Raw genomic sequence first — 100,602 nt, 5'->3', positions numbered from 1 at the left:
GCCGAGCGGACACACTTTTTGCTACTTAACCCCCGCCTGGGTTGAGGCGGTCTAACGCCGGGAGCGCTTAGGCGTCCATCTCCGGGTCGTACGGCTCAGCCTTGACCACAGTGACAGACACTTCGTCGCCGCTCGGGGAAGCGTAAGTGCGGGTCTCGCCCTCCTTAGCGCCGACCAGAGCCTTGCCCAGCGGGGAATCGGTGGAGTAGGTCTCCAGGTTCGGGTTGGAGGAGTCAGCGCCACGGGTACCGATGAGGAAGGTCTCGGTGTCGTCTTCGTCGCCGTCGTAGTAGACGTGGACCACGGTGCCGACCAGAGCCACACCGGACTCCTGCGGAATCTCGCCGACGGTGGCGCGCTGGAGCAGGTCTTCGAGGTAGCGGATGCGTGCCTCTTCCTGTCCCTGCTGCTCACGAGCGGCATCGTAGCCGGCGTTTTCCTTCAAGTCGCCCTCTTCGCGACGCTCGTTAATCTCGGCGGCGATGACCGGGCGGTTTTCATATAGCGCCTCAAGCTCGGCCTTGAGCTTGTCGTAGGACTCCTGGGTGAGCCATGGGCTATTGTTCTTTGCCTCAGTCATGGTTCCTCCTGTGTTTTTGGCTATTTAATACAAAAGCGGCCCCGCGTGGGGCCGTCGGCTGCGTCACAGGATAGCACTGTCACGCCACATGGCAATAACAGGCGCGTCGGAGTGTTGTCGCGCGCGCTTTACGACGTGCCCCCGCAGCGCATGATCCTCAGTCGCGAAGGGAGATTACTTCGCAGGTGCGAGGAACTTCGGAATGTCGGTGGAGCAGCCATAGACATCGCCTGCGACGGCCAGCTCGCGGGTGGCAATGGGGACGTCCATCCGCACGGTAGCGGGGCCGCCGCCCGGGATGAATACGTCGCGACGCCCGACCTCTGCCACGTCATAGTTCAGCGCATAGATAATGCAGTAGCTATCCAGCTCCGGCTTTTCGCGGGTGACGTCCAGCGTGAAGATGAACTGCTCATCTTCCTTGCCTGGAGTGCGGCTCCAGCCCGCTTGCGTTGCAGAGACATCCGGGGCGGAGACGCGGTTCATCTGAACGAAGATGTATGCGCCGGCGATGACGAGCATGCCAACAATAGCGATGACAACCAATTTTGCGGGGAGAGTGCGACTGTTGTCCCCATAGCGCTCGCGCTGCTCGTTAGGCGCTGCGGTATTTCGGGTGTTTCGCTCCGAACTTTCAGCCATGCTTTTTAGCCTATCGGAGTTCTCAGTCGACGTGGTAAAATGTTGACAGTTAAACAATCTTTCTGGTGTGGCGCGGTGTCCTGCTGCTATGTCGTTCCGCCGAGTAGCGATGCTGCGTGGTCATATGATGGTGCAGCGCTATAGTGGGGCGGTATTGAAACGGTGCTGGAGTAGCATCGTTGCGGTCGAAGGGCTCCGGCCTTGGCCAGGAAACATGGACTGAGATAGTAGCGGGAGTGACTTCAATTGACACTTCGTCTGATGGCAATTCACGCTCATCCTGATGACGAATCGAGCAAGGGCGCCGCAACGATGGCCCGATATGCGGCGGAAGGGCATCGCGTCAAAGTGGTGACCTGCACCGGCGGTGAGGCCGGTAGCATTCTCAACCCTGCGATGGATCGGCCGGAGGTGCGGGAGAATATCGCCGCAGTGCGCGTTCACGAAATGGCTGCAGCCGCTGAGACTCTCGGCGTTGAACATGAGTGGCTCGGCTTTACCGACTCCGGTCTGCCTGCGGGCAACCCGGTGCCGGTGCTGTCGCACGGTGTGTTTGCTCGCCAATCGGTCGAGGATGCGACCAAGCCTCTCATTCGGGCAATCCGCGAGTTTCGTCCGCACGTCGTCATTACTTACGACGAAAACGGTGGCTACCCGCACCCGGACCACATCATGACCCATATCGTGTCCATGCGCGCTTGGCTGGAGTCTGGAACGGATAAGTACCCCGAGCTCGGTGAACCATGGGAAATTTCCAAGCTCTACTACACTCACGGTTTCATCAAGGCGCGTCTCATCGCGCTGGACAACTACTACCGCGACAACGGTTTGGAAAGCCCGCTGGCCGAGTCCTTCCGCCGTTGGACTAAGACTCCCGGCGACATCATGACCCGCGTGACCACACAGGTCGAGTGCGGCGAATACTTCCAGCAGCGGGATCAGGCGCTGCTGGCGCACGCTACGCAGATCGATCCGAACGGGCCATTCTTCGCCGTGCCGGTAGACATTCAGCAGCGCGTTTGGCCGACCGAAGAGTTTGAGCTTGCCCGCACTCGAGTGCAGACCGAGCTGCCAGAGACCGATCTCTTCGCCGGTATCGACCCCGACGCGGAATAGTCCGGAATTAACGCTAAGCTGGAACTCATGATTGAAAGCTTCGATGCCTTGGCGGCTCGCACGACAATTTTCCTGGCGCAGAACCCCACTGGTCCGCGGGGTGCTGACTTCGGAAAGGCCTCTCCTGTTGGCCTGCTCATCATTGTCGTTTTGCTCATCGTCATCCTGGCTCTCGGCTGGGATCTCTCGCGGCGCGCGAAGCGCATGGCCGCTCGCCGGAAGTTCGCCGAGGCGCACGGCATGGATCCCTTCGATTCCGAGGCTGTGGATAAGGCGATGGCTGCAGCAGAGCAGCGTCGTGAAGCGGAGTAGTCAGCGTCAAGGTGTGTGCGCGTCGCTTGACGACGGGCAGTTGCGCGCGCCCCTGATTGTTTCCCGTGTGGCGGGATTTGGAGTTCGAATTGCGGGATTCTAGGCAGTGCGCTACAGTCAAGCACATGCGTATGTGGCGATTTTATTTTTCGAAGGCTCCGGAGGCAGTGACGACATAGTCACAGCCGGCGGCTAATCGTCACGTCGCCACCAACCGGAGCCAAAGGCAGCAGCCCCACCAATAGGGGCGCTGCCTTTTGTCGTATCTACAGCCAAATACATGCGTAACGCCCCAGAGAAAAGAGACCTCAGATGACCCCTCCAACTTCCCTCGAAGCCCCCGCCTCTACCGCGAACCGCCGTGTCGTAGCCTTCCACGACCTGCCCTCCCCAGAAGAGGTCATGGCCAAACAGCCACTGACCCCGAACCTAGTTAACGAAGTGGAGCAGTCGCGACTCGACATCGCCCGCGTCATCGCCCGCGAGGACAATCGCCTGCTGGTCGTTGTCGGCCCGTGCTCCATCCACGACCCCGAGGCCGCCATCGACTACGCCCGCCGCCTGAAGGCCACCGCCGATGAGCTCGACGAGGACCTGCTGGTCGTCATGCGCGTCTACTTCGAAAAGCCGCGCACCACCGTCGGCTGGAAGGGACTCATCAACGACCCCGACCTGGATAGCTCCTTCAAAATCAACAAGGGCCTGCACATGGCCCGCGAGGTACTCATCGAGGTCCTGCGCACCGGCCTGCCCGCCGGCGCCGAATTCCTCGAGCCCAACAGCCCGCAGTACATTTCCGACGCCGTCTCCTGGGGTGCAATTGGTGCGCGCACCACGGAGTCGCAGGTCCATCGTCAGCTCGCTTCCGGACTTTCCGTGCCCATCGGCTTCAAGAACGGCACCGACGGCAACGTCCAGGTCGCCGTGGACTCGCTGGTCTCCGCAGCAAACCCGCACTTCTTCTTCGGCATGAACGACCAAGGCCGCGCCGCCGTTGTCGAAACCGCCGGCAACCACAACTGCCACATCATCCTCCGCGGTGGCACCTCCGGCCCGAACTGGGACGAAGAATCGCTTAACGACGCCGAAGCGCGCCTGAACAAGGCCGAGCAAACCGTCAGCATCATGGTGGATGCCTCCCACGCCAATTCCGGAAAATCCGAGGTGCGCCAGGCCGAGGTCGTTGAGGAGCTCGGCAAGCTCATCGGGGGCGGCGACGAGCGCATCACCGGCATCATGATGGAGTCCTTCCTCGAAGCCGGCGCGCAAAAAATTACCGATGGTCGTAAGGGCCTCGTATACGGCAAGTCCGTCACCGATGCGTGCATGGATTGGGAAACCACCGACCGGCTGCTGCGTACGCTTGCGGCAGAAGTCCGGAAGCGTCGGCAGGCACGCGACTAAGCACAAAGTGGCCGTGCCCATTGGGTAGGGTTACATATGTGAAAGAAAACCAGCCGTCCTCACTCCGGCGGATTGCGTATCCGCTCTACGAGCGCAAACTAGCCCAAGAGCTAGAAGGAAAACCTCGCCCCAAGCACGTTGCCATCATGGCCGATGGCAACCGCCGCTGGGCGAGGGAGGCTGGCTTCACCGACGTAAGCCACGGCCACCGCGTCGGCTCCCGCAAAATCGCAGAATTCGTCGGCTGGTGCGCCGAGCAGGAAATCGAGCTGGTCACCATCTACCTGCTCTCCACCGAAAACCTCGGGCGCGACCCCGAAGAGCTGGAGTTACTGTTCGACATCATCGCCGACGTCGTCGACGAATTGGCGCAATCGCCTAACGACGTGCGCCTGCGCATGGTCGGCCACCTCGAGCTCCTTCCGGAAAGAATGACCGCCCGGCTACGCCACGACGAAGAAGTCACTGCGAACAACACCGGCATCCAGGTCAACATCGCCGTTGGCTACGGCGGCCGGCAGGAAATCGTCGACGCAGTACGCAGAATCATCCGGGAATCAGTCGCCGAAGGAATCGATGCTTCCGAGCTTGAGGAGCGCATCACCACCGATGCCATTTCTCGCCGCCTCTACACATCCGGACAACCGGACCCCGATCTAGTCATCCGCACTTCCGGAGAACAGCGGCTCAGCGGCTTCCTCCTCTGGCAAACCGCCTACTCCGAGATTTGGTTCACCGATACCTACTGGCCCGAATTCCGCCGCATCGACTTCCTCCGCGCACTTCGAGACTTTTCGCAGCGCTCACGCCGCTTCGGCAAATAACCTCCCTACATCCGGAAAAATTTCCGGATGTTAGAGTTTGCGCATCCGGACCCTCGAAACCTTGTGGTCCCGAGACTTCGTAAGAACTAATGACGCCCGCACTCGAGTGGGCAAAATATTTTCCGTCAGGTTCGGCAAGTTCACCTGCTGCCAAATGCGTCGGGCCACCTCGGCCGCAGCTTCGTCGTCAAGCGTGGCGTAATCCGCGAAGTGCGCGCCCGGAGCGCGAAACGCCGTCTGGCGGAGACTGAGGAAACGATTAATGTACCAGCGTTCGATGTCCGCGCGCGGGGCATCGACGTAGACACTGAAATCGAAAAGATCGGAAATCATCAGCGTCGGGCCCGTCTGCAAAACGTTGAGCCCCTCGAGAATGAGAATGTCCGGACGGTCAACATCGACGAACTCATCCGGCACCCGGTCATAGAGCGTGTGTGAATACACCGGCGCCTTCACATGCCGCGCCCCCGACTTCACCGCCGTGACAAACCGCATCAACGCACGCTGATCATACGACTCCGGATACCCCTTGCGCTGCATAATCCCACGGCGATTCAATTCCTCAGAAGGATAGAGGAAGCCATCAGTAGTAACCAAGTCCACCCGCGGATTAGTCTCCCAGCGCTCGAGCAGCACCTGCAGCAAACGCGCCGTCGTTGACTTGCCGACCGCCACCGAGCCCGCCACACCGATAATAAACGGCACCGACGCCCCCTTCGAAGGATTTTCCCCAAGAAAGTTCGACGTTACGGCGTTCAGCTCCCGATGCGCCGCCACACGCATGTGAATCAGACGAGAAAGCGGAAGATAGACCTCGGCGACTTCGTCCAGGTCGATGTTTTCACCGATACCGGAAAGTCGTTCAGCTTCCTCTTCCGTCAGCACCAGAGGCATATTCTTGCGCATTTCGCGCCACTGCTCGCGTTTGAACTCGACGTACGGGCTGGGGGATGTTGCGCGCGTCATACTTCCAATTGTGCCAAGGGGGTGCCGAAAACCGGAAAACGAGTCAATAAAGGGGGCATACCTGAATGGTGCTGCTTTCGTGGTTTGCCCCATAAAGGGCTAGCATGGCCTGTGGCATTGAAGTTTCATTGAAAGGTCGAAAACCTACTCATGACCGGGTCTAACAATAACGATGTCCGCTACCAATCGCTGCGTGAACTCGATCCCGACCTCGCAGAGGCAATGGCAGGGGAGCTCTCTCGTCAGCGTGACATGCTCGAAATGATTGCCAGTGAGAACTTTGTTCCACGTGCAGTGCTGCAAGCTCAGGGCTCGGTTCTGACCAACAAGTACGCCGAAGGCTACCCGGGCCGTCGTTACTACGGTGGCTGCGAATACGTCGACGTCGTCGAGGACATGGCACGCAACCGCGCCAAGGAGCTCTTCGGCGCTGAGTTCGCCAACGTTCAGCCACACGCAGGTGCGCAGGCCAACGCTGCCGTTCTGCATGCGCTAATCAACGCCGGTGACAAGATTATGGGCCTCGACCTGGCACACGGCGGTCACCTGACCCACGGCATGAAGCTTAACTTCTCCGGCAAGCTCTACCACGTCGCCGCATACGGTGTGGACAAGGACACCATGCGGATCGATATGGACAAGGTGCGTGAGCAGGCGCTCGCAGAAAAGCCGGATGTTCTCATCGCAGGTTGGTCGGCGTACCCGCGCCACCTCGACTTCGAAGCTTTCCGTTCCATCGCCGATGAGATCGGTGCGAAGCTGTGGACGGACATGGCGCACTTCGCAGGTCTGGTTGCCGCCGGTCTGCACCCGTCGCCGGTTCCGCATTCTGACGTTGTGTCGACCACCGTTCACAAAACCCTCGGTGGTCCACGTTCGGGCATGATTTTGGCCAAGCAGGAGTACGCCAAGAAGCTGAACTCCGCTGTTTTCCCGGGGCAGCAGGGTGGCCCGCTGATGCACGCCATCGCCGGCAAGGCCGTGGCGCTGAAGATTGCTGGTACCGAGGAGTTCAAGGAGCGCCAGGAGCGCACTCTCGCTGGTGCCCGCATTCTGGCTGAGCGTCTCACCGCTTCCGACTGCGCCGAGGCTGGCGTCGATGTTCTCACTGGCGGCACCGATGTCCACCTGGTTCTGGCGGATCTGCGCAATTCTGAGATGAACGGCCAGGAGGCCGAGGATCTGCTCCACGCTGTTGGCATTACCGTCAACCGCAATGCTGTTCCGTTTGACCCGCGTCCTCCGATGGTTACATCCGGACTTCGTATCGGTACTCCGGCGCTGGCCACCCGTGGTCTCGACGAGAAGGCCTTCACCGAGGTCGCCGATGTCATCGGTACTGCTCTCGCCGCCGGCAAGAATGCGGATGTTGACTCCCTGCGTGCTCGTGTTTCGAAGATTGCTCAGGAATTCCCGCTTTACGACGGCATCGAGGACTGGAACCTCATCTAATTCTGCGTTTTTGCAGCGCAAGTACCCGTTCTAGCAGTGCGCTAGGACGGGTTTTCCCGTACATCCGGGTTTTAGTCCGGAGGTGGTGGCTCCGGCCCGAGCTGTTTCGTCGTGCCTGCCCGGTATCCGGCGTAGGACCTCCCGGACATTGATGTCACAAATGAGTTGCTAAACAGCGGCGGCCGAGTTTTATCCGGCGGGCGCCATCGAATATGTCCGGATGTGGGGATGCGTTCGAGGTGGCCGTTGCGTCCTTCCCGGTCGTCGTCGTTAAGCCCGTTGTGTTCGCGGCAGACCATGGTGAGGTTGTCCAGCGTGGTTGTGCCGCCGTGTTTGTGGGCGACTAGGTGGTGCGCTTGTCCGCTATAGGCGGGGCGTTCACAGCCGGGCCAGGCGCAGATGGGGTTGTCGATGAGCATCGCGATGCGCTGCTCTTCAGTCGCCAGGCGGGGGTTGCCGATGGGAAATAAGTCCGTAATGGCGCTGTGTTCGTCGTAAAGCACGGCCCACCCGGTGTCGGCGAGTAGGGCGTTGAGGAAGACGTCGGGGGCGAGCGCAGAGCCGTTGGTGGTGGCGGCGAATCGCGGGCTGTAGTCGATGAGGTCTTGTGCGGTGATGATGATGGCGGGTTGGTAGCGCATTTCATCGAGCTTGTCGACGGGCGTTGCGGCATCGGCATGCTCGAGGCGCTCGGCAAGCGCTTGGCCGACGCAGCGGTCGTGGGAAAACCCCGGATGGGACTTCCGGATTTCTGCGGCACGGATGGTAAGCGGCGACAGGAGATTGTCGAGCATATCCGAGGGGCCGGAGATGTGGAAGTGCTTCATTCCCCGGATGTCTACCTTCCGGGAAAATCGGGCGCGTAGGTGCTGGGGTGGCTCGTCTTCGGTGTTGAGCTCGGTGAGAGTTTCCCGCATGTAGAGATCGAGTTCTTCGAAGCCGAGGCGTTCGGCGGCAGCGACGAATGTGAGGCGGAGGTTGTCGTGGAGTTCGGCGTTGTTGGCTTGGCGGCTGCGCTTGTCGATAAGCACGCAGGTGTCCAGGCTGAGGCCGAGCTGGCGCGCAAGGGCGGTGGCGTCTTCGCGGGCTTTGGTGTTTTCCTCGGTGTCAGCGGGTTGGAGATAGTGGGCGGCGACGCGTAGCAAAAGCCGGAGGCGCGCCGGGTCAAGGCCGAGGGTTGCCGCCAAGTGGGAGGTGGCGTCGTGGCCGTCGGGACGCGCGGCGTGGAGTTCCGCTAGCGTGTCCATTCCGCGCGAGGCCAGTGCGGCGAGCGTCCCAAGAACTGTCATGCCTTTGAAGGTAAAAGTCCGGATGTAGGGGGACAACGCCTACGAGGGCAGGCTGTGGATAAGTCAGCCGGTTTAGCAGTTATCCACATCCGGACTTTTCACCGCGCAAACGCACCGCAGCTGCACCGCCGTACCGCCGCACCACGCGCTGCCGTCTGTTACGCCCCGAAGTCAGCGAGCGGCTGTCCGGTGAGGCGGAAGGTGTCCCATTCGTCCATGGGGAAGGCGCCGAGGGAGCGGTAGAAATCGATGGAAGGTTGATTCCACTTCAGGACGCACCACTCGACACGTGAGTAGCCTCGCTCCACGGCAATTCGCGCGAGGTTCTGCAGCAGTGCTTTGCCCTTGCCCGTGCCGCGTGCCTCGGGGCGGACGTAGAGGTCTTCGAGGTAGATGCCGTGGGTGCCTTCCCAGGTGGAGTAGTTGAGGAACCACAGGGCAATGCCGTCGAGGCGCGGGCTGCCTTCAACACCGCCACCAACGCCATCGCCACCATCACCGCCACCGGCGCCGTCGTCCAAATTTCCGGATGTGGAGTCGACGACGTGGCAGAAAATCGCAGGGTTGTCCCCGAAGAGCTGTTCGCGCAGGCGCTCGGGGGTCAGTCGGACGGCATCGGGTTCTTTTTCGTAGGCCGCCAGGTCTTTGATGAGGTCGACGATCTCGTGGACGTCGTCAGGCGTGGCGGGGCGTGGAAGTGTCATGTGTCCCTTGTTACTCGCGGCGGGTGATTTGGTGCAAAAGTGCGTCCGAGGCGGGGGAGATTGCGATAACCTGCGAGGTTATGAGCAACGTTACTCAAGACTTTTCCGACGGCATTCTAGCCATCACCATCGATCGCCCGGATGCCTATAACTCCCTGGATAAGAATCTCCGCTTGGAGCTGAAAGCCGCTTTTGAGCGTGCGCAGGAGCCGGATGTGCGCGCTGTTATCCTGCTCGGCGGGCCGAAGGCGTTTTGTACGGGCCAGGACTTGAAGGAGCACATTTCTGACCTGCAGTCCGGCGCCGGCATGGGCAAGGTTGTCGAGGAGTACAACCCGATGGTCGCGGAGCTGACCGCGATTAACGTTCCGGTTATTGCCGCTATCGAAGGTGCTGCGGCGGGTGCCGGCTGGTCGCTGGCGCTACACTGTGATTTCCGTATCGCCGGCCCGAAGGCGTCGTTCAAGGCGGCGTTCCCGTCGATTGGCCTGGCCACGGACTGTGGCATGTCGGCGCTGCTGCCGCGCATGGTCAGTGACGCGAAGGCGCGTGAGCTGTTGCTCTTCGATAAGAAGGTGCTTGCCGACGAAGCCCTGAGCCTCGGCCTGGTCACCGAAGTGGTGGATAATCCAGCGACTCGGGCACGCGAGTTGGCTGCCCAGTTTGCGGCGGGGCCGACGGCCGCGCTGAAGGAGATTAAGGCTCTGCTGCGCCGGGATACCTTGGCTGCTGCTGCGGCGGAGGCGGACGCGCAGGCTCGTTTGGCGGTCTCGGCCGACCATAAGGAAGCGGTGGCCGCGTTCTTGGAGAAGCGACCACCGCATTTCGTAGGTGAGTAAGACAGATACCTGGAGTGGCAGGGGAGAGATAGTAGTGAAGAACTACTGCTCTTCCTGTGCTCCTAGTACTTCACTGGTGAGCTCTGGGTGATCTCCCAGCTCACCGGAAACCTCGTCAGGGTGCTTGGATAGGCTGACCAGCGAGACTGCCAGACCGCCCCAGATGACGATGATGAACAGTGCCATCATGACAATTGCGATACCGGACATTTGGCTTAAACCTCCTCGGTTTCCGGAGTGTGCTTGCGTGGCAGGTGTGAGGACCGCTTGAAATCTGGCGTCACACCGAAGTCCGAGCCCGGAGGGCCATCGAGACGGTGTTGGCCGCGCCAAGGCAGGATGGCCATAATCAGAGCGCCGATGAGAATCACGCCGATGACACCCCAGCCAAAGATGTCGATTTGGGTGTCGGAGTAGCCTTCGTAGTTTTCCTGGAAAAGTCCAATGAGCTCCTGGAACAGGATGACGGCGAGAATGACCGGCGTGATGTTTCCGACGAAGATCTGCCACATGGTGCCGACCTTGAACGAGGACACGGCGTTGAGGTGCATGGCGAACTCGTTGGTGCGGCGCAGGATCCAGTCGATTGCGATGATGGTCAGCAGTGCAACCAGGACGATACCGACGTTGTTGGTGAACTTATCGACAATGTCGAGGGTTACCAGACCTGAGGTGGTCGGGAAGGCCAGCAGCGAGATGACGGCCATGGCGCCACCGACGGTGAGGGTGGCCTGGACGCGGCCGAGGTTCAGCTTGTCCTTTACTGCGGAGACAACGACCTCGAGCAGCGACATCAGGGAGGTCACACCGGCGATTGCCAGGGAGAGGAAGAACAGCAGCCCGAAGACCGAACCGATGACCTTGGGCATCTCAGAGATGACCGTCGGGAATGCGATGAAGGCAAGACCAATACCGGAGGTTGCGACCTCGTCAACGGCCTCACCCGACTGCGCTGCCATGAAGCCCAGGGTGGCGAAGACACCGATACCGGCGAGAACCTCGAAGGAGGAGTTTGCGAACGCGGTGACCAGGCCGGAGCCGGTGAGGTTCGTGCGTGGCTTCAGGTAGGAGGCGTAGGTCAGCATAATGCCGAAGGCCACGGACAGGGAGAAGAAGATCTGGCCGTAGGCGGCAATCCATACGCTGGAGTCAGTCAGTGCGGACCAGTCTGGGGTGAAGAATGCATCCAGGCCCTTTGCAGCGCCGTCGAGCGTCAGGGAGTAGATGACCACTGCGACGAAGAGGATGGTCAACAGTGGGATGAAGATAATCGAGACCTTGCCGATGCCCTTGTCCACACCAGCGGCCAGAATGCCGATGACGAGTACCCAGACAATGAGCAGGACGATGGAAATCGAGGGGACGAAGTCCAGAGAGAAGACGCTCTCGGTGTCTACTTGGAGGAAGTCCTTCATGAAGTGGGTCTCGGCATCTGGGCCCCAGCTCTTGCGGATGGACTTCCAGGCGTAGATGAAGGACCACGCGATAATAACGGCGTAGTAGACGGTAATGAAGAAGGCGATACCGACCTGGATCCAGCCGATTGGCTCAGCCCAGGGCTTGATCCGACGCATCGACTTCGGTGCGGACCCGCGGAAGCGGTGTCCGATGGCGAAGTCGAGGAAGAGCAGTGGGATACCTGCGGTCAGAAGTGCGACCAGGTAGGGGATAAGGAAAGCGCCACCGCCGGAGTCATATGCGACATAGGGGAAACGCCAGATGTTTCCAAGCCCGACTGCCGAGCCGATAGCGGCGAAAATGAAGGCTGCTCGGGTGGAAAACACCTCCCTTCGCTGAGGGGTAGCGGTCGAGTTGGTTGTGCTCATACCTCTGGAACTCCAATCCTTCATCTCCGGTCACGCGCTCGCGCGGCCTAGGAGGGAATTTGGTGAAGTGCATCACCATTACCTAACAGAATCTTAGTATATGAGATGGGTATCTCATTGTATAGTTTCGGTTTTGTAGGGGGTAATGTTTTTAGTGGGGGTGTGGCACGGGGGAAGGGAGCTCTAATTAAGCCTCGTAAATAATCGCCAGCCACCCACTTTGAGGTATGCAAAAACCCCGCCAGGAAGACCTGACGGGGTTTGGGGGCGAATCGGCTAGGCCGACGTGCGCTGTTTACTCTGCGCCGCCCTTGGCGATACGACGGAAGATGATCTCCTTCATGATCTCGTTGGTGCCACCGTAAATGGTCTGGACCTTGGAGTCGAGGTAGTGAGTGGAGATTGGGTACTCGAGCATGAAGCCGTAGCCACCGAACATCTGCAGGCAGCGGGTAACGATGTCCTGCTGCTCCTCGGTGGTCCAGTACTTGGCCATGGAAGCACCGGTCTCGTCCAGCTGGCCAGCGTTGTGGGCCATAACAGCCTGGTCAACGAAAGCCTGCAGGGCGGTGACGCGGGTGGCAATGTCAGCCAGGTAGTGGCCGTGGACCTGGTGCTGGATGATCGGGCGACCGAATGCCTCGCGCTCCTGAGCGTACTTGTAAGCCAGGGTCCAGGCGCGGCGGGAAGTTGCGACAGAGCCGCAAGCCAGGGTCAGGCGCTCGTGAGCGAGGTTGGTGCGCAGGTAGCCGAAGGCAGCGCCCTCTTCGCCGAGCAAGTTCTCGGCCGGAACGCGGACGTTGTCGAAGTTGAGCTCAGCGGTGTCCTGAGCCTTCAGGCCGACCTTCTGCAGCGGGCCAGCCTTGGTGAAGCCCTCGAGATCAGCGTCGACGATGAACATGGAGACGCCAGCGCGGCCCTTGGATGGGTCGGTGATAGCTGCGACGAGAGCGAAGTCGGCCATCATGCCGTTGGAGATGAAGATCTTGGTGCCGTTGAGGACGTAGTGGTCGCCGTCCTTCTTGGCGAAGGTGCGCATACCTGCCAGGTCAGAACCGGCGCCCGGCTCGGTCATAGCGAGGCAGCCGATGGTGTCGCCGGCGTTCATGGAAGCCAGGTACTTCTGCTTCTGCTCTTCGTTACCGAACTTGGCCAGGTACGGAGCGACCAGGTCGTTGAGAACGCCGAAGGAAACGACGATGGAGCCACAGTCGGCGTTGGAGAGCTCCTCGTTCAGGACCTGGTTGTAGCGGAAGTCCATCTCTCCGCCGCCGCCGTATGCCTCCGGGGTGGACATACCAATCAGGCCCAGCTCACCGGCCTTCTTGAAAATCTCGCGGTCCGGCTGACCTTCCTTGTGCCAGCGCTCTACGTTCGGGGTGATTTCCTTCTCGACGAAGCCGCGAACCATGTCGCGGAACATGTTGTGCTCTTCTTCGAAGTGAGTACGGGGCAGAAAGTCCTTCATGACATGCTCCTAGAAATATTGTCGTGGAATTTTTGTCTTAAGGCCTTTTCGTACGTCGCAGATAAACGCTGCAGATAAACGCGATGGCCTCGGTTCATCGTCATAGTGACTATGACTGTTGTACCCCATTATGCATGAGTGTGATGAGAGACACTTGTTTTTTTAAAAGTTTTTTCCCGATTGATGACGTGAAATCGCTTGACGACGGATATTGTGCCCAACCTTCCCGGAAAACTACCCCCGTTGCGGTTGGAGGTTGCTATTGAATCCAGACTATCCCCGACAGTCGGCAATGTTAGGTAATGCTAACCTACAAAGCCAGGTGAATGGCTATTTTTGTCATATCTGACAGGCGGGACCCTGGGGCTTTGGGGTCGGTAGGGTAGGCGTTTTGGATGGTCATCATGGGGGTGATTAACGAAACAATCTCGTTTTCTTATTCCCATTAGTGCTGGTGGTAGTTAGTATGAGCATCAGGTGGAGACCGGTTCCCTTGATTATCCGAGCTTCTTCCACTGCAGTCATAGCAACCTCCAATTGCACTCGAAAAAATGACGCGACCTGTGCGCCGTCCCTGTGGAATGGACAGCGAGCAGGTCGCGTTATTTTTATTTTTTATTGCTGCGATTAGGCGCTAGTCGGCAATCCCATCAATGTGCGCCAGCAGGGCCGAGTTGTAGTACTCCGGGGTTTCCTGGTTGAGCAGGTGCTTGGCCGGCGAAATGACGACCATGGTCGAGCCCGCGATGCCGTCGTGAAGCGAAGTGACGACGTCGAGAGACGTAGAGGTGTCCTGCTTGCCGGCGATGACCAGCGTCGGAGCGGTGATCTCGGCGAGGCGCTCGCGGGTGTCGAAGCGAGAGAGTGCTCCGCAGGCGCCGATGTAGCCGTCATCGGGGCAATCTGCGATCATGTCGCGGAAGCGGGCGGCGAGCTCAGGGGTAGTGTCGAAGCACTCGTCGGTAAACCAGTTGCGGACGACAGTGTCGGCGAGTGCGACCGTGCCCTTGTCGCGCACGAGCTGGGCCTTTTCCTGCCAGGCCTCGGGTGTGCCGAATTTCGGCGCCGTCGACGACAGTGTCAGGCTGACCACGCGATCGGCGTGTTCTAATGCGATGGTTTGGGCGATAGCGCCGCCGAGAGATAGTCCCACAAAATGTGCGCGGTCAATATCCTCCTCATCGAGGACCTCGATGATGTCGGCGGCCAAGTGGCTCATGTCCCACTCACCCTCGGGGATAGGGGAATCGCCATGGCCGCGGACATCTGGCGTGATGACCTGGTACTTTTCGCTCAAAGCAGCTACCTGGGGCTCCCACATCTCCTGTGTGGTGCCCAGCGAGCCAATCAGGACAACCGTACCGTTGTCCTTGTGGTTGATTGCATGTGCGGTGTAGTCGATGGCCACGGGAGAATCCTCCTTGAAGGTGTCAGCTGTGTCGGTGTGTCAGCTGTGTCGGCTATTTCTCGGCGTTGCGAGCAGCTTCAGCGGCAGCCCGACCAGGGCCGTCGTCCTTCTTGGCCTCTGCCTCAGCGGTTTCAACACGCTGCTTCGCCATGGACTCACGAGCAGCCTCCAGCCACTCCGGCATCTGCTCGAGCAAATCCTTAATCTCCGCCGTTGTCAGCGGCTTGTCCATGTCGTTCTTCTTCAACGCCGTGATAGTGATGCCCAGCTTGCGGGCAACTTCCGGGCGCGGGTGCGGTCCGTTGCGGCGTAGCTCAGCGAGCCACTCCGGCGGATTGGACTGCAGTTCGGCAAACTGCGCGTGCGAAATCTCACCAGTGCGAAATTCCTCGGGTGTGGCCGGGAGGAAAATGCCAAGTTTCTTGGCTGCGGTTAGGGGTTTCATGGGTTCAACGCTAGCACCCATTCGAGTAACCTTGCGGAGTATGTCGACTCCTGAACCCGCCGTCCTGCGCATCGTGTTCGCCACCGGCACCAGTCCCGAGAAGTGGTTTCGCCGCTTTAGGGATCGAATTCCGGCAACACTGCACCCCCACGCCGCCGACGATCCGATGTCCGACCTGGTCGGCGGCGCCGCTGACATGGCGCTGGTTCGGTTAGAGTCCGAAAGCTCGCTGCCCGAGTCGCTCCATCGCATCCGGCTTTACGACGAAGCCTGGGGCGTGGCCTTCGAGAAAGAGCACGTGTTCTCCCTCACAGAGTCCGTGCCGGAGGAGCTGTTGGCGGACGAAACTGTGCTGCTGACCTCCGTGGATGCGGATGAGCTGCGACAGATGCTGCCCGTTGCGGCCACTGGTGCAGGTGTCGTGGTGGGACCTCGCACGATTTTGAAGGCGCTATCGAAGAAGGCGGTGGCCTCATCGAACTTGGTGGCCGAGGAAGGTGCCACAGATCCGCTGTCCCGGACAGCTATTTGGTTGGTGTGGCCGAAAGTAGAGGACGACGAGCTCCGGCAGGAGTTCGTCGGCATTGTCCAGGGGCGCAGGGAGGGCTCGACACGCACGCAGTTGGGGCGCAAGAGGGCTGACGAGCAGCCGAAGAAGTTGTCGGCCCGAGAAAAGACGCTTGCTAAGCAAGCCCGCCGGCAGCGCGCTGGGACCGTCGTAAAGCATGCGCGCAGTGGTCGTGGTGGACGTCGAAGCAGCGGCGGAAACGGGCGACCGCGCAGGCGAAAGTAATCTTTTTACAATATTTTTGCCGTTTCGTTCGACGTGCGCGGAAAAATTAGCCACACTTGTAGTTATGGCTGAAAAGAAGCGCGATTTCACGATTCGAATGATGCGTGAAGAGGACTATCCACAGATCCAAGAGATCTACGAGATTGGCCTGGATACGGGGCACGCGTCCTGGGAGCACTCCGCTCCCGAGTGGGACGAATTCATCGCACTCAAACGAGTGGATTTGTGTTACGTCGCCGTCGACGCAGAAAACCCGGACAAGATTCTGGCTTGGGCATCGGCAGCGCCGGTATCCAAGCGCCCGATTTTCAATGGCGTCATCGAAGACTCCATCTACGTCCATCCTGACGGGCAGGGCATGGGGCTGGCGGCGACGCTGCTGCAGAAGCTTATCGACGATGCCACGGAGCTCGACTGCTGGTCGATTCACTCGTGGGTCTTCCCGGAGAATGTGGGATCGTTAAAGCTGCATCGAAAGCTCGGCTTCCGTGAAGTGGGGATTTACCACCACATGGCAAAGATGACCTACGGCCCAATGGCGGGGCAGTGGCGCGATGTCATTATTTTGGAAAAGCTCCTGGAAAAGCCAGAGGAGCGCGCACTGAAGCGCGTCCAGGAAGAAGCAGAAGCCGCCGGTGAGCCGAACCGTCCGATTCTGGACAAGCTCGACCGCGCCGACGGCCAGGTGGGGGCATAGCTGCCGGGAGCCGCGGCTCCCGCGAATTAATTATTCGACGGTTTCCTTCAACGGATCCTCGCGAACAAAGAACACAATGATTGCTGCCAGAATAATCACTGGCATTAGTACCAAGAAGATCGGCGTCAAACCATCGTTGTAGCTGGAGATCAGCGCTTCATGGATTGGCGCCGGCATGCTATCTAGTACGTGCGGCGTCAGTGAACCGATCGACTTAGAGGAAAAGCCCTCCGGGCCCATCTGCTTTGCGAACTCTGCTGCAGCCTCCGGTGATGCGGCCTTGATTTGTTCGACAGCAGCCGGAACGCGTTCGCCTGCCAGGTCCTTCATGCGGTGGATGAAAATCGAACCCACAATGGAGGAACCGACCGCACCACCAATCTGGCGGAAGAAGTTATTCGCAGCGGTAGCGGTACCGACCATGGCGACCGGGAAGGAGTTCTGCACGATGAGAACCAGAACCTGCATGCCGGTGCCCAGGCCGAAGCCCATGATGAACAGGTACACACCAACCTGCCACAGCGGGGTGGTGGTCTCCAGCGTGGACAGCAAGTAGAGGGAGACAGCCATAATCATCAGGCCGACGAAGGGGTAGAAGCGATACTTACCAGTCCGCGAAATAATCTGGCCAACGCCAATTGAGGTGAGCAGCATGCCGACCATCATCGGCGTCATCATCAAACCTGCAGCGGTCGGTGACATTGAGTGCACCATCTGCAGGTAGGTCGGAATATAGGCCATAGTGCCGAACATCGCGATACCCAGAATGAGACCCGACACAGTCGTGAGCACGAAGTTCCGGTTATTAAACAAGTGCGTCGGAATCAGTGGGTTGGAAACGCGAGTCTCGGTGAGGAAGAACAGCACCCAGGAAACGACAGAGGCAACGATAAGCGAGATGATGACCCCGGAGTTCCAGTCGTACTGTGTACCGCCCCACGTGGTGGTGAGAATTAGCGTCGAGGCAGCGGCAGTCAAGAACATCGTGCCGATGTAGTCGAAGTTTCCTTCACTCTGGCGTCGGGGCAGCTTCAGGAAGGCCGCAGCTGCCGATAGTGCAACCACGCCCATCGGGACGTTGATCCACAGGCCCCAGCGCCAGCCCGGGCCGTCGGTGAACCAGCCTCCCAGCACTGGTCCCAGCACGGAACTCAGACCGAACACAGCACCCATGATGCCCATGTACTTACCGCGCTGGCGTGCGGGAATAACCTCGGCCAGGATGGCCTGTGAGGAAACCATCAATGTACCGCCAGCAAATCCCTGAAAAGCGCGGGCGGCGATGAGCAGGCTCATGGAGTTGGTGATTGCACCCATGACGGAACCGACCATGAACAGCGCGATGCCCATCATGAACAGGCCCTTGCGCCCAATCATGTCACCGAGCTTGCCGACAATCGGCATTGCCACAGTCTGTGCCAACAGGAATGCAGAAATAACCCACGACATGTGGTCAACTCCGCCGAGCTCGCCGACGATGGTCGGCAGGGCGGTGGCGAAAATCATCTGCCCCAGCGAGCTCATCAGCATAGTGAGAATGAGCGCGAAGAAAATGATTCCCAAGTGGGACTTGTTGTCAGAAACCGTGGTGTCGGTTTGATCTTGAGCAGTGGTGTTGCTAGCTGTCACTATTCCTCCTCCAGAAATTTTTAACGACGTCGGCGGCGTCGTGAAGCGGTGTATCTGTTGTGAATTCGTCCCGATGAGCCGATGAGTACAGCACGCATTCGCGGACGAAACCGACCGACAGTGCTACCTCGTGCCCGACGGGCAGCTCGGGGTGCGTGCGCGACTGTGGATTCATCTCGAAATAGCGCTCAAAGGCAGAACGGACGCGGCGCATTGAGTTGCCAAAATTCGAAATGACAACCGTCGATAGCTTTGGCTCATTGCGCAAAATCTCGCGGATACGCTCCTTGAGCAGACGGTGAAACTCTTCGGTTGCCCCCAGCTCTTTATATCGGAGTAGCTGGGATTGCTGCTTTTTCTCGATGAAATCGAGCATGTCCGCGATGGGGTCTTGGTGAATTTGGGCGAGGAATACCTCTTCATCGTCAGCATCGAATGACATGATGCCGTTGCCGAAGATGGCTTGATCCTTGGAGTCGAAGTAATTGAAGAATGTGCGTCGACTGATATTGACCCGCTGACAGATGTCTTCGATGTTGACTTGGTCGTATCCGCGATCCAATACAAGGGCGGTCGCGGCATCGGCCAAAGCGCAGTGTGTTTGAAACCTTTTGAGCTCCCGGAGACCGCACTCGGGGTGTTGGCCCGGGTCCAATCTGTGATAGGTATTCTCATCAATTTGCACGAGGTGCAAAGTTACACCGAGTGCAATGTGATGGCAAGTTGATGAGTCAACAGGTGTTTGAGTACCTATGCAGAGAGCATCTTTGGGTTGTTCAGGATGCCGTGGACTCAGGCGCAGGGGTCGGGTTGTTGATAGTCGCAACGCGCCATTCAATTACACAACCTTCGTGTTTTGTGTAGGCACGGTGGAAGGCTACGTCTCCTTCAATAGCTCGTGGCGCAGGGCGTCGTTAAGCGAAGTGAAGCGGAACCTGTGCCCCGCCTTTTGCAGCGCTGCTGCCTCTACTCTCTGATTCGCGAGAGCCAACTCCGCAGCACCGCGTTTGCCCAGCAGTACTGCAGGCCCCAGTGAAGGAATCGGAACCGCCGTCGGGCGGTGCAAGACCTCTCCCAATACCCTCGTGAACTCCGCATTATTCACTCCGGAAGCCAGTGGCACCACCGCATTGACAGGTCCGGCAAGTGCGGAATCTGCCAACGACCGGTGATAGATGTCCAACAGGTCGTCCAAAGCAATCCACGGGAACCACTGCTCGCCCGACCCCAATCTTCCTCCAAGTCCGGTGAACACCACGCCCGCTAGTAGCGGCAAGAGTCCGCCGCCACCAGCAAGCACGAGACCAGTACGGACGTTTACGACCCGCTTGCCTGCATCGCGAGCGGGATCCCATGCATTTTCCCAATCGCGCACGATAGCCGAGAGACTGTCCGCGGCGGCGCTGCCGTCGTAACGCTGCGCTTCCGCGCCAGGGCCAGCGTCCTCGGTGAGCACCTCTGGGCCACGATCCGCACCGTAGAACCCCACCGCCGACGCTCCAACCGCGACCTTCACGCTGTCAGTAGATGCAACGAGCTTTGCCAGAGCTCGCGTTGGTTCGACACGGGAATGGCGAACCTTTCGAAGATGCGCCTCCGTGAAGCGCCCCGCAATCGGTGCGCCGGCCAGATGGATGACCGCGTCGACTCCCTCCAGCAAGTCAGCTGCGGGTGCCGCAGTATCCCAATATCGCTTGTCCACACCCGTCTGTTCACGTGAGCGCACCAGCAAAATCACCTCATGTCCGGCCGTGGTCAGTAGCGCGCGCAGCTGCGTTCCGACGGTCCCCGTAGCTCCACTGATCGCCACTGTCAGCGGCTCCGGCACATGCCCCAAATACTCCGAAAGCCTATCGACGGCCGCAAGGTCGCCAGCAACCTTCGTAGCACGGTAGGCGAACATCGAATCCAACCCGGGTACCGGAACCTTGGTGTCAACGGTGTCCTCTAAAACCGTGCCAGCGCTGCCGTCGTCAAGCGGAGTATCGGAGAGAACGTGGGTGTGCTTCCACCCCGTGATGCGGCGAAAGGGCTCGCTGGTGACTTCGTCAATGAATCTCTGGCCGGGGAGGAAACCGGCCGGGTCGTGACGTGCAATCCATTTGAGGCCAGCCGGCATGGAGAATACGGTCGTGCCGTCGGCGAGGTTGGCGGATTCGGATTTCGGTGACATCGGGAGAAGCCCCGGTGTTAGGCGGGTGACAGCGCCTGGGCGGGAGAACCACTCGGCGACGCAACGGCGAGGAAATGCGATGGTGTGGCGATAGGTGGGAATAGTTAGTCACTCTCTGAAACTTGTCCGACGTTAAGGAAAAATAGTAGACCCCGAAGTCTTTCAGCGAAGTGAGACTACGGGGTCTTATGCGTAAGGTGCTCTCACACCTTCGAGTTCAGAAAGAACTAGTCACGATCAGTGTTGGCCATTGCCAGCACGTCGAGGCGCTTGTCCAGCTCTTCCTCGGTCAGCTTCTCGCCGTCGACGAAGCCCATGTCGATAACAGTCTGACGGATGGTCTTACCTTCCTTCAGAGCAGTCTTAGCGACCTTAGCTGCGTTCTCGTAGCCGATGGCGGAGTTCAGCGGGGTCACAATCGACGGGGAGGACTCAGCCAGAGTCTTCATACGCTCAACGTTCGGCTCGATGCCGTCCACCAGCTTCTCGGCGAAGACGCGTGCGGTGTTCGCCAGCAGCTTAGCGGACTCCAGCACGTTACGTGCCATGACCGGGATGAAGACGTTCAGCTCGAATGCGCCGTTAGCGCCAGCAAACTCAACGGCGGTGTCGTTGCCCAGAACCTGCGCTGCGACCTGGGTGGCAGTCTCGCACAGAACCGGGTTGACCTTACCCGGCATGATGGAGGAACCCGGCTGCAGATCCGGCAGGTGAATCTCAGCAAGGCCGGTCAGCGGGCCGGAGCCCATCCAGCGAATGTCGTTAGCGATCTTGTTCAGGGAGACTGCGACGGTGCGCATAGCGCCGGAGAATTCGACCAGGGCATCGCGGTTAGCCTGAGCCTCGAAGTGGTTCTGAGCCTCGCGCAGCTCCTTGATGCCGGTCAGTTCGACGAGCTCAGCGGTGACCTTGGCACCGAAGTCCGCCGGGGTGTTCAGGCCGGTGCCAACAGCGGTACCACCGATTGGCAGCTCGCCCAGACGCGGCAGGGTGGCCTCGATGCGCTCAATGCCAGCCTCAATCTGGCGGGCGTAACCGGAGAACTCCTGACCCAGGGTCACCGGGACAGCGTCCATCAGGTGAGTGCGGCCGGACTTAACAACGGTCTCCCATTCCTTGGCCTTCTTAGCCAGGGACTCCTGCAGAACCTTCAGTCCCGGGACGAGGTCCTTGACAGCTGCCTCGGTTGCTGCGACGTGAGTGGCAGTCGGGAAGGTGTCGTTGGAAGACTGACCCATGTTGACGTGGTCATTCGGGTGAACCTCAACGCCGTTGGCCTTTGCGATGGACGCAATGACTTCGTTGGTGTTCATGTTGGAAGAAGTGCCCGAACCGGTCTGGAAGACGTCAATCGGGAACTCAGCATCGTGCTTGCCTTCGGCAATTTCCTTGGCAGCGGCGACGATGGCATCTGCCTGCTCAGCAGACAGCAGGCCGCGCTCCTTGTTGACGATGGCGCAAGCTGCCTTCAGCAGACCCATAGCGCGAATCTGTGCAGACTCCAGCGGACGGCCGGAAATCGGGAAGTTCTCAACTGCACGCTGAGTCTGTGCGCGCCACAGGGCGTTAACCGGAACCTTAACCTCGCCCATGGTGTCGTGCTCGATGCGGAACTGCTGCTCTGTCATTCGTTGCCTCTTTCAGTTAGGGGAACTTGAGTGCGCGCAGAACGGCCCCTCATTGCGCATGCAATTTTCATGCGATGCAGAACCGTTAGCGCATTCATCTTCAAGTATGAATCAGTTTGTTAAAAAAGTGGTGCCCTGAGGGCACCACTAAAGGGGTAGTTACTTACAGATCGATGTCAGGCATCTCGCCCTTGCCGTAGTCGATGCTGGCGTACTTGCGCAGCTTCTCCAGGGAGTGGAAAGCCTCGATGCGACGAATGGTGCCGGACTTGGAGCGCATAACCAGCGAGCGGGTCCACGCGCCGTTACCGCGGTAAGCGACACCGCGCAGCATGTCACCGTTGGTGACACCAGTGGCAACGAAGTAGCAGTTGTCGGATGCGACCAGGTCATCGGTGGTCAGAACACGAGAAAGATCGTGCCCAGCGTCGAGAGCCTTCTTAATTTCGGCCTCATCGCGCGGGTGCAGTTTGCCCTGGATTTCGCCGCCCATACACTTCATGGCGCATGCGGTGATGACACCTTCTGGGGTGCCGCCGACGCCCATCATGATATCGACCGAGTTCGTGTTCTGAGCTGCGGCAACAGCGCCAGCAACGTCACCATCGCCAATCAGTCGAACCTTGGCGCCAGCTTCGCGGATGTCACGAATCATGTCAGCGTGGCGCGGGCGATCCAGCACGACAACAGTGACATCTTCCGGACGCAGCCCCTTGGCCTTAGCAACGACCTTGATGTTGTGCTCAACTGGAGCCTCGATGTCAATCTTGCCGGCAGCCTCCGGGCCAACAGCAATCTTATCCATGTAGAACACAGCCGACGGGTCGTACATGGAGCCGCGGTCTGCAGCAGCAAGAACAGCGATAGAGTTCGGGCGGCCCTCTGCCATCAGAGTCGTGCCGTCAATCGGGTCAACCGCGATGTCAACGGCCGGGCCTTGGCCGTTGCCGACCTTTTCGCCGTTGAACAGCATCGGGGCTTCGTCCTTTTCGCCCTCGCCAATAACAACGACACCGTTCATAGCCACGGTGTTGATGAGCTGACGCATGGCATCGACGGCAGCGCCGTCGCCCTTTTCCTTCTGACCACGACCGACCCACTGACCAGCTGCCAGTGCAGCGGACTCAGTAACTCGGACGAGCTCCATCGCAAGGTTGCGATCTGGTGCTTCAGGATTCGAGGCGTTCATTGACTTCTGGCCCTTCCGTGGTTTTTGAGAACTCTTTTGAGGTTTGAGAATGTGCTGGGAGACGCCACGCCAGGAAACTGGGGTTTAGCGTTGCAACAATTTCTATTGATTGATGTTTGGCGCATCAGTTTTAGCGCCTTTGCATCTGTTACTAGTGTTCCACCTTTTTGGTGTTCGGGGGTGGACGCAGCGCCAAAGTGGGGGGAGTTTCAGGGCTAAACCCCCACATCACGCGGTTATCAAAAGTTTGTTCCGGCGTCAGTTCGCTTGACGACGTCGACAGCGTCCGTCATCAAGTATTGCTAGCTGCAGCTGTGCGGGTGCGAATGATGACTAGGTTCGTTGCGGGGCCTTTGGCATACTTGAGCGCGTGGCGAATGAGAAACCTAGGATTTTGCAGGACAGTCGAGACATGATTCTCACCCTCGTGGTGATGTTTCTTGCGGTGGCTGTCACCATTGGCTTTACCGGCCTGTGCAGTTTTAACCCCGGGAAGCCGGAAAACGGTCCGGTGCGCGAGGTCGATGCCGCCCCATTCGTGAACGTGGAGGCTCGGCGCGTGGACTATCCAGTTCGCCTGCCGAAGGTGCCTGAGGGCTGGACTTCAAACTCGACCCGCGCGGGTATGGCGGCGGGGAAGCAGACGACCATTATTGGCTATGTCACCGCTAGCGGAGCATTCATTCAGGTCACGCAAACAGATGCGGAAGCAGGTCAGCTGCCGGATGATGGTAAGAACCGTCTCCGGGACGGTACTACTGACGTGGAAGGTACAACCTGGACTAAGTATGAGCCGGCTGAGGACAACGTGCGTCGCGTATGGGTTGGGGACCTCGGTGACTCCCGCGCAATTATCGAGGGCACTGCCAACGACGAGGAGTTCACACAGTTGGCGGCGGCATTGCAGAAGGCCGAGCCAATCGATCCGGACGCGACAATGCCGGATTCGTCACAGCCGCAGCCGACTGCGTCCGAGATGCCGTCGGCACCAGCAAAGTAGGCCGAGTCGAGCACTCACCTGGAGTGGTAATCCCGACTAGAGCCATAAAATAGCTGAACTCAGCTATCAGCGAAGAGACGAGAAACGATATGAACCGACGATCGTTTCTCGTCTCTTTTTAGTCCTCATCGCCCACATTCTCGGCAGAAGCCGAGACATCCTGATTCTTGCTGGCCAAGGCGGCTTCAACCTTTGCCCGGGCGCCAGCCAAATGCTCCTCGCAGCGGCGGGCCAGCGCCTCGCCTCGCTCCCACAGCGCCAGGGATTCATCCAGGCTCATCTGTCCGAGTTCTAGGAGCTTGACGGTCTCGACCAGCGCATCTCGAGCCTGCTCGTAGCTCAGGTTCTCCACCGGTACCTGTTCCTCCGAAGAGGGAGCCTGACCCGCGCCGAAAACATTGTCATTCATTAGCGAATACGTCCTTCACATTTAGTAGTTAAAGCTTCAAGGTTGGAAAAGTCATTGCTTACTAATTCGCCGGCTTCGTAGCTAGCGTCGCTGCAGAGATGGAGCCGTCACTGACGCGAATTCGCAGTTGGGAACCCATCGGAGCATCTGCAATAGAGGTCACAATCTGTGGTTCCGGCTGAGTAGCCGATTGTGCCTGCACGATGGCATAGCCGCGAGCGAGTGTGGCAGAGGGGCCAAGTGCTGAAACCTTGCCGCGCAATCCCGATACCACGGCTTCCTCACGTTCCAGACTGCGGTGGATGAGAAAACGCAGCCGATCAACCTGCGCCGTGACAAACTCTTCACGCACGCGGATGGGAGTGAGCGGATCGCGCAGTACCGGCCGCGACGTCAAATCCCGCAGAGTCGCTACTTCACGGTCAACCCATCGCCGTAGAGATGCCGAGGAGCGCTCACGCAGCTGTGCAATGAGGCGTCGTTCCTCAGCAGCATCGGGCACTGTTTTCTTTGCCGCATCCGTCGGTGTGGCAGCACGTAAATCAGCGACGTAATCCAACAGCGGAGTATCCGGCTCGTGCCCGATTGCAGAAACCACCGGTGTTGTCGCCTTACTCACCGCACGAATCAGAGCCTCATCTGAAAAAGGCAGCAAATCTTCGACACTGCCACCGCCACGGGCGACGATGATGACATCAACCTCCGGGTCGGCGTCGAGCTGTGCAAGCGCCTCAATAATCTCCGGAACAGCCTTGGCACCCTGCACAATCGTGTTGATTACCCGGAAACTCACCTCGGGCCAGCGGGCGCCCGCGACCGAAAGCACATCGCGTTCAGCCGCTGAACCGCGACCAGTAATCAACCCGATCTTGTTGGGGAGATAGGGCAGAGGGCGTTTCAGCCGTGGATCAAAAAGTCCTTCCGCCGCTAGCGCCTGGCGCAGCTGTTCCAACCGCGCCAATAGTTGCCCCAACCCCACGGGTCTCCACTCCGTAGCCCACAGGGAAAACTGCCCCCGCCCGGCATAAAACGCAGGCTTGCCCAAAACCACTACGCGGTCGCCGTTGCGCAACGGATTATTGCGCAGAGCCGCCGTAGAACAAGTCACCGACACCGAAAACTCCGCGGAGGTGTCACGCAGAGTGATGTAGGAGAGCTTCCAGCTCGGTTTGGAGTTGACCTGGGCGATTTCCCCCTCGACCCAAATCTGTCCAAGGCGCTCAATGTAGTCCTTGACTAACTGGTTCAGGCGTCGAACCTGAACCGGTTTCTCGGCCGACGTTTCCAATTTCGACATACATCAACACTTACACGATGGCGCGGATTGCCCTGCTAATAAACGCACGTTGCCCACAGGCTAAATCTGCCTGTGGGCAACTGTGACGGTAAGGTGCAAGTCCGAGCTACTTGCGGTAACGAGACCTGGTATCGCGCCCGGTTATGCGCTCCTGGCGAGGGCGCTGCTGTCGCGGTGGCCACTCCTCGGTGCGACGGTGGTTGCTCCCCGGGCGTGCGGGGCTCTGTTGAGGCTTTTCGGACCGAGACTCCGGCGAAGACCGTTCTCCCCACATCCGTGCCGTTCCTGCCGCTTGACGACGGGGAAACTCCTGCGTTGGCCGCTGCGGTGCGTTTGGCCGTTCAATCGGACGACGAGGCTGCTGTCTGGTCGAGTTTGGCGAAGTGGAATCCTGAGTGAACTGCGCCTGGCCCGGATGCGGGCGAGACTGCCAACGGGATGTTGGCTGCTGGGCCCGCTGGGCGAAATTCGAGCGCTGCTGGGCGCGCTCCCCAGAGCGGTCAACTGGTCGCTCACGCAGTTGCTCGGCGTTGCGCGATGCCGAGCTGGCGCTCGCTGCCGGTCGGGCACCAGAACGAGAAGTCTCCTGCCGAGAGCGTGCAGCCTGCTGGCGCGCCTGGCGGCGAGCTTCGGCATCTCGGATAATGTCCGCAGCGGGACGTCGTGAAGCAGGGCGTTCCTGAGAGCGAGAAGCTACGCGGCGATCAGATTCGGCGAGACGACGGCGAACCTGAGAGCTGGATTCGACAGCGGCTTCGTCACGGTGCTGGCGTTGTTTAGCGGCCTTGCGCTGGGTGTTGAGGGATTTCTCCTGGGTGCGGGTGATTTCGAGGTAACGCCACACTGCGATGATGACACAGATAATCATCAAGATCAGCAGCCACGGGAACTGCTGGATGATGGGATATGCGGAGGTCACCAGGCGAGCGCGTTTAGAGGTCGTCGCGGTCGCGCCACCATTTTCGGGATCGGCGAGAGAACCGGTAAACCACGCTGTGAAAAAGGTGACAAGCGCGAACAAAATAGGGATTTGAGCGACGGTAACTACCAGACCGCGAGGAACCACCAACAGTGTTCCGGCCACAGCAGCCACGGCAAAAGCAATGAAGTAGGGCTTGCCAAGCGAACCGTTGGGAACAGAAAAGAGCAAACCAAAAACGCCGGCCAGAAGCATCAGCAACGGCGGCACAAACATTGGCACGCGTGGAAGCAGGGGTTTGTTCCCACTGCCTTTACGGGTTATTGCTGATCTGTTCGACACGAATGCGTATCCTACCGGTTATTAGTGATAAAAACGGGCAAGCCCGGTATAAGAGCCTGCCCGTGTCTTGGAATCTCGCCCTACTTGTTTTTCTTAGAGAAAGGCCCGGAGACGACTTCAGTGACCTTGTGGAAGGCCTTGGTCATCGCTCCCTCTTCCTGCTTGGTCGGACCAGCATCGGGGGAAACTTTACCGGCGGTGCGAGCATCTGCCTTCACAGCGCTCTCCGCGGAGCTGTCGGAGTCATCACTGCCCAGACGGAACGAAGCCAGTCGGTCGCGCATCGCACGGCCGGCAGCTTCAATCTGAATGCCGGAGATTGATCCGGCATCCGTGGCGAACTCGATGTCCTTTGCGGTCTTGTCACCCGTTCGCAAATCCGTGAGGTCGCCGAGGTAGCGGAACCAGACCGCGACGACTGCAGTGACTGGCACAGCCAGGAAAGCGCCGATGATGCCGAAGATACCGCCACCGAGCAGAACCACCAACAGGACGATTGCGGCGTGCAGGTCCATAGCCTTGGACTGCAGAATCGGCGAGAGGATGTTGCCCTCAATCTGCTGGACGGCAATGATGATGAGCAAGACAAAGATTGCTGTGGTCAGGCCGTTGGCAACAAGTGCGACAACCACCGCAATGAAGCCGGCGGTGAACGCGCCGACAATAGGAATGAAGCCAGCGAAGAAAGTCACCACGGCCAGGACCATTGCCAGCGGCACATTCAAAATCGCAAGACCGGCACCGATGAAGACCGCGTCGATAAGCGAAACGATAGCCTGCGTGCGGATGTAGCCCGACAGCGTGTTCCAGGAGCGGGTGAGTACCTCCGTGAGATGCCAGCCGAGGCGACGTCCGGTCAGGCGGCGGAGCCATGGCAGGAAGTCCTGGCCGTCCTTGATGAAGAAGAACGTCAGCACCAGCATTGCCATCAAGGTTACGGCGACCGAAGAGACCACCGAGATGCCTTGGAAGACTGTGTTGGCGATATCGCCGGAGCGCTCCTGGAGCCATTGGGAACCCTGGTCCAGAGCGTCGAGGATTTGTTCATCCTTGACGTTAAATGGCGGGGCCTGAATGATGTTCTGGACTTCTTGAATGCCATCTGTGAACTGGCGACGCAATTCGGGGAACTGCGACTGCACAGTCGGTGCGAGGAACGCGACGACGCCGCCAAGCAGCGCCAGCGCGCCTAGGATGACCGTCAGTGCGGAGAGTGCGCGGGGCCAGCGGTGTTTCATCAGGAACACGGCGGGCGGAGCCAGCACCGTGGAGACAATCAGGGCCAACAGAATCGGCAGAACGCCAGCCCAAATCTTTCCCAGAATCATAGCGCTGACGTACAGCGCCGCTGCGGTGATGAGGAAACGCAGGCACCAACCTGCGAACCACCGGGCACCCTCGCCAATGACGTCGGCGCGGTCGATGGATTCGGCGTCGTTTTCGCTCATAAGCTCATCGAGGTTTTCAGCATCTTCCGGCAGATCCGGTTGCGTTGCCGCTGACTTATGGGCGTCGGAGGGGATAGACAGAGACTGTTCTATACGCAGAGGCTCCGATCCCATTACGTGATCGATAGCGTCTTTTTCGGACTGCGCAGTCCACTCTTCGCCTTCATTGGGTTTATTGCTCACGTATTCATTATGGGGGTTCGGAGGGGATAGGGGGCAACTTCACGAAGTTAGGGCGAGTTCAAATCTTTCTCCCCGAGCCCGTAAGATGAGCAATGTGAGTCTTACACTTGGAATCGTCGGTCTGCCCAATGTCGGAAAGTCAACCCTGTTTAACGCCTTGACACGCAACGATGTGCTGGCTGCGAATTATCCGTTCGCCACCATCGAGCCGAACGTCGGCGTTGTGGAGCTTCCCGATCCCCGTTTGAATAAGCTCGCCGAAATTTACGGCTCCGAGCGTATTCTTCCGGCTACGGTGTCGTTTGTGGACATCGCCGGCATCGTCAAGGGTGCATCGGAGGGCGAAGGTCTTGGTAACAAGTTCCTCGCCAACATCCGCGAGGCTGACGCTATCTGTCAGGTCGTCCGTGTCTTCAATGATGATGACGTTGTGCATGTCGACGGCAAGGTTGACCCGGCCTCTGACATCGGTGTGATTGAAACCGAGCTTATCCTGGCTGATATCCAGACTATTGAGAAGGCGCTGCCGCGTCTGGAAAAGGAAGCCAAGAAGGATAAGGAAAAGGTCGGCGAGGTTGAAGCCGTCAAGCAGGCTCTGGCCGTGCTGGAAGAGGGGCGCACTCTCTTCGCTGCTTCCGATGATGTGAAGCTCTCCGCTCTGCGCGAGCTGCACTTGCTCACCGCAAAGCCGTTCCTCTACGTCTTCAATGCTGACGAGGAAGTGCTTGCCGACGAGGACCGCCGCGCGGATCTAGCCGCTGCTGTGGAACCGGCAGACTGTGTGTTCCTCGACGCCAAGGCTGAGTCGGACCTTCTGGAGCTGGATGAGGAATCCCGCAATGAGCTCCTGGCTGAAATTGGCCAGACCGAGCCGGGTCTGCATTCGCTTGCTCGCGCTGGTTTCCGCACTCTTGGTCTGCAGACTTACCTGACCGCTGGCCCGAAGGAGTCTCGCGCCTGGACCATTCCGAAGGGTGCTACGGCCCCGCAGGCTGCCGGCGTGATTCACACTGACTTTGAGCGTGGCTTCATTAAGGCTGAAATTGTGTCCTTCAGTGATCTGGTCGAGGCCGGTTCGATTGCCGAGGCAAAGGCTAAGGGGAAGGTCCGCCAGGAGGGCAAGGACTACATCATGCACGACGGCGACGTGGTTGAATTTAAGTTCAATGTGTAGCTAGGCCTTATTAATAGCGTTTGACAACACGCGCTCCTATTTGCCGTCGTATCTCACGAGACGCTGACGTGGATGGCCGCACCATCGACCTGCAGCCTCAGGACTGTGAAGTCATTGCAAAGCAGCGTGGCTTGCACGTTGGACATAGGACATAACGACGTCGATCAGTCCATTTCCGCGTCAAAGAAGAATGTGGCTCGCCCCAACTACGACGCCATGGTGGCATCCCTCGAACGCGGCGAAATCGACGCGATCATCTGCTGGGACCTCGCTGGACAGTCCGATCGGTCGGACAGAATTACTCCCGCACCCCAGCGTAATCAGGGGTGCACCTTAAAAACATTCGGAGGTGGGGGTAACTCCCCCTCGTTGCCCAGAGACAAAATACGCCAGTGGCGTCTGTATGACGCCCCGAAGGTAGGACAAATTCCAATCCAGAGAGGTCTTGCACTGTTGCGGTGCGGTTGTCTTCTTTCTCACCGTATTGCACCCTGCGAAATTAATTGGATACGATAGAACCATGTTGATTTCAGGTTCCGTTTTCATGCGGCCGCTCACCAACCGCTAAGGCGGTTTTCTCCCTCCCGCGGGTCAAAAACCGCTCCGGTCCTTTAGCCGGGCGGCCATTTGCCATGCCCGGCTCCGTTTCAACTCCACGGAGCACACCTGATGTCTACATACGGATACGGCCGTCACGAACATGGCCAAAATTTTCTCACAGACCAAAAGATCATCAACACCATCGTCGATCTTGTAAAACAAACCACCGGCCCCATCATCGAGATCGGGCCGGGAAGCGGTGCCCTCACTCACCCGATATCCCGCTTGGGGAGGGCAATAACGGCAGTTGAGGTAGACGCAAAACTAGCTGCCAAACTCACAAAAAAGACCGCCTCGGCGTCGGTCGAAGTGGTCCATGATGATTTCCTTAACTTCCCGTTACCCGCCACTCCCTGCGTCATTGTGGGAAACATTCCCTTTCACCTCACCACTGCCATTCTTCGAAAGTTGTTGCATGCGCCGGCATGGACTGACGCTGTACTCCTCATGCAGTGGGAAGTCGCTCGCCGCCGGGCCGGGGTAGGCGCAAGCACGATGATGACGGCTCAGTGGTCCCCATGGTTCACGTTTCACCTTGGTTCCCGAGTACCAAGGTCTGCTTTCCGTCCACAGCCTAACGTTGACGGGGGGATCTTAGTGATCCGCCGGGTGGGTGACCCGAAGATCCCGATAGAGCAACGCAAAGCCTTTCAGGCTATGGTGCACACCGTTTTCACCGCCCGGGGACGCGGGATAGGGGAAATTCTCCGAAGGGCAGGGTTGTTTTCATCACGTTCAGATACACAATCATGGTTGCGCTCGCGAGGAATCGACCCCGCAACCCTACCCCCCAGATTGCGCACCAGCGACTGGATCGATCTCTTTCAGGTGACTGGTTCCTCTCCATCGCACCATCGGCCAATTTCACAATCGGGAAGTAGTCAACGCCCTCCTCAACGCAAAAAACGAGGCCGGCGGCGTTAATCTCCCCGCCACCCAAACCGAAATCCACCAGTAGTAGTGGACGACCAGTGCTGGTCTACCGTGAGCCGGGTTATGACAGTGACGTGTTCTCGTCGGGCACAGTCATAGTTCCCGGCGTTGCCGGCGACAGGGTTCTATACCCAGCAGCGGGGCCGATCAAAATTACCCGCACGGGGAACGACCCTGCTGGTGGTTTCGATTTTGATGGAAGCGAGGAGATTAGCCCCTCGACAACTCCCCGTAGCTGGCGAACAGTAGCTCCTGGCGCTGGCGCTCGTTGGTGAGTTTGCGTGCCACACCGAAAGCTTTATTTACTTCTCGGTCCATTTCGTCGTGAGCCTTGAGCAGAGTTTGGTCCATCGCTAACGGGTTGTAGTGCTCCGCGAGTGACCCCTCGGGGTGCCGCTCGCGGGCCCGCAGTACCAACTGTCCAGCGTCGATGATTCGCTGCTGCGCTTTCTCATCTAGTTCACACGGAGCTGGTCCGAAGGAGTAGCTCCCGGTGTACTCCGAAGAACGGAAAAATGAATAGTGGGGATACATCGACTTCCATTTTCCATTCTCCCGGCTCAGAGTATTGAGGGGGCTGGGACCGGGTCCGTAAACCCTTTATGTTTTCCACGCACAGCGGTTTATAGCGACGATCCCTATAGGTTTTCCGCAGAACCTATATGTATTTCTGTGCACCCCCATGTTGTCCGTTTTAGCGGTATTTCGTTGCTACTTCCGCACTTGCGAATAAAATGGTTATTTATCGCCGACACTCCGTGGAGTTCAAATTTAACGTGTAGCGTTATTGACGCTTCGCGTTATGGGGGATAGGGTGAAGCATGATCCAGTCGTTCGCTGACAAGGACACTGAGCGTTTGTGGAATCGAGAGCGAGTTCGCTCGATCGATTCCCGCATTCACTCAGTAGCGCTGCGCAAGCTTCGCCAGCTTGGGTACACGCAGACTCTTGATGAGTTACGGATTCCCCCGGGAAACCGGCTCGAGGCGTTGAAAGGTGATCGGCGGGGTCAGTTCAGCATTCGAATCAACGACCAGTGGCGGATCTGTTTTCGTTGGTCCGCCGCGGGGCCAGAGGAGGTTGAGATCGTTGACTACCACTGACAAGCTCCCTCCGGTTCACCCCGGTGAGATCCTCATGGAGGACTTTCTCAAGGAAATGGGGATCACCCAGCACAAGCTCGCAGTCTCCATCGGCGTTCCGCCCCGCCGGATCAACGAAATTGTTCACGGTAAGCGGGCTGTAACCGCGGACACTGCTCTTCGCTTGGCTAAGTTCTTCGGAATGAGCCCCCAGTTCTGGCTCGGGTTACAGACTCAATATGACTTGGACGTTGCGGAAGACAAGATCCTCTCGGAAATCGAGCGGATTCAACCGGTCCAAGCTGTCTCAGCGTAGCGGTTACCCGAACCAGGTCCGTCAGCGTGAGGATATGCATGCGGATGGTTCGAACTAGGGAATTTGGGGCCGCCGTCGCGTGGACTTGAGTTCCGAGCGCCGCTTTTTCGCTTCGAGACGGCGTCGCACCGAGCTCCGCGTCGGCTTGGTCCTGCGCCGCGGGGGAGGAGGCGGAGCGAGCGCCTCGCGCAAGAGGGCGGCCATGCGTTCGCGTGCCTCGGCGCGGTTGCGTACCTGCAATCGCTGGGTCGATGCGGTAACGGTAAGGACGGTGCCGTCTAGGCGGTGCTCGTGGTTGTGGAGGACGCGGCGACGCTGGGCGTCGGAAAGCGATGAGCACGTAGCGATATCGACGGAAAGCTGCACTTTGCTGTCCGTAGTATTGACGCCTTGGCCGCCTGGTCCCGACGACTTCGCGAACCGCTCCGTCAGGTCGGCGGCGACGATGACCAGACCCCCGGGGATCCCTGGGCCAGGCGCGATGGTCAGGTCGTTCATACCGCCCAGCTTAGTTAGAGTTGTTTCCGGATCAGACCCGCCGTGCGAGATCAGGGTAGTGTACGACCACGCCGTCACCGTCGACCTCCAACTCGACGTCGACTCCCCGTGTTCCGCTTTTGTATCGGACAGTTTCAGCATCGACGGAGCTGTAGTACTGGTCTGATGCGATCACCTGGAGGGACGGTATATCAATCCAAGCCATGATCAGCTGCGTTTTCGGGACCTGAGTCTCAAGCAGCGTCAAGCGACGAATAGGCATTGTGTTGGTGAGAGGGCACAGACCGAGATCGCAATCGAGTGCGGCTTTCAGGTCGGCTGACTGGACGATACCGGGGGAGGGCAGATCTTCAGGCTGGGCGCCCTCTTCATTGGTTTCCGCCGACCACACGCCTTGCTCGGACCTAAACAGCTCGAGGCTTCGCCCCCATCCGTCGCCTTCAACGTTCACCGACACACGTTCGGTCACCCAGTTCTCCGCGGCGCGCAGCTCCCACGTGGCCTTGTATCCATCGCCGTATTGCACTCCGGAAGCGGTCAAACCGGCTCCTAAAAAATGAACTGCGGCCTCGTTCCGGATGAGGGGAGTCTTGACATGCTCCCACTTATACGTGCGCTCCATGGTGAGGATTTTACCACGCTTGATGGTGCGAAAAGGCAGGTAGCTTTCGACTGAAACTCGGTCGAGTTCAAATTCAACGTTTAACGCGGGCAGCCGCCGCCGGATTCTCGGTGGCGATTCCGGCCCGAACCTCGGGGACATTCTCGCGCTTCCTCATCTACGTGAGCTCCGCGATTCCGGCCAGCTCACCGCTGCCCCCATCTTCGATAGTTTGAGCGAGCTCGACCACGACCATCTGATCTGGTGCACTGGTTTCCGTCCGGCCCTCGGCCCATTCCGCCACCTCATGCGCGACCGCGAAACCGCGGTGAAGAATCTCCATCTAGTTGGTTACGGCAACTGGACCGGCGACGGTTCGGCAACCCTGATAGGTGTCGGGTCCTTTTGCTAAATACGCTGCCTAGGTAGTCGCGGGTCGTGTCGATGAAGCGCGGCATCAAAAGTTTTGAGACGACGCTTGGTCCCTGAGCAGCTCGATCCTTCAAAGATCCGCGCTGGAGAGCCAGCGCGCTGGGCGAAGGTGCGCCTCAGCGCTTCGCTCGCGCAGCCCGCAGGCCGTTCAAGATCACGATAACTTCAGCGACCTCGTGAACCAATACGACGGCGGCCAGACCCAGCACGCCGCTGATCGCCAGCGGCATCAACACGATGATGATGGCCAGAGACAGCACGATGTTCTGGTTAATAATCCTGCTGCCTCGACGGGCGTGCTGCAGCGCCTGCGGGATCAACCGGAGGTCGTGGCCGGTGAAGGCGACGTCAGCGGACTCGATTGCGGCATCAGAGCCGGTCGCTCCCATTGCTATGCCCACCGTCGCGCCCGCCAGCGCAGGAGCGTCGTTGATGCCGTCGCCAATCATCGCCGTCGGCGTCTTGGAGGAGAGCTCGGCGACGATGCTTGCCTTGTCCTCCGGGCGCAGCTCAGCGCGCACATCGTCGATTCGGGCGATTTCAGCCAGAGCCCGGGCGGTGCGAGCGTTATCGCCGGTGAGCATGCTCACTTCCACGCCGTTGGCGTGCAGGGTCTGCACAGCTTCGGGTACCTCGGGCCGCAGCTCGTCGCGGACCCCGATCGCCCCGGCGAGAGCGTCATCGACGGTGACAAGGACGCAGGTCTGGCCCTCGGACTCCATGCGCTCAACGTCTGCCTTCAGTGGCCCGGCGTCGATCCACCGGGGACTGCCCACAAGTACCCGTCGACCTTCGACGGTGCCGCCGATGCCATGCCCGGCTTCCTCGCTGATGTCCAAGGCAGCGGGCGCTTCGGGCCCCGCTGCCGCGATCGCAGCGGCGAGGGGGTGCGTCGATTGCTGCTCAACTGCCGCCGCGAAAGCAAGCACCTGAGCCCGATCGAATCCGTCTGCCGGGACCACGTCGGTAACCTCGGGCTGGTTGCGGGTAAGGGTTCCGGTCTTGTCCACCGCCAGGTGGCGGATGCCGCCGAGTCGCTCGAACGCCGCGCCGGATTTGATGACCACGCCGAACTGGCTGGCCGCGCCGATCGCGGCCACGACCGTCAGCGGCACCGAGATTGCCAGCGCACACGGCGATGCTGCGACCAGGACCACCAACGCGCGGGTGATCCACGTCTCGGGGTCGCCCAGCAGCGAGCCAATCACGCCGACCAGCACCGCCAGGATCATCACCCCGGGCACTAGGGGTTGGGCAATCCGGTCGGCGATCCGGGCGCGGTCGCCCTTTTCCGCCTGCGCCTGCTCGACCAGGTCCACGAGTGTGGTCAGCGAGTTGTCCGTTCCAGCTGCGGTCGTCTCGACCTCCAGCACGCCGGCGGAGTTGATTGCTCCCGCGGGCACCTCGTCGCCGGGCGCAACCTCCTCCGGAATGGATTCTCCGGTGATCGCTGAGGTGTCAAGGCTGGAGCGCCCAGACCGAATGATGCCGTCCGTGGCGATCCGCTCTCCGGGGCGCACGAGCATCAGCTCGCCAGCCACGAGATCCTTCGCTGCGACCTCGACCGTCGTACCGTCGCGCAGCACCGTCGCGGTCTGCGGTACCAATTTCAACAGTGCCCGCAGTCCGCCCTGGGCCCGGTCCATCGCCTTGTCTTCCAGTGCCTCGGCGATCGAGTACAGGAACGCTAGCGCCGCCGCCTCTCCGACGTAACCGAGGATTACCGCGCCGACCGCGCTGATCGTCATCAGCAAACCAATGCCGAGCTTGCGCTTCGTGGCAAGGTTCCGGATAGCGCCGGGCGTGAACGTATACGCCCCTAGCAGCAGGCCGATCCAGAACAGAACTGTCGCGGGTGTCTCTAGTCCGGACCAGTCCAGCGCCAGACCTATGCAGAGGGCTACGCCGGAGAAGATCGGCAGTAGCAACTCGGGGTCCTTCCACCATGGCCGATCGAGATCTTCGATCTCCGTGGCTGGTTCGTGTTCGCATCCACATGCTGAACTCATGCGTCCGCTCCTTTTCCGTCGCAGCCGGGCACCGAGCACTCAGGGTCGATGCACGGGGCGTTTTCGTCGACAGCCAACGTCGCGTTCACTAGTGCGTTGAGCGCTGTCGCGAGGTGCGGATCGGCGATTTCGTAGCGTGTCTTGCGGCCCTCCGGCTCGGCGACGACGATGCCGCAGTCACGCAAGCAGGTCAGGTGGTTCGAGACGTTCGAGCGGGTCAGGTCCAGGTCGCGCGAAAGCACGGCCGGGTAGCTCGGGCCGTCGAGTAGGGTGATCAGGATTCTGGAGCGCGTCGGATCCGCCATGGCCCGGCCGAGCCGGTTCATGACGTCGAGGCGTGAAGCAATAGTCAGCATATACTGAACTATACAGCAATTACTGAACTATTCAACACGCACTGAACTGACATTGAAGCGAAGAGCTTGCGAACTGCAGGAATTAGTCGATGAGATAGCCGGTAACTGGGCCTTCGTGATTCGGCTGCCAACCCAACGCGGGGGCGACATGCGTGGCGAAGTTGTCCAAGATCTTCACGTTGACGTCGACGCCATCCCGGTGGGGATGGTGATGAGCAGGGTGTCGGCGGACATGACGGCGGCGTCGGCTTTGAGCTGCTCAATGAGTTTGTCCGGCTCGGCGGCATAGGTGCGGCCGAAGGTGGAGGCGCCGACGTCGGGAAGCATGCCCACCTGATCGGAGCCGGAGGCCTGCATGCCGAACAACTGCATGTCCGCGCCGTCGACGATGGGGAAGATAGAGCGGGACACCGACACGCGCGGCGTCCAATCGTGGCCCGCCTTCTTCCACGCGGCGCGATAGCGGCTGATCTGATCCGCCTGGATTTCGCCCAGAGTCTCGGCGGTGGTCTCGGAGACCAGGGTGGAGGACATCAGGTTGAGCCCGTCCTTGGCGGTTTGCTCGGCAGAAGCGTGGGTGCCGGAGCCGTAGAAAATATGCTTACGCAGCTCGGGCGCCATGGGGAAGACCGGCAGGGCGGAGCCGGGTTGGAATATGTTGGGGTACTGCCGGTCCAGCGGTGCGGCGGTGGCGAATCCGTTGCCGTCCACTGCAGCCATGAACGCCTCGAGGTGGGCTCGCGCCACGTCCGCGCCGTTGGGCGCTTTACCCCAGTAGCCGAAGGCCTCCCAGCCGCGGTCAGCCACCTCGGGGGCGCCGCGCGAGATGCCCAGGGCCACGCGGCCACCGGAAATTTGGTACAGCGACGCGGCCTCTTCGGCGAGGTAGAGCGGGTTTTCATAGCGCATGTCGATGACACCGGTGCCCACCTCGATGTGTTTGGTAGTGGCCGCGACAGCACCCAGCAGCGGCATCGGGGCGGAGGCCTGCGGCGCGAAGTGGTGGACACGAAAGGACGCGTTGTTCACGCCGATTTCGTCCGCAGCCTGGGTGATCTCCAGATGAGTCTTGGCGATCTTTTCTGCAGATGGCCCGCGCTAGCTGCCGAAGGCGTAATGCCCGAAGCTTAAGAAGCCGAACGCTTTCATTGGATAACACTCCTTTTGATGGTGTTAACGAGAGGGGGTAACTTTGCAACGAGATGCCGTGGAGTTCAAGCTCGACGTCTAGGGCCGTGGCAAGTCGGTAGTACGTTTTTCGATTCGACGCTTTGGGGCACACTACCGGGGTTGCCGGTGCTCTTCTTAGATTGCGCGGTTCAGATTTCCTAACCTAAAGCTCGTTTGAGCGTGCTATCCGCTGGTGTGCCTCCGATGCTGCTGCTCATAAGGTGGTGGGCGCTCCATGAATACAAGGCGTAAGTCGCGCCTTAGGTCAGGCCGAGGAGGATGCCGTGGCTCACTGGGTCGTAGTCCGAGTTTCCGCACCCACTGGCCTCTGGTGTACGCGCTAGCCCCGCTCGGGGTAGCGCACGAGGAGATCGTTGCCGATGACTGCGCCGTCGTTGAGCGTTGCCTCGCTCACCTTCGCCCCGGCTGCACCCAGACCCATAATGTGGCCAACCTCGTCACCGTGGGCGATGAGGTGGTCGGCGATGATACGCCGGTGGCAGCGCCACCACACCGCCTCGGCGCACATGATTGCGGTGGGGGTTTCCGCGGCGTTCGCCCGTAGCTGCGAGATTGCGTCGGAGAACTCCTCGCCCAGCGCATGGTCGGCGTAATTGTGGAAGCTGCGGTTACGCCAGTTGCCGTTAACCTCAAACGGCACCGAGTGGGACACGTTGCGCCGCCCGGTGAGGCCCTCGCTTCTGCTGTAAGTGATGCCACATGTAGGAAGGTGTTCGGCAAGGTAGTCGCCGTTGAACCACGGGTACTTCCTGGATCCGGGCAGCTTGCGCACATCCACGATGGATGCCACACCGGCAGCTTTGATCATTTCAGCGAAGTCCTCGAACTCGAGGTTGGAGTGGCCCACGGTGAAAATGCGCATGTCGCCAATGCTACGCGCCAAGCGGTTACACCCACATCGGCTTCACGAATGAGAAGGTGACTTTGCAACGACACGTCGTGGAGTTTAAGTGCAACGTGTAAAGGTTTTTCAAGCATCGCGCGATGGGGACGTGGACCCACGATTGCAGGGTCGACTGCGACGGAGTGACCATTGTCTGGCTCAGCCAAGCTATTGACTCTGCGATGCTGCGGATGTGCCATCAGACTCTTCGTGCTGAATGCGTGAGGCATGCAGTCGGGCGTGGGCGATGGCGTCAGGGGTGTTGTCGAAGACGTGATTCTCGTGTGCAAGCTGGTCGAATACGCCGAGTTCGCGCAACACCGGAAAATGTTCGGGCTTCGTGGCTGCGAGCAGGACTCTGGTACCGCGGCGTTCGAGGCGCCCGATTGTGTCGGCGAGCATCTGGGCGCCGGTGGCATCGATCGTCGTGACGTAGCGCATGCGGAGTACGACAACCTTGACCGACGAGGCATCAGCGAGCTCGAGGAGGAAATCGTGCGCTGCGCCAAAGAAGAGAGGGCCTTCCATACGGAAGGCGGCGATGTGCTCGTCGAGGAGCTCGCGTTCCTTGTCGCGGTGGTCTCCCTCGTCTAGTGGGGCGGCTTCCAACACCGCAGTGCGGGCGGTCTCGCGCAGTGCGAAGAAGCCCGCCATTACAAGGCCGATGAGTACGGCGACGACAAGGTCGAACACGACGGTGGCGGCAGCTGTGATGAGCAGGGTCGCCCCGTCGCCCTTGGTGGCGCGTATCACCGAGCGGAGGTTCCGCGGGTGGATCATCTGAATCGCAGTGGCGATGAGCACGCCGGCGAGCGCGGCGAGAGGAATCTCGCCCACCCACCGGGCCGCGACGAGCACGGCCACGAGCAGGAGCAGCGAATGGAACACCGCTGCCAGGCGTGTGCCTGCGCCTGCACGCACGTTGACGGCAGTTCGGGCAATCGCGGCGGTTGCGGGAATCCCGCCGAACAGGGGCGCGACGACGTTGGCCACGCCCTGCCCGAAGAGTTCGCGGTCGGGATCGTGCCGGTCGCCGACAGTCATTGCGTCGGCAACCGTCGCAGACAGCAACGATTCCAGCGCACCGAGAGCTGCGACGGCGACCGCTGCAAACAGCAAGGAATCCAGGTGCTCCCACGGAATCTCTGGCCAGCGCGGAGCAGGCAATGTCGACGGGATGTAGCCGATTGTCTTCAGGCCGCTGTCTGCCAGCATGTTGATGGCCGTTGCTGCAGCTACCAACACTAGCGCCGCGGGGAAGCCACTACGGACGCGCGCAGCAAGCACGATTCCAGCCGCTACTGCAAGGGTCATCACGGGCGCCTGCCATGCCGGAGTATCTAACCAAGCATTGATTGAGCCCCACGCCAACCCGAGGACTTTCTCGCCCTCCACGTCAACACCAAGTGCTGCAGGCAGCTGTTGTAAGCCGATGATTAACGCAATACCGGCGGTGAAACCTTCGACGACAGGTAGTGGCATGTACTTCATCGCGCGGCCAGCGCCGGTGAACGCCAGTACGAGCAGCATGAGCCCTGCCAGCACGCCGACGACGAGAACCCCATCGGCACCATGGTTGGCCACGATGGGGATTAACACGACGGTCATTGCGCCGGTCGGGCCGCTTACTTGGACGTTACTACCGCCGAAGATCGCGGCCAGGATACCCGCAACGATGGCCGTCGTAATTCCGGCCGCCGCGCCGACACCGGACGCAACGCCGAAGCCGAGCGCGAGAGGGAGTGCGACGAGGGCCACCATGAGGCCTGCCGAGAGGTCGCGCCCAATCGTCGCGCGGGACCAGTCCGAGCGGCGCGGTGCGAAACGCAGGGCACGAGATTGGAAGCCCACCGTAGAGGCGGCGGAGGAGGGGCGGGTCATGCTACTTTCTTGCTCCTTCAGGGCTCAATGACACTCAAAGGATACACAAGGTATCATCCTCCGACGGCCGCATTCCCGGTTCTGGCCGAGGCCTCATGTCGACGGAATAAAACTTCCTGACCTGGCGGGAGTTCGCTGGAGCGTTGTCGCGGTGCTTGGAGTGACGCGTGTGAGCCGGTGTCCGAAGAGCAGACAGCCCGGGAGAATCGGTACCAGTGCCATACAGTGCGCGACACCACTGCTCATAGGACGGGCCCGACGGCGGGCTGGGGGGGGGGGCGAGGACCGGCTACCGGATTCGGGCTTTCGCGGCGACGAGCAGCAGGGCGGCATGGTCGACTTCGCCGTTTTTGATCTCGCGATTGAGCTTGTGTAGCACCACGGGGCAGCGCAGGCAGCGGATGCCGGATTTGCAGCACTTCTTCTTCGGCGTCATCGCAGCCAGTTTAAAGGGGTCCTTGCCGGCGAGCTTTTTCGCGGCTTTGGCCTCGGCCTTCGAGTATTCGGGCAGGCGTAGCGAGGTCGTTGCCGCAGCCTTCTTCTTGGCTTTGGCGGCGTCCTTCTTCTTGCCCTTGTCGCCTTTCTTGCCCTTGGCCATGCGCGTTCCCTTCGTCGCGAATTTTCCTGAATTAGGTTAGCGTCACCTCATGCGATGTGGGGAGGCGTGGGTACCTGACGGGTGTATTCGGCGTGGTGTACGACGACCGACCAGGTTGTAGAGATTCTGCGATACGTGCTTAAGGCGTAAGGCCTGCAGAATTAAGAGCCAAGACAAAGGGCGACTTCGGAAGACAATTCCGAAGTCGCCCTTTGCTTAGTCAACACTGCGCGGACCAAACCGGACAGCAACAAGCCTGCTAGGAGATTGCGAAGCCAGATGCTGGTCCTGGCTTTTCGACGGGCTCGCCAGCCTCGTCGACCATCCAGTCAATTTCCAGCTCCAGCTCGCGCTCGATGCCAGCACGCTTTCGGGAATCGACGACTTCCATCGTGGTATTAAACGATGTCGGCATGGTCATCGTCACCGTGGACTCACCAGTGCCGAGAGTCATTTCCCCGGCGCGGATGCGAGCTGCCAGCGTCTCCAGCAAATCCGCGAGCTCATCGCGGCTGAAGCTTGCCTTGCTCTTCACCAGCTTTTGATTCTTCGGGGGTGTAATTTTTTTTAGGTTTCGGTGCCATGTCCTCACTTACCTTTCCAGCCGTGTAGGTATTTGTGCAGTGTGGAGAATCGGCCGTCACTCCACACTGTCTTTGAAGATGGTCTAGAAAGCTTTCAGGAAGCCTGTCTATCCCCATTATCCCAATAAAAAGTGGTTTTTACCGGGCTAAATAACAAGAGGCTAGAAATTTCTATAGGTAGGTTATAAATTGTGGAAAATCCCTACGCTATGCTCTGGGGTGCAAGGTCCTAAGTGTCTTAGGTTAGGAGCTCTAGTAACGGCGCCCTTGGGTAGCGCCTCAAACGTGTCGACCGACAGCAATAGGGGAGGAGTAAACGTCACATGGTGTCACCCGACAACATCCTGATGTACCTTCTGCCTGAGCAAGAGGCGCAGGTTAAAGAGATATTTGTGCAACTGGCAGAGCGTGGATTCCCGCAGCAGAATCAAAAGCCCCACATCACTGTCACCTTCGCACCGACCATGAGCCCGGAGGTAATCCAACGAGCAGCCGAAATTCTCCCACCGCTGATGCCTGCGGAATTCCGCAGGGTAGGAACGGTAGTTTTCGGCACAAAGAGTAAACAGACTGTCGCATGGTTATTAGAAACAAGCGATGAGCTGGAAGAAGCCGCTCGTGAGATCAGTCGTCTTAACCCTGAAGGTCGCGGCTCCCGCTGGATTCCGCACCTGACTATGGGGCTGCGAATCCCGCGGGATATGGTTCTCGGTTACGTCCAGGCTCTTGATGAACTAACAAGCCCGCACTTCAAAACTCTTAGTGCACCACGCGCTGCGTTCTGGAGTCCCAAAGTGCAGGAATTAACGGAGTTTTAGCGCGCCGCACGCCGCAACTTTTCAAAAGCAGCGCAGCCAAGCGGCCACTAAGCGGCGTCCATAATCTTCTTTGCCTGGGCATCGAAGACCTCCAAGGCGCGCTTCTTTGCCGCTTCCTTGGACTCTGGGGTCGCCTGTGCAAGTTCCATTGGTTGTGTCGCATTTTCCGCGCCGGTTGATGGAACGTCTGGAATCGGGGCAGCGGACACCATCACCATCACGCCATTGACAACGCCGACAATGTCGTAGCTGGTGGCATCAGTATTAGTGCCACCGGAGCTAATGTCCACAACTGTCGCGTGTGCAGTGAGCTCATCTGGCTTGACGGAAAGATCCGGCTCCCACTTTTCCCGGTGCATTTTCATGGTGGTTGTCATATCCATGTCATTGAGCATCTCCTGCGCCTCAGGAGGAAGTTCCTGGCCTTCCATGGATTCGTTTACGAGGTCGGAAGCATCCATCGAAGCGGTCACCTCAGAGCACTTGTTAAGAACATCTGTGTACTCCTGGTAGGTCTGAGGGTTCTTCAATACTGAGACAGCGATGGTGACCTTTTCTGCGTCCAAGTTAGCGAAAGAACTGACAGCTCGCTCCAATTCTTCCGTTGGCTTGATGAAAGTGGCACATTCGGCCGGCTCTATATCTAAAGAATCCTCCGAAAACATCTCCATTGCGTCCTTGTACCCATTAATCCTGTTGTTGGAGAAGTCCACACCTTGAACTTCATTAGTGAGCAGGAGCTGATCTTCGGCTGCAGCTGGAGCTGACCCGTCTGCCTTTGTCATCTTGCTGGTCGACTCTTTGCCTGCCTCGCCACCGGCATTGTTGCTTTCTTCTCCCGAGCCGCATGCGGTGAGCAGGGCGGCGCTTGTACAACCTGCGACGACGGTTGTCGCAATTTTCTTCCACATTCCAGAGCTGCGCTGCTTCATGATTCCTCATTCCATCGAGCTGAATTTCAACAACCTATGCAACCTGATCAGATGTCCTGAGCCGGAGCCAATCTTTTGTGAAAGAAAGAATACAAGAGCTCGCCTCAGCACGCTTCCCAATATCAAGAATTTCAGTCGCGTCTGCTTCACGACGCTCCGTCGGACCTCACCGCAGACTGTGCAACCTTTGCCACGGGGTACGTGGATACCAACGCAATAATCGCACCGAAGATGAAAACGGGCACGAAACCGAATTTCGGTGCCGCGAAAGAAATAACAAAAGGAGCGAAGAAACCAACATAGGTCAGCGAATAGTAGATAGCAGTGGCAGCACCCAGCTCAGCAGGCGGTGCGATAATTTGCACTTCGCGGAGGCCGGAGACCATCATTACGCCGTACGCAGCACCGAGGGCCAGAGCAGCGGGGAAAACGCTCCACACATTCTGGGTGAGTACGACGATGAGGCTGAGCAGCATTCCGACCGTCGTTAAGCCAAGACCGAAAATAGCTGGTGGGATAAAGCTGCTGGAACTGATGCGAGTGACCAGTGGTTGCACCAAAACGCCGGTGCCCATCGTGATACAGGCGATGAGCCCGGCGAAGGCGATGGGGTAGCGGGATTCGGCGATTGTTGGCAGGACGACGAAGGATGTGCACGCAGCACCGAAGACCCACGGTGCCCAAGCGGCGACTGCCCACAGGAACCTCGGGCTTAGAGTGGCAGAGGAGAAGAACCGTTGCGGAGAGTCGCTGTGCCCTGCCGCCGGTAATCCGCCGGAGGCGTTCCATGTTAGTGGTGCGATAAAAAGCAGCAGTGCGAGATGAACGAGGTAGGGGATGACATCAGGGCGCGGGGTGAATTCTGCGACCAACCCGGAAGCCAGGGGGCCGAGGGAGAATCCGGCGGAGAGTGCAACGGTTGCGCGCCGGGCAGAAATTTGAGGTGCGACGGGCGCAATTTCTTTGATCCACGAGGCACCGGCGGCCATTACCATGCCCATCGAAATGCCGATGATAAGACGTCCTACCAGAAGTGATGGGAAGTGGAACCAGATGCCGGTGAGTAGGACGGCTGAGCCAACGGCAGAGGTTATGAGTGCAGGCCGGATGATGGCGCGACGGCCGAGCCGGTCGGAAAGCGGGCCGCAGATGAGTAGTGCGGGGATGAGCCCTGCGACGTAGATGGCGAAGAGAAAGGTGACCTGGGACTGGTTGAGAGCATCGGTTATTCGATACGCGGGCAAGAGTGGTGCGAAGAGGTTGGCTCCAAACGCAACCGCGAACATGCCCAGGGCTACCCGAATCCAGTCTCGTATCACGGTTGCCTCCTGAGGGCTCTCATCTGTGGGGATAGAACAGTGTGGTAACAACAATAGGCCAGCTAACAAACGCTAGCTGGCCTATTGAGTCACTCGGGTCGTCTACCCAAGTTAGTCGCCCTAGTTATTGGCGGCGCCGAAGAACGCGGTAATCGGCGAGAAGAATCCCTTGGACTTCTTTGACTTCTTAGCTGCCTTTGTCCTGCCAAGAATGCGCTCAGAGATGCGGTCGGTGAGGACACCTACCAGCTTGCCGCTGCGGACGACGGGCAGCTCGCTGAGGGGCCCGTCAATAAGCTGGCGAGCCCTGATTGCAGCTGGATCCTCGGGCTTGACAAAGACCTTCACCGGGGCGCCGACGGTGTTCATGTAGGCATCGCGGTCGGCGTACTCACGGAGTTCCTTCAGCGTAATATCGCTGGTCAGGTAGCCTTCATCGTCGACGAGGAAGACACAGGTATCGTCATCGAGACCAGCAAATTCGGCTGCGTAGGTGCTCAGTGCCTCACCGACCGTGATGTCCTCCGGCAGCGCAACGTAAGAATCCGTCATGTGCATGCTTACGGTGTCAGGCAGGAGGCTGTACGGGCTGATTGAAGACTTCGGCTTGAAGAAGTTGGCGATGGTGTTCTGTGTCTGTGTCATTGTGGATCCTTTTCCAGGTATCCCAGCTCCTTTGCTAGGAGGGAATTACTGTTGATTGAAAAATTATGGCTCCCCGCCTAAAAGTGTTGGCAATGTAATGCCGTAACTAAAGGTGGCCACTTGAGATGGAACCTTGCTTCGAGAGGCTTTCGAAACTCTCGATGAAGTGCAGGGCAGCGGCCTATGTGGATATAGGAGCCTTACCTAACGAGGTTGTTCGCTACGCAAAGGTTAACACAAGGTTACGTACACAGTAAAGAGGAATGAACGAAAAGCTTCCTAAAGGTGGCGGAAGCTATAAGCTCATGAACTCTCGAATTGCTGGCCATTCGGCATCGGCTTGCGCCCGGCCGAGCTCGTAGTTGTGCAGCAGCTTCGACCGCCTCCGCTCCGCCTTTGTGATGCTCATGTTATTGGCGTAGAAAACATATGCTTGGCCTTTTCGTTCAAGCTCAGCAGCCCAATCGAGAGAAGCGTTGTAGCGCTCGTGTCTAGTGATAAGCAGCTCAGCCACCACCGGGTTACTGCGGAAAATCTGGCGCAGTAGCTGTGGGCGCTTAGGGGCGGTGCGACGGAATCCTTTCGGGCGAGTCAGGACGATGAGGAACTTCTTGAAACCATCTGCTTCGGCGGCATTAATGGGAATGCCACCTGATGATCCCAGTGCACCGTCGACGAACGGAACGCCATCAATATAGGGCATACGCATGACACCCGGAATCGTCGAACTGGCGCGAGTGTACTTCATCAGCGTAGGTAGATCTGGGATATCGTCCGGCCCCCAGTTGATGGTCTCGCCCGTATCCGCTCGGACAGCAGAAATCCGGTAGGGAGTTGGATTGTTCTTAAAAGTCTCGTAATCCAGGGGCATGGCGCCGTCGGGAAGTCCCGCGTCTTCGTAGATGTACTCGGCATCGAAGTAGCCGCGCCCGCGCAACATTGGGCGCCAGCCACTGCTGTTCGGCTGTGCGATGAAGTCAGTGAAGCTAATTATAGAGCGCTGGATATCCCGGGAAAGGTAATTGACCACGTGAGAGGCGCCGGCGCTTACGCCACCGACCCAGCCGACATCGATGCTCTCGCGAAGTAGCCGCTCGACGAAAGGTGCCGTGTAACTATTGCGAGTCCCTCCGCCCTCGAAGACTAATGCCACATCGCTGACCTGCATTTACATCCCTCCGGTTGTTCTCGCGCTGCTGCCTTTCGGGCGTTACGATCGTTCAAGACTACCCGAACGTCACCATATTGGATTTCGGTTAGCGTAGTTTACGGCGCATCCTGGAGGATGACTGGCAGCAGCCCCTCGCCCATATCTGGGTTCGGCAGTACGCCCTCCGGGTCGTAGAACAAGATCTCCTTGCCGTCATGGCTCAGACGTCGCATCGCTTCCAGAATCAACGTGCGTCCCACCGGGTTGACAATGCCAACGCGGCTGACGTCGAAGACAACTTCGCTTTCCGACGGTGTGGAAGTCGCCAACCTGTTGAGAATGATCTCGGCCGCAGTGAAGTTGACTGGGCCCTGAATCTCGATGATCGAGCGGCCATTGCTGACGCGCGTACCGCGCAGCGCACGCGAACCAATCGCATCGGCATCCATGAGATGAAGACCCAAATCTTCGGAGAGCTTCCGGAAGATGGCAATGCTGCGGACGCTGTTGCCGTGGTCGTTCAATCGCGGCGAAAAGGCTGCAAGACCCGCCTGTCCAGGCAGCGCTCCCAGCAAGCCGCCGGCGACACCGCTCTTGGCGGGAATCCCGACCTCGGTAAACCATTCACCGGCCTCGTCATACATGCCGGCAATAGCCATCACGGACAAGACTCTGCGAACAACCGAGCGGCCGAGCACAGTCTGATTGGTGACCGGGTTAACGCCACCGTTGGCCAACACTGCGGTCATCATGGCGACATCGCGAGTGTTGACCAGCACGGAGCACTGTGCGGTGTAGCCGCGGACAGCATCGTGGGGCGTGGTTTCGATGAAACCGTAAGCTGCCAGCATATGTGCGATGGACATGTTTCGATGGGCAGTGTCCATTTCGCATTCATAGGCATCGTAGTCAACGCGGAGCTTACGGCCAGCCAAAGTTGAGAGAAGCTCCACCATGTGCTTGGTGCGAGTCTTCCAGTTGGCACCTGGCTGGCATACGAACTGGTTGATGGTCAGTGCACCGACATTAATCATCGGATTCTTTGGTCGGTGCGTGCCCTGCTCCAGCGACAGCTCGTTGAAAGCCTCACCGGAAGGTTCGGTGCCCACAATGCTGTCGATTTTGTCTGTGCCGTGCTCGGTGATGGCTGCGGCATAAGCGAAGGGCTTGGACATCGACTGAATGGTGAATTCAGTATCGGTGTCGCCCGTGGCGTAGGTGCGACCTGACACGGTGGTCATAGCAAGTGCCAGGCGGTCGGGATTAGCTTGGGCAAGGGTGGGAATATAGTCCGCTACCTCGCCAGACTCATCGGGGCGGACGGATTCGACGATTTCGGACAAGTAATCTTTGATCGGCGTTTTCATCAGATTCTGCTAAGCATCTTTCCTGGGCTGAAAAATCCCGGTTGAGTCAATGGAGTCCCGTTCGAACCTACACCAGGCGAGGTCAGCCACTGATGCTCACCTCTGTGCACTCTCACCGTGCGCGCCGGAAAAATCGGCATATCCTGGGGTGTGTGAAATTCCTCAACGATCAGTCCGCGCCCTACGAGTTGACCTACAGCGATGTCTTCATGGTGCCGTCAAAGTCATCCGTCGGCTCTCGCATGGGTGTCGATTTGGCCACCGATGATGGCACCGGCACAACCATTCCGATTGTCGTCTCCAATATGACGGCCATCTCCGGTCGCCGGATGGCCGAAACCACCGCTCGCCGAGGCGGAATTGCCATCCTGCCGCAGGACGTCCCAGCTGACATTGCCGCTGAGACCATCCGCAAGGTCAAGTCCGCTGGGCTGGTTTTCGACACTCCGATCGTCGTCAAGCCTCACCACACCGCGGGGTATGCGCGCCATCTTCTGCCGAAGCGCGCGCACGGTGCGGCAGTGGTGGTGGAAGACAACAAACCGGTTGGGCTGATTACCGGCCGTGATCTGGCGGGCGTTGACAACTTTGCGCAGGTGGGGACGCTCATGTCCACTTCGCTATTTACGCTTCCGGCCGATATTGAGCCCCGTGACGCTTTTGACCAGCTCACTGCTTCCGGGCGCAAACTCGCTCCAGTGGTGGACGCCGATGGCGCGCTGGTGGGTATTCTCACGCGTAAGGGCGCGCTGCGTGCGACGCTTTACAAGCCCGCTGTCGACGCTGAGGGCAAGCTGCGCGTCGGTGCGGCGCTTGGCATCAACGGTGATGTTGAAGGGCGCGCGAAGACACTGCTCGACGCAGGTGCCGACGTGCTCGTTGTCGATACCGCCCACGGTCATCAGGAATCGATGCTCCGTGCTTTACGACGAGTCCGCGCGCTCAACCCACCTGTGCCAATTGCCGCTGGCAATGTCGTGACCGCCAATGGTGTTCGCGACCTAGCGGAGGCGGGAGCCGACATTATTAAGGTCGGCGTCGGTCCGGGTGCGATGTGCACAACCCGAATGCAGACCGGAGTTGGGCGTCCACAGTTTTCTGCCGTGCTCGAATGCGCTGCAGCTGCCCGTGAATGCGGCGTGCATGTCTGGGCTGATGGTGGAGTGAAGGATCCTCGCGATGTTGCGCTTGCGTTGGCTGCGGGTGCGTCCAACGTGATGATTGGCTCGTGGTTTGCCGGTACTTTCGAGTCCCCAGGGGATGTCCAAAAGGACGTCGACGGGCGCATGTTCAAGGAGTCCTTTGGCATGGCTTCACACCGTGCGGTGGAGAGCCGAAATGCACAGGTAGAGGCCTTTGAGAAGGCCCGGCGCGAGATGTTCGAAGAGGGCATCTCGACTGCGAAAATCTACCTGGAGCCAGGCCGCGAAGGCGTGGAGGACCAGATCGATCGCATTATCTCGGGCGTACGTTCTTCGTTCACATACGCGGGTTCGGCCACCATCGAGCAGTTCGCTGAGCGGGCAGTGGTGGGAATTCAATCCGCTGCGGGCTTTGCGGAAGGAATGCCGAGGGCGACGCGGTAGCCGTCGTCAAGCCTCTCGGGGCTAAGCCGACTAGCGGTGCTGCGGGCCAATTGGTAGGTATGTAAAGACGTTGTTAGGACGTGTTTAGTACCACGTGCAAGATTGGGGAGGGGCTGGCGATTATGGGTCGGCAGGTAAGAGAAAACAGTGCTGTAACGGAGTCTGGATTGGTAGCAGGAAACGGTGCTAGAGCAGGAAGCGGGAACGCATTTTTCGCCCGCGCCCGCGTTACTGATTCCGATTTGTGCCCGTGTGGTGGGGGACTCTACGGGCAGTGCTGTGGCCCGCTGCACCGCGGTGAGCGGGAGGCGGTGACCGCAGCTGAGCTGATGGCAGCGAGGTACAGCGCTTACGCTGCCCACGAGGCGGATTACATCTGGCGGACGTGGCATCCGCGCTACCGCCCGGAAGTTATCAATGTCGATGACGGTGTGGAATGGGAAGGACTCACCATCATCAACGCTGTCGATGGCGGCGAGGATGACCGCGAAGGCATCGTGGAATTTGAAGCGGCTTTTCATGACCATGACGGTGTCGGTACGATGCACGAGCGTTCCCGTTTTGTTCGGCGTGCGCGACGTTGGGTCTACGTCGACGGCGAGGTCACGTACTCCTAAGCATCAGACTTGTTGTGCTTGCCGTGGCCGAATGGCAGCACGGCGACAATCGCCACAATGATTGCACCCCAGATGGTGCCGAAAATCAGTGAGCCGGTGGTATTGGCCAACCAGCCGAGGAAGCCGCCGGTAAACAGCTGCTCAAGGTTGTGGACCAGCTGGTAGGGGAGATGCCAGCCCAGCTCGTCGAGGCCGACCACCATGATGTGGCCACCGACCCACAACATGGCAAACGTGCCGATAATGCCGATCGTGTTCAGAACGATTGGCATGGCTTTGACCAGTGCCGTACCAAACTTGCTGATACCGGCTGACTTCTTGGACTGCAGGTGCAGGCCAATGTCATCAATCTTGACCAAGAGGCCCACCACGCCGTAGACCGCAAGCGTGATGATGAGTGCGACCACAATAAGAATCAGCGCGCGATTGAGCAGCGGCTGATTAGCGACCTCATTGAGAGAAATCACCATGATTTCCGCAGAGAGAATCAAGTCTGTGAAAATTGCAGACTTCACCAGCGAATCTTCATTCTGTGGTGTGCGGTTGGTCGCCGCCTCTATCCGCTCCTGCTCAGTCTGATCGGGAGAGATTCGGTGCTTAATCTTCTCCCAGACCTTTTCCATGCCCTCAAAGCACAGGTAGGAGCCACCGAGCATCAAAATCGGCGTCAGCGCCCAGGGCAGAAACTGACTTAGCAGCAATGCAATCGGCAGAATAATGACAATTTTATTGACCAAGGAGCCCTTGGCGATACGCCAAATAATCGGCAGCTCGCGTTTCGGCGAGACACCCTCGACGAATTTAGGTGTCACCGCAGCGTCGTCAACCACAACACCGGCGGCTTTAGCGCTAGCTTTGCCGGCCGCAGCCGCAATATCGTCTGTTGTTGCCGCTGCAGCACGTGCAATCGTGGCAACGTCGTCAAGCAGCGCGACAAGTCCGCCTGCCATAAAAACCTCCCGTATTGGAGGACGCGACCAGGAGCCGTCGTCGTACCAAAGACTTACCGGAGCAATTTTAACCGCTTTCCCGGATTGACTCTGTGTTGTCGGTAGGGCGTCGATGTCCGGTCGATAGTTCACGTGCTCCTCTGAACGTGGGCACGTGGCAAGATATAGGCCATGAACGCTTCCTTCTCCGAAATCTACCGACAGGTCAATGCGGACAACTCGGACAACGCTGGCACCGAGGCAGACACCAGCAATGACGCCCACTCCGAGGAACAGCAGCGCCCGGCGCGTCCCCGCATGGCACTGGTAGTCGTCGACGCTCAGAATGATTTTTCCGCGGGTGGCGCACTTGCCGTCGACGGTGCTGAGGCAGCGTACACCGCTACATATCTGCATGTTGCGGGCACAGCTAACAAGTACTCGGTTCTTGCGACCACCCGTGACAATCACATCGACCCAGGCACGCACTTCTCTGAAACCCCGGATTTCGTCGATACCTGGCCGAAACACTGTGTTGCAGGTACCCCTGGCGCAGAGATTCACCCCGGCATGCAGCGCGCCATCGCGTTTTTTGAGCAGCTCAACCCCGCTGCTGTGCGTATCGATGTCACAAAAGGGGAGTACGCCGCCGCCTACTCCGGTTTCGAGGGAACAACGGAGGCTGGCGTTTCGCTTGCCGACGCTCTCCGCGCCTCTGACATCGAAGAAATCGATGTGGTGGGAGTTGCGACTGACCACTGCGTCCGCGCCACAGTGCTCGATGGCCTCAAGGAGGGCTTTTCCGTTCGTGTTCTGAGCAATCAGGTCGCGGCGGTGGACCCGGAGCGCGGCAAGGCTGCACTAGCGGAATTGGCCGCGGCGGGCGCGACAGTGGTGTAGTGCTGCGACGCTGACCGTCAAACAATCCGCCTAGCCGCTTAGCTAGGCGCCTCGGCAGCCGCCTAGTTAAAAGTCACCATATCCAGGTCGACCTCGCGGAGGTGGCGGTGGTTGGACGCTGTTTCCACATAACGCCCTGCATGGGCGATGAAGCCCTCTGCTTCCTCGGCGGAGAGTTCACGACGCACCTTGGCGGGAACGCCTGCAGCCAGCGACCTGGGGTCGATAATCTGATCTTCCAACACCACGGCACCTGCAGCAATGAGGCTGCCAGCGCCGATACGGGAACGCGAAAGCAGGGTGGACTTCATGCCGATGAGGCAACCATTTTCAACCGTGGTGCCGTGGACCAAGGCCATGTGTCCGACGGTGACATCATCGCCGAGAATTGTGGGCACACCTCGGTCGACATGGACTGTGGAGTTGTCCTGAATATTGGTGCGCTGGCCGATGCGGATCGGTGCGACGTCTCCTCGGAGAACAGAACCGTAGAACACGGAGCTATCCGCACCGATTTCGACATCACCGATAATGACCGAGCCGGGCGCAATCCAGGCGCTGGAATGAATGCGTGGGGTCTTATCTTGGTAGGTGAGAATGAGCGGAGTGTTCATCATACAAACCAATATAACTGTCACCTGAGGTCAGCGTAAGAAAAATTCTCAGCGAAACTCTATTCGTCGAAGGGTGCAATTCTGCTTGGACGCGCCTACAGTGGGCGACATGATTCTTATCGTTGTGAATTACCAAGTTAAGCCGGAATTTGCCGACGAATGGATGGACCACGTCGCTGAGTTCACCGCTGCCACCCGCGCAGAGGCTGGCAACAAGTGGTTTGAATGGTCCCGCAGCGTAGAAGACCCCAACCAGTACATCCTCGTCGAGGCATTCGATGATGACGCTGGTGAAGCCCACGTCAATTCCGAGCACTTCGCCAAGGGCCTGGAGGCGATGAAGCCGCTGCTCGCTGAGACCCCGAAGATTGTCTCGCAGGTACTGCCAGATAAGCAGGACTGGGATCGCATGGGCGAGCTGCAGGTCGACTAATGTCCTCAGACACCATTCGCGATAGCGCAGCCGCTTCCAGCAGTGACACCTATTCTCTGATTGGGCGTGGCCTGCGTATTGGCTCCGCTGTGCTGGCCTCTGCTCTCGTCGTTGGTCTCAGTGCTTGTGGGGATAGCGATGAGGCAGCCCTGGAGGGTAGCCAAAATCAGTCAAGCCAGGAGCAGAGTGCTGTTGCCTCCACTGCCGCCATTCGGGATAACTTGGCTCAGCTGGCGGCAGATACTGCGGCGCTGAAGAAAGCATCGCAGACACTAATTGCAAAGGAATCGGTCTCGGAAGAGACTCGAAAGATTGCGCAGCAGGCGGAGCCAATCTTTGCTGAAGAGGAAGCGCAGCTAGTCAAGACTCTCGGCGTCGATGTTGATCCGTCGGAGACCAAGCTCGACACCGCCACCATGACTCGCCTCGAGAACGAGGAGGGGCCACACGCAGATATGGCTTATCTGACGTTGATGGAAGGCAGCCTGGATAAGATGCTCGGACAGTGGGAAGAGCTGGAAAAGCATGGCGGAAACGACCTGCAAGAGTTGGCACGCTCTTCTCAGCAGCAGCTGGAAGATATTCAGCAGGCGCTGGAAAAACGTATGCAGTACTAGCCGCTGCCCAAAGCTCGTGGGGGGGGGAAATTCAAGTAAAAAGTCCTGCAAAGCGTGCCCGGGGAACCGGGGAAGTGAGTAGCGTGTAAATAAAGCCAGTGCGCTGTGATCGTCGTCAAGCGAATGCGCACTCGGATGAAGCACAATGCTGGCTAATAACCCAGAGTAGAAGGTAGGAAAACACGCCAATGGCAAATAGTATCTCGCGAGTAGGTATCGTCGGCGCCGGTCAGATGGGCTCCGGAATTATTGAGGTCTGTGCGAAGGCCGGTAGCGATGTCAAGGTCTGGGAGGCCAAGGAGGAGTTCCTTGAGTCCGGTCGCGCCCGTATTGAAAAGTCACTGGATAAGGCCGTTTCCCGTGGCAAGCTAGAGCAGTCTGCACGTGATGAGATTCTGGGACGTATTAGCTTCACCACCAAGCTGGAGGACTTCGCTGACCGTGAGCTGGTCATCGAGGCCATCGTGGAGAACCCGGAAGTAAAGGCCAGCGTCTTCTCGCAGCTCGATGAGATTGTTGAGTCGGACGATGCCATCCTGGCTTCCAACACCTCCTCGCTGCCGATTCAGTCCATTGCCGCAGCCACCAAGCGTCCGGAGCGCGTCATGGGTCTGCACTTCTTCAACCCGGTGCCCGTTCTGCCTCTGGTAGAGCATGTCGTTACTCTGACGACCGGTGATGTTCAGTCGGAGCGTGCGTACGAGTACGCTTCCGAGGCGCTGGGCAAGACCGTCATTCGCGCTAAGGATCGCTCGGGCTTCATTGTTAACGCCCTGCTGGTTCCGTACATCCTCGGCGCTATCCGCATGCTGCAGGACGGCATTGCTACCGCAGAAGACATCGATGCCGGAATGGTCAATGGCTGTGCGCACCCGATGGGTCCGCTGACTCTGGCCGACATGGTTGGTCTGGACACCATCAAGTTCATTGCCGATGCCATGTTCGATGAGTACAAGGAGCCGACTTACGCGGCACCTCCGCTGCTCAAGCGCATGGTTGAGGCGGGTCACTTCGGCCGCAAGTCCGGCCGTGGCTTCTACGACTACTCCAAGTAGTCCACGCTTTTAGCCCCGTTTGGGGCGAGTATTGAATTCTTACCGGTTGACGGGCTTTTATCCCGCCAACCGGTTTCTTTTATGCATTTATCAGTGAAAATCCGGAGTCTGAGGGGGAAAGTTCCCACGATTGGCCCTAGCATTTTGAAAACTTGTTTCTTTTCAACGCGCCGAAACCTCACAGTGCGCTTAACATAAGTGAAGATTTTGTCAGACCTTGGCTTATAGAGCACTTCACAACTGGTGCCTCCCACGCAGCAATCTGGAAAGGAATGCTTCAGTGTCTTCTTTGAAGCCGCACAAGCGCACTGCAACACGTACTCGCGTCGGCGCTGCTACCGCAGCAATGGCAGTTGTAATGGGGCTTACACCGGCAACGGCCGTGGCAGCTCCGGTCAACCCGTTGGCCGAGCTCGGCAACCGCCTGGACTCTGTTTCTGATCTTCCAGCTAATGTGGCCGCTCCAGAGGGAATCAAGCTCCCCGGCGGTGGCTTCGAGGTCCCGGATTCCATCTCGCTGCCGTCATCTTCCGGTGAAAACACCGACCCGAATGCGCCGAAGCCAACCTCGTATCGCCCGGACCAGATTGCACGCGCGTACCCGTCGGATGCCGCCACCGATAACTGGTTCTACTTCTACGTTGTGCATCCTTTCGTGGAGCTGGAGAAGAACCACCCAGAGGTTATGGACCAGAACCTCGAAACGGTCGTCCGCATTAACAACGCTGCCAAGAATGACCCGCAGGCACAGGAACTCGCTCTTGATGACGACTACCTGGACCCACTGGCCAATATTTCCACTGCTTTCGGTGCAAACCTGGGCCAGCACTTCCGTGATGCCTACGACGAGGATCGCCTGCCGAAGGTAAAGGCCCTGCTGTCCGGCAACCTTGCTCGCGGCGGCGGTCTGGTCAGCTCGACCTTCTTCGAGAAGTACGTCTACGGCTACGATCGCCCATTTGTGGTGGCGCCGGAGCGCATCGAGCGCTACTACCGCGAAGGTCAGGACGACCCGTACTCGACCACCCCGTCCTACCCGTCGGGCCACACCAACAAGGCTGCATGGACTTCAACCATGCTGGCTATGATGCTGCCGGAGGTTGCACCGCAGATTCAGGCGCGTGCGTCCGAGGCTGGTCATTCTCGCCTTGTCATGGGCGTCCACTACCCGCTGGACGTCATGGGCGGCCGCATGATGGGCAACCAGGCCGCAGCTGATCGTTGGGCAGACCCAGAGTTCCGCCCACTCATCGAAGAAGCCATGGATGAGCTGCGTACGGAGCTCGAGTACCGCTGTAGCGACACCATCGCCAACTGCGTTGCCAAGGACACTCCGTACATGAGCACCGCAGCTGCCGTTCAGCAGTACACCGAACGCATGACCTACGACTTCAAGCAGGTTGGCCCGGCTAACGAGCCAGTTGTTGTTCCGAAGCGTTACGCAGGTTTGCTGGAGACCCGCTTCCCGCAGCTGACTGAGGAACAGCGCAGCTCCGTCCTCGCTCAGACCGCAATCCCATCCGGCTACCCGCTCGATCGCACTGACGGTGAGGGCCAGCACGTTCGCATGAACCTGGCTCGCGCTCTGGCCTCCAACGTTGTTGTCAACGCCGACGGCAGCGTCACTGTCACCAACTAAAACGTCAACTACAAGCGCAGGGCCGCGTCAAGACGGTCCAGGGCCTCACCGAGGATTTCCGGGGAGGTCGCAAAGTTAAGCCGCACATGCCCAACCCCGCCTTCGCCGAATGCGAAGCCGGGGTTGAGTGCTATTTTGGCGTTTTCAACCAGCCACGCAGCTGGGTCCTCACTGTCAACACCAGGCACGTCACCCAAGTCCAACCACGCCAAAAATGATGCTTGCGGTGGGGTAAAGCGAGCCTGTGGCGCAATAGTGGACAAACGTGTTCGCAGAGTCTCACGGTTGGTGCGCAGGACATCGACAAAATTGTCCAGCCAGGGCACGCCATCGCGGTAGGCGGCGGTGGTCGCGGCGACACCAAGAATAGAAGCGCCTTCGCGAACAATGAAGGGCAGCTCCAGCCAGGTTTTGGCATCTTCGTCGTTAAAGATGATTTGCGCACACTTGAGGCCGGCGGTATTCCAGCCCTTCGAGGTAGCAGTCACCGTGATAGTCACGGCCGCCGCGGTATCCGACACCGACGCGGTTGGAGTGTGAGTGCCATCTAGAACAACTGGGCCGTGAATCTCGTCTGAGATAACGCGCGCACCAAAGCGAGCGGCTAAATCGGTAATCTCACGCAGTTTTTCGGGGGAGTAGGTAAAGCCGAGAGGATTATTCGGGTTACACAAGATTAGGCAACCGGCACCGTCGGCGAAGGCGCGTTCGAGGGCGCCGAGATCCGGGCCGTCGGCAAGCGTGGGAATGCACACTGTCTCGCGTCCCAGCGCGGGACCTACCTGGAAAAACGGCATGTAGGCGGGAGTGGGGACGACAATTGCGGAATCGGGGCGGGTGAAGCGTTCAACCGCGAGTGTGACACCGCGGACGACGTCAGCGACGGCAAAGATATTGTCGGGGTTCGGGCGCCATCCGTAGCGTTGTGCAGAAAAGTCTGCGGTTGCGGTCGTAAGCGCGGTGATGTCCTGCGAGAGGTATCCGAATTGTTCGCGCTGACACGCCTCGTCGATTGCGGCACTGACGGCAGGGCAGGTTGTGGCATCGGATTCGGCGACCCACAGTGGCAGCACGTCCGGTGAATATGCGGTCCATTTGACTGTCCTGCGGGAGCGGAGTTCATCGAGGGAGGGGAAAGTGACAGCGTTATTTACACTCATAGTTTCCGTGTATACAGAAAAAGCGGGAAGTCCGAAGACCTCTGCTTTAACCAGTAGCTACGGCCGCATCAGAAGCAGCCGCGGCAATGGCCAGCGCTAGGCCAGCCCCAGTGCCTCCTGAGCAGCTGGCAGGGCAGCTTCGCGATCAGCCTTGACCAGCCCCAGACGTGTGCGGCGATCGAGAATATCGTCGACGCTGAGAGCTCCCTCGTGCGTCACATGCCAGGCGAACTCGGCGCGGGTGACATCGAGACCCTCCGCTACCGGGTCGAGCGGTCGGTCGAGCGGACAGGATTCGATGACCTCGAAGGATTCGGCACCGTAGCGGTTAAACAGCGGCATCGGGATACGGCCGGCAGCGGCAGCGGTGCGAGCGCGGTCGAGCTCCTCTGGCTCGGAGCCCAGCACAGGGATGGTGCGGGTGGAGCACGGAGCAAGCGAAACACCGAGCTTTTCCGCAACCCTGTCCACGGTTTGCTCAGCCATAAGACGGTACTCGGTGAGCTTGCCACCAGTAATGGAAATCAGGCCGTTCGGGGCCTCCAACAAGGCGTGCTCGCGGGAGAGGTCAGCGGTGTGTGCCTCGCCGGCGTCGATGAGCGGACGCAGGCCGGCGAAAGCACCGATGACATCGTCACGAGTGAGCGGAACCTCGAGGGCCTGGTTGATGACATCGAGCAGAAAAACGATGTCATCCTCCGGTACTTCCGGCTCGTCCGGAATCGGGCCCGGTGCATCCTCGTCGGTCAGGCCAATGTAGACGCGGTTGTGCTCTGCGGGCAGGACAAAACAGAAACGGTTGGTGTGACCAGGAACCGGTACCGTCAGAGAGCCGGTAGGGTTGCCTAGCTTCGCGGCGTCAAGAACCAGGTGCGTGCCGCGAGATGGGCGAATCTTGATGTTCGTCGCTAGGTCTGCGGCCCACACACCAGTGGCATTGACCACAGCGTGAGCCGGCAGCTCGAAGGAATCGCCAGTGAGCTCGTCGATTAGCGTGGCGCTAGTGCCAGAGGCATTCTCGCAGCGCACCCGGGTCAGAATAGTTGCACCGTAGCTGGCGGCAGTTCGAGCGATAGCGGTGACCAAGCGTGCGTCGTCACGCAGCTGACCGTCGTAGTTGACGTAGCCGAATTTCACGTCGCGCTTACGGACGGTCGGCGAAAGCTGGCTGACTCGGCGGGAACTGACAGTCCGGGACAACGGCAGGGTAGTGGCGGAGGTACCAGCGATAATGCGCAGAAAGTCACCGGCCAAAAAGCCTAAACGCGGCAAAACCCGGGTCAACGGTGCAAAGTTATCCATCACCGGTACAACCTGTGGCAGGTTATGCACCAGGTGCGGAGCGGTGACGTCGAGCAGCGCACCACGTTCAATAGCTGAGCGGCGAGCGATACCGACATTGCCACTGGCAAGGTAGCGCAAGCCCCCGTGGGCGAGCTTCGATGACCAACGAGAGGTGCCGAAAGCTAGGTCCTTCGATTCGACGAGAACGGTTTTCAAACCCCTCGACGCTGCATCTAAAGCGATGCCGACACCAGTGATACCGGCACCGATGACCAGCAGATCTGGGATGTCGCCCTTAGCGGTTTCTTCGCGTAGACGATTCAAGTCCGCTTGCCGACGAGCCTTGTTCAAAACCGCAGCTGAGCGATCGCGCTGAGGAGCGTGCGTGGCAGTCATAGTCTTTCTTCCTCGACTTTCCCGAAGACGGTGATAGTGATGAAACTATCTGGCGTAAGTGATGAAGTTGTGGAGTGCGTAGTGAGTGTGAACTATTTCGGGCGTACCCCATTGCAAGGCGCTTAGAAATAGACTAAGTTGTTCATTATCAACGACCGGCACGGATATTGATTCAAGAGATCTTTCTTAGTTGCGAATCATTTCCCGGGATTACAAGGAAGGAGACACCTCGATGGCTATGCACCCAGCGTCCAACCGCTCTGAGTCCATGAACCGAGCTTTCGCTGCTATTGCACCATCGCTGCAAATGTGTTGCTGCTGTCTCCAGTCCGTGCCACCCCAGACAGGTCGTAACTAGAAAAGCACGCTTAGGTATTTAAAACGCCACGCTGTTTGCGGTCGCACGGACGAAATCGCACCGATTGAGCCGACCATCCCACTATCCGGGCATCTTCGCTTGGAATCCCAGGAAGAAGCGACAGCGACAATGACCGCAGCACTTGAATCTTTTACCCTTGACGATTACGTTTCACTGTTTATTTATGACGGCCCAACGTCACCGGCAATCTACGCCAGCGAACTGGTCAGTCTAGCTCGCTAGCCGAAGCCGGCGGCAACAGGGTTAAATCATGTTGCCGTCGTAACGCTCTTCCAAGGAGTGCGGACCGGTAGCCAACTTGCCCGGGTTGAGGATGCCAGCAGGGTCGAGTTCGTCCTTAATTGCACGCATGACCTTGGCGAACAACTCGGTGTTCTCCTCGTAGTACTGCGGGCTGTGATCCTGGCCAATGCCATGGTGGTGCGTGATGGTGCCGCCAAAGTTCATCATGGCCTCCGACGCCGCGGTCTTGATGTCCATCCACTGCTGGAGGATCTCGCCCTCGGTCTCGCGGAAGAAGTACGTGAAGTACAGCGAGCAGCCGGATTCGTACATGTGCGAGATGTGGCAGAAGACGTACACCGGGGTGCCGTGCTTCTCGCCAGCGGCTTCCATTGCGGAGGCGATTTCGCGGCGCAGTGTAGCGGCGTTATCCCAGGTGGTGGCGGTTTCCAGGGTGTCGACGCCGACGCGGCGAGTCATCATGACATCGCGCAGGTACGGCGAGGAGAAGCGGTGGTTAACCCAAGCCATGCCCGGGATGGAGCCCATGCGGACGCACTTCTTGGCCAGCAGGCGAGCGGCCAGGCGCTCACGGGTGACGCGGGCGCCGACCGGATCCGTCTGCGCAAAGCCAAAAATCACCATGCACGGGGTGTCGATGCCACGCAGCTTCAGGTACTTTGTGACCTTCTCGGACATGCTGGCGGAGCCCAGCTGAGTGAGGCCGAACAGCGTCTCCTTCTCGTCGGAGATGCGTGCTAGGTGCGGGATATTGCCGCTCTGCTCCAGTTTGCGCAGCTCCTCGGCGGCTTCCTCAAAGGAGTTGAAGAAGTAGGTGTCGAAGAGCATCTCCTTTTGTGGACGCTGATTCAGGGCAATCGTCACATGCGTGATGATGCCCAGGGTGCCCTCCGAACCCAGGAAAAGCTCACGCGGGTTCGGGCCGGATGCCGACGACGGCATGTCGCGGAATTCCATGGTGCCGGCTGGCGTGACGACGCGCATGCCAATCACGTTGCGGTCGATACGACCGTAACCAGAGGATTCTTGGCCTGCCGAGCGGCAGGAAACCCAACCGCCGACAGTGGAGTACTCGAAGGACTGCGGGAAGTGACCAGCGGTGAAGCCGGCCTTGGACAGCTCCTTTTCCAGGTCGGGGCCGAAAACGCCGGTCTGGGCGGTGACAGTGCCAGCGACTTTGTCGATGTCGATGATCTTGTTAAAGGCGGTCATGGACACTGCGATGGCCTTACCCATGCCTCCGTCAACAGCCTCCACGCCGCCGACGACCGAGGTGCCACCACCGAAGGGGACGACTGCAATCTTGCGCTCAGCGCATACCTTGAACAGGTCTTCGATGTGCTTTTCAGTTTTCGGTAGCACTACAGCATCTGGGGCGACATCGAGCTTGGCTGCGCGAAGGCGAACCAGGTCGGGGTAGGACCGGCCGACCGCGTGCTTGACTCGGGTGTCGTGGTCGGTGGCGACGGCATCCGCGCCGACAACAGCGCCCAGGGCTTCGATATCCTCGGCGCTGAGGCGACTATCGGGAATGGTGACGTCGGCGATGTTTCGCGGCGGGTTGTTTGCGTCCAACGACATACCGATTTCGCGCTGCAGCAGCTTCTCGCTGGCCGTGGTGATTGGCTTGTCGTTGCCGTCAACACCCCAGCCCCACCAGCGCATGCGGTACGGAATCGTGAGCTTGTTAGACATCCTGAGCTTCTCCTTGGGCATCGGTGCTGCGAGTCTGAACTGCGGAATTATATGTAACTTGCGCGGAAGCACATCTTTACATCTTTTATTATAGCGGTATTACGTTACGTTTTCTCAAAAAATGTCAATCAATCTTGGTAAGCTTTAGTTAGATGCATTAACGCACTCCCATAAAGGCCAGTATTGACCGGTCAAAAGCCCACGTAAAAGTAGGTATTTCTTCGATGAACGCTAACGACAAGGACCTCAACTACCCGCTGGGAACAACTGAGATTCGTACCCTTGCTCTGGTCACTAACCCCCACGCGGGTCATGGCGCCTCGCAGATTGCGTCTGCCCGGGCGAGCCGGGTGTTCGCGGATCGCGGCATCGATGTCATCGCTCTCCAAGGTGCTAACCCCGACGACGCCCGCAAGCTCATTCGTGAGGTCATCGCTGACGGCCGAATTGATGCCCTGGCAGTCTGTGGTGGCGACGGCATGATTAACCTCGCACTGCAGGAGCAGGCACAGACCGGCATCCCCCTCGGTATTATCCCGGCCGGCACCGGAAACGACCACGGTCGCGAATACAATCTGCCGCGTGGCAATGCTCGCGATGCCGCTCACGTTATCGCCGATGGCTTCTGGACGACCACTGACCTCGGCCGCATCACCAATGAGGCAGGGGAGCAGCGCTGGTTCGGCACTATCATGTGTGCCGGCTTCGACTCGATTGTCTCCGACCGCGTCAATCAGATGACCTGGCCGCATGGCCGTAACCGCTACAACCTGGCCATCGTCCGCGAGTTCTTGGCTTTCCACCCGCTGCCATTCCGCATCACGCTGGATGACGATCGGGTTCTCGAAGATCCAATCACGCTGGCCGCCTTCGGTAACACCCGTTCTTATGGCGGTGGTATGAAGATTTGCCCGTCCGCAGACCACTCCGACGGACTGATGGACATCACTGTCATCGGCAAGGCCGGGCGCATTAAGGCCGCCCTGGCCTTCAAGTCCGTGTTCGACGGCACCGTTGAAAAAATCGGGGAGGTCAGCACCTACCGCGCCAAGAAGGCTTACGTGGAATACATCGGCCCGCCACGCCAGATGAACGCCTACGCTGACGGCGACCTCATGTTCCCGATGCCGGTCACCGTCGAAATTGTTCCGGGCGCTGGCCGCTACATCGTTCCCCGTCCGTAAAAGGGCGCAGGGGTGCCCGTCGTCAAGCGTTTCCTGCATGCTTGACGACGGCGCGTTACCCCTTGATGCCGTACTTCTTCAGGCGCAGACGATCCGCCGCCGAGGCCGAAGCCGTCAGGCGTAGCAACTCGGCGTAGATACCGTCAGTCTGCGCCAATTCTGCGGGTGCGCCCACCTCGTCGACGTGACCGTCACGCAGCGTCACGATGGTGTCCCACATCGGGAATTGTGGACAGGCGGTGGGCGATGATAACCGTTGTGCGTCCCTCCATCAGCTTGTCCAAGCCTCGCTGAACTTCGCGTTCGGCCTTGGTGTCCAGCGCCGAAGTGGCTTCGTCCAGGATGAGCAGGGGAGCATCCTTCAAAATAGCGCGCGCGATGGCGATGCGCTGCTTCTGGCCACCCGAGAGCTTCAGACCTCGCTCGCCGATAGTGGTGTCGTAGCCTTCGGCGAAGCTGCGGATGAAGTCGTCGGCGTTGGCCTTCTTCGCGGCGGCAATGATTTCTTCGTCGGTGGCATTGGGTTTGCCGTAGGCGATGTTTTCCCGAATCGTGCCGGAGAACAGTGACGAGTCCTGGAACACGACGGCAGAGCCGGCGCGCAGAGTGGAACCGGAAACTTCGGAGACATCCGACCCCAGAACGCTCAAGCGGCCTGCGGTCGGGGCGTAGAAGCCGAGCAGCAAGTTGACGATGGTGGACTTGCCGCCACCGGACTCGCCGACCAGGGCGATTTTCTGGCCTGAATATGCCTGGAAGCTGACATTGGAGAGCACCGTCTTGTCCTCTTCGTAGGCAAAATCCACTGCGTCGAAGTCGACAATGGGAGCGCCAATTGCCTCCTGTTCGGCTGCGCGTTCCAGGGAGGAACGGTGGGCGCTGTCGACGGACTCTGCGTCTGCGGTGGAACCAACGGACGCGGAGTCGAAGTCGCCGTTATTCGCGGTCGCTGCACTGAGCAGCTCCGGCTGCGTGCGGGTCTCTGGAGTAAGCTCCATGACCTTGAAGTAATCGCGCGAACCGGCGACTGCGCGCTGGGCAGCGTCGACCAGGAAGCTCATCATGGTCACTGGTTGGCGCGCCATGTTAATCAGCTGAATGAGCATGACCATGGTGCCGATGGAGAATTCTCCCGACAGCGTACGCAGGAAAAGCAGCAGGTAGATGCCTGCGAAGATGATATTCAAAATGCCCCCGCGAAGAGCATCCATGCGGTGCCACCACGTTGACTGATCGCGGGTCAGGGAGATGGTGCGGCGGAAGCGGGAACCAAAGAAAGCGATTTCGCGCAGTTCCGCAGTGAAGGAGCGGACAACCTTGACTTGGCCGATGACCTCGGCAAAACGGCCACCGGCGATATCGATTTGTTCGTTCTTTTTCGCTTCAATCTTCTGCCAGCGCTTCGAGGTCAGCGCGGTCAGCAGGGTGTAGACCGGGAAAACGATAATCAATAGCACCGCCAGGGGCCAGTAGTGCCAGGCAGTGATGCCCAGTACCGCGCCGACGGTCAACAGCATCGGGAAGAAGTTGTTGGAAAACGCCTGGAGGAACTGCGTGATATTGCTAATCGAGCGTTCCAGGCGGGCGATAATTGTGCCGGTGACCTGACTGTCGAAATAGCGTTGCGGCAGCGACAGCAGCTTTGCATAGTAGCGGGTCGACAGAATCTCGCGCATGCGTGCAGTCATCACATCGCCCAGGTAACCACCGATGTTATGCACGATGGTTTGCGTCAGATCTGCGATTAGCAGCCCGATGACCAGCCAGATTACCGTGCGAGTGGTATCGGACATCGCCGCCTGGCTCAAGGCTTCACCGCTGGACACCGCGCCGACGATGGCGTCGGTGGCATCGCGGATGAGGAAGGGGCTAATCAACGACGCGGCGGCGGTGGCCAGCGAACAGATGATGACCCCGATATAGAAAGGCCAGAGCACTCGTGTAGTGGACAGGATTCTGCTGAGCAGACGCACGAAAGACCTCTATCTTGCGGGAGGATCACTCCCGCTATGAAATTACTGCGACAAAAGCCCTATCCTAACAGCGAGTGCACAGCACCAAGCGGCAGCGGCAGCCAGTTGGGGCGGTTCTGCGCTTCGTAAAGGCACTCGTAGATGGCCTTATCCAGTACAAAGGCCTCCAGTAGCGTCGGGTCACTGGCATCGCCATAACCCTCCAAGAAGGCATCGATATTGCGGCGAGCCCACTGCTCAACACGCTCGGTAGCCGCCTCGGTGTCTTCACGTCCGGTCAGCAGCGGGTAGTGAGCGGCGTAATCGAAGGAGCGAATCATGCCGGCGATATCGCGTAGGCGGTGATCCGGCAGACGACGCTCCTCCCACGGGCGCGACGGCTCGCCCTCGAAGTCAATCAAGCGCCAAGAGCTCGGCGTGCGCAATACCTGCCCCAAGTGCAGATCACCGTGGATTCGCTGGACGACGGCGCCACCTTCCGGAACCGCAGCCTCTGCGCGATCGAAGATAGCCTGAGCCTTATCCTTGACCTCAGCAATTTGTGGCACCACACCAGCGACGAAGTCCAGGCGAGCTCGCAGTGGGGCTACCAGCTCCGCACCGGTCAGACGCTTCTTTACCGCGACAGCGGCAGCGAGGCTGCTGTGTACCGAGGCCACTGCTTCGCCGAGCGCACGCGCTTCGGATGTAAAGTCGGTGCCCAAATCTTCCAGCGGGGTCTGACTGTCGCGGATGGCATCGCGCACTGCGCCAAGAGCCAGCTCCCAGCCATCGACCGAGTTCGGTGCGAATTCCTGCAGCATGGCGGTGGTGTAGGCGTCTTCGCCAATGGTGGTCTCTACCCAGGAGTAGAGCTCAGGGACGAACTTGCAATCTGCCTGGGCGAGTGCGGCCAGCAGCTCCACATCGGCATTAGTGCCGGGGTAGAGGCGACGGAAGAACTTGCACATCACGCGGTCGTCGAAAATGACCGAGGTATTCGACTGTTCGACTCCCATGGGGCGGCCGGATTCCGGACGGAGCTGTTCAGAGCCCGGCACACGTCGCAGTTCCATGCGGCCGAGCTTGCCTTCGTCGGAAAGCTTCTGGCCGAGTGCTGTGATGGCATCCGAATCAATCAGAGCGTCGTAGCCGACGATGCCCTCCGCGCGAACCAGCAGGGACTGCTCGTGGCCATCGGGGACGTCCTCCGCCCAAGCGATGGGCAGCTGATAGGTCGGTGCAGAATGTGCGGTGTGCACCCTCACCAATGCGATATCGACATCGGGACTGTCGGGATTGTCGCGCAGTACGGGGTCAAGCGCGAGGATCTCGACGTGGTCGATGTCAGAGACCTTGTCAGCGAAAAAGCGCATCTTGACCAGTGTGTCTGCCAGCTCTTCGGCAATGAATTCGGCGGTGGGAATAGTCATTTTAGTTCGTTCGCCTTTCGGGACTTAAAAGATCACTCTTTATTATCGGCGTTTGTGACGGCATCGGCGGCGGCATCGGCGGCGGTGCCTGAGTGCTCGCGTGATGACGTCACCGGCGCGTCCGATATCGCCTGCGCAACCGGGATTGTCGGTGCCGACATCGAGGCGCTCGATTCGAGGTTTGTCTCAGGTGGAAGCTGGATTTCGAACCAGTAGAAACCGTGGCCAGGAAGCGTGATCTGGTAGGAATCGGTGCCAATTGTGGGGAAGGGAACCGAACCCGTGAGCTCTACCGGGGTGGCACCGGCGAACTCGGACAGATCCAGTGAGACGGCCGCGGGGTAAGAGGACAGGTTGTTGACGCACAGCAGCACTTCGTCGCCGTATGTGCGCAGATAGGTCAGAACAGAGGCGGTATCGCTATTCAGCTCGCGGAAATCACCGAGGCCAAAAGCCTCATAGCGCTTGCGGACCTGAATCAGTCGACGCACCCAATTCAACAGCGAATTGGAGTAGCTCGCTTGGTTCTCGACATTGACCGCCTGGTAACCGTAGGTCGCATCCTGAATGGTCGGCAGATAGAGCCGACCGGGGTCGGCCTTGGAGAACCCGGCGTTGCGGTCGGGTGACCACTGCATCGGTGTGCGCACACCATCGCGGTCACCGAGCCAAATGTTGTCGCCCATACCAATTTCGTCCCCGTAGTAGAGCACCGGCGAACCTGGCAGGGAGAGTAGCAGGGCATTGAAAAGCTCGAGCTGAGTGCGGTCATTTTGCAGCAGTGGCGCTAGACGACGGCGAATGCCGATGTTGGCCTTCATCCGCGGATCGTGCGCATACTCGGCGTACATGTAGTCGCGCTCGGCATCGGTGACCATTTCCAGCGTCAGCTCATCGTGGTTGCGCAGGAAAATGCCCCACTGAGCCGAAGACGGAATCTCCGGCGTGGACTCCAGGATCTCCGAGATGGGGAAGCGGGACTGCTTGCGCACCGCCATGAAAATGCGTGGCATGAGTGGGAAGTGGAAAGCCATGTGGCATTCGTCGCCACCGACCTCCGGGTCGCCGAAGTATTCCACCACATCGGAGGGCCACTGGTTGGCCTCCGCCAGCAGGACGCGACCCGGGTATTCCTCATCCATGACCTTGCGGCAGCGCTTCAGAAAAGCGTGGGTCTCGGGCAGATTCTCGCAGTTAGTACCTTCGCGTTCGAAGAGGTAGGGAACAGCGTCGAGGCGGAAGCCATCGATGCCGAGATCGGACCAGAAGCGCAGCACATCGAGCATCGCTTCTTGCACCGCCGGATTGTCATAGTTCAAATCCGGCTGGTGGGAGAAGAAGCGGTGCCAGTAGTACTGGCCACGCACCGGGTCATAGGTCCAGTTGGAATCCTCGGTATCGACAAAGATAATGCGTGCGCCCGAGTAAGTGTCCGGGTCATCAGTCCAGACATAAAAGCCGCCGTAGGGGCCATCCGGATCAGTGCGCGACTGCTGAAACCACTCATGGGTGTCGGAGGTGTGGTTCATCACCAGGTCAGTAATAACGCGGATACCGCGCGCATGGGCCTCGTCGAGAAGCACCTTAAAATCCTCGACCGTGCCAAACTCGTCGAGCACGGCGCGGAAGTCGCGGATATCGTAACCGCCGTCGCGCAGCGGGGAGTCGTAGAAAGGCGGCAGCCAGAGGCAGTCAACGCCCAGCCATTGCAGATAATCGAGCTTCTCCGTCAGCCCTTTGAGGTCGCCGGAGCCGTTGTTGTCGGAGTCGAAGAAGGCCCGGACGAGCACCTCATAGAACACCGCGCTGCGGTACCACTCGTAATCTTCCTTGGCGATAGTCATGCATCCCAGCGTAATGACTATGCCACTAGCCTGCAGAGAGAGTTTTCCTGCGAGATCCCACAAGACCGCGCGAGACGGCCGTCCTGGGAGACCTCATTAAATAGCATTCTAAACAACCTTGTGTTCCTGAATCAGCGCGGTGAGCTGGTACGCATCATCCAACTTCAACTCCGTTGCCACCGGAGTGACCGCTCCCGGCACCATGTCGATTCGCACGTTTGCCACTCCCGCCGCTTTCTTCAGCGGAGAAATAATCAGTGTATGTCCTTGAATACGCTGCCAGGGAACGATGAACCGCGTATGCCAGAACCGGCCCTTTGTCACTAAAAGACCCCGCCGCGTGGCCTGCACCTTTTGGAATTTCCAGTCAATTGGGCTGAGCCACCATGCCGTGCGTGGAGTCTGCCAGGAGCCCAACAGGTCATCCGCGGAGGACGGTCCCGCAATCTCATTCATCAGGTAATCGACAATCGCGTCCGTCTCCGGTGCCGGTGCCACTGGCACCAGTGTGTTGTTCGACTGTGTGCTGTCCAGGCCATAGCCCGCCACCGAGACATCCGCACGGGACCATCTCCACGGACGCCACCAGAGCGGTTGCACCACTTTAAACCCATGAATGCGATCAATGGGAATGGTCTGAGCGCGCGTCGACAACAGTCCGGCGGTAATCGCCAGACGCCTGCTTTCCGACGATACCTTCAGCGTGAAATCCCACGACTGATTTAGTACCCCGAAAAGGCCGACAGCGAAACTGCCAATCACAATCAGAGTAGTGATGGTTACTCCGCTGAGGATTTCTACGATGAGGTCGGTAAACAGCGCAGAGACAACGGCGAGGAGGATGAGAGCTATGCCGACGAAAAGACCGGGTCCAATGGCCACGGATGCAATCAGCCGTCCGACATCGACCGGGCCAAAGATGGTCTTCGCTTCGGGCATGCGAGAGGACATGTGAGCGCCGGAGTCGAGGGGCGCGGTGGAGCTGTCACCGTCGTAAAGCGAATGCGCCAGTTCGGTGTCCAGCTTTTCTACCTCACCCAGCACGTCGGCGCGGAACTGTTCGCACTGCGGGGGAGTGAGGTATTTGATTGTGAAGTGTGAATCGGAGCCGCCGGCTGTTTCAATGACAATTTCGGCGAGCCCGAAAATGCGCGCCAACAATGGTTGGTTGATATCCACCGCCTGCACGCGGTCGAGCCGTGCCGCGCGTCGAGAACGCAGTAGCCATCCGGAGCCGTAGCGAACCTCATCGTCGGTGAGCTCGTAGAACGTATACCGCCAGGACAGCCACGAGAAAAATGCAATCAGACCAATAATTATGGCGACCGCACCGGTACCGACAAGGAGACCGAGCCATGCCCAGTCGTAGAGCTGAGTCACGACCGCAACGGCCAACTGCCACTGATTCGCGACTGCGAATGCAGTCACCGCAGCGATTGTGGCAAAGCTTTTGAGCAGCGGAGATAGGGGATGAACTCTATGCCTCATTTAGAGACCCGCCATCCGGTCGTGGGCGCGCTGAGATAGACGAGCGCGCAGGGCGAGCGCTTCTTCACGTGGCAAACCGTGGACGGCTGCATCCGAGCTCGCCGATGCTGTGTTGAGCTTCAGCGTTGCCAGTCCGAATAGTCGAAGGAGAGGTCCTTCATCGATGTCGATGAACTGGATTCGTCCGTAAGGGACGACAGTGACCGAGCGCCACCAGCGTCCGGACGCAACAATGAAGTCGTTGTCCTCTTCGAGGTATCGGTGGGCACGAACTCGTCGACCGATGAGCCAGTAGATATATGCGAAGTAGAGCACGCAGGCGAGGACGCCCAACCACATCCACGGAGTCCACATCACAGCGGCGACGACGGATGCAATCGTGATAACTAGCAGGGGAGCGGCGTGCGCGACTCGCTTCACCTTAGCCAGCGCGGGGTCGACCGGCTGCAGCGCGGAATTCTCGGGGACTAATAAATCAAGCGGCTCCATAGTTGACAGTTAACCACAGAGGGTAAAGCTTGCGTCTGGCCTGGTGCTTCGGTAAGAACGGTGGCTATGGATCGCAGGAAACTCATAGCAGTACTTATCACGCTGATCACCATTTTGGTCTGCGTCGAGATTTATCGGTACATGCAGACTTTGCCAGCTTAAGTCGCTGGGCTCAGTTGTTGAGCACAACAGCACAGCGCTAACCAGCGCAAGCCTCACCCGCCTTATGCCTTATGCGCCAAAGAGCTGGCGCGGAGCCGCCCACGCATCGATGGCAATGTCCTCGACTGCCTGGGCGTCAGCGCCAGCAAAGGTGGTCACCTTGCGGTCATTGTTGTAGCGGGGCATGTGTGAGGTGCCTTCGCGGATGAACTCGACCGCCACTTGGTGGAATGGATGGTTGGGTTCCTTCATACCGAAGAAGCGTGCAATGTCGATGCAGTGCGGAGCACCACTGGTGCGGCCAGCAGGTGCATAGCCCAACCCTTCTCCCGGTTCGAACTGTGCCGCCCACACATCCAGCTCAGCCGCCACGGACCGTTCGGCGACTTTAACAGCGTATGAGCGAATCGCTGAGTCAGAAATGACATTCCCCATCGGACGTTCGGCATAGGCGGTGGCCGGAAATTCGCCGTGGCCGCGATGCCCCTTGGCGTAGCGCCGAGCCATCCACTCCCGCATGGGCAACTTGTCCATCGCCACAACCGGCGGTTCTGAGAAGAACTCTTCGCTGGTGGCAGTCACCATCGTTGGCAGTGTGGGAGCAAAGCTGTCAAAGCGAGGCCCAATTGCCGGATCCGAAGGTGAGGATGCCGACACCAATTTCTGGGCTCGAGCGACCCTGCGTTCGTCGGCACGCGAAAAGACGTCGGTGGACGGCGCACGTCCCACACCGATGCCCGCCAACGTGCGGCGGAGACGCGAGCCCGACAGCAGCGAGAAGGCCGGCGACATGGCAATGGTGCGTTGGATCTGGCCGCGCGTGCGATCGTCGGCAGCCAGAGTGAGCGCCAGCGCCGCACCCGCCGATTGCCCCGAGATAGTGATGTTGTCGATATCGCCGCCGAAGGCAGGCGCGTTACGACGAGCCCACTGCAGCCCCAGATACAGGTCATCAATGGCCCGGTAGGTCTCTGTTTCACTGTCACGCCAGAAGCCCTCGAGGCCCTTGCGGTATCCAAGCGAAACGGTGACGATGCCCGCCTGTGCGAAGGCCGTCGCGTCCGTCCAGGGTTCGGAGGGATGCCCAAACTCGTAGCTACCACCGTGAATCCACAGCAATACCGGATAGGAGGCGTCCGCGGGCTCAGCCGGTGCGGTGACGGTGAGAACTAATTCGCGCTCGGGTTCACAGCGCCGAGTGCCCGACTGTGGGCCGTCTGCCACCGGTGCCGACGCGGCGAACGGAGCAGCATCTGCGTAATCGATATTGAAAACTTGTATTGCGCCATCGTGAATACGGCCGGTTAGCCTCCCGCAGGGAGCGGAAATAGTCGTCTCTGTCATGGCGGAAAACGCCTCCTCGTCACGGTTGGTCCTGCCAGAAGGGCGGGGAGTCTGTTTCAGACGGTAGGCGCACTCTGGTTTTTCGAGCACGCTACAGTTGAATTCACTATGACCAATGATGCACGAAATCCACTGTTGACACCGTCGGAATTGTTCTGCGAATTGCCAGATTTTGCGGCAATCGATGACAGCCACGTCCGCGAGGCTTTTAGCGAAGCAATGCGCAGCCATGCGCGCGAGATTGACGCCATCGCCACGTCGTCGGAGGCTCCGACCTTCGTTAACACCATCGAGGCAATGGAGAAGGCGGGCCAAGATCTGGACCGCGTCGCTGCTTATTTCTTCAACGTTGCCGGGACGGACGCCACCGACGTCCGCATGGAAATTGAAGCCGAGATCGCCCCGCAGCTCACAGCACACCTGGATCAGATTCGCATGCGCAGTGACCTGTGGCAGCGCATCAATGCCATTGACAGCGTTGACGATGCCGCCAACCCGGAAGAGGCGAAGCTGCTGCTGAAGAAGGTCCGTGAGGACTTTCAGCGCACCGGTGCGGACCTCAGCGACGAGGACAAAACCGAGCTTAGCCGCATCAATTCCCGCCTCTCTGAGCTTTCCACCGCTTTCGGCGAAAACCTGCTGAAGGACACCGTTGCGCGCGCCGTGGAAATCTACGACCGCGAAGAACTCGCCGGGCTTTCCGACGATGCCATTGCGTCCTTCGCCGCTTACGCGAAAAAGGCAGACACCGATGCGCCGTGGCTGATTCCACTGGACCTACCATCAACTCCTGCACAGCTGGCTGACCTCGATAATCCGGCTACTCGTGCCAAGCTCTACGAAGCCTCACTGGGACGTGCGGGTGCTGCCTCCGGCAAGTTCGACAACTCCGACATTGTGCTGGAAATGGCACGCCTGCGCGCCCGCCGCGCCAAGCTGCTCGGTTACGACACGCATGCGGATTACGTCATTGCCAAGGAGACGGCAACCACCGCAGAGGCTGCTCGAAAGCTCATTGCAGACCTGGCGCCAGCTGCCATTGCCAATGCTGAAGGCGAGTACAAGCGGGTCGCTGATTTGGCTGGCGATGAGACGGTCACGGGCGCTGACTGGCCGTACTGGGAGCGCCGTCGTAAAGCGGAAGAATTCGCAGTCGACACGGAGGAGCTCAAGAACTACTTCGAACTGCACCGTGTCATCGAAGACGGCGTGTTCTACGCTGCCCGCAAGCTTTACGGCATCGAAGTAGTCAAGCGCGAGGACCTCAAGGGATACGCGCCGGGCACGACTGTGTGGGAGGTCCGCCAGGGCGGAGGGGAGACCATCGGCCTGATTATCACGGACTATTTCTCGCGTCCGACCAAGCGCGGTGGTGCGTGGATGAGCTCGTTTAGGGATCAGTCCCGTCTGCTGGGCCGCCTGCCGGTCGTGGTCAACGTGATGAACATTGCCGAAACCGAGCCGGGAACCCCGGTGCTGCTGACACTCGACGAGGTCACCACTGCTTTCCACGAGTTCGGGCACGCCCTCCACGGTCTGCTTTCCGACGTCACGTACCCGACCTTCTCGGGCACTAACGTCCCGCGCGACTTTGTGGAATTCCCCTCTCAGATCAACGAGAACTGGGCACTTGAGCCATCCATTCTGACCAACTACGCCGTCCACGTTCGTACCGGTGAGCCGATCCCAGCAGAGCTAGTCGAGTCGGTGAAGAAGGCCCGCACCGCTGGTGAGGGATTTGCCACGGTTGAGTACCTTGCAGCTTGCGCCATCGATCTGGCCTGGCACAGCCTCACCGAGGAGGAAGCGGCTCAGGCCACCGATGTCGACGCTTTCGAAGCGGAAGCACTCGCCGAACTCGGCCTCGATGTTCCCCACCTGGCCCCGCGTTACCGCTCCCGCTACTTCAACCACATCTTCGCTGGCGGTTACTCGGCGGGCTATTACTCCTACCTGTGGGCAGAGGTGCTCGATGCGGACGGTTTCGGTTGGTTCACCGACAACGGCGGTGCCACAATCAGCGGCGGCAGCCACTTCCGTGAAGAGATCCTCTCCCGTGGTGGTGCCATCGACTTCATGGCTGCGTACCGCGCTTTCCGAGGCCGCGATAAGGACATCCAGCCGCTCCTCGAACGCCGCGGGCTGTCGGGCACTGATGCCTAGCTTCATGCTTTACGACGAGCCCCGCGACCGCCGCCCACTGGTTATTCCGGTCACCGGCAGGGTAGGTTGACACTCATGGCAGAAGCATTCGACAGGGTAGGGCAGTGGCTTATTCAATTGCCACTGCTTGCGCAGGTCAGCGCGCTATGCGTGGTTCTGCTGGTAGTCGGAGGATTTGTTGCTTTCGTTCTCGTCGGTGCAATCGATGTTGTCAGCGGTCGTCTGTGGCAGTGGTCGGTGCGCCGGCGGGAGCGTTCGCAGGAGTGTCGAGGAGCGGGCAGCGACAGCTAGCCGATGCGGTAGTGGCCTGCTGATAGCTCACTGGGAGGTCCGAAGAATTGAGCTGGGACAAGCCCCCGTTTAAGTGTTGGGTCGCTATCGCTGCCCTAAGGTATGTCTTAAAGTATTAGGAAATTTGCCCAACAGGCTAGAGTTGGGTAGTTCGCAAATATTTCGCAGTAGGGAGCTGAGTTAGCATGCATCGGTCGAGGCACTCGAAGGTCCTACTTGCCCTAATCGTTTTGCTTCTTCTCATCCTCATCGCTGGTGCAGTCACCGATTTCCAGTTTTAGCCTCGGTTTTAGTACCGGGCACATAACCTGAAAAATCGGTGAACGGCAACAATGAGGGATTAGGCGCTCACGAACCAATTAACGCTTGAATCCGGGGAAGCGAGGCAGGTCCTCGACAAGCACGGCCTTGCCCTCGGCATCGGTTAGCGGAATGCACCAGTTCGGGTACTGGTCGTGGCTCGTGCCCGGCTGGTTCTGGGTACGACGATCGCCGACCATGTCCACCAGGGCCTCACACTTCAGCGCGGATGGCGTCTGGTCGAGGAAGCGGTGCAGGCCCGTGACCAGTGCGTCAATTGGTGGCCGATTATCGCGGGTGAGGGACTGAACATCCATGTCCGCGGCAGCCGTGTCACCAAAGCAGCCAGCTTCTTTGGCAGCGCCCAAAACCTTTCGAATCCACTCGAAGTCCCGGCGGTCTTCCTCCGCGACGTCGGAAAGCAATAGCCCCAGGCGTTCCCGTAGCTTGATGTGCTCGCCTGCGAGGTAGCCTGCCGTCGGCGGCAAATCGTGCGTGGTGACGGAGGACAGGCACAGGCTGCGGTAGGCGCTCGGTGGTTTCGGCTGGTCGCCCTCGGATTCAAACCACACAATCGAGGTGCCCATGATGCCCCGCGAGGCCAGGTAGTCCTGCACCCACGGCTCGAAGGTGCCCAGGTCTTCGCCCACGACGACGGCCCCAGCGAGCTCGGCCTCAAGTGCGAGAATGCCGACCATGGCCTCGTGGTCGAAGTACAGGTAGGTGCCATTGACGGGGGACTCCATGCGCGGCATGACCCAGAGGCGGAACATACCCAGCACGTGGTCAACACGAATGCCACCTGCGTGGCGAAGGATTGTGCGCAGCATGTCGCGCCAGGGGCGGTAGCCGGCCTCGGCTAGCTTGTGCGGGTTCCACGGCGGCTGCGACCAGTCTTGGCCGCGCTGGTTAAAACCGTCTGGCGGTGCGCCAACAGAGATAGCAGGAGCGAGCCAATCCGCAAGGTTCTCGGCATCCGCGCCGCCAGGGTGCACGCCGACGGCAAGGTCGGCCATGATGCCGATGCGCATACCCGCATCCAGGGCTGCCTCTTGTGCCTGGCCGAGCTGCTGATCGAGAATCCACTGCACCCAGAGGTGGAACTGGAAGATTTCCTCCCGCAGAGATTCGACACTGGCGTGGTTACCCAACGGTGGAACCAACTCGATATCGTTCTCGGTTACGGCACCAGAATCGGAAGTGGCAGCGCGTGCAGCATCGCGGGCAGCAGCGCGATCCGCGAGCTCGCGCTCGGTGCACCACGACGCGTAGTCGTATATGCCACGGCCCTCGGCCTCCAGCCAACGGTCAAATTCCGCCTGGCGTGCGCTGGACAGGGGGATCTTGTGAATTGCCCGCAATACCTTGAGCTTTGCAGCGTAGATGGGGTTGCGGTCAATCTCATCAGGGCTGTGATTGAGCTGGTGGAAAGAGTTCGCTAGCGCACGGGCTTCATCGGCCTCGTCCTTGTCCAGGTACCCGAACTCGTCGATAAGCTCTGGGCGCGCGTACAGCGGATTGACATAGCGGCGCGTGGTGGGCAGGTACGGCGAGTCTTCTACCGGAGGCAGTGGCTCTGCGGCGTGCAACGGATTGATGAGGACGAAATCAGAGCCCGCGTGCTCTGCACTGACCTGTGCCAAGTCGCCGAGGGTAGCGAAATCGCCAATACCCCAGCTGCGGCTGGAGCGTACCGAGTACAGCTGTGCCATGACACCATGCGCAGGATTCTGCACGTACTTGTCGGCAGTGGCGAGACGGTTGGGGGTTACGGCCACATCGCACTCAGCGACGTTGTCATCGTTGACTGCGCGCAAGCGATGCCAACCAAGTGGCAGATCCTCTGGAATTGCGAAGGCGGCTTCACCCATCAACACATCGCCGACCTGGCGTGGCGGTACCAAGTGGTGCACCTGAGCGCAGGGCCATTCTGCGCCGTCCTCCAGTTTCACAGTCACGCTGACATTGCTGCCGTGCGGTACGTGAACCAGAACTCGGTGGAAGATGCCCTGGCGGGTAACTACCACGGGCGGGAGAAGGCGAGACCACTGCGTGTCTGCCCACTCACGACGGGCGTCGTTGATGTCGGCATCGCTGGGATCTGGGCCCAGATCGATGTCGAGAGCAGCGAGAGTTTTTAGCACTGTCTCACGAGAGACGTGCACGAGTTGGCCCTCGGTGGAGTAGTAGGAAACCCCAACTCCGACATCTTTAGCGAGGTCGGCGAGTGGAGAGGAAAGGGGAGGATTGGAAGCTGCCTGTGTCACTCTTTCCATCATGCCAGTTTAGAAAAACTTTGCCAGCAGTAAGGCAAATCACTTCGTTATCGAAATATTTACTGAAATCACAACGGCGCAGGGTTTGATGTTCTAAGTTGATTCCTAACGAAACCAACGACGGACAGAACTACCGAAAGTAGGGGTTTGTAACTCGATGCGTGAATATACTACCGAGGCGAAATACGTCATCGGCGAGGACGAGACGATTATTACCTCGCTGCAGGAGCTGGTGCAGAAGCGCCCGAAGCTGGTGCTTTTCACCCGCCCCAAGAACTTTGAGTGGGTAAATGTCACCGCTCAGGAGTTCTATGACGAGGCAAAGGGGGTCGCTAAGGGGCTAATTGCCAACGGTGTGCAGCCGGGCGACCGCGTAGCGCTGCTCAGTGAGACTCGCTACGAGTGGAACCTGATCAATACCGCTATCTGGATGGCAGGCGCTGCTGTTGTCCCGATTTACGGCTCTTCTTCGTCTGGCCAAATTCGTTGGATTATTGAAAACTCCGGTGCTGTTTTCGCATTTACCGAGTCGCGTGAGCACACCGACCGCATGAAGCCTCTGCTGGTCGAAAAGGGCACCGAGAACCCGGAGGGCGAGTCCCAGCTGCGTCGTGTGCTGGAGATTAACGCTTCCGCTACTGACACCATTAGCTACGAAGGCCGTGACATCGACGGCGACGAGGTCGAGCGTCGCATCAAGGACACCAAGGCCGACGACCTGGCAACCGTGATTTACACCTCTGGTACCACTGGCCGTCCGAAGGGCTGCGTGCTCCTGCACAGCAACTGGCTGGCGGAGGCCCGCGCCATCCTCACCAACGAGATTGTCCTGATTGCCCGTCCGGGGAACCGCATTCTCACCTTCCTGCCGTTGGCGCACGTGTTGGCTCACGCAGTGTCCCTGGCTTCGATGATTTCCGGTGCTACCCAGTCTCACTGGGCTGATACCAAGACCGTCACCCTGGAGTTCCAGCGTTCCCGTCCGCACATGATTCTCGGTGTGCCGCGCGTGTTCGAGAAGGTTCGTGACTCCGCCTACGCCTCCGCTAAGGAGAAGGGCGCATTCGGTCTGGCCATGTTCGAGCGTGCTGAGGCCACCGCCATCGAGTACTCCAAGGCACTGGATACTCCGGCAGGTCCGTCGCGTGTCTTGAAGCTGCGTCGCCAGCTCTACGATCGCCTGCTGTTCTCGAAAATTCGCGCAGCTATGGGTGAGGCCGTGCAGTACACCATTTCCGGTGGTTCGGCTCTGTCCTCTGACCTCGGGCACTTCTTCCGTGGTCTCGGTGTGCCTGTCTACGAAGGCTACGGTCTGACTGAGTCCACGGCTGCCGTCACCGTGAACAACCCGAGCGAGCAAATCATTGGTACCGTTGGCCGTCCGGTCGGTGGCTGTTCCGCCGCTATCGCTGATGACGGCGAAGTTCTGCTCCGTGGTCCGGTTGTGTTCGACCGCTACTGGAAGAACGAAGAGGCAACCAAGGAAGCCTTCATCGACGGCGAATGGTTTAAGACTGGTGACCTCGGTGAGCTGACCGAAGAAGGCTACCTGAAGATCACCGGCCGCAAGAAGGACCTCATTGTCACCGCTGGTGGTAAGAATGTCGCGCCGGGCCCGATGGAAGACCGCATGCGTGCGCACCCGCTGGTGTCCCAGGCAGTCGTCATCGGCGATGGTCGTCCGTTCGTCTCCGTGTTGGTCACCCTGGATGAGGAGGCGCTGGCGAAGTGGAAGATTGAGCACTCCGTCCCCGAGCACACCTCGATCCGTGAACTCGCTGCCTCCAGCGCAGTTTTGCGCGCCGAGATTCAGGACGCCGTCAACTCCGCTAACGAGCTGGTTTCTCACGCAGAGGCCATTAAGAAGTTCCATATTCTGGACAGTGACTTCACCGAGGAAAGCGGCGAGCTGACCCCGACCATGAAGGTCAAGCGCAACATTGTCATGGACAACTACTCGCGTGACATTGAGGCTCTCTACCAGCGTTAATTCACGGTCTATCCGCTGCCGATAGAAAACGGCAGCGTGTTGTTACCGCGCTAGCGCCCCTCACCCCATTAAGGTGAGGGGCGCTAGAAATTTTTAAGGAGTTTTCAGTTTTCGAAAGTCGGCATTCGTCAATATTCGAAAGCGGAAAACTGCAATGATGTCACCGGCACCGAAGATGTCGTGGGAGGGCGGGCAATGATTAACCACTTCGATGCTCGGCTACGCCTGCGCGAAGTGACCCAAGAGCTCTACGACATTGGTGACGAAGTTGCCGAACACATCGAGCACCTTGCTCAGGCGGTTGCTGATGTAGATCGTGAGCTGGTGGACGAATGTGTCCTCGAGCTCGCTGACATCGTCGACGAGGCCGTTGAGGACTGCCGCCCTCTGATTGGTGAGCTTGATGGTCTACGCCAAGCGTTTACCTCCGGCATTCGCTCGGGGCGCATCGGTACTCTTTCCTCCGCTTCGACACCGCGGCGACACCCACATCCGGCACCGAAGTCGCCGGATGTGCAGTCACTGTCGCTGATTCCGGCACCATTGCAGCATCCGGTTGCAGTCCCTACGGTCACGCAGGCAATGATTGCTCGCTCCGATGCCGTGGCTTCTTACCTGGAGGAACTCGCCGACTGGGTTTCCGCCGAAAACATCCGAGGCGTGGAAAAGATCGGTAGTGTGGTGCTTCCGCAGCTTTACGCACAGTCTGGCCGCCGAGCACTGTCCGCTGCCGCCGCTTGGTGTGTTGCTGTTCCGGAGACTCATCCGGCAGTTGCCAATGCGCTGCGCGGCCGCAGGCCTCCGGAGTTCCTGATGGAACGTGCCCGCATCGATGAAATTGTCCGCCGCGTCAAGCAACGTCGAGCCAAGGAGCATGCGTGAGCGAAGCCTCCGCACACACCGATTCCTTCGGTGTTTACTTACACGTCCCATTCTGCGCCACCCGTTGTGGCTACTGTGACTTCAACACCTATACGCCAGGTCAGCTGGGAAGTGGTGCAACGCAGGGAGATTACCTCGATGCCATCGTGGCCGAGCTTGAGATGGCCGTCGTAAAGCACCCCGAACTCGCGCGTGGCGCCGATACCGTGTTTATCGGCGGTGGTACGCCGTCGATGTTGGGGGCGAGCGGTCTTCGTCGTCTGCTCGACGGTGTGCGCAACAGCTTTGGGCTTGCCGACGACGCCGAGGTCACCACCGAGTCGAATCCCGAGTCGACCTCCCCGGAGTTTTTCGAAGGCCTAGCCGAGGCAGGGTTTACCCGGGTGAGTCTGGGCATGCAGTCGGCTGTGCCGCATGTGCTGGCCACTCTGGATCGTACGCACACGCCGGGGCGTCCTGCGGCAGCTGTGGCGGAGGCACGCGCGGCCGGTTTTGAGCACATCAACCTCGACGTTATCTATGGCACGCCAGGGGAGTCGATGGCGGATCTTGATACGACGTTGGAGGCAGTCCTGGCCACGGAGGTCGATCATGTTTCGGCGTACTCGCTGATTGTCGAGCCAGGTACTGCGATGGCGCGTAAGGTCCGTCGTGGTGAGCTGCCGATGCCTGACGACGACGATCTCGCCGACCGCTACGAGCGCATCGATGCCGCACTGAGTCAAGCCGGTTTCTCCTGGTACGAGGTGTCCAACTGGGCGAAACCGGGCGGCCAATGTCGTCACAATATGCTCTACTGGCGCGATGGAAATTGGTGGGGTGCGGGCCCCGGTGCACATTCGCACCTGGATGGCACGAGGTTTTACAACGTCAAGCATCCGGCTCGCTACGCGGCGACCATTTCCGGCGGAGAGTTGCCGATTAAGGATTCGGAAGGGCTGACTGCCGACGATCGGCACACTGAGAAGATTATGCTGGGCCTCCGCCTGGCCGAGGGCATTGATGCCAATCTGCTCGGTGAGGATGAGCTGGGCAAGGCACGTCGGCAAGCGGAAGCGGGCATGGTGGAGTTTGTTTCCGTCGATGGTGGCCAGCGGATTCAGCTGACCAATCGCGGTCGTTTGCTGGCCGACGCAATAATTGTTGATATCCTTAGTTAAACTATCCGCATGTCATCTCAGACGGATAAGCGCAGGCAGGAAGTTCTTCGGGCAATTGTCTCGGATTACGTAGCTTCCCAGGAGCCGGTCGGCTCGAAGGCTCTGGTGGAGCGCCACAATCTGGGTGTGTCCTCGGCGACCATTAGAAATGACATGGCGGTGCTGGAGGCTGAAGGTTATATCCAGCAGGAACATGCATCGTCCGGGCGTATCCCGACTGAGAAGGGCTACCGCCTTTTTGTGGACAATCTTTCGCAGATTAAGCCGCTGTCCCGGGCCGAGCGCCGAGCTATCCTCGAGTTCCTCGAAGGCGGCGTCGATCTGGAGGACGTGCTGCGCCGCAGTGTGCAGCTGCTGGCCCAGCTAACTCGTCAGGTCGCAGTGGTGCAGGTGCCGACGCTGGAGGTCTCCCGCGTCCGGCACTGCGAGGTCGTACAGCTCGCCGACGCGCGATTGTTGCTGGTAGTCATCACTGACACCGGGCGCGTGGAGCAGCGCAATGTTGAGCTGCCAGCACCGATGGATCCCGATCTCGTGCCGCTCTTGCGTGAGCATTTCAACCGCGCAATGTCGGGGCACACGCTTGCCGACGCGTCGATTGCGATCTCCGATCTTGCGGCTAACGCCCCGCGTGATTTGCGGGATGTGCTTATTCGCTGCTCGACGGTGCTGGTGGAGTCGTTGATTGAGAAGCCGAATGACAGACTCATCCTGGCCGGGGCATCGAATTTGACCCGTGGTAATATGGCCGGTCGCTTACCTTCTACGTTGCCCATGGTTCTTGAAGCTCTCGAAGAACAGGTGGTCGTGCTGAAACTGCTGTCGGCCGCGCAGGATTTGCACCACGTTCGCGTTTCCATCGGTGAGGAAAACGAGGACGAGGAGCTGCGCGCTACCTCAGTTGTTTCAACTGGCTATGGAACCGGCACCGAAATTTTGGGTGGCATGGGCGTAGTTGGCCCCACATTTATGGATTATCCGGGAACAATTTCCTCGGTTGCTGCTGTTGCACAGTACGTTGGCCGGGTATTGAAAGGAAGTAGCTAAAGTTGGCACGCGACTATTACGGCATCCTCGGAGTGGAGAAGGACGCTACGGACGCTGAGATTAAGAAGGCGTACCGAAAGCTGGCGCTCAAGTACCACCCAGACCGTAATCCGGGTGATGAAGAAGCTGCGGAGAAGTTCCGTGAGGCCTCTGAGGCGAACGAGGTCCTGCTGGATCCTGAAAAGCGCCGGATTGTGGATATGGGAGGAGATCCTCTCAATCCGCAGGGCGGTATGCCAGGCGGTGGCTTCGGCGGTTTCGGTGGCGGCGGAGTCGGCGATATCTTCGAGGCATTCTTCGGCGGTGCCGGCGGTACTCGCCAGCGCCGCTCGCGTGTGCAGCCAGGTGCAGATGCGCTGCTGCGTATTTCGCTGGGCCTCGATGAGGCATTCACCGGTGTCCGCAAGCCCATCACGGTGGACACCGCGGTGCTGTGTGAGCAGTGCGAGGGAACTGGCTCGAAGTCCAAGTCCAAGCCGAAGATGTGTACCAGCTGTGATGGTACTGGCGAGATTCAGCAGGTCCAGCGTTCCTTCCTGGGCAATGTGATGACCTCGCGGCCGTGCCCGACTTGTGAGGGCACCGGCGAAATTATCCCCGATCCGTGTAACAACTGCGGTGGCGATGGCCGCGTCCGTGCTCGCCGTGATCTGACGGTCAACGTTCCGGCAGGTATCTCTGATGGCATGCGTATTCGCATGGCAGGGCAGGGCGAGGTCGGCCCGGGCGGCGGCCCGGCGGGTGACCTCTACGTGGAAGTTGCCATGGACCCGCACCCGGTATTCGAGCGTGAGGGCGATGATTTGCACTTTAACGTGCAGGTGCCCATGGCTGATGCCGCACTTGGTACCGAGTTTGAGGTCGACGACCTGCTCGGCGAGCCAATGACCATCAAGGTTGATTCGGGCACCCAGCCGGCAGAGCAGATTCGTCTGTCGGGTAAGGGCATGCCGCATCTGCGCGGCGAGGGCAACGGCGACGTGGTCGCACACGTCGATGTCACGGTGCCGACGAAGCTGGACCGCAAGTCCCGCGAGCTGCTGGAGAAGCTACGCGAGCACCGCGATGATGATGCCAAGGTGTCAGACTCGAGTGAGCGCAACGGTTTCTTCTCCCGTTTCCGCCGCCGTTAGAACACGCCATCCCCCAAAGCCCCTCCAGTGAGTGTGAAGCACACATGAGTTTGCCCGTATTCCTCGGTGAGTTCACCGAGCTGCCGCGCCCGGAAGAAATCATTCGGATCCTCGGGTCGGAGGCAAAGCACATCAGCGTTCGCAGGCTGAAGGAGGGCTCGGAGATTCTTCTTGCCAATGGTGCGGACAAGGTGGTGCGAGCACAGCTCATGCACGTAGACCCTCGTGAGGTCCACGTTCGCGTGGTCGCCGCAGAGGAACGTCCACGTCCGCGCCCGCACGTCACTGTGGTGCAGGCGCTGCCGAAGTCGGATCGTGCTGAGCTTGCGGTCGATTTGATGACCGAGGCCGGGGTCGATGAGATTATCCCCTGGGCGGCCGTGAATTGTGTAGCCCGATGGCAGGGTACCGCGAAGGTCACTAAGGCCCGCACCAAGTGGCAGTCGACTGCGCGCGAGGCAGCCAAGCAGGCTCGTCGTGCATGGATTCCGCCGGTCGCGGACCTGCATAGCTCCGCCGATATTGAGCAACTCATCCGGGAAACCACATCAGCAGGTGGTGTGGCAGCAGTTTTGCACGAGGAGGAAACAGCTCCGTTCGTGGACTTCGCCGCGCAGGCAGCAAACGCTGACAAGGTTCTTTTCATCGTCGGCCCAGAAGGGGGAGTGAGCCCTGGGGAACTCGAGGCCTTCCGTGCCGCAGGTGCGAGCTCGGTAGTACTCGGCCCGACAGTTCTCCGCAGCGCCCTCGCGGGAGCTGCTGCTCTTTGCGCACTGGGCCCGTTGACAAAGCGCTGGGGCGGCGCACCCACGCGTGGTCAGTAGGATAGACGCATAATGACAAAGTATTCAGTAACTGCTCGTACCACCGCCGTCGTCGAGCTCGATGACAATCTCGCGCCGATTGTGGTCGGTCATGCGGATCAGAACCTACGTCTGCTGGAATCTCTGCTGGCAGCGGATATTCATGTCCGCGGCGGAGTTGTGACAATCAAGGGTGCTCCGGCGGATGTTTCGTTGGCTGTCCGCGCTTTCAAGGAGCTAGAGGCAATGGCCCGTCGTGGGCATGAGCTCTCCCCGGAGTCGGTGCGGCACGCGGTGGGCATTGTGGATCGCGGGGAGAAGTCCGCCAGCGAGGTGCTCGGTGGCGGCATCGTGACACATCGTGGCAAGACCGTGCGGCCCAAGACCGAGGGGCAGAAGAACTACGTCGATGCCATCGACCGCTATAACGTTGTTTTCGGTATCGGCCCCGCCGGTACGGGCAAGACCTTCCTGGCCATGGCCAAGGCTGTTGCTGCGCTGAAGAATAAGCAGGTCGAACGCATTATTCTGACTCGCCCCGCAGTGGAGGCCGGTGAAAACCTGGGCTTCCTGCCGGGTACTCTGCATGAGAAGATTGACCCCTACCTGCGCCCATTGCACGATGCGATGCGCGAAATGCTTGAGCCGGAGCTGATTCCAAAGCTGATGGAAACTGGGGTAGTGGAGGTCGCACCGCTGGCGTACATGCGCGGTCGTACCTTGAACAATGCGTTCATTATTCTCGACGAAGCACAGAACACTACTCCGGCGCAGATGAAAATGTTCCTCACCCGCCTGGGCTTCGGTTCGAAGATGGTCATCACCGGTGACGCCAGCCAGGTCGACCTGCCTCGAGGGCAGAAGTCCGGTCTAGCTGTCGCCCGTGAGGTGCTGCGCGGTGTGCCGGGAATCGCTTTTCCGGCGCTGGCGGCTGCGGATGTGGTGCGCAACCCGCTGGTAACCGCAATTGTCGAGGCCTACGATGACTACGATGCCTATAACGAAGGTATTGAACAGGGCGCCGAGTCCCCACAAAAGCGACAGTCCGCCACAAAACGATAAAGGACGCTGAAATTACATGAGCATTGAAGTTTTCAACGAGTCCGGTCAGGGCGTCAATGAAGAGTCGCTTATCGACGTTGCCCGTTATGCGCTGGGCCGCCTGGACGTGCATCCGGCAGCCGAGCTGAGCATTCACATTGTCGACTTGAAGACAATCGAAGACCTCCATGTGCGCTGGCTGGATCTGCCGGGTCCGACGGATGTGATGAGCTTCCCGATGGATGAGCTCACTCCTGGCTCTGGCCGACCAGATGCAGCTAGCCCAGGGCCGGCGATGCTGGGCGACATTGTGTTGTGCCCGGAGTTTGCCGCGGGGCAGGCGGAGCGTGCAGGCCATCCGCTAAGCCACGAGTTGGTTCTGCTCACCGTGCACGGCGTACTGCACCTATTGGGTTATGACCATGTCACGGCGGAGGAAGAGCGCCAGATGTTCTCCCTGCAGAATGGCCTGTTGGCGGATTGGTACGACGACATCGATCGTCGTGGCGTGAGCTTTTCCGAAAAACCAATTAACCCCAATGCGTTTCCGGAGCGTTCTAACGAGCGATGATCACTTTGATAATTGTCGCCGTTGTGGCGATGATCTGCGCTGGCGGACTCAACACAGTCGAAACTGCGGTCGCAGGCATTTCCCGTGCACGCGTGGCAGAGCTGCAGCGTGACGAGGTCGCGGGTGCTAATGCGCTCCTCAAGGTCGTAGAAAATCGGGCTCGGCACGTCAATGTGCTGGTGATTTTGCGTACGCTGTGCGAGTCAATCGGTGCAGTGACGCTTGCGGCAGTTTGTCTTAAGCTTTTCGAGCCGGAGCGCTGGGCCATTGTGGCTGCAGTGGTGTTGCTGGCTCTGTTCACCTTCCTGGTCCTCGGGGTGTTTTCCCGCACCATGGGTCGGAAGAATCCGTACTCGATTTCCCTCGCCACCGCGGTCGTCCTGAGTTTTATGGCCAAGGTGTTGGGGCCACTGGAAAAGTTGCTGATTTGGTTCGGCAACATCATCACACCTGGTGGTGGCTTCCGCGATGGCCCGTTCGCCACTGAAGTCGAGTTGCGCGAGATGGTCGATATCGCCCAGGAGCGCGGCATTGTGGAGCACGATGAGCGCCGCATGATTCAGTCTGTGTTCGATCTCGCGGAAACGTCGGCACGCGTTGTTATGGTTCCGCGCCCAGAGATGGTGTGGATTGAGGCGGATAAGCACTGCGGTCAGGCAGTGGCCCTATGCGTGAAGTCGGGTCACTCGCGACTGCCGGTGATTGGCGAGAGCGTTGAGGACATCGTCGGCGTCATTTACTTGAAGGACATTGTCCAGCAGACGTACTCGCGTACTGATGGTGGCCGCGGTGTTCGCGTCTCCGAAGTCATGCGCGACTGCGTTTTTGTTCCCGACTCCAAGCCACTGGATGATCTGCTCGATGAAATGCAGCGCACCCGCAATCACATCGCCATTCTCATCGACGAATATGGATCGGTCGCCGGTCTTATCTCTATTGAGGACATCCTCGAGGAGATTGTCGGTGAGATCGCCGACGAATACGACGAGGCCGAGCAGGCCCCCATCGAACCACTGGGGGATGCCTCCTACCGCGTCCAGGCGCGCCTCAGCTTGGGCGAGCTCATAGAGCTTTACGACGAAGCCCACGGGCGCCAACTCGTCTTCGATGACGAGGTCACCGATGAGGTGGATACGGTCTCCGGTCTGTTGGCATATGAGCTTGGACGTGTGCCACTGCCCGGTTCGTACGTAGAATATGCAGGACTGAAGTTTACCGCCGAGGGCTCGCGTGACCGTCGTGGTCGTATGCGGGTACGCACTGTGGTGGTGGAGCCGACTGCGGAGTTTTACTCCGAGGAAGAAGATACTGATGGGCAATCTTGATGACATGCTGGCCAATGCTGGACTTGGCGGAGATGCTGATGATTACAGTGCGCCGGAGGGCTTTCGCTCTGGGTTCGTTTCCATTGTGGGGCGTCCGAATACCGGTAAGTCCACGCTGACCAATTCCCTGGTGGGCGAGAAGATCGCTATTACCGCTAACCAGCCGGAAACCACGCGTCATCCAGTCCGAGGTGTAGTCCACCGCGAGAACTGTCAGATTGTTGTCGTGGATACGCCAGGTCTGCACAAGCCACGCACGCTGCTCGGTGAGCGCCTGAATGACATGGTTCAGGAGACCTATTCCGATGTGGACTTGGTAGCGATGGTCGTGCCTGCCGACGAGAAAATTGGCCCCGGTGACCGCTGGATTTACGAGAACGTCTCCAAAGGTTGCAAGAACATCATGGGCATTGTGTCCAAGGTGGATAAGGTCTCGCGCGATACCATTATTGAGCGCCTGATTGAGCTGCAGGAGTTGCTCGGTCCGGATGCTGAGTTGGTTCCACTGTCGTCGAAGTCCGGGGAGAACATCAACACGCTGATTGATGTCATGGCTTCCCAGTTGCCGGAGGGACCGCGCCTGTACCCGAAGGGGCACATCACCGATGAGGATCTGCACACCCGGATGGCAGAGCTCATCCGCGAGGCGGCCCTCGGCGGTCTGCGCGATGAGTTGCCGCATTCCGTGGCAGTCCAGATTGATGAGGTGCTGCCGAACCAGGACCGCGAAGGCGTCCTGGATGTCCACGCCGTTATCTATGTCGAGCGTTCGGGGCAGAAGTCCATCCTCATGGGGCGCGACGGTCGACGCATGGGCACCACCATTCATAAGGCTCGTAAGGAACTCATTGCGCTGCTCGGTCAGAATGTTTACCTTGACCTGCGGGTGAAGGTATTGAAGGACTGGCAGTCGGACCCGAAGCAGCTGGGCAAGTTGGGATTCTAAAAAGTTGGTCGAGCCGTATCGCGACCGTGCGCTGGTCGTACGCCGCTACGACCTCGGCGAAGCCGACCGCATCATCGTCCTTTTCACCCGCGACCACGGCTTAGTCCGCGGTGTCGCCAAAGGCGTGCGGCGCGCGAAGAGCCGCTTCGGCTCGCGCCTCTCACCATTCGTCGACGTGGATGTCAACATCTACCCACGCCGAGGACTGTCCACTATCGCAGGCGCAGATACCGTGCGCACGTGGGCAGCACCGCTTGTCGACGACTATGCGCGCTACACCTGTGCGTGTGCAGTCCTGGACGTCGCCGAACGCATTGTCGGCGAGGAGCAAGTGCCGGCTCCCGAATTGTGGGATCTCACCACTCAATCGCTCGACGACGTTGCGGCCGGTCGCCATCGCCCCGATTTGTTGCTGACCTCCTACATTCTGCGAGCAATGGCGCAGGCCGGTTGGCAGCCAAGCCTCTTTGAATGCGCAGGCTGCGGCAAAGCCGGCCCTCACCACGCGTTTTCTCCCGCACTGGGCGGAGCAGTGTGCACCAACTGCAGGCCACCGGGTGCAGATACTCCGCCGACCGAGGTTCTGCATCTGATGTGGCAGCTTGCTCATGAGCAATGGGCGGGCATCGATACGTCGTCAAGCGAATTCGAGGGGCGGATGGCGACGGCGCGTACCCTAACGGCGAAGTACCTGCAGTACTACCTGGGCCGCCGGGTGCCGGCGCTGGAACATGTGGATGCTTTTTGGCAGTAAACAGTAGCGGTGGGGCACAATAGGAAGCGTGTTGAATCCTCCTGTACCGCAGCAATTCGTGCCCAATCACATCGCGCTCGTGATGGACGGCAATGGTAGATGGGCCGAACAGCGTGGGCTCAAACGCACCGAGGGGCACAAGCGTGGTGAGGCCGTGCTGATGGAGTGCGTCGATGCTTGTTTGGAGATGGGCGTCAAGCACCTGTCGGCTTACGCATTTTCCACTGAGAATTGGCGCCGTTCGGTCGATGAGGTCCGATTCCTTATGGGCTTTAATCGCGATGTGCTGCGCCGACGTCGTGATGAGTTGGATTCGAAGAACGTTCGCGTGCGTTGGGCAGGGCGTCGCCCGCGACTGTGGCGCTCGGTTATTAAGGAACTTGAGATTGCCGAGGAGCAGACGAAGGACAATGACGCGCTAACTCTGTATATGTGCGTCAACTACGGTGGTCGCGCTGAAATTGTTGATGCTGCTAGAGAGATTGCTCGTCAGGCAGCAGCGGGGGAGCTCAGCGAATATGACTTGACCGAGAAGTCTTTCGCACAGTTCCTGGATGAGCCGACTATGCCGGATGTTGATCTGTTCCTGCGTCCATCGGGCGAGCAGCGCACGTCCAACTTCTTAATCTGGCAGTCCGCCTATGCGGAGATGGTCTATCAGGACAAGCTTTTCCCGGATTTCGGTCGGGATGACATGCGCGCCGCAGTGGTGGAGTACGCCAAGCGCGACCGTAGGTTCGGCAAGGCCTAGAGCCGATATTTTTTAGGGGGGGGAGGGAGCCCGGGCTACTTCTTCTGGCAGTCCCTGCACAGGCCGAAGACCTCAGCAGTGTGCCCGGTCAGATTAAAACCGTGCTCCTCCGCAAGGCTGTGAGCCCACTGCTCGACAGGGCCGCCGGCGACTTCAACGGTGCTGCCGCAATCGGTGCAGACCAGGTGATGATGGTGGTGGTCACCGCACAGCCGGTAGAGAGCCTCTCCGGAGGCATTGTGCAGAACATCGACAATGTCCATTTCTGAAAGGGTCTGGAGCGTCCGATAGACCGTCGTCAAGCCGACCTTGTCCCCACGTTCCGTCAGCGACTGATGAATGTCAGCAGCGGAGCGAAAATTAGGGGCCTCACTCATAATCGACACGACGGCGCGGCGTTGGCGAGTACTGCGCTGGCCGATGCGGGTTGCGGCCGGCCGCGCGGAGGCGTGTGCCCCGGTGCTAGCGGGGGAGCCCGTACCACGTGGGTTTTCGCCAGAACTAACTTCGTGCATATCTTCGCCAGCCATGTAACCGACACTACCCGGTATCGGTTGGACAAGATGCGCTAGAGTATAGGGGAACTTTTAACTGGCCTGTTGGGGTCAGTACATTTTGCTTTTCATTATGTCGTTCGCCGCACGGAACGGGCTGAATTGTGTGCCCGGAAAAGGCGTGTGGTGTGCGATGCGAAGCCATTTATAAGGAGTGGTCTAGACCGTGGCACCTAAGTCAGTTGTCGATACCGTCGCCAACCTGTGTAAGCGCAGGGGGTTCGTTTACCCGTGTGGTGAAATTTACGGCGGTACCCGCTCGGCATGGGATTACGGTCCCCTGGGTGTGGAGCTGAAGGAAAACATCAAGCGCCAGTGGTGGAAGACCTTCGTCACCGGCCGTAAGGATGTCGTCGGCCTGGATTCCTCCATTATCCTGCCGCGCCAGGTCTGGGAAGCTTCCGGCCACGTCGCTACCTTCACCGACCCGCTGGTGGAGTCCCTGCACACCCACAAGCGCTACCGCGCTGACCACCTGCTGGAGGCCTACGAGGCCAAGCACGGTCACCCGCCGGCCAATGGTCTGGCAGACGTTCCGGACCCGGAGACCGGTCAGCCGGGCAACTGGACCGAGCCGCAGATGTTCTCCGGTCTGATGAAGACCTTCCTCGGCCCGGTCGACAATGAGCAGGGCCTGCACTACATGCGCCCGGAGACCGCTCAGGGTATCTTCGTCAACTTCAAGAACGTTATGACCACGGCTCGCCTGAAGCCACCGTTCGGTATCGGCCAGACCGGTAAGGCATTCCGCAACGAGATCACCCCGGGTAACTTCATCTTCCGTACCCGCGAGTTCGAACAGATGGAGATCGAGTACTTCGTCGCACCGGACCAGGCGGAAGAGAAGTTCGATGAGTGGGTCGACGCCTGCTGGAACTGGTTCATTGACCTGGGCGTTAACCCGGAGAACATGCGTCAGTTCGACGTTCCGAAGGACGAGCGCGCTCACTACTCTGCACGCACAATCGACTTCGAGTACCGTTTCCACTTCCAGGGAAACGAGTGGGGCGAGCTGATGGGTGTCGCCAACCGTACGGACTACGACCTCGGCTGCCACATCGAGCACTCCAAGGAAGACCTGCGTTACCACGACCAGGTCACCGGCGAAAAGTACGTTCCGTACGTCATTGAGCCGTCCTTCGGTCTGACCCGCGCCTTGATGGCCTTCCTGTGTGATGCCTACACCGAGGAAGAGGTGCCGAACGCAAAGGGCGGCACCGACACCCGTACCGTGCTGAAGCTAGACCCGCGTCTGTCGCCGGTTAAGGTTGCTGTTCTGCCGCTGTCGAAGAAGGACACCCTGACTCCGACCGCTGAGGCTGTCGCGGACAAGCTGCGCCAGTACTGGGCCGTCGATTACGACACCTCCGGTGCTATCGGCCGTCGTTACCGTCGCCAGGATGAGATCGGTACTCCGTTCTGTGTCACCGTTGACTTCGATACTCTCGAGGACAACGCTGTGACCGTCCGTGACCGCGACACCATGGAGCAGGAGCGCGTCAAGATTGACGAGCTGGAAGGCTACCTCGCAGCTCGCCTGGTGGGCTGCTAATGGCCGAAGAAGTTTTTTGGGAATCCTATAGTCTCGGCGACGGCTCTCGGGAAAAATCCGAGCAAACCTGGCCGATTCTGAAGGAAAGCACCGAAGTCGGCACGTACATCCGTGATGAGCAGGGCGATCGCCTCAACACCCCGGAAGGGGAGTGGGTCATTGACGCCTCTGCTAATCACCGTGTTTCCGCCACGCTTCCCGACGGCCGCGTGTTCTCGACCGTTGCTGCTGACCGTGACAAGATTTCGCGAGCCAAGCAGCTTTCAGTGACCTTTGGGCCGGATCGTCCTGAAGGCAAGCTGGTGTGCGAGGGATCGACGAACTACGTCATCGAGAATGCGAAGACCGGCGAGAAGTGGGGCCAGTTTACCGGTGCGTCCCGTGGCGTGCGCCACGCAGAGGTGCAGTTCGACACCGATGAGGGCCGTGCGCTGCCGGAAGAGGAGAAGATCTTCCTGGTCTACAGTGCTCGTCGGGTGCTGGAGTCCCGCATGGTTTCCTCTACCTGGATTCTCACTGTCTGCTTGCTCTTGCTGATTGCCTATATGATTTGGGTGTGGATCGTGTAGCAACTATTGCAGACGGCGTCGTTTACGACGAGAACCAAAAGACCCTGTCCGACGGCTGGAGCTGTCAGGACGGGGTCTTTAGTGCTTTCTGGATCACCTCGCCACAAGGGCGTGGCTGGCAGGTGAAAGCCCGCTTTTTTAGCACGAACGCGCTAGTGATGACGAATCCGGATGAGGGGGATTCTTTCGTCCTAAACAGAGAAGGACGGGGAATTCGCACGGTCTTCGACATCGAACGGCCAGGCTATGAGCTCGCCCGAATCGTCAGAGAGGACAGCCTAGGCCGAGGGGTATTTGGTGTCTATGCCCAGAAAGGAGACTTCCGGGGGAGTTTCGAAGACTGGCTGATTGCCGCCGCTCTGGCGACGTGGTCTGTGGATGGACCACGCCAGATGCGAATTTAGGCGGGAATCTAGAAGCCCATTGTGCTGCCGGAGCCGCCTGGTCGACTCGAACCTCCGCCGAACCCGCCGAATCCGCCGATACTGCCACCAAAGCCGCTGTTGTTGCTGAGCATGCTGCCTAGCACCATGCCGGCGACCATCGAACCGTTGCTGCCGCCACCGCGGCGCTGATCCTGGTAGCGGTGGATGTCACGGCGGGCCAAGTCAGCGGCCTCAGCCGCGAGCTTGCGCGCACGACGTGCGTAGGCCAAAGCCTTTCGCGGATCATCGTTGGCCAAGCCCTGAGCAGAGCCGTAAGCACGCTGCGCCTCCGCGAGGCGAGTGCGAGCCTCAGCACCAACCACACGGCGGCGGGTAGCAATTAAGTCAGCCGCGGCGCGAATGTGATTGTCGGCATCCTGCATGCTGTGCTGCAAAGTAGCGGTAGCGCGGGCGAACGACGCGGCCTTATCTCGAGCGGAGTCGAGGGCTTCGTCGAGCAGCTCATCGGCATCGGTCAGTGCGGTCCAGGAACTCAGTGGATCCACTTCGGACTTATTGGCTGCCACACCGAGTGCTTCACGGCCTGCTTCGATGGCCGCATTGAGACGCTCGCGGTTGATGTTGGCGCCTTGCGGTGCCGACATCAGGTGCGAAGCCTCATCGATTTCACCGCGGACCTCGGCGATAAGGGAAGCCAGTCCAGCGACTGCAGCGTGAATATCGCTATCGGCGTGTTCAATGGCCTCCAGAAGACTCTCTGCCTGTGTGAGCGCAAAGTCGGTGGCCGACAGCGCATCAATCAGACCACCTTGCTCACCGGCAGGTAGGTCCGCGATGCGGCGGGCCTCAGACATTGACTGGTCAGCCTGATTCAGGTGCTCCGTGGCCATGTCGATATTGTCGGTCACAGAGCTGAGCATCTGCTCTTCGTAACGTGCGCGCAGACCATCGAGAATTTCGCCGGCACGCGGCATACGTGAACGCAGCTCGACACTTCGCTGAGTGAGCTTCGAAATCGTCGCTTCAGCATTCATCAACTCCTGGCGGAGTTTCTGGAAGTTTGCGGCCTCGCCGTCGAGCTGGTCATCCGCAACACCACAGGTGGAGATAATCTCCAGCAGGACACTGCGGCGCTCGATTTCGTCGGACACGGAGCCGTCGTCAAGCTGTTGGCGAAGTGCAAACGCACGCTCGAGCGTGGACTGAGAGTGCTTCAGTGCGTTGTCGAAGCTGCGGATGCGTTCGGTGCCGAACTCAGCGCGGGCGAGGTCGAGCTCGGTGCGGGCTTTGCGAATGGACTCATCGGTACTGACAATCTCATCGTGCGCAAGAACATCGAGCGAGCTGGTGCTCAGCGAGTCCAGCGAAGAGACATCCTTGGGGTCGATGTTGCGGCCACGAGCGATCTCCTCCTCATCGCGCTTCTTCTTATTGCGGCGGCCCACGGCCCAGGTGGCGCCACCGACAACGGCGGCACCACCGAGGCCGGCGCCGAGTGCCCACCCACCGGCGGAGCCGCTGCCACCGCCTGCCTCGGCGATGGCAGCTTCACCCGCAGCTGCCCAGTTGTCATCCTCTAACAACTGCCCTTGAGCTGCTCTGTTGATGGCCTCCGCGTTGCGGGGGAAGGAGTCTCCGACGAAAGCGCCGAGGTTTCGGTCTTCCACGGCGACGACCAGGACACCGCGGTTGTCGGCAGCTCCGAGGTGCTCCCAGGCCTGCTGCGCCCACTGTTCGCCCTGAATGCCGTCGAAGCTCTTGATGTAAAACACCGAGAACAGGAGTCGCTTCTCTGTCTTGAGCTGCTGAATCTGCTCCTTCAGACGAGCTTCATCGCCGCCGCTCAGCACACCTGCGAGATCAGCCACCTCGCCCGACACATCCGCCGGTGCCTCGGCGTGCGCCAGGGATGCTGACGGTGCGAGTGCCAGCAGCGAAGCAGGTGCGTGAACCGGTGGCTGTGCCGGTAGTGCGGCAGTAATTAGCGGCATGCTCAGGCCGAGGAAAGCACCCGATGCGGCAAGGTAAAGGGGGCGAAACACGCGATTCCTGTCAGACATATCTACAAGGATACGTAACAATAATTACGTGGCCGGTAAATTTTCGTATTCATCTTTTGAACTCGCTCGTATTGTCGAGGAGTCTCCGAAGCAGTCATTGCTGCCCGGGGTGCAGTCCTTGGAAACCCACCGGGCGGCGTTTGCGCGAGATCGCGCCCGCGTCCTGCACTCCGCAGCGCTGCGCAGGCTGGCTGACAAAACCCAGGTTGTGGGGCCAGGGGAGGGCGATACTCCCCGCACACGCCTGACTCACTCGCTGGAGGTCGCGCAGATTTCCCGCGGAATCGCCAGCGAGTTGGGTGCAGATGAGGATCTCGCAGAGCTGGCCGGCCTGACCCATGACATCGGGCATCCGCCGTATGGCCACAACGGCGAGCGCGCCCTCAACGAGATTGCCGCTGGGTGCGGCGGGTTTGAGGGCAACGCGCAGACGCTGCGTATTCTCACTCGCCTCGAGCCGAAGGTGCTCGATGGTACAGGTGAGCCCTGCGGACTCAATCTCACTCGGGCGGCGCTCGATGCGGCTTGTAAGTACCCGTGGACGCCAATCGGTCCCGATGGTCAGCTCCGCCACAAGTACGGGGCCTACCAGGAAGATGCCGCAATTCTGCAGTGGATTCGCCAGGGCGTTCCGCACGGCAAGCAGTGTCTTGAGGCGCAGATCATGGACTGGTCTGACGATGTCGCCTATTCCGTCCACGATGTCGAGGATGGCATCGTCTCTGGCCGCGTTGACCTGGGTGTTCTGTGGGACACGGTGGAACTGGCCGCACTCGCTGACAAGGGCGCTGCCGCATTTGGTGGCGATCCAGCGGAGCTCGTCGAGGCTGCCGGGCGTCTTGCCAGCTTGCCGGTGGTATCAGCTGCGGCGTCCTATGATGGTTCGCTGCGCTCGCTGGTCGCGCTGAAACGGATGACCTCGGAGCTGGTCGGCCGTTTTGTCACTGCTTCCGTCGCGGGTACGCGTGCTGCCTCCGGGTCGACGCTTCCGCTCGGGCGTTACGACGCGGACCTCGCCGTGCCCAGCTCGATTCTGGCCGAGGTCACCATGCTGAAGACCATCGCCGTGCTGTATGTGATGGATCTTCCGCGTCATATTCGCCGTCAGGAGCGTGAGCGCGATCGCCTTTTCCGGGTGGCCGAGTATCTGCAGGAGGGTGCTCCGGGAACGCTTGATCCGATGTTCCAGTGGCTCTATTCCCGCGCGGAGAGTGACCAAGCGCGGCTGCGGGTGATTGTTGATCAGCTAGCGTCAATGACGGAGTCGCGTGTAGAGCGGCTTGATCGCCAGATTGCTGGTGTGGCCGCGGCGTGGGGATAGTTGTCTACTCCTCCGCGTCAGGAATCTCGCAGAAGCTCTCGTAGTGGTCGTCGGTGTAGTACCAGACATCCGGATCGTTTTCGGAACCGCCGCCGACAACGATGCGGCGTGCACCGCGGCTGGAATTACCCGGGGTGGTCACGGTGTATTCGCGGTAGTAGTCACCGCGCTCCTTCGGCAGGCGTCCCTCGTAGTTGCCGAAGTGCTTGCCGTCGTGCTGCGAGTAGATGTGGTCCTGGTCGGTCAGGATGCGGTCGATAACATCGTCGGCCTCCTGCGGCAGGGTATCTACTGCGCAGGTGGCACCCTTTGCACCCGACTTGTTGCTGCTCGAGTTAGGACCCGGCTTGGGATTCGACTTCGCGCTAGAGGCGGCGGAACTCTGCGACCCCTGTGAGTCCTCCGACCCCGATGCGTTCTGATCTCCGCCATCGAGTCCCAGGTAACTACCAGCCAGCACCAGGGCGGCAGCGCCGACGCCGCTCGCAATCTTCTTCCACTCAGCCATGGCTAGTATCTTTCCATATCGGTCGCCGCCGGCACGTTATGGGCTGGGCGCGGGCGGCTCGTCGGCATGCGAAACCTCTACGGCGGAGTCGATTGGACGGTTTGGGTAAGGTTATTTTCATGGCTAGGGGAAGAATTCCGGACTCCGATATCGCGGCAATCCGCGAACGGACTCCGATTGAGGAGATCGTTGCAGAATACGTGAACCTCAAACCGGCTGGCGCGGATTCTCTGAAAGGGCTTTCGCCTTTTAAAGACGAGCGCACGCCGTCGTTCCACGTACGCCCCAATCATGGCTACTACCACTGCTTTTCCACCGGCAAGGGCGGTGATGTATTCAGCTTCCTCATGGAGATGGAACACCTGTCTTTCCCGGAGGCTGTCGAAGCCTGTGCGGAGAAAATTGGCTTCCACATTAACTATGAGGGCGGCGGCACGGGCCGTCGCGAGGAACCGGGAACTCGCCAGCGTCTCATCGCCGCAAACCGCGAGGCACAGAAGTTCTACCGCGAACAGTTCTCCACTCCAGCGGCAGCGCCCGCGCGCGAGTTTCTGGAAAACCGCGGCTTCACCGCCGAGCACGCGGCCCAGTTCGGCTGTGGCTACTCGCCGGCCGGCTGGGACACTCTAACCAAGCACCTGCAGCGCCTGGGCTTTAGCTTCGAGGAGTTGGACAAGGCGGGTCTTTCCAAGATGGGGCGCATGGGGCCGATCGATCGTTTTCACCGTCGTCTCATGTGGCCGATCCGCAATATGTCCGGCGATGTCATCGGTTTTGGTGCCCGCAAGCTTTTCGACGATGACAATCTGGGCAAGTACATGAACACGCCCGAGACCATGCTGTACAAGAAGTCCAAGGTCCTTTTCGGCTTGGATCTGGCAAAGAAGGACATTGCCACTGGTCATCAGGCTGTAATCGTGGAGGGCTACACTGACGTCATGGCCATGCACGCCTCAGGCGTGACCACGGCCGTCGCGTCCTGCGGTACCGCTTTCGGCGAGGAACACCTCCAGCTGCTGCGCCGTCTCATGCTCGACGACAACTTCTTCCGCGGCGAACTCATCTACACCTTCGACGGCGACGAGGCAGGGCAAAAGGCCGCCATGCGCGCCTTCGAGGGGGAGCAGAACTTCACCGGCCAGTCCTACGTCGCGGTCGCGCCGGACGGCATGGATCCGTGTGATCTGCGCCAGAAGAAGGGCGAGGCCGCAGTCCGCGATCTCGTTGCTTCACGACGGCCATTGATCGAATTTGTCCTCCGCACACTTCTGGCCGACTATGACCTGACCACCGCTAATGGCAGGGTCTCCGGGCTGCGCCGAGTGGTGCCTGTCCTGGCCCAGCTCAAGGACGCGGCGTTGCGCGATGAGTATGCCCGCGAAGTTGCCGGCTGGATTGGCTGGAATGATGAAGCCGAGCTGGTGCAGCGCGTCCGCGAGGAGGCCAGTCGGCCACAGAATGAAAAGCGCACTCCCTACCAGCGTCGCCAAGAAGAGGCCCGTGCCCGCGAAGAGGCAGAGGAAGCGCGGCGCCGGCGCAACCCGGCACTGCCGTATCCAAACCCGCGGGACCCTGTGCTCTATGCGCAGCGTGAGGCTCTCAAGTTGGCAATTCAAGAGCCCGCCACCACCGGCCCGGTATTCGATGCGCTCGCACCCGAGACCTTTGGGCATCCGACCTACCGGGCGGTATTCGATGCCATCATGGCTGCAGGTGGTGCCTGCGGGGAAGCGGCCACACAGCCACATAGTTGGGCGACCGCAATTATGGATCAGGCGCGGGAGGACGTCGTCAAGCATCTCGTGACTGAGCTGGGCGTGGAGCAAATCGCCGTCGATGCAGAGACGCTGCGCCCGTATGCGCAGGCGATTCTGGCGCGGTTGCAGGAGGTGTGGGTCGGTGACCAAATTGCACAGCTGAAGGCGATGCTCTCACGAATGCGCCCCTCAGACGACGAAACCGCCTACAACTCGCTGTTCGCGGACCTGCTCGCGATGGAGCAGTACCGCCGCGAACTGCAAGCAGAGGCGGTCAAGGTCGTGTTTGAGTAGCTAGTGGCTAGCGACTAGTAGCCGCGGCGAATCCACTCTTCCAAGTGCGGAGCCTCGCGGCCAATCGTCGTGTGGTCGCCATGACCCGTGCGGACAGTCGTTTCCGCAGGCAGAGTCAGCAGATTGTCGCGGATGGAGTTAATAATCGTGTCGAAATCCGAGTAGGACCGACCGGTCGCCCCCGGACCGCCGGAAAACAGCGTGTCACCAGAGAACAGCTCCGCGGCCTCCGGTACGTACAGACAGCACGAGCCAGGGGAGTGGCCCGGAGTGTTAATAATGACAACCTCCGTGCCTGCAATCTCCAGGCGCTGACCGTGCGCGAGGTCCTCGTGCGCCAGGTCCGGCCAGGACTGCTCCCACAGCATCTGGTCGCCCGGGTGGACGAGCAGGGGAGCGTCGAGCTTCTCCTGCAGTTCAGGGGCCACAGTGATGTGGTCGTTGTGCGCGTGGGTGCATACAATCGCCTTTACCTTGCGGCCATCCACCGCGTCAATAATCGGCTGCGCCTCATGCGCCGCATCGATGACAATGACCTCACGGTCATCGCCGAGCACCCATACGTTGTTGTCTACGTCCCACGTGCCACCATCGAGCGAGAACGTGCCCGACGTGAGAACGTGGTCGACCCTCAAACCCTTGTTCACAGCGTCACCACCGATCGCAGTACCTTACCGGCCTTCATGGTTTCGAAGGCCTCGTCAACATCCTCAATGCCAATGCGCTCCGTCACGAAGCCCTCTAATGGCAGGCGGTTCTGCAACGACAGATCCACCAGCATCGGGAAGTCGCGCTCTGGTAGGCAGTCGCCGTACCAGGACGACTTCAACGCACCACCGCGGCTAAACACATCCGCCAGCGGGATGTCCAGCTCCATTGTCGGCGCCGGAACACCGACCAGAACAACGCGTCCAGCCAGGTCACGGGCGTAGAACGCCTGCTTGTAGGTTTCCGGACGGCCGACCGCATCAATCACGACATCAGCACCGAAACCGTCGGTCAGCTCACGCACTCGCTTAACGACGGGATCCTCTTCCCCGGTGCCCTTATCGCTCTTAGCCAGCTCCGCAGAGTTAATGGTCTCGGTCGCGCCGAATTCGCGGGCGGTATCCAGCTTCTCGTCCGAGATGTCGATGGCAATAATCTTGCTAGCGCCGGCCAGCTTGGCACCGGCGATAGCGGCCGTACCAACGCCACCGCAGCCGATGACGGCTACCGATTCACCGCGCTTAACCTCGCCGGTGTTAATAGCCGCACCGATGCCGGCCATGACACCGCAGCCCAGCAGGCCCGCAACGGCCGGATCGGCTGCCGAATCGACCTTGGTGCACTGGCCCTCGTGGACGAGGGTGGCATCCGCAAAAGCGCCGATTCCAAGTGCCGGGGTGAGGACGGTGCCGTCGGCAAGCGTCATGGGCTTGGAGGCGTTGAAAGTGCTAAAGCAGTACTGTGGCTCACCGCGCTTGCAGGCGCGGCACTCGCCACAGACGGCGCGCCAATTGAGGACAACGAAATCGCCGACGGCAACATGCGTGACCTCTTCGCCAATCTCGGAGACCACGCCTGCGGCCTCGTGGCCGAGGAAGAACGGGTACTCGTCGGTGATATCGCCGTCGCGGTAAGCCAGGTCTGTATGGCAGACGCCGCAGGCCTGGATGTCGACAATGACATCGTTCGGGCCCGGGGACGGGATGTGGATATCAGTAAGTTCTACAGGTGCGCCTTTTTCGCGGGCGATAACGCCGCGCACAACGCGTGCGGTTTGCTCGGTGTTTTCGGTTCCGTTGGTTTGTTCAGACATAAGCCCCATCGTATGAGCGCGGTATGAAAAGTGCATGATGGAAAGCATTTTCAGTACTGGTAGGAGCTTTGTGGGCGCTGTGTGAGGTTGCGTGGATTGTGTGGATTGCGTGGCTCTGAGAACTCACAACGGTGTCATGACGTGTGGGAAAAGAAGGTATAAATTGACCTTTGACCTGGCGATTTGTGAGTTTCAAGGGGTCTGGGTAAAGTATCTATCCGTCGCAAGGAACGGCATGGCCGAAGTTCGGTTTAGCCGGTTCTGTGCGGTGGATATTCCTCCATAGCTCAATGGCAGAGCATTCGACTGTTAATCGAAGGGTTGCTGGTTCGAGTCCAGCTGGAGGAGCAATTAAGCCAGGTCAGAGAGTTTTTCTCTGGCCTGGTTTTCGTTTAAGAAGACGAAGAAGACAAAAACAGACAGAAAATAATCCAAGCCCTAGGAAAGTCGGAAAAGCGTGTCTGGGCGGTGCGTCGCCGGTGGGCACCTTTCGCCACTTACCCCAGTGCGAGTTACTGACTGCGTTTATGGCTGATGGCGTTGGGTGGATGCGAGTTACTGACTGCGTTTATG

The 100,602-nt window shown here is 59.4% G+C and carries 92 protein-coding genes, 1 tRNA gene and 2 pseudogenes; 43 read left to right on the top strand and 52 right to left on the bottom strand.

What is annotated here, in order from left to right; translation table 11 throughout:
- Nucleotides 1–67 precede the first annotated feature (67 nt).
- Both greA and HMPREF3130_RS01710 read right to left on the bottom strand, forming a co-directional pair.
- A complete protein-coding gene (greA, locus tag HMPREF3130_RS01715) occupies nt 68–580 on the bottom strand; it encodes a transcription elongation factor GreA (RefSeq protein WP_048733968.1) in 513 nt (170 codons plus the stop codon).
- 174 nt (nt 581–754) lie between these two features.
- A complete protein-coding gene (locus HMPREF3130_RS01710) occupies nt 755–1,222 on the bottom strand; it encodes a DUF4307 domain-containing protein (RefSeq protein ID WP_070429188.1) in 468 nt (155 codons plus the stop codon).
- Between the two features lie 261 nt (nt 1,223–1,483).
- Between HMPREF3130_RS01710 and mca the strand changes: the two genes are divergently transcribed.
- The 4 genes from mca (at nt 1,484) to HMPREF3130_RS01690 (ending at nt 4,878) form a co-directional block, all read left to right on the top strand.
- On the top strand, nt 1,484–2,338 hold the full coding sequence (gene mca, locus HMPREF3130_RS01705) for a mycothiol conjugate amidase Mca (RefSeq protein WP_042388838.1): 855 nt from the start codon (nt 1,484–1,486) through the stop codon (nt 2,336–2,338).
- A 27-nt stretch (nt 2,339–2,365) separates the two neighbouring features.
- Nucleotides 2,366–2,650, top strand: a complete 285-nt coding sequence (locus tag HMPREF3130_RS01700; protein WP_038626184.1) for a hypothetical protein — start codon at nt 2,366–2,368, stop codon at nt 2,648–2,650.
- Nucleotides 2,651–2,962: 312 nt separating this feature from the next.
- Nucleotides 2,963–4,054: a 3-deoxy-7-phosphoheptulonate synthase gene (locus HMPREF3130_RS01695; RefSeq protein WP_070429187.1), complete on the top strand. Its 1,092-nt coding sequence runs from the start codon at nt 2,963–2,965 to the stop codon at nt 4,052–4,054.
- Between the two features lie 38 nt (nt 4,055–4,092).
- On the top strand, nt 4,093–4,878 hold the full coding sequence (locus tag HMPREF3130_RS01690) for an isoprenyl transferase (protein ID WP_016423188.1): 786 nt from the start codon (nt 4,093–4,095) through the stop codon (nt 4,876–4,878).
- Between the two features lie 30 nt (nt 4,879–4,908).
- On the opposite strand, the gene coaA is transcribed toward HMPREF3130_RS01690, so the two are convergent.
- Complete coding sequence (coaA, locus tag HMPREF3130_RS01685) at nt 4,909–5,844, bottom strand: type I pantothenate kinase (RefSeq protein ID WP_038626177.1); 936 nt, start codon at nt 5,842–5,844, stop codon at nt 4,909–4,911.
- A 150-nt stretch (nt 5,845–5,994) separates the two neighbouring features.
- On the opposite strand from coaA, the gene glyA reads away from it, so the two are divergent.
- Nucleotides 5,995–7,296, top strand: coding sequence for a serine hydroxymethyltransferase (gene glyA, locus HMPREF3130_RS01680; RefSeq protein WP_070429186.1), 1,302 nt, complete (start codon nt 5,995–5,997; stop codon nt 7,294–7,296).
- A gap of 71 nt (nt 7,297–7,367) precedes the next feature.
- Here the strand turns inward: glyA and HMPREF3130_RS01675 are convergent, their stop codons facing one another.
- Together HMPREF3130_RS01675 and HMPREF3130_RS01670 are read right to left on the bottom strand one after the other, a co-directional pair.
- A complete protein-coding gene (locus tag HMPREF3130_RS01675) occupies nt 7,368–8,585 on the bottom strand; it encodes an HNH endonuclease signature motif containing protein (protein ID WP_246815088.1) in 1,218 nt (405 codons plus the stop codon).
- Nucleotides 8,586–8,743: 158 nt separating this feature from the next.
- Entirely contained in the window at nt 8,744–9,289 is a 546-nt protein-coding gene (locus HMPREF3130_RS01670) for a GNAT family N-acetyltransferase (protein ID WP_049172264.1), read from the bottom strand.
- Nucleotides 9,290–9,369: 80 nt separating this feature from the next.
- On the opposite strand from HMPREF3130_RS01670, the gene HMPREF3130_RS01665 reads away from it, so the two are divergent.
- Nucleotides 9,370–10,128, top strand: coding sequence for an enoyl-CoA hydratase-related protein (locus HMPREF3130_RS01665; RefSeq protein WP_070429185.1), 759 nt, complete (start codon nt 9,370–9,372; stop codon nt 10,126–10,128).
- 42 nt (nt 10,129–10,170) lie between these two features.
- Here HMPREF3130_RS01665 and metS read toward each other — a convergent pair whose 3' ends face one another.
- The 5 genes from metS to HMPREF3130_RS01640 form a co-directional block, all read right to left on the bottom strand.
- Nucleotides 10,171–10,338: a methionine/alanine import NSS transporter subunit MetS gene (metS, locus tag HMPREF3130_RS01660; RefSeq protein ID WP_048733989.1), complete on the bottom strand. Its 168-nt coding sequence runs from the start codon at nt 10,336–10,338 to the stop codon at nt 10,171–10,173.
- A 5-nt stretch (nt 10,339–10,343) separates the two neighbouring features.
- On the bottom strand, nt 10,344–11,954 hold the full coding sequence (locus HMPREF3130_RS01655) for a sodium-dependent transporter (protein WP_049172268.1): 1,611 nt from the start codon (nt 11,952–11,954) through the stop codon (nt 10,344–10,346).
- A gap of 295 nt (nt 11,955–12,249) precedes the next feature.
- Complete coding sequence (locus HMPREF3130_RS01650) at nt 12,250–13,422, bottom strand: acyl-CoA dehydrogenase family protein (RefSeq protein WP_005510658.1); 1,173 nt, start codon at nt 13,420–13,422, stop codon at nt 12,250–12,252.
- A 634-nt stretch (nt 13,423–14,056) separates the two neighbouring features.
- Nucleotides 14,057–14,830, bottom strand: a complete 774-nt coding sequence (locus HMPREF3130_RS01645) for an alpha/beta fold hydrolase (RefSeq protein WP_070429184.1) — start codon at nt 14,828–14,830, stop codon at nt 14,057–14,059.
- Between the two features lie 52 nt (nt 14,831–14,882).
- On the bottom strand, nt 14,883–15,275 hold the full coding sequence (locus tag HMPREF3130_RS01640) for a DUF5997 family protein (protein ID WP_070429193.1): 393 nt from the start codon (nt 15,273–15,275) through the stop codon (nt 14,883–14,885).
- A 40-nt stretch (nt 15,276–15,315) separates the two neighbouring features.
- Here HMPREF3130_RS01640 and HMPREF3130_RS01635 point away from each other — a divergent pair, with 40 nt between their 5' ends.
- On the top strand, nt 15,316–16,068 hold the full coding sequence (locus HMPREF3130_RS01635) for a type 2 periplasmic-binding domain-containing protein (RefSeq protein ID WP_070429183.1): 753 nt from the start codon (nt 15,316–15,318) through the stop codon (nt 16,066–16,068).
- Between the two features lie 64 nt (nt 16,069–16,132).
- Nucleotides 16,133–16,765 carry a GNAT family N-acetyltransferase gene (locus HMPREF3130_RS01630; protein ID WP_016423177.1) on the top strand — a complete coding sequence of 211 codons (633 nt, stop codon included), beginning with the start codon at nt 16,133–16,135 and terminating at the stop codon, nt 16,763–16,765.
- Nucleotides 16,766–16,795: 30 nt separating this feature from the next.
- Here the strand turns inward: HMPREF3130_RS01630 and HMPREF3130_RS01625 are convergent, their stop codons facing one another.
- The 5 genes from HMPREF3130_RS01625 to glpX all read right to left on the bottom strand — a co-directional run bounded on the left by HMPREF3130_RS01625 (nt 16,796) and on the right by glpX (nt 23,384).
- Nucleotides 16,796–18,394 (bottom strand): MDR family MFS transporter, encoded by a 1,599-nt coding sequence (locus HMPREF3130_RS01625; protein WP_049172271.1) that lies wholly within the window; start codon nt 18,392–18,394, stop codon nt 16,796–16,798.
- Complete coding sequence (locus HMPREF3130_RS01620) at nt 18,384–18,983, bottom strand: TetR/AcrR family transcriptional regulator (RefSeq protein ID WP_246815087.1); 600 nt, start codon at nt 18,981–18,983, stop codon at nt 18,384–18,386. Before HMPREF3130_RS01620 ends, HMPREF3130_RS01625 begins: the two co-directional genes overlap by 11 nt.
- A gap of 288 nt (nt 18,984–19,271) precedes the next feature.
- Nucleotides 19,272–20,567, bottom strand: coding sequence for a TIGR01777 family oxidoreductase (locus HMPREF3130_RS01615; protein ID WP_240593391.1), 1,296 nt, complete (start codon nt 20,565–20,567; stop codon nt 19,272–19,274).
- A gap of 227 nt (nt 20,568–20,794) precedes the next feature.
- Nucleotides 20,795–22,195, bottom strand: coding sequence for a class II fumarate hydratase (locus HMPREF3130_RS01610; RefSeq protein WP_016423173.1), 1,401 nt, complete (start codon nt 22,193–22,195; stop codon nt 20,795–20,797).
- 163 nt (nt 22,196–22,358) lie between these two features.
- Nucleotides 22,359–23,384, bottom strand: coding sequence for a class II fructose-bisphosphatase (gene glpX, locus HMPREF3130_RS01605; protein WP_005510610.1), 1,026 nt, complete (start codon nt 23,382–23,384; stop codon nt 22,359–22,361).
- Between the two features lie 370 nt (nt 23,385–23,754).
- Here glpX and HMPREF3130_RS01600 point away from each other — a divergent pair, with 370 nt between their 5' ends.
- On the top strand, nt 23,755–24,384 hold the full coding sequence (locus tag HMPREF3130_RS01600; RefSeq protein WP_083276313.1) for a DUF4245 domain-containing protein: 630 nt from the start codon (nt 23,755–23,757) through the stop codon (nt 24,382–24,384).
- 118 nt (nt 24,385–24,502) lie between these two features.
- Here HMPREF3130_RS01600 and HMPREF3130_RS01595 read toward each other — a convergent pair whose 3' ends face one another.
- The 4 genes from HMPREF3130_RS01595 to HMPREF3130_RS01580 form a co-directional block, all read right to left on the bottom strand.
- Nucleotides 24,503–24,793, bottom strand: coding sequence for an exodeoxyribonuclease VII small subunit (locus HMPREF3130_RS01595; RefSeq protein WP_005510689.1), 291 nt, complete (start codon nt 24,791–24,793; stop codon nt 24,503–24,505).
- Nucleotides 24,794–24,854: 61 nt separating this feature from the next.
- Complete coding sequence (gene xseA / locus HMPREF3130_RS01590; protein ID WP_070429180.1) at nt 24,855–26,090, bottom strand: exodeoxyribonuclease VII large subunit; 1,236 nt, start codon at nt 26,088–26,090, stop codon at nt 24,855–24,857.
- Between the two features lie 106 nt (nt 26,091–26,196).
- Nucleotides 26,197–27,351, bottom strand: a complete 1,155-nt coding sequence (locus HMPREF3130_RS01585; RefSeq protein ID WP_070429179.1) for a DUF6542 domain-containing protein — start codon at nt 27,349–27,351, stop codon at nt 26,197–26,199.
- Between the two features lie 80 nt (nt 27,352–27,431).
- Nucleotides 27,432–28,982, bottom strand: a complete 1,551-nt coding sequence (locus HMPREF3130_RS01580) for an AI-2E family transporter (protein WP_016423168.1) — start codon at nt 28,980–28,982, stop codon at nt 27,432–27,434.
- Between the two features lie 94 nt (nt 28,983–29,076).
- Here HMPREF3130_RS01580 and ychF point away from each other — a divergent pair, with 94 nt between their 5' ends.
- The 3 genes from ychF to erm all read left to right on the top strand — a co-directional run bounded on the left by ychF (nt 29,077) and on the right by erm (nt 31,680).
- Nucleotides 29,077–30,156, top strand: coding sequence for a redox-regulated ATPase YchF (gene ychF, locus HMPREF3130_RS01575; protein ID WP_049189393.1), 1,080 nt, complete (start codon nt 29,077–29,079; stop codon nt 30,154–30,156).
- A gap of 72 nt (nt 30,157–30,228) precedes the next feature.
- The gene (locus HMPREF3130_RS11445; protein WP_223845690.1) at nt 30,229–30,672 is read left to right on the top strand and encodes a recombinase family protein; all 444 of its coding nucleotides are present in this window, start codon (nt 30,229–30,231) and stop codon (nt 30,670–30,672) included.
- A 153-nt stretch (nt 30,673–30,825) separates the two neighbouring features.
- Complete coding sequence (erm, locus tag HMPREF3130_RS01570; RefSeq protein WP_070429178.1) at nt 30,826–31,680, top strand: 23S ribosomal RNA methyltransferase Erm; 855 nt, start codon at nt 30,826–30,828, stop codon at nt 31,678–31,680.
- A gap of 219 nt (nt 31,681–31,899) precedes the next feature.
- Here erm and HMPREF3130_RS11395 read toward each other — a convergent pair whose 3' ends face one another.
- Entirely contained in the window at nt 31,900–32,223 is a 324-nt protein-coding gene (locus tag HMPREF3130_RS11395; RefSeq protein WP_049189366.1) for a type IIL restriction-modification enzyme MmeI, read from the bottom strand.
- A gap of 287 nt (nt 32,224–32,510) precedes the next feature.
- On the opposite strand from HMPREF3130_RS11395, the gene HMPREF3130_RS01560 reads away from it, so the two are divergent.
- Nucleotides 32,511–32,792 carry a type II toxin-antitoxin system RelE/ParE family toxin gene (locus tag HMPREF3130_RS01560; protein WP_049189367.1) on the top strand — a complete coding sequence of 94 codons (282 nt, stop codon included), beginning with the start codon at nt 32,511–32,513 and terminating at the stop codon, nt 32,790–32,792.
- A 34-nt stretch (nt 32,793–32,826) separates the two neighbouring features.
- On the top strand, nt 32,827–33,087 hold the full coding sequence (locus tag HMPREF3130_RS01555; RefSeq protein ID WP_049189394.1) for a HigA family addiction module antitoxin: 261 nt from the start codon (nt 32,827–32,829) through the stop codon (nt 33,085–33,087).
- Between the two features lie 54 nt (nt 33,088–33,141).
- On the opposite strand, the gene arfB is transcribed toward HMPREF3130_RS01555, so the two are convergent.
- The 10 genes and pseudogenes from arfB to HMPREF3130_RS01510 all read right to left on the bottom strand — a co-directional run bounded on the left by arfB (nt 33,142) and on the right by HMPREF3130_RS01510 (nt 42,071).
- Nucleotides 33,142–33,585: an alternative ribosome rescue aminoacyl-tRNA hydrolase ArfB gene (gene arfB, locus HMPREF3130_RS01550; RefSeq protein WP_010187974.1), complete on the bottom strand. Its 444-nt coding sequence runs from the start codon at nt 33,583–33,585 to the stop codon at nt 33,142–33,144.
- A gap of 31 nt (nt 33,586–33,616) precedes the next feature.
- Nucleotides 33,617–34,348 carry a putative glycolipid-binding domain-containing protein gene (locus HMPREF3130_RS01545; protein WP_224783733.1) on the bottom strand — a complete coding sequence of 244 codons (732 nt, stop codon included), beginning with the start codon at nt 34,346–34,348 and terminating at the stop codon, nt 33,617–33,619.
- Nucleotides 34,349–34,364: 16 nt separating this feature from the next.
- Nucleotides 34,365–34,529 carry a hypothetical protein gene (locus tag HMPREF3130_RS11305; RefSeq protein WP_160310014.1) on the bottom strand — a complete coding sequence of 55 codons (165 nt, stop codon included), beginning with the start codon at nt 34,527–34,529 and terminating at the stop codon, nt 34,365–34,367.
- Between the two features lie 205 nt (nt 34,530–34,734).
- A complete protein-coding gene (locus HMPREF3130_RS01540; RefSeq protein WP_049189368.1) occupies nt 34,735–36,627 on the bottom strand; it encodes a heavy metal translocating P-type ATPase in 1,893 nt (630 codons plus the stop codon).
- On the bottom strand, nt 36,624–36,983 hold the full coding sequence (locus HMPREF3130_RS01535) for a Cd(II)/Pb(II)-sensing metalloregulatory transcriptional regulator CmtR (RefSeq protein ID WP_012359887.1): 360 nt from the start codon (nt 36,981–36,983) through the stop codon (nt 36,624–36,626). The genes HMPREF3130_RS01540 and HMPREF3130_RS01535 overlap by 4 nt, the downstream gene beginning before the upstream one ends.
- 82 nt (nt 36,984–37,065) lie before the next feature.
- Nucleotides 37,066–38,132: pseudogene (locus HMPREF3130_RS01530) on the bottom strand (LLM class flavin-dependent oxidoreductase).
- A gap of 361 nt (nt 38,133–38,493) precedes the next feature.
- The gene (locus tag HMPREF3130_RS01525; protein ID WP_049171224.1) at nt 38,494–39,036 is read right to left on the bottom strand and encodes a DUF488 domain-containing protein; all 543 of its coding nucleotides are present in this window, start codon (nt 39,034–39,036) and stop codon (nt 38,494–38,496) included.
- A 189-nt stretch (nt 39,037–39,225) separates the two neighbouring features.
- The gene (locus HMPREF3130_RS01520; protein WP_049189369.1) at nt 39,226–40,938 is read right to left on the bottom strand and encodes a SulP family inorganic anion transporter; all 1,713 of its coding nucleotides are present in this window, start codon (nt 40,936–40,938) and stop codon (nt 39,226–39,228) included.
- A gap of 289 nt (nt 40,939–41,227) precedes the next feature.
- On the bottom strand, nt 41,228–41,536 hold the full coding sequence (locus HMPREF3130_RS01515) for a hypothetical protein (RefSeq protein WP_005510705.1): 309 nt from the start codon (nt 41,534–41,536) through the stop codon (nt 41,228–41,230).
- Nucleotides 41,537–41,795: 259 nt separating this feature from the next.
- Nucleotides 41,796–42,071: an amphi-Trp domain-containing protein gene (locus tag HMPREF3130_RS01510; protein WP_049170663.1), complete on the bottom strand. Its 276-nt coding sequence runs from the start codon at nt 42,069–42,071 to the stop codon at nt 41,796–41,798.
- A gap of 372 nt (nt 42,072–42,443) precedes the next feature.
- On the opposite strand from HMPREF3130_RS01510, the gene HMPREF3130_RS01505 reads away from it, so the two are divergent.
- The gene (locus HMPREF3130_RS01505) at nt 42,444–42,938 is read left to right on the top strand and encodes a 2'-5' RNA ligase family protein (RefSeq protein ID WP_070429177.1); all 495 of its coding nucleotides are present in this window, start codon (nt 42,444–42,446) and stop codon (nt 42,936–42,938) included.
- A 47-nt stretch (nt 42,939–42,985) separates the two neighbouring features.
- On the opposite strand, the gene HMPREF3130_RS01500 is transcribed toward HMPREF3130_RS01505, so the two are convergent.
- From HMPREF3130_RS01500 to HMPREF3130_RS01480, 5 genes are all read right to left on the bottom strand, one after another.
- Entirely contained in the window at nt 42,986–43,870 is an 885-nt protein-coding gene (locus tag HMPREF3130_RS01500) for a hypothetical protein (protein WP_070429176.1), read from the bottom strand.
- Between the two features lie 146 nt (nt 43,871–44,016).
- Nucleotides 44,017–45,156 (bottom strand): MFS transporter, encoded by a 1,140-nt coding sequence (locus HMPREF3130_RS01495; protein WP_246815086.1) that lies wholly within the window; start codon nt 45,154–45,156, stop codon nt 44,017–44,019.
- A 153-nt stretch (nt 45,157–45,309) separates the two neighbouring features.
- Nucleotides 45,310–45,834 (bottom strand): CBS domain-containing protein, encoded by a 525-nt coding sequence (locus tag HMPREF3130_RS01490; protein ID WP_005510587.1) that lies wholly within the window; start codon nt 45,832–45,834, stop codon nt 45,310–45,312.
- Between the two features lie 295 nt (nt 45,835–46,129).
- Complete coding sequence (locus HMPREF3130_RS01485; RefSeq protein ID WP_070429174.1) at nt 46,130–47,002, bottom strand: patatin-like phospholipase family protein; 873 nt, start codon at nt 47,000–47,002, stop codon at nt 46,130–46,132.
- 98 nt (nt 47,003–47,100) lie between these two features.
- Complete coding sequence (locus HMPREF3130_RS01480; RefSeq protein WP_049189376.1) at nt 47,101–48,351, bottom strand: glutaminase; 1,251 nt, start codon at nt 48,349–48,351, stop codon at nt 47,101–47,103.
- Nucleotides 48,352–48,503: 152 nt separating this feature from the next.
- Between HMPREF3130_RS01480 and HMPREF3130_RS01475 the strand changes: the two genes are divergently transcribed.
- The gene (locus HMPREF3130_RS01475; protein WP_049189377.1) at nt 48,504–49,937 is read left to right on the top strand and encodes a GuaB1 family IMP dehydrogenase-related protein; all 1,434 of its coding nucleotides are present in this window, start codon (nt 48,504–48,506) and stop codon (nt 49,935–49,937) included.
- Nucleotides 49,938–50,017: 80 nt separating this feature from the next.
- A complete protein-coding gene (locus HMPREF3130_RS01470) occupies nt 50,018–50,554 on the top strand; it encodes a YchJ family protein (RefSeq protein ID WP_172954619.1) in 537 nt (178 codons plus the stop codon).
- Here the strand turns inward: HMPREF3130_RS01470 and HMPREF3130_RS01465 are convergent.
- Nucleotides 50,551–51,504 carry a DUF808 domain-containing protein gene (locus HMPREF3130_RS01465; protein ID WP_070429173.1) on the bottom strand — a complete coding sequence of 318 codons (954 nt, stop codon included), beginning with the start codon at nt 51,502–51,504 and terminating at the stop codon, nt 50,551–50,553. The two genes, HMPREF3130_RS01470 and HMPREF3130_RS01465, sit on opposite strands and share 4 nt — an antisense overlap.
- A 171-nt stretch (nt 51,505–51,675) precedes the next feature.
- Between HMPREF3130_RS01465 and HMPREF3130_RS01460 the strand changes: the two genes are divergently transcribed.
- Entirely contained in the window at nt 51,676–52,383 is a 708-nt protein-coding gene (locus tag HMPREF3130_RS01460) for an isochorismatase family protein (RefSeq protein ID WP_016423140.1), read from the top strand.
- Between the two features lie 62 nt (nt 52,384–52,445).
- Here HMPREF3130_RS01460 and HMPREF3130_RS01455 read toward each other — a convergent pair whose 3' ends face one another.
- On the bottom strand, nt 52,446–53,000 hold the full coding sequence (locus HMPREF3130_RS01455) for a gamma carbonic anhydrase family protein (protein WP_070429172.1): 555 nt from the start codon (nt 52,998–53,000) through the stop codon (nt 52,446–52,448).
- Between the two features lie 106 nt (nt 53,001–53,106).
- Between HMPREF3130_RS01455 and HMPREF3130_RS01450 the strand changes: the two genes are divergently transcribed.
- The 4 genes from HMPREF3130_RS01450 (at nt 53,107) to HMPREF3130_RS01435 (ending at nt 56,741) form a co-directional block, all read left to right on the top strand.
- Nucleotides 53,107–53,430, top strand: coding sequence for a putative quinol monooxygenase (locus HMPREF3130_RS01450; protein WP_070429192.1), 324 nt, complete (start codon nt 53,107–53,109; stop codon nt 53,428–53,430).
- Nucleotides 53,430–54,047: a hypothetical protein gene (locus HMPREF3130_RS01445; RefSeq protein ID WP_048732750.1), complete on the top strand. Its 618-nt coding sequence runs from the start codon at nt 53,430–53,432 to the stop codon at nt 54,045–54,047. The genes HMPREF3130_RS01450 and HMPREF3130_RS01445 overlap by 1 nt, the downstream gene beginning before the upstream one ends.
- Before the next feature lie 188 nt (nt 54,048–54,235).
- Entirely contained in the window at nt 54,236–55,102 is an 867-nt protein-coding gene (locus HMPREF3130_RS01440) for a 3-hydroxybutyryl-CoA dehydrogenase (protein WP_005510660.1), read from the top strand.
- Nucleotides 55,103–55,382: 280 nt separating this feature from the next.
- On the top strand, nt 55,383–56,741 hold the full coding sequence (locus HMPREF3130_RS01435; RefSeq protein ID WP_016423136.1) for an acid phosphatase: 1,359 nt from the start codon (nt 55,383–55,385) through the stop codon (nt 56,739–56,741).
- A gap of 8 nt (nt 56,742–56,749) precedes the next feature.
- On the opposite strand, the gene HMPREF3130_RS01430 is transcribed toward HMPREF3130_RS01435, so the two are convergent.
- The 3 genes from HMPREF3130_RS01430 to HMPREF3130_RS01420 all read right to left on the bottom strand — a co-directional run bounded on the left by HMPREF3130_RS01430 (nt 56,750) and on the right by HMPREF3130_RS01420 (nt 61,898).
- Complete coding sequence (locus HMPREF3130_RS01430) at nt 56,750–57,901, bottom strand: MalY/PatB family protein (RefSeq protein ID WP_016423135.1); 1,152 nt, start codon at nt 57,899–57,901, stop codon at nt 56,750–56,752.
- A gap of 96 nt (nt 57,902–57,997) precedes the next feature.
- Nucleotides 57,998–59,581, bottom strand: coding sequence for a glycerol-3-phosphate dehydrogenase/oxidase (locus HMPREF3130_RS01425; protein WP_070429171.1), 1,584 nt, complete (start codon nt 59,579–59,581; stop codon nt 57,998–58,000).
- A 622-nt stretch (nt 59,582–60,203) separates the two neighbouring features.
- The gene (locus HMPREF3130_RS01420; protein ID WP_083229226.1) at nt 60,204–61,898 is read right to left on the bottom strand and encodes an FAD-binding oxidoreductase; all 1,695 of its coding nucleotides are present in this window, start codon (nt 61,896–61,898) and stop codon (nt 60,204–60,206) included.
- Nucleotides 61,899–62,122: 224 nt separating this feature from the next.
- On the opposite strand from HMPREF3130_RS01420, the gene HMPREF3130_RS01415 reads away from it, so the two are divergent.
- Nucleotides 62,123–63,082 carry a diacylglycerol kinase gene (locus tag HMPREF3130_RS01415; protein ID WP_070429170.1) on the top strand — a complete coding sequence of 320 codons (960 nt, stop codon included), beginning with the start codon at nt 62,123–62,125 and terminating at the stop codon, nt 63,080–63,082.
- A gap of 55 nt (nt 63,083–63,137) precedes the next feature.
- On the opposite strand, the pseudogene HMPREF3130_RS01410 reads toward HMPREF3130_RS01415, so the two are convergent.
- From HMPREF3130_RS01410 to HMPREF3130_RS01385, 6 genes and pseudogenes are all read right to left on the bottom strand, one after another.
- Nucleotides 63,138–65,055 (bottom strand): annotated as a pseudogene (locus tag HMPREF3130_RS01410) (ABC transporter ATP-binding protein).
- A gap of 59 nt (nt 65,056–65,114) precedes the next feature.
- A complete protein-coding gene (locus tag HMPREF3130_RS01405) occupies nt 65,115–66,467 on the bottom strand; it encodes a maltokinase N-terminal cap-like domain-containing protein (protein ID WP_049189388.1) in 1,353 nt (450 codons plus the stop codon).
- Nucleotides 66,468–66,499: 32 nt separating this feature from the next.
- Nucleotides 66,500–68,311: a maltose alpha-D-glucosyltransferase gene (treS, locus tag HMPREF3130_RS01400; RefSeq protein WP_049189389.1), complete on the bottom strand. Its 1,812-nt coding sequence runs from the start codon at nt 68,309–68,311 to the stop codon at nt 66,500–66,502.
- Between the two features lie 108 nt (nt 68,312–68,419).
- Entirely contained in the window at nt 68,420–69,739 is a 1,320-nt protein-coding gene (locus tag HMPREF3130_RS01395) for a PH domain-containing protein (RefSeq protein WP_070429169.1), read from the bottom strand.
- Nucleotides 69,740–69,799: 60 nt separating this feature from the next.
- Nucleotides 69,800–70,288 (bottom strand): PH domain-containing protein, encoded by a 489-nt coding sequence (locus HMPREF3130_RS01390; RefSeq protein ID WP_049170706.1) that lies wholly within the window; start codon nt 70,286–70,288, stop codon nt 69,800–69,802.
- A 231-nt stretch (nt 70,289–70,519) separates the two neighbouring features.
- Complete coding sequence (locus HMPREF3130_RS01385) at nt 70,520–71,794, bottom strand: carboxylesterase family protein (RefSeq protein ID WP_070429168.1); 1,275 nt, start codon at nt 71,792–71,794, stop codon at nt 70,520–70,522.
- A 108-nt stretch (nt 71,795–71,902) separates the two neighbouring features.
- Between HMPREF3130_RS01385 and HMPREF3130_RS01380 the strand changes: the two genes are divergently transcribed.
- Entirely contained in the window at nt 71,903–73,957 is a 2,055-nt protein-coding gene (locus HMPREF3130_RS01380) for a M3 family metallopeptidase (protein ID WP_070429167.1), read from the top strand.
- Nucleotides 73,958–74,032: 75 nt separating this feature from the next.
- Nucleotides 74,033–74,248: a hypothetical protein gene (locus HMPREF3130_RS01375; protein WP_070429166.1), complete on the top strand. Its 216-nt coding sequence runs from the start codon at nt 74,033–74,035 to the stop codon at nt 74,246–74,248.
- A 359-nt stretch (nt 74,249–74,607) separates the two neighbouring features.
- Here HMPREF3130_RS01375 and malQ read toward each other — a convergent pair whose 3' ends face one another.
- Complete coding sequence (malQ, locus tag HMPREF3130_RS01370; RefSeq protein WP_070429165.1) at nt 74,608–76,827, bottom strand: 4-alpha-glucanotransferase; 2,220 nt, start codon at nt 76,825–76,827, stop codon at nt 74,608–74,610.
- A 154-nt stretch (nt 76,828–76,981) separates the two neighbouring features.
- Between malQ and HMPREF3130_RS01365 the strand changes: the two genes are divergently transcribed.
- The 12 genes from HMPREF3130_RS01365 (at nt 76,982) to HMPREF3130_RS01310 (ending at nt 89,227) form a co-directional block, all read left to right on the top strand.
- Nucleotides 76,982–78,814, top strand: coding sequence for an AMP-dependent synthetase/ligase (locus HMPREF3130_RS01365; protein ID WP_070429164.1), 1,833 nt, complete (start codon nt 76,982–76,984; stop codon nt 78,812–78,814).
- A gap of 195 nt (nt 78,815–79,009) precedes the next feature.
- Nucleotides 79,010–79,696: a hypothetical protein gene (locus HMPREF3130_RS01360; protein WP_070429163.1), complete on the top strand. Its 687-nt coding sequence runs from the start codon at nt 79,010–79,012 to the stop codon at nt 79,694–79,696.
- Complete coding sequence (gene hemW, locus HMPREF3130_RS01355) at nt 79,693–80,856, top strand: radical SAM family heme chaperone HemW (RefSeq protein ID WP_070429162.1); 1,164 nt, start codon at nt 79,693–79,695, stop codon at nt 80,854–80,856. Before HMPREF3130_RS01360 ends, hemW begins: the two co-directional genes overlap by 4 nt.
- A 9-nt stretch (nt 80,857–80,865) precedes the next feature.
- On the top strand, nt 80,866–81,903 hold the full coding sequence (gene hrcA, locus HMPREF3130_RS01350; protein ID WP_016423119.1) for a heat-inducible transcriptional repressor HrcA: 1,038 nt from the start codon (nt 80,866–80,868) through the stop codon (nt 81,901–81,903).
- A 2-nt stretch (nt 81,904–81,905) separates the two neighbouring features.
- Nucleotides 81,906–83,036: a molecular chaperone DnaJ gene (gene dnaJ, locus HMPREF3130_RS01345; protein WP_070429161.1), complete on the top strand. Its 1,131-nt coding sequence runs from the start codon at nt 81,906–81,908 to the stop codon at nt 83,034–83,036.
- Between the two features lie 44 nt (nt 83,037–83,080).
- Nucleotides 83,081–83,860 carry a 16S rRNA (uracil(1498)-N(3))-methyltransferase gene (locus HMPREF3130_RS01340; RefSeq protein ID WP_070429160.1) on the top strand — a complete coding sequence of 260 codons (780 nt, stop codon included), beginning with the start codon at nt 83,081–83,083 and terminating at the stop codon, nt 83,858–83,860.
- A 12-nt stretch (nt 83,861–83,872) separates the two neighbouring features.
- Entirely contained in the window at nt 83,873–84,901 is a 1,029-nt protein-coding gene (locus HMPREF3130_RS01335; RefSeq protein ID WP_005511086.1) for a PhoH family protein, read from the top strand.
- 16 nt (nt 84,902–84,917) lie between these two features.
- Complete coding sequence (gene ybeY / locus HMPREF3130_RS01330) at nt 84,918–85,451, top strand: rRNA maturation RNase YbeY (RefSeq protein WP_005511056.1); 534 nt, start codon at nt 84,918–84,920, stop codon at nt 85,449–85,451.
- On the top strand, nt 85,448–86,776 hold the full coding sequence (locus HMPREF3130_RS01325; protein ID WP_016423115.1) for a hemolysin family protein: 1,329 nt from the start codon (nt 85,448–85,450) through the stop codon (nt 86,774–86,776). The genes ybeY and HMPREF3130_RS01325 overlap by 4 nt, the downstream gene beginning before the upstream one ends.
- A 4-nt stretch (nt 86,777–86,780) precedes the next feature.
- Nucleotides 86,781–87,722 (top strand): GTPase Era, encoded by a 942-nt coding sequence (gene era / locus HMPREF3130_RS01320; RefSeq protein ID WP_042389423.1) that lies wholly within the window; start codon nt 86,781–86,783, stop codon nt 87,720–87,722.
- Between the two features lie 4 nt (nt 87,723–87,726).
- Nucleotides 87,727–88,476 carry a DNA repair protein RecO gene (recO, locus tag HMPREF3130_RS01315; protein WP_016423113.1) on the top strand — a complete coding sequence of 250 codons (750 nt, stop codon included), beginning with the start codon at nt 87,727–87,729 and terminating at the stop codon, nt 88,474–88,476.
- Nucleotides 88,477–88,507: 31 nt separating this feature from the next.
- Entirely contained in the window at nt 88,508–89,227 is a 720-nt protein-coding gene (locus tag HMPREF3130_RS01310; protein WP_076772257.1) for an isoprenyl transferase, read from the top strand.
- 35 nt (nt 89,228–89,262) lie between these two features.
- On the opposite strand, the gene HMPREF3130_RS01305 is transcribed toward HMPREF3130_RS01310, so the two are convergent.
- Nucleotides 89,263–89,757 (bottom strand): Fur family transcriptional regulator, encoded by a 495-nt coding sequence (locus HMPREF3130_RS01305; protein WP_070429159.1) that lies wholly within the window; start codon nt 89,755–89,757, stop codon nt 89,263–89,265.
- A gap of 190 nt (nt 89,758–89,947) precedes the next feature.
- Here HMPREF3130_RS01305 and HMPREF3130_RS01300 point away from each other — a divergent pair, with 190 nt between their 5' ends.
- Genes HMPREF3130_RS01300 through HMPREF3130_RS01290 form a run of 3 tightly spaced genes read left to right on the top strand, consistent with a single transcriptional unit; the run spans nt 89,948 to nt 92,306 of the window.
- Nucleotides 89,948–91,333, top strand: coding sequence for a glycine--tRNA ligase (locus HMPREF3130_RS01300; protein WP_049170727.1), 1,386 nt, complete (start codon nt 89,948–89,950; stop codon nt 91,331–91,333).
- Nucleotides 91,333–91,902: a hypothetical protein gene (locus HMPREF3130_RS01295; RefSeq protein ID WP_070429158.1), complete on the top strand. Its 570-nt coding sequence runs from the start codon at nt 91,333–91,335 to the stop codon at nt 91,900–91,902. The genes HMPREF3130_RS01300 and HMPREF3130_RS01295 overlap by 1 nt, the downstream gene beginning before the upstream one ends.
- Nucleotides 91,890–92,306, top strand: a complete 417-nt coding sequence (locus tag HMPREF3130_RS01290) for a hypothetical protein (RefSeq protein WP_070429157.1) — start codon at nt 91,890–91,892, stop codon at nt 92,304–92,306. The genes HMPREF3130_RS01295 and HMPREF3130_RS01290 overlap by 13 nt, the downstream gene beginning before the upstream one ends.
- Nucleotides 92,307–92,314: 8 nt before the next feature.
- Here the strand turns inward: HMPREF3130_RS01290 and HMPREF3130_RS01285 are convergent, their stop codons facing one another.
- A complete protein-coding gene (locus HMPREF3130_RS01285) occupies nt 92,315–94,348 on the bottom strand; it encodes a TPM domain-containing protein (RefSeq protein WP_246815085.1) in 2,034 nt (677 codons plus the stop codon).
- Nucleotides 94,349–94,376: 28 nt separating this feature from the next.
- On the opposite strand from HMPREF3130_RS01285, the gene HMPREF3130_RS01280 reads away from it, so the two are divergent.
- Nucleotides 94,377–95,669, top strand: coding sequence for a deoxyguanosinetriphosphate triphosphohydrolase (locus tag HMPREF3130_RS01280; protein WP_048732682.1), 1,293 nt, complete (start codon nt 94,377–94,379; stop codon nt 95,667–95,669).
- Between the two features lie 4 nt (nt 95,670–95,673).
- On the opposite strand, the gene HMPREF3130_RS01275 is transcribed toward HMPREF3130_RS01280, so the two are convergent.
- Nucleotides 95,674–96,177, bottom strand: a complete 504-nt coding sequence (locus HMPREF3130_RS01275; RefSeq protein ID WP_070429155.1) for a guanyl-specific ribonuclease — start codon at nt 96,175–96,177, stop codon at nt 95,674–95,676.
- Nucleotides 96,178–96,296: 119 nt separating this feature from the next.
- On the opposite strand from HMPREF3130_RS01275, the gene dnaG reads away from it, so the two are divergent.
- Nucleotides 96,297–98,228 (top strand): DNA primase, encoded by a 1,932-nt coding sequence (gene dnaG, locus HMPREF3130_RS01270; protein ID WP_080971472.1) that lies wholly within the window; start codon nt 96,297–96,299, stop codon nt 98,226–98,228.
- A 14-nt stretch (nt 98,229–98,242) separates the two neighbouring features.
- On the opposite strand, the gene HMPREF3130_RS01265 is transcribed toward dnaG, so the two are convergent.
- The gene (locus HMPREF3130_RS01265; RefSeq protein ID WP_049170745.1) at nt 98,243–98,875 is read right to left on the bottom strand and encodes an MBL fold metallo-hydrolase; all 633 of its coding nucleotides are present in this window, start codon (nt 98,873–98,875) and stop codon (nt 98,243–98,245) included.
- On the bottom strand, nt 98,872–100,029 hold the full coding sequence (locus HMPREF3130_RS01260; protein WP_049170748.1) for an S-(hydroxymethyl)mycothiol dehydrogenase: 1,158 nt from the start codon (nt 100,027–100,029) through the stop codon (nt 98,872–98,874). The genes HMPREF3130_RS01265 and HMPREF3130_RS01260 overlap by 4 nt, the downstream gene beginning before the upstream one ends.
- A gap of 276 nt (nt 100,030–100,305) precedes the next feature.
- On the opposite strand from HMPREF3130_RS01260, the gene HMPREF3130_RS01255 reads away from it, so the two are divergent.
- Nucleotides 100,306–100,377: transfer RNA gene (locus HMPREF3130_RS01255), tRNA-Asn, on the top strand.
- Nucleotides 100,378–100,602: the final 225 nt, after the last annotated feature.

Source organism: Corynebacterium sp. HMSC14B06 (assembly GCF_001807075.1).
Classification (GTDB): Bacteria; Actinomycetota; Actinomycetes; order Mycobacteriales; family Mycobacteriaceae; genus Corynebacterium; species Corynebacterium jeikeium_D.
This window is presented reverse-complemented; position numbering and strand designations above follow the sequence as displayed.

What these genes read in the sequence shown, in the direction of transcription:
- greA (WP_048733968.1), bottom strand. Translation starts at nt 580, where the DNA reads ATGACTGAGGCAAAGAACAATAGCCCATGGCTCACCCAGGAGTCCTAC.
- HMPREF3130_RS01710 (WP_070429188.1), bottom strand. Translation starts at nt 1,222, where the DNA reads ATGGCTGAAAGTTCGGAGCGAAACACCCGAAATACCGCAGCGCCTAAC.
- mca (WP_042388838.1), top strand. Translation starts at nt 1,484, where the DNA reads ATGGCAATTCACGCTCATCCTGATGACGAATCGAGCAAGGGCGCCGCA.
- HMPREF3130_RS01700 (WP_038626184.1), top strand. Translation starts at nt 2,366, where the DNA reads ATGATTGAAAGCTTCGATGCCTTGGCGGCTCGCACGACAATTTTCCTG.
- HMPREF3130_RS01695 (WP_070429187.1), top strand. Translation starts at nt 2,963, where the DNA reads ATGACCCCTCCAACTTCCCTCGAAGCCCCCGCCTCTACCGCGAACCGC.
- coaA (WP_038626177.1), bottom strand. Translation starts at nt 5,844, where the DNA reads ATGACGCGCGCAACATCCCCCAGCCCGTACGTCGAGTTCAAACGCGAG.
- glyA (WP_070429186.1), top strand. Translation starts at nt 5,995, where the DNA reads ATGACCGGGTCTAACAATAACGATGTCCGCTACCAATCGCTGCGTGAA.
- HMPREF3130_RS01675 (WP_246815088.1), bottom strand. Translation starts at nt 8,585, where the DNA reads ATGACAGTTCTTGGGACGCTCGCCGCACTGGCCTCGCGCGGAATGGAC.
- HMPREF3130_RS01670 (WP_049172264.1), bottom strand. Translation starts at nt 9,289, where the DNA reads ATGACACTTCCACGCCCCGCCACGCCTGACGACGTCCACGAGATCGTC.
- HMPREF3130_RS01665 (WP_070429185.1), top strand. Translation starts at nt 9,370, where the DNA reads ATGAGCAACGTTACTCAAGACTTTTCCGACGGCATTCTAGCCATCACC.
- metS (WP_048733989.1), bottom strand. Translation starts at nt 10,338, where the DNA reads ATGTCCGGTATCGCAATTGTCATGATGGCACTGTTCATCATCGTCATC.
- HMPREF3130_RS01655 (WP_049172268.1), bottom strand. Translation starts at nt 11,954, where the DNA reads ATGAGCACAACCAACTCGACCGCTACCCCTCAGCGAAGGGAGGTGTTT.
- HMPREF3130_RS01650 (WP_005510658.1), bottom strand. Translation starts at nt 13,422, where the DNA reads ATGAAGGACTTTCTGCCCCGTACTCACTTCGAAGAAGAGCACAACATG.
- HMPREF3130_RS01640 (WP_070429193.1), bottom strand. Translation starts at nt 15,275, where the DNA reads ATGAAACCCCTAACCGCAGCCAAGAAACTTGGCATTTTCCTCCCGGCC.
- HMPREF3130_RS01635 (WP_070429183.1), top strand. Translation starts at nt 15,316, where the DNA reads ATGTCGACTCCTGAACCCGCCGTCCTGCGCATCGTGTTCGCCACCGGC.
- HMPREF3130_RS01630 (WP_016423177.1), top strand. Translation starts at nt 16,133, where the DNA reads ATGGCTGAAAAGAAGCGCGATTTCACGATTCGAATGATGCGTGAAGAG.
- HMPREF3130_RS01615 (WP_240593391.1), bottom strand. Translation starts at nt 20,567, where the DNA reads ATGTCACCGAAATCCGAATCCGCCAACCTCGCCGACGGCACGACCGTA.
- HMPREF3130_RS01610 (WP_016423173.1), bottom strand. Translation starts at nt 22,195, where the DNA reads ATGACAGAGCAGCAGTTCCGCATCGAGCACGACACCATGGGCGAGGTT.
- glpX (WP_005510610.1), bottom strand. Translation starts at nt 23,384, where the DNA reads ATGAACGCCTCGAATCCTGAAGCACCAGATCGCAACCTTGCGATGGAG.
- HMPREF3130_RS01595 (WP_005510689.1), bottom strand. Translation starts at nt 24,793, where the DNA reads ATGAATGACAATGTTTTCGGCGCGGGTCAGGCTCCCTCTTCGGAGGAA.
- xseA (WP_070429180.1), bottom strand. Translation starts at nt 26,090, where the DNA reads ATGTCGAAATTGGAAACGTCGGCCGAGAAACCGGTTCAGGTTCGACGC.
- HMPREF3130_RS11445 (WP_223845690.1), top strand. Translation starts at nt 30,229, where the DNA reads ATGGCCGCACCATCGACCTGCAGCCTCAGGACTGTGAAGTCATTGCAA.
- erm (WP_070429178.1), top strand. Translation starts at nt 30,826, where the DNA reads ATGTCTACATACGGATACGGCCGTCACGAACATGGCCAAAATTTTCTC.
- HMPREF3130_RS11395 (WP_049189366.1), bottom strand. Translation starts at nt 32,223, where the DNA reads ATGTATCCCCACTATTCATTTTTCCGTTCTTCGGAGTACACCGGGAGC.
- HMPREF3130_RS01560 (WP_049189367.1), top strand. Translation starts at nt 32,511, where the DNA reads ATGATCCAGTCGTTCGCTGACAAGGACACTGAGCGTTTGTGGAATCGA.
- HMPREF3130_RS01555 (WP_049189394.1), top strand. Translation starts at nt 32,827, where the DNA reads ATGGAGGACTTTCTCAAGGAAATGGGGATCACCCAGCACAAGCTCGCA.
- arfB (WP_010187974.1), bottom strand. Translation starts at nt 33,585, where the DNA reads ATGAACGACCTGACCATCGCGCCTGGCCCAGGGATCCCCGGGGGTCTG.
- HMPREF3130_RS01545 (WP_224783733.1), bottom strand. Translation starts at nt 34,348, where the DNA reads ATGTCCCCGAGGTTCGGGCCGGAATCGCCACCGAGAATCCGGCGGCGG.
- HMPREF3130_RS11305 (WP_160310014.1), bottom strand. Translation starts at nt 34,529, where the DNA reads ATGGAGATTCTTCACCGCGGTTTCGCGGTCGCGCATGAGGTGGCGGAA.
- HMPREF3130_RS01540 (WP_049189368.1), bottom strand. Translation starts at nt 36,627, where the DNA reads ATGAGTTCAGCATGTGGATGCGAACACGAACCAGCCACGGAGATCGAA.
- HMPREF3130_RS01535 (WP_012359887.1), bottom strand. Translation starts at nt 36,983, where the DNA reads ATGCTGACTATTGCTTCACGCCTCGACGTCATGAACCGGCTCGGCCGG.
- HMPREF3130_RS01525 (WP_049171224.1), bottom strand. Translation starts at nt 39,036, where the DNA reads ATGCGCATTTTCACCGTGGGCCACTCCAACCTCGAGTTCGAGGACTTC.
- HMPREF3130_RS01520 (WP_049189369.1), bottom strand. Translation starts at nt 40,938, where the DNA reads ATGACCCGCCCCTCCTCCGCCGCCTCTACGGTGGGCTTCCAATCTCGT.
- HMPREF3130_RS01515 (WP_005510705.1), bottom strand. Translation starts at nt 41,536, where the DNA reads ATGGCCAAGGGCAAGAAAGGCGACAAGGGCAAGAAGAAGGACGCCGCC.
- HMPREF3130_RS01505 (WP_070429177.1), top strand. Translation starts at nt 42,444, where the DNA reads ATGGTGTCACCCGACAACATCCTGATGTACCTTCTGCCTGAGCAAGAG.
- HMPREF3130_RS01500 (WP_070429176.1), bottom strand. Translation starts at nt 43,870, where the DNA reads ATGAAGCAGCGCAGCTCTGGAATGTGGAAGAAAATTGCGACAACCGTC.
- HMPREF3130_RS01495 (WP_246815086.1), bottom strand. Translation starts at nt 45,156, where the DNA reads ATGTTCGCGGTTGCGTTTGGAGCCAACCTCTTCGCACCACTCTTGCCC.
- HMPREF3130_RS01490 (WP_005510587.1), bottom strand. Translation starts at nt 45,834, where the DNA reads ATGACACAGACACAGAACACCATCGCCAACTTCTTCAAGCCGAAGTCT.
- HMPREF3130_RS01485 (WP_070429174.1), bottom strand. Translation starts at nt 47,002, where the DNA reads ATGCAGGTCAGCGATGTGGCATTAGTCTTCGAGGGCGGAGGGACTCGC.
- HMPREF3130_RS01480 (WP_049189376.1), bottom strand. Translation starts at nt 48,351, where the DNA reads ATGAAAACGCCGATCAAAGATTACTTGTCCGAAATCGTCGAATCCGTC.
- HMPREF3130_RS01465 (WP_070429173.1), bottom strand. Translation starts at nt 51,504, where the DNA reads ATGGCAGGCGGACTTGTCGCGCTGCTTGACGACGTTGCCACGATTGCA.
- HMPREF3130_RS01460 (WP_016423140.1), top strand. Translation starts at nt 51,676, where the DNA reads ATGAACGCTTCCTTCTCCGAAATCTACCGACAGGTCAATGCGGACAAC.
- HMPREF3130_RS01455 (WP_070429172.1), bottom strand. Translation starts at nt 53,000, where the DNA reads ATGATGAACACTCCGCTCATTCTCACCTACCAAGATAAGACCCCACGC.
- HMPREF3130_RS01450 (WP_070429192.1), top strand. Translation starts at nt 53,107, where the DNA reads ATGATTCTTATCGTTGTGAATTACCAAGTTAAGCCGGAATTTGCCGAC.
- HMPREF3130_RS01445 (WP_048732750.1), top strand. Translation starts at nt 53,430, where the DNA reads ATGTCCTCAGACACCATTCGCGATAGCGCAGCCGCTTCCAGCAGTGAC.
- HMPREF3130_RS01440 (WP_005510660.1), top strand. Translation starts at nt 54,236, where the DNA reads ATGGCAAATAGTATCTCGCGAGTAGGTATCGTCGGCGCCGGTCAGATG.
- HMPREF3130_RS01430 (WP_016423135.1), bottom strand. Translation starts at nt 57,901, where the DNA reads ATGAGTGTAAATAACGCTGTCACTTTCCCCTCCCTCGATGAACTCCGC.
- HMPREF3130_RS01425 (WP_070429171.1), bottom strand. Translation starts at nt 59,581, where the DNA reads ATGACTGCCACGCACGCTCCTCAGCGCGATCGCTCAGCTGCGGTTTTG.
- HMPREF3130_RS01420 (WP_083229226.1), bottom strand. Translation starts at nt 61,898, where the DNA reads ATGTCTAACAAGCTCACGATTCCGTACCGCATGCGCTGGTGGGGCTGG.
- HMPREF3130_RS01415 (WP_070429170.1), top strand. Translation starts at nt 62,123, where the DNA reads ATGAACGCTAACGACAAGGACCTCAACTACCCGCTGGGAACAACTGAG.
- HMPREF3130_RS01405 (WP_049189388.1), bottom strand. Translation starts at nt 66,467, where the DNA reads ATGACTATTCCCACCGCCGAATTCATTGCCGAAGAGCTGGCAGACACA.
- treS (WP_049189389.1), bottom strand. Translation starts at nt 68,311, where the DNA reads ATGACTATCGCCAAGGAAGATTACGAGTGGTACCGCAGCGCGGTGTTC.
- HMPREF3130_RS01390 (WP_049170706.1), bottom strand. Translation starts at nt 70,288, where the DNA reads ATGGAGCCGCTTGATTTATTAGTCCCCGAGAATTCCGCGCTGCAGCCG.
- HMPREF3130_RS01385 (WP_070429168.1), bottom strand. Translation starts at nt 71,794, where the DNA reads ATGACAGAGACGACTATTTCCGCTCCCTGCGGGAGGCTAACCGGCCGT.
- HMPREF3130_RS01380 (WP_070429167.1), top strand. Translation starts at nt 71,903, where the DNA reads ATGACCAATGATGCACGAAATCCACTGTTGACACCGTCGGAATTGTTC.
- HMPREF3130_RS01375 (WP_070429166.1), top strand. Translation starts at nt 74,033, where the DNA reads ATGGCAGAAGCATTCGACAGGGTAGGGCAGTGGCTTATTCAATTGCCA.
- malQ (WP_070429165.1), bottom strand. Translation starts at nt 76,827, where the DNA reads ATGATGGAAAGAGTGACACAGGCAGCTTCCAATCCTCCCCTTTCCTCT.
- HMPREF3130_RS01365 (WP_070429164.1), top strand. Translation starts at nt 76,982, where the DNA reads ATGCGTGAATATACTACCGAGGCGAAATACGTCATCGGCGAGGACGAG.
- HMPREF3130_RS01360 (WP_070429163.1), top strand. Translation starts at nt 79,010, where the DNA reads ATGATTAACCACTTCGATGCTCGGCTACGCCTGCGCGAAGTGACCCAA.
- hrcA (WP_016423119.1), top strand. Translation starts at nt 80,866, where the DNA reads ATGTCATCTCAGACGGATAAGCGCAGGCAGGAAGTTCTTCGGGCAATT.
- HMPREF3130_RS01340 (WP_070429160.1), top strand. Translation starts at nt 83,081, where the DNA reads ATGAGTTTGCCCGTATTCCTCGGTGAGTTCACCGAGCTGCCGCGCCCG.
- HMPREF3130_RS01335 (WP_005511086.1), top strand. Translation starts at nt 83,873, where the DNA reads ATGACAAAGTATTCAGTAACTGCTCGTACCACCGCCGTCGTCGAGCTC.
- ybeY (WP_005511056.1), top strand. Translation starts at nt 84,918, where the DNA reads ATGAGCATTGAAGTTTTCAACGAGTCCGGTCAGGGCGTCAATGAAGAG.
- HMPREF3130_RS01325 (WP_016423115.1), top strand. Translation starts at nt 85,448, where the DNA reads ATGATCACTTTGATAATTGTCGCCGTTGTGGCGATGATCTGCGCTGGC.
- era (WP_042389423.1), top strand. Translation starts at nt 86,781, where the DNA reads ATGCTGGCCAATGCTGGACTTGGCGGAGATGCTGATGATTACAGTGCG.
- HMPREF3130_RS01305 (WP_070429159.1), bottom strand. Translation starts at nt 89,757, where the DNA reads ATGGCTGGCGAAGATATGCACGAAGTTAGTTCTGGCGAAAACCCACGT.
- HMPREF3130_RS01295 (WP_070429158.1), top strand. Translation starts at nt 91,333, where the DNA reads ATGGCCGAAGAAGTTTTTTGGGAATCCTATAGTCTCGGCGACGGCTCT.
- HMPREF3130_RS01285 (WP_246815085.1), bottom strand. Translation starts at nt 94,348, where the DNA reads ATGTCTGACAGGAATCGCGTGTTTCGCCCCCTTTACCTTGCCGCATCG.
- HMPREF3130_RS01275 (WP_070429155.1), bottom strand. Translation starts at nt 96,177, where the DNA reads ATGGCTGAGTGGAAGAAGATTGCGAGCGGCGTCGGCGCTGCCGCCCTG.
- dnaG (WP_080971472.1), top strand. Translation starts at nt 96,297, where the DNA reads ATGGCTAGGGGAAGAATTCCGGACTCCGATATCGCGGCAATCCGCGAA.
- HMPREF3130_RS01260 (WP_049170748.1), bottom strand. Translation starts at nt 100,029, where the DNA reads ATGTCTGAACAAACCAACGGAACCGAAAACACCGAGCAAACCGCACGC.